This is a genomic window from Selenomonas sp. GACV-9 (assembly GCA_900116485.1).
Classification (GTDB): domain Bacteria; phylum Bacillota; class Negativicutes; order Selenomonadales; family Selenomonadaceae; genus Selenomonas_A; species Selenomonas_A ruminantium_G.
This window is the reverse complement of record FPAX01000003.1, coordinates 57,672-173,014: the sequence shown is the minus strand read 5'-3', so window position 1 is coordinate 173,014 and position 115,343 is coordinate 57,672. Positions and strand designations below refer to the sequence as shown.

Sequence of the window (115,343 nt, the reverse complement as noted above, 5' to 3'; positions counted from 1 at the left end):
GAATCCCATGTTGACCGGTCGATCGAGAACCCGGAGATCTTCTTGCAGACGAATGTCATCGGTACGAGCGTCCTGCTCGATGCCTGCCGCAAATACGGCATTGACCGTTATCATCAGGTCTCGACGGATGAGGTCTATGGCGACCTGCCCCTTGACCGTCCGGATCTCTTCTTCACGGAGACGACGCCATTGCATACGTCGAGCCCGTACTCTTCGTCGAAGGCTGGTGCTGACCTCTTGGTACAGGCCTACCATCGTACCTACAAGATTCCGGTCACGATCTCGCGCTGTTCGAACAACTATGGGCCGTATCATTTCCCAGAGAAACTGATTCCGCTGATGATCATCAACGCTCTGGCGGATAAGAAACTGCCAGTCTATGGCGATGGACTCAATGTACGCGACTGGCTCTTCGTCAAGGATCACTGCGCAGCAATCGACCTTATCCTGCAGAAGGGCAAGGTCGGTGAGGTCTATAACATCGGCGGTCACAATGAGCGGGCGAATATCGATGTGGTCAAGACCATCCTGCACGAGCTCGGCAAAGGTGAGGAAAACATCGAGTATGTCACGGACCGCAAGGGCCATGACCGCCGCTATGCCATCGACCCGACCAAGATCCGTGAGGAGCTCGGCTGGGAACCGACGACGCGCTTTGAGGATGGTATCAAGGAAACGGTAAAATGGTACCTGGAGAACCGCGACTGGTGGGAGAACATCATCAGCGGCGACTATCAGAATTACTATGAGCAGATGTATGGCAGCCGTTCCTCGCTTGAATTCTCGAAAATCTAAAAAATGTAAAAATAGGGGGTTGACACAGATGTGCCAGCCCTTTATAATATTACATGTTGACAGCACAAAGCCGTCGCAATTGAATAGTCTGGGGGCATAGCTCAGCTGGGAGAGCGCTTGAATGGCATTCAAGAGGTCAGGAGTTCGATCCTCCTTGTCTCCACCAGAAATCACAGGACCTAACGGAAGTTGGGTCCTTTTTTTGTTGCCAGAGAAATTTATATAAATAGTTTGAAAATTATTGACATTGCGATAATCGTGCGCTATAATATAGCTAAGTTAAGGGAACTGATACTTCTGAAAAGGTAATAGCTAGCCAACGGAAAATCAGATTCCTGGAGAGAAAGGCTTGCAAAGGAGGGGAGTCCGATGGGCCCGTAAGAACGATACCCAAAGGTAAACAAATGGATAGGATAAAACAGAATAGCGACGACTAGCAGCTGGATGGTAAGTAAAAAGACCACTGGCTGCTTTTGTTATGCGGGAAAACAATGAAAGTGTAACATTGTAAAGCAAACTGTAGTTTGAGATTGACATGTATTCGCAAGTATATTAACATATATAACAATATACACAGACACCTACAGTATCAAGAAAGAAGGGGTTACGTTGGCATTCTATTTTGAAGAACCATCACACACTTTTGGCGAGTATCTGCTTGTTCCGGGCTATTCCTCAGACAAGTGCATTCCAAACAATGTATCGCTTAAGACTCCGCTGGTGAAGTTCAAGAAGGGTGAGGAGCCGAAAATCTCCATGAACATCCCGATGACTTCCGCTATCATGCAGGCAGTTTCTAACGACAAGATGGCAATCGCGCTCGCTCAGGAGGGTGGCGTGTCCTTCATCTATGGTTCCCAGACGATTGAAGAAGAGGCTGCTATGGTAGCCCGCGTCAAGAACTACAAATCCGGTTTTGTAAGCTCCGATTCCAACATCAAACCGACCACGACCCTGGGTGAGATTCTTGAGCTCTTACAGAAGACGAGCCATTCCACGATGGCAGTCACTGAAGATGGTACGCCGGATGGCAAGCTCTTAGGTATTGTCACGAGCCGTGACTACCGTGTATCGCGCATGTCGCTTGATACGCAGGCCAAAGAGTTCATGACGCCGTTTGAGAATCTCGTTTATGCCAAAGCTGAGGAAGTCACGACGATCAATCAGGCCAACGACATGATCTGGGAAAACAAGCTCAACATGCTGCCTATCGTTGACAAGAATCAGCACCTGCGCTACATGGTGTTCCGCAAGGATTACACGGATAACAAAGAGCATGAGCTGCAGCTCATCGACAAGAACAAACGCTACATCGTCGGTGCTGGTATCAACACGCGCGACTATGCGGAGCGCGTTCCGGCTCTGCTGAAGGCTGGCGCTGATGTCCTCTGCATCGACTCCTCGGAGGGCTTCTCCGAGTGGCAGCGCATCACGCTGAAGTACATCCATGAGAACTTCGGTGAGGATGTCAAGGTCGGTGCCGGCAACGTCGTTGACGCCGAAGGTTTCCGTTTCCTCGCTGAGGCTGGCGCTGACTTCATCAAAGTCGGTATTGGCGGCGGTTCCATCTGCATCACGCGTGAGACGAAAGGCATTGGCCGCGGCCAGGCTACGGCTCTTATCGATGTCTGTGCTGAGCGTGACCGTTACTATGAGGAGACGGGCATCTATATCCCGGTTTGCTCCGACGGTGGTATCGTCCATGACTACCATATGACGCTGGCACTGGCTATGGGCGCCGACTTCCTGATGCTTGGCCGTTACTTCTCCCGTTTCGACGAGAGCCCGACGGACAAAGTCAAGGTCAATGGTACGTACTACAAAGAGTACTGGGGCGAGGGCTCGAACCGTGCCCGCAACTGGATGCGCTATGACCTCGGCGGCGCGCGCAAGCTGTCCTTCGAGGAAGGCGTCGACTCCTATGTTCCGTACGCTGGTCCGCTCAAGGACAACGTGCAGACGACGCTGGCGAAGATCCGCAGCACGATGTGCAACTGCGGTTCGCTGAGCCTGCCGGAGTTCCGCGATAAGGCAAAACTCACGCTGGTATCGGCTACGAGTATTGTTGAGGGTGGTTCCCATGACGTTATCCTCAGAGATCGTCTGGGCCGCGACTGATAAACGAATAGGCAGGAAAGCCATCTCCATTTTCGGGGATGGCTTTTTATTTTCAGTGGAATTTCAAGATAATAAGCGTATAATAAGAACAGACATAAACTTTTAGGAGGCGTTACGATGCGCGTACTTTTAGCTGAGGATGATAAACGTCTGGGCAAGCTGACGAAATATATGCTGGAGCAGAACGATATCCAGGTCGAATGGGTAACCAATGGCAGTGATATCTATGAATATGCGATGTACACCGATTATGATATCTTGGTGCTTGACTGGATGATGCCGGGCGAAACGGGCGTGGATGCCTGCAGCCGTCTGCGCCGTGAGGGCTATGAGAAAGCCATCCTGATGCTTACGGCACGTGACTCGGTGGAGGACCGTGTGACAGGACTTGATGCTGGCGCTGACGACTATCTCGTGAAACCCTTCGAGTTTGCGGAGCTCTTGGCCCGCCTGCGCGCTCTGGGGCGCCGCAGTACCCAGAAGATCCAGCAGGATGTCGTCGAGGTGGGGGATTTCACGCTGAACCGCACGGCCAAGGTCCTCAAGAAGAAAGACGATGTGATCCAGCTGTCGCCGCGTGAGTTCCAGATCTTCGATCTTCTGGCACAGAACATCGGCATCGTCGTGCCGCGTGACATCATCCTTGACCGCATCTGGGGGCTTGAGTCTGATGTCAGCTCGAATAATATCGATTCGTATATGAAGATCTTGCGCAAGAAACTCGACCTTGGCGACGGCGATACGATCATCAAGACCGTCCGCGGGGTCGGCTACAAGCTGGAGGCCCATAAATAATGACAGAAAACCTTTTCGGGCAAAGCCGTCGCAAGCTGACGATGCTTTACTCATTGGTTATGATCATCTTCCTGGCGGTGCTGATCTTCGCGATGCATCAGTCGATGGAGTGGTCCATCCGTTCCGAGCAGGCACGGGAGCTCTGGGATACTGCTGACAATGTGGCTGAGGCCCAGCGTTATCTGAACCAGCATCCGGAGCTGGTCATCGACGATACGGTGGCCTATAAGAGCACGAATGACCGGCTGTTTTTCTATGTGTTCGATAGCGATGGCCGGCTGCTGAACTTTGCCCGGGCCTCATTCCGCATCGAGCCATTCATTCTCGATGTCATGAATCAGTGGTCTGGCGAAGAGGGAGAGGTTACGGTCGTGACCAAGCCCCGTGAGAATGGCCATAAGACGAAGATCATGATGACCATGCAGAAGATCCGTGAGCCGGGGGCATCTCCTCAGGTGGTCTATGTCGGCAAGGATGTCACGGCTCTTTATAACGGTATGGAAAAGGCCACCACCATCATGGCTGCCCTGGGCATTCTGGCGCTTATCATCGCGACGATCGTCGGCCATCTGCTCTCGGGCAAGGCCATGGTGCCGCTCAAGGCTGCCTATGAGAAACAGCGCCAGTTTGCGGCTGATGCGAGCCATGAGCTGCGCACGCCGCTGGCTGTTGTCATGGCGTCGGCAGACCTGCTGCAGAACGACCCGTCCATCAAGTCGCCATTCCTCAAGCAGGTCATCGAGGATGTGCGCGATGAGGTCAAGAAGATGACGAAGCTGGTCGGCGATCTGCTCGTGGTGGCGCGCAGTGACAACAAGGCGCTGAAGCTCAAGCCATCGAAGTTCGACCTCGGTGCCGTGGCGGCGCAGACGGCGCGGCTCATGCAGCCATTGGCTGATCAGAAGAAGATAACCCTTGTCGCTGAGCGGCTGCCCAAGGCAATCATCCATGCCGATGAGCAGAAGATTCGCCAGCTCGTGCTGATCCTCGTGGATAATGCGGTGAAATATACGCCGGAGGGCGGCACGGTCACGGTGGAATTCCGCAAGGCCGAGAAGGGCAAGGTCTGTCTGGCTGTAGCCGATACAGGCATTGGCATCTCGCCGGAAGATCAGGAGAAAGTCTTCGATCGTTTCTATCGCGTCGATAAGGCGCGTTCGCGCGAGATGGGTGGCAATGGTCTGGGTTTGGCGATTGCCCAGGAGATTGTCAACCTGCACAAGGGCACGATCCAGATTGAAAGCGAGCTTGGCAAGGGGACGACGTTCCTGGTCACGCTCAAGATGAAGACGAAGGCTGTGGGCAAGGTCAAGCCAGTGCCGACGGCAGAATAAAATATTTTTTAATCGATATTTTTAGCAGGAGATATTTGGCGTAGAGGCGAATATTTACATATATATGAGCAAGTTTTCATCACGGGGGTGTCTTCATGAAACACGCAAGTTTTGATGAACGCCTTGATGGAATCCTTGTCCGGGCCGCCATCCGTCTGCAGGAAAGGATGCGGCTGGCCTATTTCCGGGGAAACCTGACCTCTTATCTGAACCGCGTCGGTCTCGGCAAGTTCATAGACTCATCCCTGTTGGAGCGGGGGAGTCTTTTGGAGCTGCAAGACCAGGCGGCGGTGCAGCTTGCCAGTCAGATACGCAACGCTCGTGCGAAAGGCTATCTGAAGGATCTGCTGGAAAAGCTCAACATGTTGGAGCTTCTTCATGACGATAAGCATATCCGCATGGTTTCTCTCGGTCAGGAACGAAAGCAGGATCAGAAAAAGTCCTGCTTGAAAATGGTGGAGGGCGAAAACAAGCGCTCGGCCATGACGGAGGACGAGAAAAAGGAACTCCTGAAAAACTTCAAGGTAATCAAGTGATGCTGGGCAGGAAAAAGCCGCGTCGGTATTTATACTGACGCGGCTTTTTCTATGTGCTTGTCTCAGAGCTCTTGGATGCTCTGGGTGATGGCTTGCAGCTGCTCGCCGGTAGGAACGTTGGCGATGCGTATCTTATCGAGGATGATCTCGATGCCGGCTGCCTTCAGTTCTTCCTCGACCTGGGCGATGCTCTGCCCGCCCCAGCCATAGGAGCCGAAGGCAAAGCCTTGGTGACGCTTGGGCGAGAGCCCCTTGAGGTAACAGAGGAAGCTGGCGATTGTCGGCATCATCTGATTGTTGATGGTTGGCGAGCCTACGGCGATGTATTTAGCCGTGAGGACATCGGTCATGATATCGGAGAGATGGTTTTCCTTGATATCGTAGTAGGAACAGGGGATACCTTTCTGTTCAAAGGCCTCGGCGATGGTGCGTGCAATCTTTTCTGTCGAGTGCCACATGCTGTCAAAGACGACGACGGCGCGGTCTTCGACGGCACAGGCGGCCCATTTCTGATAGCAGGCGAGGATATCGTCGATATGTGACCGCCAGATAACGCCGTGTCCAGTGGCAATCATGTTGATCTTGAGCCCGTTGAGTGCCTGGAAGGCCGTCTGTGCCTGTCGGCCGTAGAGCATCAGGATGTTGGCGTAGTATTTCTTGGCCTCCCAGAGGACCGTCGGCAGGTCATTCTCGTCGTCAAAGCGCTTGCTGGAGGCGAGGTGTTCGCCGAAGGCGTCGTTGGAGAACAGGATCTTTTCCTCGGGACAGTAGGTGACCATGCTGTCGGGCCAGTGGAGCATTGGTGTTGGCACGAACTGCAATGTGCGGTTGCCGATGCTCAGCGTATCGTTTGCATTGACGCCCTCGTAGGGTAGGTCGCCATAGCGGGCATTCAGCCCTTTGAGCCCGTTGGGCAGGCTCGTGATGATCGTGGCGTTGGGGCAGTGCTGCATCATGAACGGGATAGCACCTGAATGGTCGGGCTCGACGTGGCTCGAGATGATATAGTCGATCTTCGCAGGATCGATGACGGAAGCGATGCGTGCGAGCAGCTCCTCGGCAAAGCTGTCTTTGACCGTATCGATAAGCGTGATTTTCTCGTCAAGGATCAGATAAGCGTTATAGGTGGTGCCGCGTCCTGTCTGGTAGCCATGGAAACTGCGCATGGACCAGTCAATCGCGCCGACCCAGTAGATGTCTTTGCGGATTTCAACTGCTTGCATGACTTGTGCCTCGCTTTCAAATCAGGATAGTATTATTTATTCATACATGTAGGTATTCTTCGAGTGGTCAGTGATTCCCTGCTGTAGTGGCAAAAATAAAAAACTCCCCTTTTTAATATGGTAGTGTTACAATATTACTAATAAGAATATATGTATGAGTAATGAAATGGGATGGGGAGCAATCATATGCGTCATGATTTTCAAAATGATTTCCGGCAGATGAGCCGCAGGCAGAAGATACTTGCAGTGCTGACTGTGATGATCTTTCTGGGGGTGGCGCTATATTTCTATTTCGGTAATGCGCGCAATACGGAGAAACGAGTGCGTCATGGCAAGCCGTTGGTCAAGGTGCAGCAGGTTGTGCGGCAGGACATGATGCGCCGTGTGGTACTGTCGGGGCAGACTGTGGCTGATGCCAATGTCGCCCTGGCGCCCAAATACACAGGCCGTGTCGCTGAGGTCTGCGTGAATCTTGGCGATGTGGTAACGGCAGGCCAGGTGCTCATGGTACAGGATACAGGGGATCTTGATATCTCCATCAATCAGAATGATGCTGCGGCAAATGCTGCCGCAGCTGATGCACGCGAGGCAGCTGTGACCTATGATGCGAACTACATCAAGGCCAAGAATGCCTATGAGCTCGAGAAGGGCAAGTACGAGCGCAATCAGTATCTCTTTTCCATTGGTGCGATTTCGCAGAATACGCTCGACTCGGTTGAGCAGGAATATATGGCTAGCAAGGCGGCCTTTGAGGTGCTGGCCAACCAGGCCGATGGTGACAGTGCGGCCAGCGTCCAGTCGAAACAGTATACGGCCGAGAAGCAGCGGTATGCAGCCGCAGCGCTGCGTCGTCAGCGTGAGGATATGATCCTGCGGGCACCGCGCGATGGCGTCATTGGCTATCGCAATGCCGAGGTCGGTGCTATCGTGACGGCAGGGACGAAGGTGCTCTCGCTGGTCGATAACAGCCATCTCAATGTGGACTGCGCGTTGTCGGAAAGCGATGCGGCTATCCTGAAGACTGGGATGGAGGTCAGGGTAACGATTGATGCACTCGGGGCGGACTATACAGGGCGCATTGTCTATGTGAGTCCCGCGATGGACGACAGTGCCAAGACATACCAGGCGCGCATCGAGCTTGACACGACGAGCGATGATATCAAGGCGGGGCTGTTTGCCCATACGGCTATCGATATCCTGCAGCGTCATGATACGTTGTTTGTACCCAAGGAAGCTGTCATCTCGCGCAATGGCCATCAGACCTTGTTCGTGCTCAAGGCTGATGGCACGGTTGAGGAGCGGGAGGTCAAGATCGGCCTGATCAATGACGAATCACAGGAAATCATCGCGGGGCTCGAGGATGGCGAAACGGTTGTCATCTCGAATCAGGATAAGCTGCAGACGGGAACTGCGGTAGATGTGGACGATAGCGTGGAGGGATGACGGATGAATCTGACACGTTTTTCCATCAACCGTCCAGTCGGCATCTCGATGATTGTCATGTTCTTCGTCGTGCTCGGCCTGTACAGCTACTACCGGATTGGTGTCGAGCTCTTGCCGGCACTCAATACGCCGTATGTCACGGTCACGGTCAAATATCCGGGGGCGAGCGCGGACTCGGTGGAGCAGGAAATCGTCAAGCCTGTCGAGGATGCCTTGTCCTCGGTGTCAAATGTCAAGAAGATAACCTCGACGGCCAGCTATGAGCGGGCGCGGGTCATGCTTGAGCTTGACTTTGATGCCAGTGCCGATACGGCAGCCATCGATGCGACCAAGAAGGTCGAGGCCATCAAGAATAAACTGCCCGATGAAGCGGACTCGCCGGTAGTCATCAAGCGCGATATCAACGCCAAGCCAATCATCGAGCTGGCGGTCATGAGCCAGCACAGTTTGGCCGATACCTACTCGATGACCGACAATGTCTTTCAGGAGACTTTGCAGCAGGCGGGCGGCGTCTCGGAGATAGAGCTGCATGGCGGCCGGGATAAGGAGGTGGCCGTCGATGTCGACCGCGACAAGATGGCGGCCTACAAGCTGACGCTGGCGAAGATTTCGTCGGCCATCAAGAAAGAGAACCAGCTGCTGCCGTCAGGTTCGGTCTACACCGAGACAACGAAGTCCGATGTCCGCGTGGTGGCGCAGTACAAGACAGCTAAAGACATCGAGCAGATACAGGTGCAGAATGCCGATGGCAAGATGATACCGCTGACAGCTGTGGCGACGGTGCGCGAGCAGGATGCCCGCCGTTCCCGCTATGGCCGTCTCAATGGGGAAGATGCCATAAATGTGCTGATCTACAAGAACAGCGATGCCAATGTGGTGGAGACTGCTGGCAACATCATGAGGGCTGTGCAGAGGCTGCGCAAGAACTATCCGGACTACCAGTTTGTCGTGGTATCTAATGATGCGAACTATATCCAGGATTCCCTGCACAATACCTTGGGAACCCTGGTGGAAGGCCTTATCACGACAGGGTTGGTGCTGTTCCTGTTCCTGCGGGGCTGGCGCTCGACAGCAGCTGTCATGATCGCGATACCGACCTCGCTGATTGCGACGTTCTTCGTCATGTATATCGCAGGATTCACCTTCAATATGATGACGCTGATGGGCATGACCCTGTGCATCGGTATCCTGGTCGATGACTCCATCGTTGTCCTGGAGAATATCAATCGTCATCTGCGGCTGGGCGAGGATTCGAAGCTTGCCGCTGAGAACGGCCGTAATGAGATCGGCATGGCCGCTATCGCTATCACGCTTTGCGATGCGGCAGTATTCATGCCGATTGCCTTCATGGAGGGCATGACCGGTCAGTATTTCCGTCAGTTTGGTTTGACTATCGTATTTGCCGGTTTCTTCTCGCTGTTCGTGTCGTTTACCTTGACGCCGATGCTGGCCTCGCGGTTTTTCCGCAGGGGCTATCATCCAGAGAAGAAGAAACTCTGGGATTTCATGGATCGCTTGGAGGAGCGGGCGGTGGCTTTTTATGAACGCGTCCTGTATTGGAGCCTCGGGCATAAGAAGAAACTGCTCGTGACGATACTCGCCGTATTTGTTGGCGTCATCGCCATGGTGCCCACTGGGATCGTCGGGATGGAGTATATGCCGCAGACGGATGAGTCGAGTTTTACGATCAACATCCAGGCGCCGGTGAACTCTTCGTCGGAGACAACCAATCGTATTGCGAGGCAGCTTGAGGGCAAGCTTGGTGAGATTCCCGAAGTCAAGTACTATATGTCGCAGGTGGGCGGCATGACTGCCTATGAGGGGCGCATCAAGGTACAGCTCGTCGACCGCCAGCAACGTTCGCGCTCGGTATGGGACGTTGCCAATGAAGTCCGCGAGTTTGCGGCGGACATCAATGATGCCGATATCCGCGTGGCAGAGACCCAGAGCAATGTTGCAGGTATCTCGGGGGGCGGCGGTGCCCGCAACGGCGGCGGCGCGCTGCAGATTGAGCTGCGTGGCAACAACAATGAGGAGCTCAGTGCTGCGGCTGACCGTGTCATGAGCATCCTGCAGAATGATGTCAAGGGTGTCACCGACGTCAACAGTTCCTATACCCAGGGCATGCCGGAGCTGCAGTTGACCGTTGACCGCCAGAAACTCAAGGCCTACGGTACGTCGCTGGCAGACGTTGATACGGCGTTTTCATCGGCAATCTCCGGCCTTTCGGCAGGCGAGCTCAAGAATGACAGCCACAACAGTGGTCTTGATACGAATATCAAGGTTCGGTTCAAGGATGCCGATGGCTATAAGGCCTCGGATGTAGCCCATGTGCCGGTGCTGGCAGGCAGCAGGCTTATCTATCTTGGCGATGTGGCTGAGATAAAGAATGGCCGCGGTCCTGTGACTATCCGCCGTGTGGACAAGCAGCGCGCTATCGCCATTGGTGCCAATGTCAGCGGCCGGCCCATTGGCGACGTGATGAAGGATGTCAGGAAGGCACTTTCCAAGGCGCATCTTGGCGATACGATAAATTACCAGTTCAAGGGGCAGGCGACGCGCATGAATGACACGTTCTCGGAGCTCTTGAGTGCATTGTTCCTGGCCCTGGTGCTTATCTATATGCTGCTGGCGGTGCTCTATGAGTCGGTGGTCACGCCATTCATCCGCATGTTCTCGCTGCCGCTGGGACTTATCGGCTCGATCTTGCTGCTGTTCATCACGCATAATACGCTGAACCTCTACTCGATGATCGGTATCCTGGTCATGGATGGTATCGTGGCCAAGAACGGTACCTTGCTGATTGACTATGCGTTGACGCTGATGGATCGGGGGCGCACGGCACTGGAGGCAATTGTGGAGGCCGGCAGGGTGCGCCTGAAGCCAATCTTCATGACGACACTGACGATGATGGTCGGCATGATGCCGACGGCGCTGGCGATGACGGCAGGCTCCGAGACTCGCGTCTCGATGGCCTGGGTCATCATTGGCGGCCTTCTGACCTCGACAGTATTTACGCTCTTGGTCATCCCGATTATCTTCCTGTTTTTCTATCAGCGGAAAAAATCAGCGTAAAATTTAACTTTTTTTCAAAAAAGGGGTTGCATTATCCTTTTTAGCGCGTTATAATAGTCTACGTTGTCGGGATGTGGCACAGTTTGGTAGCGCGCTTCGTTCGGGACGAAGAGGCCGCAGGTTCGAATCCTGTCATCCCGACCATTATCATGACAATGCAAAAGACCAGCCGGGTGGCTGGTCTTTTTTTGCACAAAACTATTTGAATACGTCTTTGACATTCTTATCGCCGATAAAGCGGATGAACATATCCGGGGCGATGATCTCATCGTCGAGCTGGATCAGCGCTTTGTGCAAACGGATGGAGACGAAGCGGCCGTTATGCTCATGCTCGATCTCATCTGCGAATTCCTCCTCGTAGTGCTCTTTGAAGGTTTCCGCTGTGCTCTTGCTTGAGGTCACGTTGAGGATGCTGGTATAGACGTTTTCCTGCCCCTTGCCATACTCGAGCTTGAGGATAACATAGATAGCCATGTTCTTGATCATCGGACGCCACACTCCTTGCTTTATCCCAGTTTAACCATCGGTTCCTTCTGCTTGGTATTAATTCGACGTGGATAACTGAAATCCTGCTGCTGTATTGCAACTTTACAAAAAACGAATTCATTTTTGTCCGCTCGTGTGCTATAATACAACAGTATGTTTATTCAGAGAATACAATTCAGGCAGTTAGGAGTGTTCCGATGGGAATCTTTCGTACGAAAAGCATCGCGGAGTATCAGAGCGATGCGTCAAAATCGCATTTAAAACGAGCGCTAGGGTCGCTGGATGTCACCTTGCTCGGTATCGGTGTCATCGTCGGCACGGGTATCTTCGTGCTGACGGGGGTGGCGGCAGCGCAGTATGCGGGGCCGGCCTTGATGCTCTCGTTCCTGATTGCGAGCATCGCCTGCGGTTTTGTCAGCATGGCCTATTCGGAGCTGGCTGCGATGATTCCGGTCGCTGGCAGTGCCTATGCCTATGCCTATACGTCGGTGGGTGAGCTCTGGGCCTGGCTGGTGGGCTGGAACCTCGTGCTTGAGTATTCGGTAGGGGCGAGTGCCGTCGCAGGCGGCTGGTCGGCCTATGTGGTTGGCCTATTGAAATCGGCAGGCATCATACTGCCGGCAGAGTACACGACGGTCCCTGCGGACGGCGGCCTCGTGAACCTGCCTGCTGTGCTGATTACCGGTTTCCTGACGTTCCTGCTGGTGCGTGGCGTGCGCGAGAGTGTCACGGTCAACAAGATCCTCGTCGGCGTCAAGCTGCTGGCGATTTTCCTGTTCCTGTTCCTGGCGGCCCCGACGGTGGATCCTGCAAACTGGGAACCGTTCATGCCATTTGGTTTTGCTGGCGTCTCGGCTGGTGCGGCGGTCATCATCTTTGCCTATCTCGGCGTTGACTCGATCGCGACAGCAGCAGAGGAGACGAAGAATCCGGCCCACGATATGCCGACGGGCATCATCGCCTCGCTGCTGATCTGTACGCTGCTCTATATTGCGGTGACGGCAGTCATGACTGGTAATGTCTCCTATACGCAGCTTGACAACGCTGAGCCGGTAGCCTTCGTCCTGCGCGAGCTTGGCTACCGCTTCGGTTCGGCTGTCGTCGGCACGGGCGCTATCGCAGGCCTTACGACGGTACTGCTCGTCATGATGTATGCGCAGACGCGCGCGTTCTACGCGATGAGCCGCGATGGCCTGATCCCGAAGGGAGTCTGCAAGATCCATCCGCGGTTTGCGACGCCGCATCGCATCACGGTCATCGTCGGTTTTGCCGTCATGCTGATCAGCGGCTTTACGCCCATCAATGTTGTCGCCGAGATGTGCAGTGTCGGCACGCTGTTCGCCTTCATCGTCTCCTCGATCGGCGTCATGGTCATGCGCCGCAAGTATCCAGACGTCAACCGGCCCTTCCGCTGCCCGGCCATCTACGTCATGGGCACGCTTTCGATTGCCAGCTGTGCCTATATCATGTACAACCTGTCGGCCATGACCTGGGAACGCTTCTGGCTCTGGAGCGCCGTCGGCCTGCTGATTTACTTCGCTTACGGTTACCGCCACAGCAAGGAAAATATGTAAATGAAAGCCTTCCCCTAAGGGGAAGGTGGCAGACGAAGTCTGACGGATGAGGTGTATATCTCGTCCGTCTTTTTATATGTAAACTTGTAACATTATATTTACATTTGTTCGTCTACGGTATATAATGATAGCTACGCGGGATATACGCAAAATTTATTGAGTCATTGATATCAGTAACATAGATTACAGAAGGAATGGCGATTTTGCGTTATCCTATCTAGGTACTCTGATATTATATCAAAGAGGGGAGCAAACAAATAACATGAGCAAACAGATGAAAACCATGGACGGCAACCAGGCTGCCGCCTATATCTCTTATGCTTTCACGGATGTTGCGGCAATCTATCCGATTACGCCGTCTTCTCCGATGGCTGAGCATGTGGACGAGGATGCAGCCAAAGGCAAGAAAAACCTTTTCGGCCAGACCGTCCGCGTCATCGAGCTGCAGTCTGAGGCTGGTGCGGCAGGTGCTGTGCATGGCTCGCTGCAGGCTGGTGCTCTGACGACTACGTATACGGCATCCCAGGGCTTCCTGCTGATGATTCCGAACCTTTATAAAGTTGCTGGTGAGCTGCTGCCGGGCGTATTCCATGTATCGGCACGTGCACTCGCTGCCAACTCGCTGAACATCTTCGGTGACCACCAGGATGTCATGGCTGCCCGCCAGACGGGCTGCGCTATGCTGGCTGAGGCCAGCGTCCAGGAGGTCATGGACCTTTCGGCTGTTGCGCACCTCGTTGCCATCAAGGGCCGCGTACCGTTCATCAACTTCTTCGACGGCTTCCGCACGTCCCATGAGATCCAGAAGATCGAGGTAGTCGACTATGATGACCTCAGCAAGATCCTCGATTGGGATGCGGTCAAAGAGTTCCGCCGCCGCGCACTGAACCCGGATCATCCGGTTATCCGCGGTACGGCCACGAACCCGGACGTATACTTCCAGAGCCGCGAGGCTTCGAACGAATACTACAACGCACTGCCGGACCTCGTTGAAGAGGCTATGGCTGACATGGCCAAGATCACGGGCCGTGAGCACCACCTGTTCGACTACTATGGCGCCGAGGATGCTGACCGCATCATCATCGCCATGGGCTCTGTCTGCCAGGCAGTCGAGGAAACGGTCGACTACCTCAACAAGAACGGTGAGAAGGTCGGTCTCATGAACGTCCATCTCTATCGCCCGTTCTCCCTCAAGCATTTCTTCCAGTTCATGCCGAAGACGGTCAAGAAGATAGCTGTCCTCGACCATACGAAGGAGCCGGGTTCCCTGGGCGAGCCGCTCTATCTTGATGTCAAGGCAGCCTTCTACAACTCTGACCTGAATCCGGTCATCGTCGGTGGCCGTTTCGGTCTCGGCGGCAAGGACACGACGCCGGATCAGATTTTTGCCGTATTCGAGGAGCTCAAGAAAGATGCACCGAAGGACGGCTTCACCATCGGTATCGAGGATGATGTCACGAATACGAGCCTTGCACCGGTCATGAGCGACGTCGACCTGACGCCGGCTGGCACGACGGCCTGCAAGTTCTGGGGCCTCGGCTCTGATGGTACGGTCGGTGCCAACAAGAGCGCTATCAAGATCATCGGTGACAAGACGGACATGTACGCACAGGCTTACTTTGCCTATGACTCCAAGAAGTCCGGCGGTATCACCATGAGCCATCTGCGTTTCGGCAAACAGCCGATCACGAGCCCGTATCTCATCAACAAGGCTGACTTCATCTCCTGCTCGCAGCAGTCCTACGTCTACAAGTATGACCTGCTGGCAGGTCTCAAGAAGGGCGGCAAGTTCCTGCTCAATACGACCTGGTCCGATGAAGACCTCACGCAGCATCTGCCGGCCTACATGAAACGCTACATCGCGAAGAACAACATCGAATTCTACACGGTAAACGCTGTGGATATCGCCAAAGAACTCGGCCTTGGTGGCCGTTTCAACATGGTCATGCAGTCGGCATTCTTCAAGATTGCCAATATTATTCCTATCGACACGGCTGTGGACTACCTCAAGGATGCCGTCGTGAAATCCTATGGCAAGAAGGGCCAGAAGATCGTCGATATGAACAACGGTGCTATCGACAAGGGCATCGAGGCTCTGCACCTCGTAACGGTACCGGCTGACTGGGCAAATGCCGAGGATGAGGCAGTCGAGAAAAAAGATGCGCCGGCATTTATCACGGAAATCCAGGAGGTCATGAACCGTCAGGAAGGCGACAAGCTGCCGGTCTCCAAGTTCGCAGGCGAGATGGCTGATGGCACGTTCCCACTGGGCGGCACGGCCTATGAGAAACGCGGTACGGCTATCAACGTACCGGTCTGGGATGCTGAGAAGTGCATTGGCTGCAACAAGTGCTCCTATGTCTGCCCGCATGCTACGATCCGTCCGGTACTCACGAGCGACGAAGAGCTCGCCGCTGCACCGGAAGGCTTCCCGTCCAAGAAAGTCAAGACGGTCAAGGACTACAACTTCACGGTGGCTGTCTCCACGATGGACTGCCTCGGCTGCGGCAACTGCGCACAGGTCTGCCCGGTCAAGGCACTCGATATGAAGCCGCTTGACGATGAACTCAAGGCAAAACAGGTCTACTTCGACTATGGCGTCGACACGAAGAAGGTCGCACCGAAGAAGAACCCGATGAAGAAAGAAACGGTTCTGGGCTCCCAGTTCGAGCAGCCGCTGTTCGAGTTCTCCGGTGCCTGCGCTGGCTGCGGCGAGACGCCGTATGCAAAACTCTTGACGCAGCTCTTCGGCGACCGCATGATGATTGCCAATGCTACGGGCTGCTCCTCCATCTGGGGCGGCAGTGCACCGGCTATGCCGTACACGACGAACAAAGACGGTCATGGCCCGGCATGGGGCAACAGCCTCTTCGAGGACAACGCAGAGTTCGGTCTCGGCATGTTCCTCGGCACGAAATCCGTCCGCGACAGCCTGGCAGCAGATGCCAAGGCAGCTGTCGAGGCTGGCAAAGGCAGTGCTGACCTGCAGGCAGCCCTGACGGAATGGGTCGAGAACCTCAACAATGGCGAGGGCACCCGCGAGCGCGCGGATAAGCTCACGGCTCTGCTGGAGGCTGAGAAGGGCAGCGATGAACTGCTGAACAAGCTCTACGAGAACAAAGATTACTTCGTCAAACGTTCCCAGTGGATCTTCGGCGGCGACGGCTGGGCATACGACATCGGCTACGGCGGTGTCGACCATGTCCTGGCATCGGGCGAAGATGTCAACATCTTCGTATTCGATACCGAGGTCTACTCCAACACGGGCGGCCAGGCATCGAAAGCTACGCCGGCTGCAGCTATCGCACAGTTCGCTGCTGCAGGCAAGAAGACGAAGAAGAAGGATCTGGGCATGATGGCCCGCACCTACGGCTATGTCTATGTGGCACAGGTCGCTATGGGCGCTGACCAGAACCAGCTCATCAAGGCCATCACCGAGGCTGAGGCATATCCAGGCCCGTCTCTGATCATCGCCTATGCACCGTGCATCAACCACGGCATCCGCAAAGGCATGGGCTGCAGCCAGCTCGAGGCCAAGCTCGCAGTCGAGTGTGGCTACTGGGCTAACTATCGTTACAACCCGCAGCTCGTCGGCACGGATAAGAATCCGTTCAGCCTTGACTCCAAGGAGCCGGACTTCGACAAGTTCCAGGAATTCCTGATGGGCGAGAACCGCTACATCAACCTCAAGCGTTCGTTCCCAGAGGCTGCTGAGGCACTCTTCGAGAAGACGCAGAACGATGCGAAGACCCGCTACGAAGGCTACAAAGCCCTGGCTGGCAAATAATATCCTATAAATCACGCGAGGACATTCTCATGTAATGTGAGAATGTCCTCTTTTTTTGTCTATACGGTTGCATTTTGCACGAGAAAGTCTATGTACTCCTAATGAGAGGTATTTTTTTCAGTCAATAGGAGGAATAGATCATGAAAAACTATGCGTACATCCGTGTATCGAGCCTTGACCAGAATGAGGCGCGTCAGCTCCGTGCCATGGAGGAACTGAAGATCCCTGCGGGCAACATCTACATCGACAAGCAGTCTGGCAAGGACTTCCATCGACGGAACTACCAAAAGCTGCTGCAGGTGCTGGAGCCAGGCGACCTGCTCTATATCCTGAGCATTGACCGCCTGGGACGCAACTATAAGGAAATCCAGAACCAATGGCGCTATCTGACCGAAGAGAAGGGTATCGACATCTGCGTCGTCGATATGCCGCTCTTAGACACGCGCCAATATAAAGACCTGCTCGGCACCTTCATTTCCGACCTCGTCCTGCAGGTGCTTTCCTTCGTAGCCGAATCTGAGCGCGACAACATCCGCAAGCGCCAGGCTCAAGGCATCGCCGCCGCCAAAGCCAAAGGCGTCCGCTTCGGCCGTCCCGAGGTCAGCGTCCCCAGAAACTTCCCCGTTCTCGTCAATAAATGGCGCAGCAACAAGATAACTCGCGAAGAGATTCTGCAAACTTGCAAAATGAGCAAAGCAACATTCTATAGAAAAGTTCGAGAAATGGAAGTAATTTAAGAAGTTTCTCAACAAATTAGCGCAATAACTTAATAAATATCTTGAATATGTTAAGTTATTGCGCTAAAATTTAAGATAAAAGGAGGGAAGTAAAATGATAACTGAAGAACTTATTGAATTAACGAAATGGATTTTAGATAAAAAGACCGAACGACAAGATTTGGAAATAAAAGCGGCACATGGGGGCTGTCCAAAAAGACTTTATGATACCTTGTCCAGTTTTTCGAATCAGGACGGAGGGGGAGTCCTTTTCTTTGGTATTGACGAAAAGGAAGGTTTCAAACTGACTGGTGTATATGATTTGCAGGATTTACAAAAGAAAGTTGTGGAGCAGTGTAATCAGATGGTACCGCCTGTTCGAGCGGTTTTTACCGTGGCAGAGGTTGATGGAGTGGATGTTTGCTCGGCGGAAATACCGGGACTTGAGCTATCTGAACGGCCGTGTTACTACAAAGGGGCAGGGCGGTTGAAGGGGGCGTATACCCGTGTCGGTGATGCGGATATGGTGATGACAGAATACGAACTCTATAGTTATGAAGCTTTTCGTAAACATTTGCATGATGATGAGCGTCCCATAGACCGTGCTATGCTTGAGGATTTGGATGCTGGTATACTTGGCTCATATATGCAGGCGAAGAAAGCAGAACGTCCGGGATTTGCACAGCTGTCAGAGAAACGAGCCTATGAGTTGATGGATGTCGTGCGAAAAGGTAAGCCGACCTTGGCTGCTGTCATGAACATGGGGATTTATCCACAGGGGTTCATGCCACAGCTTTGCATCACGGCAGTGGTGGTGCCGGGTGATGATATTGGGGATACTGATGAACAGGATATCCGTTTCCTTGATAACAAGCGAATTGAAGGAACACTTTCGGAGCAAGTGGCAGAGGCAATAGCCTTTTGTAAGCGGAATATGAAGACAAGAACCATCATAGATAAGCAGACGGGGATGCGCAAGGACATTGACGAATATCCTATTGCTGCAATCCGCGAAGCGATATTGAATGCCGTCGTGCATCGCGATTATAGTATCTATACTGAGGGGACACCGGTGCAATTGGTTCTTTACCGCGACCGGATGGAGATTCATAGTCCTGGTAACTTGTATGGACGTATGACTGTGGATCAGCTGGGAGTGGCAAGACCGGATTTACGTAATCCTGCTTTGGCGACAATGGCAGAGTCTTTGAATCGCGTTGAAAATCGCTACTCGGGCATCCCAACAATGCGTCGGGAGATGAAGCAATATGGTTTGCCAGAACCGGTCTTTGAGAACCGGCGGAATGAATTTGTGGTAACATTTTATAATGCGCAAGAAACAGCGCAGCAGGAAGAGATAGCAAATGCGGAGAGGGGGCAAGATGCGTCAGGTTTACTGGAGTTCTGTCGGACACCGCGTACTAGGGCGGAGATCAAAGAATTCATGAAGATAGACACGTTTTCATATATCCGCAACCGCTATATCGAACCGCTGGTTAAGTCTGGGCAAATGAAACTTACGTTGCCGGATAAGCCGCGCAGTGCTAAGCAACAATACCAAACGGTAAAGTAAAACAGTATAACTACGGGAAGCAAAAACGCCATCCTTACAGGGAATAGCCCTTGTAAGGATGGCGTTTTGTATTTGTTCAGTCTCATAAAGTGTACTTTTTGAGACAGCGCATTCACAACCTCCATTATAACAAATGGCGTTGTGGATGTCTATTTTTTTGCCTATTTTACGTGTCTAGATGAAGGTTTTGAGAATATACGACAAGTTTTGAGACATTTTTCGTGCATTATCAATAAGTACACTTTTTGATAATAGTTGCAATAGAAAATGTAAGGAGATATGCAATGAATCTAGTACGGCCATGTTGTCATGGCAAATCTAAATATAAGAGAGAAGGCTATATCACACCTATCGTCTTTTTGGCGGCTGATTACCTGTTCGTGCTTTTGACGGCACAGTTGGTGACAGCTGCCTATGGTTTGTCTGTCAATAGCAGCTATATATACCTATGGCTGCCATTGACCTTCATATTGTTCCTGGCGCAAGGCCGGGCGTATGCCACGATGCAGCCAATCATCTATATGGTTCGCAATATCTTCTATGGCGTGACGTTTGCCTTGGTTGGCTGCGTGGTAGCACTGTATTTCTTCACGAGCTGGCAGGCTCCTAGGTCATTCTTCCTAGTATTTTGGCTTGTGCTGCTGGTTATGGTCTATAGCGAGCGGTTAGCTATCAGCGCATATCTCAAGTATCGGAAACATCTATACGAAGATGTAATCCTCATCGGTGCTGGCAGGACTGCGGAGAGAGCACTGCATTTCTTCCAGGATGACCTAGGCTATCGCTACAATGTGGTGGGCTTCTTGGATGATGATCCCATCTCAGAGAAGATTGTCGCGAGATACAAGGTACTGGGGAAAGTAGAGGATGCGGAATCCGTTCTCCAAGACAGTACAGTGCAGACCGTGATTATAACTGCTCCGGGGATGGAGCGGGACAAAATGCAAAAGCTGATTACGACCGTTCAGCCGCATGTAAGGCACCTTGCCTACGTGCCGGATCTGATTGGGACACCGATGGTGGGCGTAGAGGCGCAGGTTTTGTTTGCAGAGGAAATATTGATGCTGCAAATGCGGAACAACTTGGCAATGCGCCGTAATCGAATATATAAGCGCATATTTGATTTGATATGCACGGTGAGCGGTGGATTATTGATACTTCCATTCCTTCTCATTATCAGTGTGTTAGTGGCAATAGAGAATAAGGGAACTGTGATTTTCGCTCATCGTCGTATTGGCAAGGATGGTAGGGAATTCGCTTGCTATAAATTCCAGACGATGATTCCGAATGCACAGGAAAAGCTGGAAGAGTATCTAGCAGCAAATCCGGAAGCTCGCAAGGAATGGGAAGAATCATTCAAACTTACAAACGATCCTCGAGTGACGAGATTGGGAGGATTCTTGCGGAAAACTAGTCTGGATGAATTGCCACAATTATGGAATGTAATCAAAGGCGATATGAGTTTGGTGGGGCCAAGACCTATCGTTGAAAAGGAAATCAAACGCTATGGCCAATATTTTCGGGAGTACTCCATGGTATTGCCGGGGATTACCGGAATGTGGCAGGCGAGTGGCAGAAGTGATACTACCTACGCGGAGCGTGTCGCTATGGATACATGGTATGTACGGAATTGGTCTGTATGGCTAGACATCATGTATCTGGCCAAGACATTTACCGCTGTTATTTTCAGAAAAGGTGCTTATTAACCAAGTAAGGAGAACAAATAGATGGAAAACAAACTGCAATCACAAGTACAGGAAGACACGATAGATTTGGGGAGACTGGCGCGGGTTGCTGGAAGACATAAAAAGGAAGTTGGCAGTGTCATCATAGTTAGTACCCTGCTGGCGGCTGGGATTAGTTTTACATTGCCAAAACAATATGAATCTACAGCCTTGGTGCAGACGAGAAGTGTAGGCAAGGATCTTGGTGGTCTATCTTCTATGGCAAGCATGATGGGGATAAATATTGGCGGCGGTAGCAGTAACTCTGCCTCGCCGACTAACTACATAGAACTGATGAAGTCTCGTCATGTACTGGAGCCAGTTATCGATTCTCTGGAGTGGTCGGATGAAAAACATAAGCCAAGTGCTGCCGGTTTTGCGAAGAGTAATCTGGATATAAAGAATACCAAACAGACGAATCTGATTACAGTTACGGCAAAAGGTCGTACACCAGAAGAAGCTCAGAAAATCAGTCAGGGCGTAGTGGATAGCTTCCTAGCCATGCAGACGTATATGAACCAGCAGACGCAGAGCCTGTTGGTGAAATTCCTCAATGAGAGAATCGAGACGGCAAAGAAAGAATCTGAGGATGCTGACCAGAAGCTGGCAATGTTTTCAAAGGAGCATCAAATATACAGTCCGGATGACCAGGCAAAAGCAGTGATTGAGCAGTTGGCAGCTTTTGACAAAGCAATTGGCGAAATGCAGGTGCAGCAGAAATCATCACAAGCTCAGTATGATGTTGCAACGCAAAAACTTGGTGAACAAAAAGCTGGAACACGCAATTACAGTATCAATGATAACAGCACGGTTCAGTCCATCCGTGCGTCAATCGTAGAAAAGGAAGTAGAGCTGGTAGGTCTCAAACAGAAATATACAGAAAAGCATCCAGATGTGATTGCCGCGCGGCGTCAGCTGAACGAATTGCACAGCTCCTTGGAAAACGAAGTAAACGCAATCGTCAGCTCGAATGCAGCCACGATTAATGCTGCCCAGATGACACTACTGCAGAATCAGGCTGTGGCTGAGGCAGAGAGGGACGCAGCAGTTGCTAGTGAATCTGCCATCAAGGCACAGAAAGAAAAGAAAGAACAGGAAATCGGCAAGCTGCCAGACGATATGATGACCTTCCTGCAGCTCAAGAGTGATGCAGAAATCAAGCAGAAAATCTATATGAGTTTGGTACAGGAATGTGAACAAGATAAGATCCAGGAAGCTATGCAGAGTATGGATATACAGGTAATCGATTCCGCTGACTTGCCAGACGAGGATAAACCGGTAGCGCCGAGAAAGAAACTGATTACAGCTGTTGGTTTCGTCTTGGGATGTATGATTGCTTTTGGATATAGCCTGATTTGTTATAAACGTGAAGCGTGAAATTTGATTGCAGGATAAGGAGAGGTTAGGAAGAGCATGAAAGTGGCAATTGTCCATGATTGGTTCGTAACTTATGCCGGAGCAGAACGTGTGGTAGAACAGCTTTTGGAACTATATCCTGATGCAGACTTGTTTTCTACAGTGGATTTTCTACCAGAAGGGCAACGAGAATTTATTAAAAATAAGAAAATACACACTACATTTATCCAAAAACTGCCAGGAGCAAGAAGACACTATAGAACGTATTTGCCTTTGATGCCATTGGCAATCGAGCAGTTAGATTTATCCGGATATGACCTTGTTATTTCAAGCTCATCCTGTGTATCCAAAGGGGTAATAACTGGTCCCAATCAGGTGCATGTTTCCTATGTACATAGTCCTGTTCGATATGCTTGGGATTTGACACATCAATATCTAAACGAGGCAAATCTAAATCATGGTATGAAGGGCTGGTTAGCCAAGGTAATCCTTCACTATATGCGGATGTGGGATACACGGACAGCAAATGGTGTGGATTATTATATCGCCAATTCAAAATTCATAGCCAAGCGTATCAAGAAGGTTTATGGCAGAGACGCTAAGGTCATATATCCTCCTGTCGATATTGAAGCATTTTCATATTGTGAGAAAAAAGAAGAATATTACTTAACTGCTTCCCGTTTGGTGCCATATAAAAAAGTGAAGCTGATTGTAGAGGCTTTCAATGATATGCCTGATAAGAAATTGGTAGTAATCGGTGATGGTCCGGATTTTGCAAAAATCAAAGCGATAGCTGGAGAAAATATCATACTGATGGGATATCAGCCATTTGATGTATTGAAAGAAAAAATGCAGCATGCAAAAGCCTTCGTTTTTGCTGCAGAAGAAGATTTTGGCATCACACCAGTAGAGGCACAGGCTTGTGGAACTCCTGTTATTGCTTATGGGAAAGGTGGGGCATTAGAAACAGTTGAAGAAAATAAAACGGGTATTTTCTTTGATGAGCAAACTGTGGCTAGTATTGCAAATGCAGTGAATATGTTTTCAGATGTTACTGTTATTACAGCGGAAAAATGCCGTAAGAATGCAGAAAAATATGGGATATCAAGATTTAGGAATGAACTTCAAAAACATATTGGAGATATATTGAAGTGATGGAAAATGAGAAAAGGTTGCGTGTAGGTGTAGATGTTCGCATGCTAAAATCTTCCGGTATAGGTAAGGTTATTGAAAATGTACTAACAAGAATGATACCTATGCGGCAAGATTGGTTCTTTTATCTTATAGGAAAAAAGGATGAGATTGATGATATGTCATTCTCTTCGAATAAGAATGTACATATTATAGAGTGTGATTGTCCTATTTACTCCATAAGAGAACAATTTGTTTTACCGCGAATTATACCTAAGGATTTAGATTGCTTTTGGTCGCCTCATTATAATGTGCCTGTTTTCTACAAAGGAAAATTGATAGTAACCATACATGATTTGGCACATTTAGCATTAAAAAAAATCAACAAATCAATTCTGAAACGCGCTTATGCTAACATAATGTTTAGGTTAGCAACGTATAAAGCTAGTAGAATTATATGTGTTTCGCAATTTACAAGACAAGAACTAATAAAATATATTCCTAATGTTGATGTTGAAAAGATTAGTGTCGTTTATAATGGCGTCAATGAAAAATGGAAGCATATTAAGAGAGAGAAATCTCCACATACAAAGCCATATTTCGTATATGTGGGGAATATAAAACCACATAAAAATCTGCATCGATTGATTGAAGCTTATAAAACGATAATAGATGACGTAGAACAAGATCTTATATTGGTTGGGAAAAAAGATGGATTCATCACAGGGGCAGATAATATAGCAGAAATTATAAAAGGGTATGAGAATCGGATAATATTTACAGGTTATGTGTCGGACGATTTGCTTATGCAATATGTGGCAAATTCTGATGCACTGGTATTTCCCTCTCTATATGAGGGGTTTGGCCTTCCACCTCTAGAAGCATTAGCGGCTGAGAAAAGAGTGATAGTATCAAACGTGGCATCGATACCGGAAGTATGTGGTGATTGTGCAGATTATTTCAATCCGTATGATGTTAATGATATTGCGGATAAGTTAAAAGATGAAAAACGAAAGATAAATATTGATGAGTGGCTTTGTAAATTCGATTGGAATGATAAGGTGAATGAAATTATGAATATAATAGAAGCTATATGTGAATCGGATGTAAAAGTTATGAAGGGATGATTTCAATTGTTGTTCGTTATGAAATTGCTCATATATATAGCGATTATGACAACATCATTCGATATATTTTTAGCATGGCAAATAAGCGGAACGGTAAGGTTTTGTCAGTTGGTTATGTTTATTCCTTATGCTTATTTGCTATGGGCGTTAAAAGTAAGAAGGATAATTATTATGCCAAAAGCAATAGGATGGCTTTGCTTTTGGAATATTTTTATATTGCTTTTTGTATTGAATACTGATGAGCTGGTAAGGAGTGTTGGGTATTGGCTTTGGCTTACACAAGATATATTAAATATTATATTGCTTGTAAATGTCTTTGTAAGTACAAAACAGGTTAAGTCATTACTGCGTGTTTATTGTTTATCATTTGTTATGGTAGCTGTATTTGGATTATTTCAATTCATTGCTGCGCCTTTTTTGAAAATGAATACACCATTGGTTGCGCAGTGGTGGATTCCTGGGGTGTTAGCAAGGATTAATGGTTTTTCATATGAACCTTCGTATTTTGCTACATATATGCTTATGGGATGGTGTGTTTTATTAGTCTTGTTAAAATATGACAATGAAGTCTTATTTAATCGGTTAAAACTAAGGCTAATGTTTTGCGTTGTAAGTGCATCTATGATATTGAGCAGCTCTAGAATGGGAATCATGATGATGATTTGTGTGGTGGCTTTGCCAAGATTTTGCAAGGAAATAAAAGAAATAATACTTAATTTCATGAAAAATAAAATTCATATTAAGTATATTAAATGTTTGCTAGTAGTATTAGTGATGTGTTTCTGTATAGGTAATATAGTACCCTTTGATGATCTTTTTGATGAATACGGTTTTTTGCTTGAGGGAACTGGTATAGGAGGAACAGCTGCACACTCGGTAGATACACGTGCGGATAATATGGAAAAGACTTTAGTGGCATTTTATGATAATCCTATCATAGGCTCTAGTTTAGGTGGCGTGGCTGAGAAAATAGCAATATCAAACAATCAAAGTGGCGATACGAAAGATAATGAAGGGTCGGCGGTAGCACTGGAAGTATTAGCGGCATCAGGGATTGTTGGTATTATTCCTTTTTTAGTGTATTTCTATAAATTAATTAAATCATCGGTAGAATCACTGGTATATGATGATGGAATAGGGGAAGGATTGTTAATTGCATTAATTGCTGAAATATTGATTTTGCAATTGAATCAAAATATTCTTCGGCCGTATTTTTGGATGCATATAGCAGTGCTTTCAGTATATTTGAGATGGAAAAAGGAAGAGAAAAGTGTGTTCTGTAAATAGGATAAAGGTTATAGCAAATTATCTGCCACAGTTTCATGTGATACCAGAAAATAGTAAATGGTGGGGAGATGGTTTTACTGATTGGCTGGCAGTAAAACGAACGCAACCATTATATAAAGGGCATAGTCAGCCTAGAATACCATTAGACAAACATTATTATCATTTAGATGATGTGGATGAGATTCGATGGCAAGCACAATTGGCAAAGAAATATGGAGTATATGGATTCGGGATATATCATTATTGGTTTTCATCCGAATTGAAGTTGTTGGAGAAACCTGCGGAGTTGATTCGTGATAATAGTGATATTGATATAAATTATCTATTTCTTTGGGATAATACTTCATGGACAAGAACCTGGAGTAAAGAACGATTGATGAATGATTGGGCTCCTGATTATGATGGGGATATTTCGCAAGAAGAAATAGATAATGGCGGTGTATTAGCTAAACTGGTATACGGGACGAAAGAAGATTGGAAAAAGCATTTCGATTATTTGTTGTCATTCTTTCGGGACAGCAGATATATCAAAATAGATAATAAGCCTGTGTTTGGCATCTTTCAACCACATAACCAATTTTCGGTCATAAAAGATATGGTTGAGTATTGGGATAAGTTAGCGAAAGAAAATGGTTTTGCAGGAATCATTTGTATGACAAAAGATAATTGGCGCAATGAGAATCTGGAATATCGTATACGATATTCGCCATTCTCGCCAAATTATTTTATGGATGCGTTGAAGAATAAAGTCAATAACGTCATAAGTAAGAAGATGAAAAGAATCAGGTTTGCTAGTTATGACAAATGTTGGCGAAGGATATTGCGGGATGCAGAAAAAGCGGATTCGAAGACATTCCTTAGTGGATTTGTAGATTTTGATGATACACCAAGACGTGGCCGGATGGCACGGATTATGAAAGGTGGAACACCAGAGAAATTTGGCAGATATCTGAAACGACTTATGGAAATATCCCGTAAAAAAGAAATAGAATATGTATTCGTTACTGCTTGGAATGAATGGGGAGAAGGCGCATATCTGGAGCCTGATGAAACAAAAGGCTATGCGTATTTAGAAGCGTTAAAGAAGGCTGTTGATGAAGTGAATGCTGAAGGTTGAATAAGGCTAGCAAATGATGAGGGGAAGGATAACATTTTGAAAATCATAATCTTAGCCGGTGGCGGCGGATCGCGTTTGTTTCCACTATCGCGTAAGTCTTATCCCAAGCAGTTTTTATGCCTGGAAGATGAGAACTCCTTGCTAGCTCATACAGTGAAACGGTTTATGTCTTTTGTATCAGCAGAGGATATAATCGTCATTACCAATCAGAAGTACTTGTATCATGTGCAGAATGAACTGAGCGAATGCAATGCGGAGTCGGCACATGTCCTGCTGGAGCCGGTAGCCCGCAATACTGCTCCGGCGATTGCTCTGGGAGCGGAGTTCTGCCGTTCTGAGCTGGCATGTGACGAAGATGAAATGTTGCTAGTGGCAGCAGCAGACCATGTGATTCGTCCGTTGGATGAGTTCAAGCGTTGCGTGGATTCAGCTGAGCAGGCAGCTAAGACAGGCCAGCTGGTAACGTTTGGCATTCCGGCGAAACGACCAGAGACTGGCTATGGCTACATTGAAACCGAAACTACGGATGCTGTAGTAAGGAAGGTGACGTCCTTCAAGGAGAAGCCGGATTTCGTCACGGCAGAAAAGTATGTAGCGGCTGGCAATTATTACTGGAATTCTGGCATGTTTGCTTTTTCACTTGGAACGATAAAGGCTGAGCTTGCGGCTTATCAGCCAGAGATTGCGCAGCAGATGGATGGCGGCTATGATCATCTGCTGGCTGCTTTCGGTGACTTGCCAGAAATCTCTATCGACTATGCGGTAGCAGAGCGCTCACAAAATGTATGCATGGTAGAGCTTTCCTGCTATTGGAATGACATCGGTTCCTGGGATGCCATGTACGATATCTTGCCTAAGGATGCCAATGGCAATGCTGTCAAGGGAGATGTATTGGCCCTTGACTGCAAGGATTCACTGATTATGGGGCGTGACCGGCTGATTGCTGGCATCGGTCTTGATGATTTGCTGTTGGTGGAGACTGATGACGTTATCGTCGTAGCGAAGAAGGGCGAATCCCAGAAGGTCAAAAATGTGGTAGAAAAGCTGAAGGCAATGAACCGCAAGGAGGCGGTAGAGCATACCACGATCTTCCATGAATGGGGCACATCCTCTATCATTGGCCAGGGTAAAGGCTACCGGATGAAAAAAGTCCGGGTGATGCCTGGCAAGAAACTGGCATTGCAGATGCACTACCATCGGACAGAGCATTGGGTAGTCCTGCGCGGTACGGCTGAAGTCGTGCGTGGGGAAGCGCGTATGTTCATCCATGAGGAAGAATCTGTATTCATTCCCCAGACGGTAAGACATCAGTTGGCCAATCCAGGCAAGATTCCATTGGAGCTGATTGAGATACAGAATGGAGCCTACATCAGCGAGGATGACATAGTAAGGTTTGCAGACCCAGAATAAGGAAGGATTATATGAGTTTTTGCGTAGAGGCATTCGGTGCTTACGATATCCGAGGGATTTATCCGGATACCATAAATGAAGAGATAGCTTATCGCATTGGGCGATTTTTCCCTGAGTTGTTCTCGGCGAGAAAAGTTGTCGTGGGAAATGATATCCGCTTGTCTGGCCCAGTTTTGAAGGCGGCATTGGTAAAAGGTCTTACGGAGTCTGGCTGTGATGTCATCGACATCGGGCAATGTGGCACGGAGATGATCTACTTTGCCACGGCACATCTGCAGCTGGACGGCGGCATCATGATTACCGCCAGCCATAATCCGAAGGAATACAACGGCATGAAGTTCGTCCGGCAGGAGGCTCGACCGATTTCTGGAGATACAGGACTGCGGGAGTTGGAAAAACAGGTAGCAGATGGTGAGCTTCCGGCTAAGGCAGAGAGCGTTGGCCGAGTCGAGAAGCTGGATATCGTGGAGGATTATGTAAAGCATATCCTTTCATATGTGGATGTAGCCAAGCTGAAGCCATTGAAAGTCGTGGTCAATGCCGGCAACGGTGCTGCAGGGCCAATCCTTGATGTGATGGAGAAGTACCTGTCCTTCGAACTGGTAAAGGTCCATCATACACCAGATGGCAACTTCCCGAATGGTGTACCGAATCCACTGCTGCCAGAGAATCGTGAGTCTACCGCCAAAGCTGTGCGTGAGTTTGGTGCTGATGCAGGTATTGCTTGGGACGGAGATTTTGACCGTTGCTTCATGTTCGATGAGCAAGGAAACTTCATCGAGGGCTATTATATGGTTGGTTTCCTTGCCAAAGCATTCCTGCAGAAGAATCCTGGCGAGAAGATCATCTATGATCCGCGTCTGACATGGAATACCGAAGAGTTGGTCAAGGAAAACGGCGGTATCCCCGTGATGTCCAAGAGTGGTCATGCCTTTATCAAGGAAAAGATGCGCGAGGAGAATGCCATTTATGGTGGCGAGATGAGTGCGCATCACTATTTCCGGGATTTTTCCTATTGTGACAGTGGCATGATCCCGTGGCTGCTGGTGTTGGAACTGCTTTCCAATACAGATAAAACCTTGTCAGAACTGATGCAGGAACGTATGGATCGGTATCCATGCTCAGGGGAAATCAACAGCAAGGTCAAGGATGCGGACGAAGTCCTGAAACGTATCGAAGCAGAGTATGGTCCGAAAGGCAAGATAACGAGGATTGATGGTTTATCCGTGGAGTTTGAGGATTGGCGCTTTAATCTGCGCAAGTCCAATACGGAACCAGTCATAAGACTGAACGTGGAGACCCGTCAGAATGAAGAGCTGATGCAAAAGAAAACTTCAGAACTGCTGGCTGGTATTCGTGCGTAACAGGAGTGGATGATATTGGAATTAGTGAGCTTGCGGCGTCTGCATCTACTGAAAGAACGACTTAGGCGACAGGGATTCTTCTGGTCTATGCAGTTCTATTATCAACGTATATGTAAGTTGATTTATGGGCTGATGGTCTTTGGGCGCAAGGATATATGCATTTTCCCTGACACGCGGTTAGGTGGCATTGATCATATGCGCATCGGAAAAGGGTTTACTGCTGGTCGAGGCCTGTGGCTAGAAGCAGTGACAGACTATCCAGCCGCAGGGCAGGTATTTTCGCCAGAACTTATCATCGGTGACAGAGTCAACGTTGGGGAGTATGTGCATATTGGCTGCAACCATCGGATTGTCATTGGTGATGATGTATTGATGGGGAGCAAGATTTATATCACTGACCACAATCATGGCGTGTATCGTGGCGATAATTCGGAGAGTCCTAATGTTCCTCCCACTGAAAGGTGCCTGACTGCAAATGAGAGCGTGGAGATTGGTGATAGGTGCTGGATTGGGGAGTTTGTGACAATCCTTCCTGGTGTCATTATTGGTGAAGGATGTATTATTGGCAGTCATAGTACGGTTACTCATAATATTCCGGCAAATAGTATTGCTGTAGGATGTCCTGCACAAGTGTTAAAACGATGGGACGAAGATAGCAGACGATGGATAAGACTAGGATCTAAAAATCCATGAGTGTCAAATTTTATAAAAATATATACAACTAAAGGGGCACGTTTGGTTTTTGCTTTCTGGAGGATATATGGAAGAAATAATCGTTGAAAGATACATAAGAGACTTTAATACAAAAGCACAGAAAGCTATTAAAAAAAATGATGTTGATAAAGCATATGATGCTATCAGGGTTTCAGCAGATATACAGTATAAATGGAATCAAAGCTATACGGATGATTTGTTAGAAAAATGTATTCAAGAGATAGTGAATAAGAAAACTTTTACAACAAATTATGAGCCTCAAAATAATGTAATCCTTTTTTATGATGGCTTTGGATTAGATACAAGAGGGTTGGCGTTGATTTATATCAAGGCTTTATGTGAGTTGAGATATTCTGTTATTTATGTCGTACCAGAAATAGCGCGTTATCAGCAAGAAGAAATCCATAAAGTAACAGCGGGGAAGAATATAGTTTTTTGTTATTTAAAGAATAAGTGTGGGAATAAACTGACGTCTGAGATATTGCATTTTTTCAAAAAATATCAGCCACATACAGCATTTTTTTACACGTATCCAGCGGATGTAGAAGGCTGTGTTTCTTTTGCGGTTATGGCAGGGAAGGTAAAACGATATCAGATTAATTTGACTGACCATGCTTTTTGGTTAGGGAGAAATGCTTTTGATTATTGTGTGGAATTTCGTAATTATGGGGCTTGTGTCTCGCATAAGTATCGGCACATAGCAGCTGAAAAAATTCGATTACTGCATTATTATCCGTATTTTGATAAGGATGTTCCATTTGAAGGCTTCCCGTTTGATGTTGATGATAGACCTATATTGTTTAGCGGTGGGGCATTGTATAAGACATTTAATGATAAAGAAACCTATTATCAGATGGTTAATGAGATTTTGCAACGGCATGAGGAGTTGCTGTTTGTCTATGCTGGAGCAGGGGATAAATCAGGGCTGAAAAAGCTGCAGACGAGATATCCTTCCCGAGTATTTGTGTTGGATGAACGAAAAGACTTATATGCAGTTATGAAACACTCTACGATATACCTTAATACATATCCTATGATAGGAGGCTTGATGACACAGTATGCTGCTGTTGCTGGGAAACTTCCCTTGACATTGCTCAACTGTCCGGATAATAGTTTGGACGGATTGTTGCTCAACCATAAGGATATTAGGTTGGAATTTAAGAATAAGGATGAGTTGGTGTCTGAAGTGGATAAACTGCTATCAGATAAACAATATCGGCAATTGGCTGAACGTAAATTAATCAGCAGAGTGATGGATGAAGATACCTTTAGGTGTGAATTGAATAATCTTGTGGTGACTGGGAAAACTAAATTTGAATTCTGTTTGCATGATATTGATACAAGTGAGTTTCGTAAATCGTATAAACATAGGTTTACTATGAAATCGTTGGCTCGTTCAATCATTAGTAAAAAGACAGTATCGATATGGAAATATTATCCTAAATTAATCATTTATAGGGTGATAGAAAAATTACTAAGTCAATTGACCGTGCAAGATAAAAATTAGAAGATATTATCTTTGATATCTGTATCAAAAATCTATACGAGGTGGATAAATTGCAGGTAGTAAAATATGTATTCCAACCCCATGGAGATGATCGGGGACAGCTCATTGCGCTGGAGGAGTTTAAGGATATTCCCTTTAAGATCAAGCGTGTCTACTATATGTATGATACAGCGGGAGGTGTTGTGAGGGGACATCATGCGCATAAGAAACTGGAGCAGATTCTTGTCTGCATTCATGGTAGCTGCAAGATTCGGCTGGATAATGGCAAGGAGAAGAAGGTCGTGCCTCTTGAAAAGCCGTATGAGGGGCTGTATGTAGCCAACAACATGTGGCGGGAGATGTTTGATTTCTCCGAGGATGCGGTGTTATTGGTGTTTGCATCGGAGCTGTATGACGAGAGCGATTACATTCGCGATTATGACGAGTTTATGAATTTCATCAAAGAGCATCCTGAAAAGTGAATGGGAGATGGTAGTTTGGATTGTGTTCCGGATTTAATTGGTCATAAGGTTGTGTTAAAGGAGCTTTCGCCGGAATATTTTTCCGATGTAGTTCGGTGGCGCAATGATAAGGAATTAAATAAATTCTTGAATCAGCCCCAGGAGCTGACAATGGAGACGGAAACGGCTTGGTATCAGCAGCGTTATCAGCAGGATGATACGCAGGGGCTTATGGTTTTTGTCGACAAGGAAAATGATGTTCCTTTTGCTACATTGGGCTGGACTGATATGGATAGGGAAAAAAGACGGTGTATTTTGGGCAGACTTTTGTTAGGAAATCCTGCTTATCGAAATCATGCAGGTTTTTTGGAAGGCTTTTTCCTGTTGTCTGACTATCTTTATCAGCAGGTGGATATGATGCATATTCATGTAGTTAAGGATAATCGCAAGGCAATTCGTTTGAATAAAATGCTTGGCTTTGTGGAAAATCAAGGAGAGATACAATATCCTCATGAGTTATTTGTAAATAATCTACATCAACGGGAATATTATCGTACCAAGGAAATGTATCAAAAAATAAGAAAAAGTCTTTATGAAGACTTGCAGGAAGCTTTGTTTTAAAAATGTTTTGGAGGAATAGAAAATGGAACAGAAATTTATTGAGGAATTAACGGAAACTATCGATACGGAAGATAAGCTGGCCATGGATACGGTATTGGCTGATTTAGAGGATTGGGATTCTTTGAGTTTTGTCAGCTTTATCTCTATGGCGAATGCGTCTTATGGGAAGAAAGTAGCTGCTGACCAGGTACGTGAGGCTGTGACGGTTGCTGATCTTTATCAGTTGGTAAAGGGCTAACAATAGGAAGGCTTCAGATGAATCAGGTATCGTTTGATTTTTCCGATTGCCGTTTTGCTGTAACGGGGGCATCTTCAGGGATGGGACAGTGTGTTGCGCGAGAGCTGGCAGAGGCTGGTGCGCAGGTGCTTGCTATTGCCCGCCGTGAGGAAAAGCTCCGGGAGTTGCAGAAAGAATATCCAGAACAAATCACTATAGCGGCAGTGGATGTCTGTAATAAAAAGCAGCTGAGTGAGGCTGTTCGAGAGTTCGTTCAGGATAAAGGCAAACTGAATGGTGGCATTCATGCTGCAGGAATTGTTGGGATTACCCCGTTGAAACAGTATGACCTTGATATGGCTCGTAGAATCATGGATGTCAGCTTTTGGGCAGGCGTGGATTTTTTACAGGTATGTACAAAGACCGCAATATCTGAGAAAGGTGCAAGCTTTGTTCTGTTTTCCTCGGTTGATGCAATGGCAGGTTGGAAGGGAAAGTTTGCCTATAGTGGGGCTAAGATGGCGGTTAACAGTGCTGTAAAGTCCATTGCTAAGGAAATTGCTCGGCGGAGCCAGCGGGTCAATTCAATTCTTCCTGGTTGGGTGCAGACAAATATGACGGAAGAAGCGGCAGACATCACGGATATGGCACCGATTTTACAGCGGGAGCTTTTAGGTGTGGGAAAGCCCGAAGACGTGACGGGACAGGTATTGTTTCTGCTCAGCGATAGGGCATCGTGGATTACAGGTACCAATGTTGTAGTGGACGGCGGGTATCTCGCATAAGGAGATTTTACTTTGAAGGCATATATAAGTGGGCTGGCATATGCCTTGCCCGAACATGTAGAGGAAAATGAAAAGAATCGTTTGACTAAGAAGACGGGCATATTGCGGCGACATATTGCGGCAGAGGGAGAGCTGGCATCGGATTTGGCAGTTCAGGCTGCAGAAAAACTGTTCAGCAAGGGCTTAGATAGAAGTAAGATAGATTTTTTGCTTTTTTGCACAGAATCGCCGGACTATATCTTGCCGCCTACCGCTTGCTTATTGCAGCATCGGTTAGGACTGTCACGTAATTGTGGAGCCTTTGATTATAATCTTGGCTGTTCTGGATTCGCTTATGGGCTTGGCATTGCAAAGGGCTTTATCGAATCGGGGCAGGCGAAAAATGTGTTGCTGATTACCGCTGAAACGTATAGCAAACATATCCATCCGCAGGATCATAGTACGGCGCCATTGTTTGGTGATGGAGCTAGTGCTGTATGGATAGAATCTGTAGACGAAGAAGATCCAGGAATTCGTGCTCTGCATTATGGTACGGACGGCAGTGGTGCTGAAAATCTTATTGTGCCTGTTGGTGGCATGCGAAATCCGTATGGCGTGGCAAAAGAAGAAACTACTGATCAATATAACAATATCCGGGATAATTACCATTTGCAAATGGTTGGCTCGGCCATCAGCGAATTTTCGTTGGAAGTTGTACCGCAAACGTTGCAATACGTATTAGCTGATGCCGAGTTGGCTAAAGCCGAAGTGGACTATTACGTCTTCCATCAGGCCAATAACTTCATGCTCAAATATTTGCAGCAGAAATGTGATTTGCTTGACGTGCCGTATTGGAATGACGTGGAAGAATATGGGAATACCGTGTCCAGCTCAATACCTATTGCTCTTGCAGATATGTTGAAAGCCAATCCGGATAAACATTTACAGAATGTAGTCATTATGGGATTTGGTGTAGGACTGTCCTGGGCCGGAGGCGTTATAGACTTAACGAAAGTTAAATATCTATAACGTTGATTGAAAAAGTATACGAGGGAGAATGATTATGGAAATTCCATTTGCAGATTTGCGTCCGATGCATGATGAACTTCGCAGTGAGTTGGATGCGGCATATAAGAAGGTCATGGACAATAGCTGGTTTATCCAGGGAAAAGAACTGGAGGCTTTTGAAAAGGAGTTTGCAGCCTATGTTGGTGTCAAGCATTGCATCGGCGTAGCTACAGGACTGGATGCTTTGTATCTGATTTTGAAAGCCTATGGCATTGGAGCTGGTGACGAGGTTATCGTTCCATCCAATACCTTCATCGCCACGGCACTTGCGGTTTCGTATGCGGGCGCAACGCCGGTGTTCGTGGAGCCTAAGATTGAGACATTCAACATCGATGCAGCCCTGATTGAGGCGGCGATTACACCGAAAACCAAGGCAATCATGGCTGTTCAACTGCAGGGGCGCTGCTCTGATATGGATGAAATCAATCGCATTGCGGAAAAGCATGGCTTGAAGGTCATCGAGGATGCAGCTCAGGCACATGGTGCGAAATACAAAGGGAAGAAAGCCGGTGCATTAGGCGATGCGGCTGGGTTCAGCTTTTATCCTGGCAAGAATCTCGGTGCATTGGGCGACGGCGGCTGTGTGACTACCGATGATGATGAACTGGCAGCTAAAGTCCGCGCACTAGGCAATTATGGTTCGGATTATAAGTACCATCATATCTACAAAGGAACCAATAGCCGTTTGGACGAGATGCAGGCAGCATTCCTGCGGGTGAAATTGCCATATCTTGATAAGTGGAATGAGGCTCGCCGTAAAGTGGCTGCCCGTTACTTGGCCGAGATAAAAAATCCGTTGATCAAATTGCCGCTCGCAACTTCAGAAGATTACGAGCATATCTATCATGTGTTTGTTATCCGTTGTAATAAACGTGATGAGTTGGAAAAATATCTGGCTGATAATGGTATTCATACGGTAAAACATTATCCTATTCCTATGCATATGCAGAAGGCTTATGCAGAATTACAGATTCTAGAGGGTAATCTTCCTATCGCTGAAGAAATTAGCCGAACGGTGCTGAGTATACCGATGTACTACGGAATGACAATGGATCAAGTAGATTATGTAATTAATCGATTGAACAAGTTTGGTTAATAAATTTCTTGACATGGGGGACGATATGGAAAATGCTCTTCACAGACAGACAGACAGACAGACAGACAGACAGACAGACAGACAGACAGACAGACAGACAGACAGACAGACAGACAGACAGAGCGTAATTCAGCTATTGAACTTTTGAGAATATTTGCTGGGATGGCTGTTATAGTTCTTCATTTTAACTTTGGCAGTGTAGGTGCAGTGGAAATTGCTTCAGGTATAACACAGCAGATATTGCTATTTTTGGAAGCAATATCTGCTGTGCAGAGAATTGTTTTTTGTTAATTAGTGGTTATTGCAGTGCTAATAGTAAAAAAATCAATCTGAGCCGGTTAGTACAATTGATAATTCAAACAAGTATATTTGCTCTATTTTTTCGAGTTGTGTCTACTGCGATAAATGATACATGGTCGATAAAGATATTAACCTCGCTTTTACCTGTAAATTATTATGTTATTTTATATGTGACCTTGATGCTTGTGGCGCCTTATATCAATATAACCATGGAGAGACTATCAAGAGATAGTTTGATATTATTATTATTTTTGTTGATAATGGCATTTTCTGTGTATCCTACGGCTGTCGATGTTTTAGAGGAGTGTACGGGGAAACAGTTTATGGGGTTGAATTCTGTATCAATAAATGGATCTATTGGTGGTTATAGTATTATCAATTTTATGTTGATATATGTAATTGGGGCAGCTATTAGACGATTGGATTTAGTAGGCTGTTTTTCAGCGAAAAAAATATTAGTCCTATGGATGTCAACTATAATTGGAATTTACATTTGGCATCTATTCTTGCCAAAAACAGGATATAATTACTGTAATCCCTTAGTCATTTTAGAGGCTGCAACATTGTTCTTGGTGATTGCAAGGCTAAATTTTAGAAGTAAAATGGTTAATTATATTGCCCCCGCTGCATTTACTTGTTATTTGATACATACGAGTGTGTTGAAAGTTGTTGGTAAATATATAGCAGCTCATTCATCTGGTTGGAGATTGATGCTTATGCTGTTTACTATGGTTATAGGTGTGTATATGCTTTCAATCGTGATGATGAAGGTATGGCAGTTGTTGGTGAAATCATTATATTGTAGAACTGTGGACAAGATTTCAATTATAAAAATAAGGGAAATATAATGTGAAGAAGGCGTATTATGAATGTTTTGATGGTGGTATCTTGGTATACGTCCAAAAATAGTAAAAAAATTACGGAAGGAATTTTTCATTATGAGCAGGCTATATCATTACAAAAGTATTGCAATGTTGCTATTTATTGGCCTTTTGATGGAGAAAATCTGCACGTAGTAAAAGACGAAGAATTTGGATTACTTACATATAGAAGCGGTTATAGGCATAGAAGAGGTATATCACGGTGGGATATACTAAAAAATTATAGAAAAGTAATACGGGAATATAAACCGGATGTTATTCATGCACAAGTGGCTGGAAGTGCGGGAAAGTATTCAATAATTATCTCAAAACTACATGATATACCTGTAGTTATAACAGAACATGCACCATTGGAAATGATGGATTTAAATTCGTGGAAATATCGTATCATTTTAAAGTATATTTATTCCCAATCCTATAAAAATATTTGTGTATCTGATTATTTAAATAAACAATTATCTACAAAATTTATTACGTGTCAATTTCTTACAATATTTAATCCAATAGCTGATTGTTTTATTAATGTTCCTGTGTCTCGTAGAAGATTAAATCAGAAGATAGTATGTGGAGTTGTAGCTCAATTATACGATAAAGATATAAAAGGATTGCAATTTTTGTTGCCAGCGATAAGGAATTTAATTGATAATAATGTGGATATTGTACTTAATATAATAGGTGGTGGTAAATATCTGGATTATTATATAGAATTATCTAAAAAATTATGTTTAAATAATGCCGTTATTTTTCATGGTGACTGTCCTAAAGAGACAGTTGTAAATATCATTACGCAGATGGATTTTATGATATCTGCTAGTTTGTTTGAGAGTGCTGGTGTAAATATAGAAGAATCTTTGGCGCTAGGTAAGCCTATGGTGGTGACAAAATCTGGCGGTGGGGATTCATTGGTGGATGATACGAATGCTATAGTGGTTGAAAAAGGCAGCGTGGATGCGTTGGCTAATGGAATTAAAGATATGATAAATAACTATAGTAGATTTGATCAAGAAGCTATTGCGAAAAATGCTAGAGAGAAGTTTTCTATGAAACGTATTACAGAACAATATATTTCTATTTATAGGGACTGTGTAACAGAAAAGTAGGGGAGAGAAACTATGCAAGAGAACGTTGGGAAAATATTATTATCAGATGAATATGATAAGTTTATGGATAAAATCCAATCAGGGGAAAACTTCGTCTTGGTGCGAATGGGCGATGGGGAGCGTTCCTTAATAATGGGAAAAACTGTGCATGCGCAAGAAGGGTGGTCGGCACCGGAGAGTGTTACCAAATTGGGAATCACTTTGCAGAAGTGTTTAGATCATAATGAGCCTGATGTTTATTGGGGGATTGCATGTCCCTGTTGTGACCGAGAAGCATATTATTGGTATAGTACTCGGTTACAAAGTAAAAATATTACTTTTGCTAATATTTTCGTGAATGTAAATTATAAAAGATTTAAAAATGATTTTTTAAACATAAAAAGAAAAGCTGTAGTTATAGGAAATGTTGCAGGCGAAAATAAAAAAATCGGGAACTTGGAGGTACTTAAATATTATAGTGTAAGTAATCAATGTGTTGATTTTTGGTCGGAGCAAGGGCAAGTCTTTATAGAAGGTATTATCAAAGAATTCGGTGATAGGGATGATATTTTATATGTTGTGTCTGCCGGGCCATTGTCAGAACCGATTATTTTTGCTCTTTATGAGAACAACCCCAAAAATTGCTATATTGATTTTGGATCATCAGTTGACTTTTTGATTCATGGTAAGGATACTCGACCATATAATAATGAAAATAGTACATATGCACAAAGAAATTGTTGGATGTATAATCCACTGGATGTTGATTTTTCGGTGTCTGTTATTCTTACCACGTATAAGAAGCCGGACGCATTGGAGAAACAATTAAAAGTATTACAGAATCAATCGTTAAAGCCGAAAGAAATAATACTATATCAAGATGGGATAAATGGCAGATATAAAATTGACTTCGATCGTGAACTTTTGGATGAATTTGATAGATGCGTAATCAGTAAGGAAAATTATGGTGTATGGAAGCGTTTTGAAATTGCGAAGGATAAATCTGCGTCTAAATATGTGTGCTTATTTGATGATGATACTATTCCTGGCAGACGCTGGTTGGAAAACTGTCATTTTCATATGCAAAGTCAAGAAGCTGTATATGGTGGCATAGGTATTGTGTTGAAGAATCCTAGTCAGTATCCTTATAGTGGATATTATCGTGTTGGCTGGGATGGTCCTTATGGAAAACCTGTACAAGTGGATTTTGTTGGTCATTCCTGGTTCTTGCCAAAAGTATATTTAGAAAATATGTTTACAGATACGGGGAAATATCAAGCATATAAGTTGACGGGAGAAGATATGTGTTTGTCCTTCGTTTGCCAAAAAATCGGTGTACCAACGATTGTACCACCACATCCATGGGGGAATACAGATTTGTGGAGTTCTATGCCCAAATATGCTTTAAATTTTGGTAAAGCTAGTGTGGCTATTTCTAATAATCCTGAGCAATGTGCACGGATGCGTGACGTGTTGGATAAGTTTTTAGCCGATGGGTGGCGACTATGCAAGGAACAAATGGATGTTGACAGTGTAGAACATAAAATAAAAATAGGAAGATATGTGACGAAATTGAAAAGGTACCGCCACAAAGCAAAAGAGAAATGGGGGATATAAAGGGGGCTAGTTTTTGTTTAACAAAAGATCTAAGCTACGAAATATAATTCTTAGTTCATCGGCTGGTGTGGCAGAGCAATTAGTGTTTTATATCACTTCATTTGCTTATCGTACTGTGTTTATCTTTATATTATCTCAAAATTACTTGGGAATTAATGGGTTGTTTACGAATGTTTTGCAGATTTTTTCTTTGGCAGAATTAGGGATTGGCTCTGTTATCACCTATAAGCTCTATTCTCCTATTAAAGAAAATAATGTTCAAAAATGTGCGGAATACCTTTATTTCTATAAATATGTATATATGCTAATTGCTGGAATCGTACTATTGCTAAGCATATGTTTCTACCCTTTTCTTTTTGATGTTATAAAAGATACCAGTGAGGTGCCTGGCGACGTAGATTTAAGATATCTATATTGGATTTTCGTAGCCCAAAATGTGGTGAGTTATCTCTTTGTTTATTGGCAGGCTATGCTTTTGGCTGACCAAAAGGGGTATATGTTATCCAGTTTAAATATGATATCAAATGTAGCTCAAAATTTATTGAAGATATTTGTATTATGGTTATATCAAGATTACACGATAACCATTACTGTCGGTATAATGTTATCTGCGCTTTATAATATAGTGTTGAGTAAGTATATTATAGGAAAGTATAGCGAAGTGGCGGAACGAATGAATGATGGTTTGTCACGTTCGGAAAAACTGGGTGTAATTAAAGATACAATGGCGCTTATGTGTCATAAGGTTGGTTATGTAGTTGCAAATGCCACTGATAGTTTGATCCTGTCGAAATATATTGGAATATCGACTTTGGGAGTATATTCTAATTATGCAATGTTGATGATGGCTTTGGATTCCTTTATGAATAAAATTTTTGGCAGTTTTGTTTCTACTATTGGCAATATGAGTATAGGAACAGACCCATCTTATATATATCAAAAGTATCGCGAGTTATTATTCCTTAATTTGTGGGTAGCATCCTTGGCTGGTATTTGTTATTATATTTTAGTTAATCCGTTTATTATGCTATGGATTGGTGAAACATATTTGTTGGATATCACTGTGGTTATGTTGTTAAGTACACACATTTTTCTGAATTCATCTAGAATAATTAATTCATCGTTTATAAATGCTAATGGTCTTTTTGTCAAAGATAAACCACGTCCGTTAATAGAAGCAGGACTTAATTTGGTGTTTTCTATTTACTTGGTGCAAAAAATAGGTTTGCCTGGAGTTTTTTTAGGAACCATATTCAGTACAGTATTAACTGTGGGGTGGCGAGATGCTTTGATTCTATATAGGAATGTGTTTCATCGGCCTGTAATTGAATACTACATATATTATTTGAAATGGTTTATGCTGTCATTGGTGGTGGGAGAAGGTACAATGTTACTTTGCTCACTAGTGCCAATCTCAGTGATAGGATTAATAATCCGCACAGTAATATGTTTGTTGCTTGTTAACGTAGTATACTATTTTATTTTCAGAAACAATGTATATTGGAAGTATTTACAGATTGTTTTTAATCGCATAAGGAGAAAATGATTTTTTCGTATGAATGTAAGAGTCAAACAATACTACGGAGGAAAATATAGACGGATTGTCAAGCTAAGTGCAACACTTCCTCAAAATGGACCTCATATGGTGTTCTGTAGTTAAGACATTTCCTTGGGCGCAAGTTCATCATAGCAACTTTTCTCTGTATGTAGTCATCAGAGAGTTTTGTTATGTCCTTACCCTTGGGGAAATATTCTCTAAGCAGGCCGTTAGTATTCTCGTTGGAGCCCCTTTGCCATGGCTGGTGAGGCTGCGGAAAGTAGAACGGCAAACCATCCAGGTATTCTGTCACATCTGCATGACGGGCAAATTCTTTGCCCCTGTCAGGCGTTACCGACAGGGCCTTGACACCAAGAAGCAGGTCTATCATAGCCCTGCTGACGGCCTGAGAATTTTTCTTGTCAGCTTTGCCACAAATAAGGTAGCGGCTCTTTCGGTCGACAAGGGTTACAAGGCAGGCTTTTCCTTGCTGGCCAACAACGGTATCAGCTTCCCAATGCCCTATTTCTGAACGGTTTTCGGCTCCTACCGGGCGTTCTGTAATATCGTGGCTGATCTGGATTTTGCCACGCTTCTCATCAGCAGAGCGCTTCCTCCTGCGCTTGCCACGGTGCCTCAATTTCTTTATGACGCTTGCCGTGGAGGCTTTGGGGGCGTTCAGCCATCCACTGTATATTGCACGGTAGATGGTCGTGGTGCTTATTACGCACTTGCCATATTCGGCTCTCAGCCGTCCGACGATTTCTTCTGGAGACCACTGACATTCGAGCAGCCTGTGCTTCACATGCTCCAAGAGACTGGTGTATTCCAGCCTGTTATGGGGGTTGCAATACGCACGGCGTGCCTGATACTGGTGTTGTGCCACTACTGGCATATACTGACCGCCAACAGAGTTCCTGCGAAGCTCTCGGGATATGGTTCCTTTGTTGCGCCCCATACTTTCGGCTATGGCAGTGATAGAATAGCCTTTGGCCCTAAGAAATAGTAGATTTTCTCTCTCATATAGTGTAAGATGTTTGTAATGACGCATAGTTCCTCCTGGAAATGGGTTGTCGCAAACACCATTATACTAGAGGTCTATGCGTTATTTTATTTTGAGTTATGTGATGTTGCACTTAGATTGTAAATCCGCCGTAAAATAATTTGCGCAAAGCTATTTTATGCCCCATACTGGGGTAATCAAGTATAGACAAGGAAGGTAACAATGGCAAAACGTAAAGATACACCGAATACCCCAGGCGAGCAGATTGCTCAGCAGATTTTCGGACCTATTTTTGAGTCTATGTTGAAAGGCGAAATGGAAAATCATCTTGGATATGAAAAGCATGAGCGCGTTGCCAGCTGCGACAATGCACGCACGTGGCATGGGTCAGTGAGATATCGCATCTACCAAAGTAAACATACTTGGATGCAAATCTTCGATGAACTGAAAGCTCGTGGTGTTCAAGACCTCAGATTTCTTTCCATGGATGGTGTTGCCGGCCTGGAAGACGGGGCGAAAGCAATCTTTCCCCAAGTAGTTACACAGCGTTGAATTGTGCATCTTATCCGCAATTCCGTACGCTATATTCTCCGTAAAAGCTGGGCCTCTTTTACCAAACAGCTTTTACCGAGATTGCTTGTTCCCCTTTTACCGCTTGCACTTCCTCGGAAAGAAGATACAAGAAAGGGCCACGTTGTTTCTTGGCGACACGGAAAATAGCTGGTGCAATTTGCGCCAATTGATGCTGTTGGAACTCATGAAGCGATAAAAGGTGTTCTTAGCAGAAGGGATGGAGCTTGAATGCTTCCGTTGTTTCTGGAATAATGATTTGCTGCTGAAAACATTTTCAAAGGCGACTTGGAATATATCTTTGACGAAAAAGCCGCGTACTTTGTACGCATTACAGGCTTTGATAATCTGCTCTATATGGAATTCTTCAAGAAAATGAGAGTTTTTCGAAGAAAGAAGTTCAAGAGACTGATGATTATGTGCTACAATATTCATGGCATAAGCCCTCCGTTTATGTTGTGAATTTTAGTCGCTTTCATTATACAAAACGGAGACGGCTTATGCTATTTATTTTAGAAAAACTGATTTAACACTTAATGGGAAGTTTTGCAACTGCGAAGTTTGAGTTTTTATTAATGAAAGTGTAACTATGTAGGGATAGGAAGATTCTGTTATGCGTTGTTTTGTTTTAAGGAAATGAGGCGATTGAATGTTTATAGTAAAGAAAAACTCTGAGATGATGAATAAGACATTTCGTCTGCCTGTAGATTTGTTGGAGCGGCTTACTGAGGTGGCAAAGGCTCAGGAGGTGTCAGTCAATAACCTGGTGCAGCAGTGCTGTGAGTATGCGCTCGGAGATATGGCAGGGGGAGGAAAGGCGGAGACGAAGCAGAGGAAGTGAGTTTATGACGGAGCTTTCGAAGAATCTCCAGAGCATACGCGCGGCTCGTGGACTGCGGCAGCAGGATGTGGCAGATAGGATGGGTATTAGCAGGGCTACCTATGCGAACTACGAGGCGGGGCAGCGCAGCCCGAATAATGTCATGCTGATGAAGATTGCGGCGCTGTTTCAGGTGCGCGTCGATGACTTGCTGGGGTTCCAGCCGGATGACAGTCATCTGCTGCCTGAGGAGATTTCCTTGCTTGAGCGTTTTCGGCGTCTGCCGGAGGACAAGCAGAAGTTCTTTTCGCGGTTGGTTGATTTTGAGCTGCAGGATAATCCAAATATAGATAGCAAGAAACCGCCATTCTCTTCAAAGTGAGAATGGCGGTTTCTGTTATTTCATGGGGTAGTTATAATTCTTTGGCAAGCTCAGCAATGCGGTCGGCGGACAGGCCAGTGTATTTCATGATCAGGTTGATGTCCATATTGTCGCGCAACATGTCAAGGGCCATAGTTTCGTGTGCTTTTCGTTCACCCTCGGTGCGACCCTGCTCGAGACCCTGCTCGAGACCCTGTTGGAGGCCTTGTTCAAGCCCTTGTTCAAGCCCTTGTTCAAGCCCTTGTTGCATGCCTGCCTCACGTCCTTGTTTGAATCCTTCGGCAAGGTTTGCTTTGAGGTCGCTGTTGTAGTCCCAGATGGCCGATTCGCGGGCAATATATTCGCGGTAGGCGGTGTCATCCATGATATAGCGGTCAGATGCTTGCATAGCATCCTTGATGGCTGTATTTTTCATTGCGAGTTCCTCCTTTTGATTTTCATCGAGTTTGTTGGCGAAATATGCTAGCCATTTTTCGATGCGATCCATAGATTGGATGGGTTTATCCTTGTATTTAGGGATTTCGAGAAAGTGGATTTCAAGATCATCGGTCAGACGATGGTGGGTTTCCGGGTTATATAAGATATAGGCTGCATGTGGATTCTCTTGGGGGAGAAAGCTGTAGCGCAGGATGTTGATGGAAATGGCAGGTTTCAGTGTGCCGTAATCGTCACCGGTGTGGAGGGAATCAAAGTGCAGGTACATGTGCGACCAGTAGAAAAGCGTACGTTTTTCCATGTTGCGCCGGTTGACTACTTGCATTTCAATGTCGATACGGCTGCCGTCGTTTAGAATACCAAAGATATCAAGGCGGCCGAGTTTATCGGTATCTTTGTCGGGAGATATCTCCGTATTGCGGAATTGCAGGTCGACAAACGCGTTGTCACCATCACGACCAAGAATATCATTGATGAGCTGCAAGGTGATGTTTTTGCGTTCTTCGCGACCAAAGACGAACTTAAAGAGCAAATCGTTGGTGGGGTCATAGGAACGTACGGTAGGGACATGACTCTGCTTCATGGTAAACCTTCCTTTCTTCTTATTATAAATAATGATGGATGTCTCTGCAATATGCAGAGGAGTATTGTATAGAAAATATATGTTCTCCACACATATATTCTACCATATTCAGAACATAAATTCTATAAAATCTGATGTATACATAAAAGCTTCGTCTGAAAGTATACTGGCAGGATTTTATCTTTGTGGCGCGAATACATTAAGCATAAATATGATGTGGGGAGGATGCGTTATGGATAATCAGCGGTTATGCCAATTCTTGGAGGAGAAGACGTCGGCTTGCAAGGTGTTGGTAGTTGGCGATATCATGCTGGACAAGTATTACTATGGTGAGGTGACGCGTATCTCAGGGGAGGCGCCGGTGCCGATTACGCGGGTACATTCGTCGAATGAGAAGCTCGGCGGCGGTGCCAATATTGCCTACAACTTGTCGGTGCTTGGCTGTCAGACGGGGCTGTCGGGGTTCGTCGGGGATGATGCGCACTGTGTGAGCATGGTCGAGAAACTGGCCGATTATGGCATCGACAGTGCGGGGCTTATCCGCACGGATCGTCCGACGACGACGAAGGTGCGTATCATGAGCGGCAATCAGCAGATGTTCCGCCTGGATTTTGAGCAGGTCGGGGCAGTGGATGAGACGTACGCAAAGGAGTTCCAGCAGTATATTGCCGGCCGGCTCAATGAGAGCCTTGACTGTGTGATCATCTCCGATCATGACAATGGCGCCTGCACGGAGAAGTCGTGTGCGAAGATCATCGAGCTTTGCCATAATCATGGCGTGCCCGTCGTGGTCGATATGAGCGGGCACAACTGGGTAAACTATGCGCATGCTGACTATGTGGTGGCGAATATGAAACGCGTAAATCAGGTATTGCTGCAGCCAGTGGAAAATGATGATGCTGCCATCGAGAAGGCGGCACATTATCTGATGCGCAAATACCGCGTGCGTAACGTCATCGTAACGCGGTCGGAGAAGGGGCTGTCGCTGGTGGGAAATGATGTGGTCAAGCATATCCCGACAAAGGCTCAGGAGCTTTTCGATGTGCTCGGTGCTACCGATACGATTGCGGCGGTATTAGCGCTTGCTCTGGCTGGCGGCCTCAATCCGCGTGAGGGTGCATATCTTGCCAATCTGGCGGCCAGCAGGGTCGTGGCGCGCGTCGGTACGTATGCGGTTACGCGTGAGGAATTGCAGGGGTTACTACGCGAGGGTACGATGTGATATAATAGTAGAGATTGATGTATAGATGAGGGGGAGATTTGTTGACCACTAGCGATATGATTCATGGTTTCAAGGTAATACGCAAAAGTGATTTGCCGGAGACAGATTCGACGGCCTGGGTGTTCGAGCATGAGAAGACGGGCGCGCGGGTCTTTTTCCTGCAGAATGATGATGATAATAAGGTTTTCTCGATTTCTTTCCGCACGCCGCCTGTTGACGATACGGGTGTCGCGCATATCGTCGAGCATTCGACGCTTTGCGGCAGCCGCAAGTATCCGCTCAAGGAGCCGTTTGTCGAGCTCGTCAAGGGATCGCTCAATACGTTCCTCAATGCGATGACGTATCCGGATAAGACGATGTATCCGGTGGCTAGCCGCAACGACAAGGATTTCCAGAATCTCATGGATGTCTATCTCGATGCGGTATTCTATCCGAATATGCGCGAGAATCCGCAGATCCTCATGCAGGAGGGCTGGCATTACGAGATCGAGACGCCGGAGGAGCCGCTGAAATACAGTGGCGTCGTCTACAATGAGATGAAGGGCGCGCTTTCGGCACCGGATGATCTGCTTGAAAGCCGCATCATGACGTCGCTTTTCCCGGATACCACGTATGGCTATGAGTCGGGCGGTGATCCTGAGGCTATCCCGCAGCTGACGCAGGAGATGTTTGTCGGGTTCCATAGCAAGTATTATCATCCGTCGAACAGCTATATCTATCTCTATGGCGATTTGGATATCGAGGAGAAGCTTGCGTATCTGGACAGCGAGTATCTCAGTCACTTTGACCGCATCGAGGTGACTTCGCAGATTGACCGTCAGCCGTCGTTTGCAGCAATCAAGCGTGTGGCAAAGGAGTATCCGGTCAGCAAGGATGATGAGACGGCGGAGAAGTCGTTCTTGTCGCTCAACTGGGTAGTGGGTGACAGCCTTGATGTGACAGATATGATGGGGCTGGAGATCCTCGAGCATGCGCTGCTGCGCACGCCAGCAGCACCGTTGCGCAAGGCGCTGATCGATGCCAAGATCGGCAAGGATGTCGACTCGAATTTCGAGGAGGATATGCTGCAGCCGTTCTTCAGCATCATCGTGAACAATTCGGAGACTGACCGCGCCGATAAGTTCTATGAGCTGGTCATGGCGACGCTCAAGAAGCTTGCTGATGAGGGCCTGGACCGCACGCTGATGGAGGCGTCGCTGAACCTTCTGGAGTTCCGGCTGCGTGAGTCGGATTTCGGCTCGGCACCGAAGGGGCTCATCTACGGCATCCGTGCGATGAAGACCTGGCTTTACGACGGTGAGCCGGAGGAAGTCCTGCGCTATGAGAAAATCCTGCAGGCGATGAAGGAAGGCTTGGACAACGGCTATTTCGAGGGGCTTATCCGCAAGTATTTCCTGCAGAATACGCATGCGACGCTGCTGACGCTCGCACCGAGCCAGACCATGGCTGCTGAGCGCGAGGCGGAGCAGGAGCGAGAGCTGGCGGCGAAGAAGGCAGCCATGAGCGAGCAGGAGATTGCCGATATCATCGCGGCGACCAAGGCCCTCAAGGAGCGCCAGCAGAGCCCTGAGACGGAGGAAGCACTGGCGACGATCCCGGTGCTGAGGCTCTCGGATATTCGCCGTGAGGCCTATGATCTGCCCCTCAAGGAGCTCGACCTTGCGGGCACGAAGGTGCTCTTCAGCGATGTCGAGACCCATGGCATCGTGTATCTGACGTTGTTCTTCGATGCCCAGTCGGTACCACAGGAGCAGCTTCCCTATGCGTTCCTGCTCAGCGAGATCATCGGCAGTGTCGATACCAGTGAGCACAGCTATGCAGAGCTTGCCAATCTCAAGAACCTGCATACTGGTGGCATCACCTATGATATCGTGACGTATACGAAGAATGGTGAGCCGGATTCCTGTGCGCCGAAGTTCAAGATCAAGGCGAAGGTGCTCAAGGAAAAACTCCCGGAGCTGCTGCAGCTGCTGCAGGAAATCCTGACGCAGAGCCAGTTCACGGACAAGAAGCGTGTGCGTGAGCTGCTGGAGCAGGAGCAGGCATCGATGGAGCTCAACCTGCAGCGTTCGGCACATCAGGTGGTTGCTTCGCGTCTGGCTGGTTACCTCTCGCAGGCTGGCCGCTATGCGGATGAGGGCGGTCTGCCGTTCTATCAGTTCGTCAAGGGATTCCTTGCGGACTTCGATAGTGGCCTTGCCAAGATGCAGGCAGTCTTTGCTGAGCTTTTGCCAAAACTCTTCAACAGCAATCGTCTGATCTTGTCGGTGACGGAGCGCGAAAGCGACTATGCTGCCTTTGCCGATGCCTTTGTACCGTTCCAGCAGCAGCTCTGCCATACGGATTATCCAGCACAGGCATATCACTGGGAGCTTGTGGCCCGCAATGAGGGCCTGACATCGTCGAGCCGTGTCCAGTATGTGGGCAAGGGGGCGAACTTCCTGAAGCTTGGCTACTCGTTTACGGGTGTCATGCATGTGCTCGAGACGCTGTTGCGCTATGATTACTTCTGGACGAAGATCCGCGTGCAGGGCGGTGCCTATGGCGCGTTTACGAGCTTTAACCGGAACGGCATGATGTATTTCGGTTCGTATCGTGATCCGAACCTTACCGAGACGCTTGATGTATTTGCGGGTACGGCTGACTATATCCGCCATTTCGAGGCTTCGGAGCGTGAGATGGACAAGTTCATCATCGGTACCATGAGCGGCATCGATACGCCGCTGACGCCTCAGATGAAGGGCAGTGCAGCGGCTACCTGCTGGCTGCGCGGTATCACGAAGGCCCATCGTCAGAAGGTCCGTAATCAGATCCTCGATGCGCGCCAGCAGGATGTCCGCGACCTGGCTGATTTGGTGGAAACGTGCATGGCTCAGGATGTGCTGTGCGTATTTGGCGGCCAGCAGAAGATCGAGGAAAATAAGCAGGTGTTTGGCGAGGTAAGACCGGCGCTCTAAAATACTGGCGTTGCGTTGACTTTAGGCACGTATCATGTGATAATGTTAGGAAAAGATAAGCTATACAGGATAGTATTGTAGGGGGCTTTTTCATGAAGAAACCAATTTTCAGAGGCGCAGGTGTCGCTATCGTTACGCCGTACACAGAAGACGGCATTAATTTCCCAGAGCTTGGACGTATCATTGAAGACCAGATTGCTGGCGGTACGGATGCCATTGTCATCACGGGCACGACGGGCGAGTCGGCTACGATGACTGATGCTGAGCATCGCGCAGCCATCAAGTTCGCAGTCGAGCAGGTCAAGGGGCGTATCCCGGTCATTGCTGGTACAGGGTCCAATGAGACGTCGTATGCCGTGTCCCTGTCCAAGTACGCTGAGGAAGTTGGTGCGGATGCGCTGCTGGTTGTGACGCCGTACTACAATAAATGCACGCAGAAAGGCCTTATCGCACACTACAAGGCTATCGCGGAGGCTGTCAATATCCCTATTATCCTGTATGATGTACCGTCGCGCACGGGCGTAGGCATCACGACGGCTACGTATGTCGAGCTGGCGAAAGTGCCGAATATCGTGGCGGTCAAAGAGGCCAATGGCGACCTGTCGAAGATCCTGCGTCTCAAGGCTGCTGTCGGCGATGAGCTTGTCATCTACTCGGGCAACGACGATCAGATTGTGCCAATCCTGTCGCTGGGCGGCCAGGGCGTCATCTCGGTCCTGTCGAATGTGGCTCCGAAGGATACGCATGATATGTGTCAGGCTTATTTCGATGGTGATGTCAAGAAGGCGGCAGAGCTGCAGATTGCCTATGCGGATCTTATCGATGCATTGTTCTGTGAGGTCAACCCGATCCCGGTCAAGGTTGCCATGCGCAAGCTCGGCTATGATGCCGGTCCGCTGCGCATGCCGCTTTGCGAGATGGAGCCGGAGCATGAGAAACAGCTGGAGGATGCGCTGCGCAATCACGGTCTGTTGAAATAAGAAAGATTAGATAGTGGAGCCTTCCCCTGCGGGGGAAGGCTTTATCTGTTGAGGTGTTATTACGATGCATGGTGTTTTTGATATTGTCGGGCCTGTGATGATCGGCCCATCGAGCTCCCATACGGCAGGCGCTGTGCGGCTGGGGCTTATGGCGCGCAAGATCCTGGGTGAGCAGGCTGTGCGGGCGGAGATCAATCTGCATGGCTCCTTTGCGCGCACGTATCGCGGGCATGGCACGGACAAGGCTTTGATCGCGGGGATCTTGGGCTTTTCGCCGGAGGATGAGCGCATCCGCGATGCGCTGGCCCTGGCAGGAGAGCAGGGGCTTGACTACAGCTTTCAGACCGTCAATCTCGAGGGGGCGCATCCCAATACGGCGGTCATCTATCTGGTTGGTGTCTCGGGGCGTGTGGCGCGGGTGCGCGGCGCCTCTGTGGGCGGTGGCAACATCATGATCACGAATATTGACGGCTATGCAGTGGAGTTGACCGGTCAATATCCGGCCCTCATCACGATCCATCGCGACCGGCCCGGCGTCATCACGCAGGTTACGCAGATTCTCTCGCGCTATGAGATGAATATTGCCTTCATGCGGGTGTCGCGTCAGAATCGCGGCGAGACGGCGATGATGATCATGGAGCTTGACGATCAGCCTGCCGATGAGGTGGTTGATGAGTGCCGTGAGGTCTATGAGGTCGAGAATGCCTTTGCGATTCCGGCGATTTGAGCAGTCTGTGGATAAGTAAGGATGGAATAGGACGATGATAAATTTCAATACAATGGGCGATCTCATTGCTATGGCTGAGGAGAAGGAGCTGCCAATCCATGAGATCGTGATTGCCCGCGAGATGCATGACAGTCAGCGCAGCCGGGAGGCAATCCTTGCTGGCATGCAGCATAATTGGGAAATCATGCAGGCCTCTATCGAGCGAGGTATCGCCAATACGGAGCACTCGGTCAGCGGCTTGACTGGCGGCGACTCGAAGCGGCTCTATGCCTATCGTGACAAGGGCTATATGGGGCAGCAGACGCTGGCGGCGGCAGCCTATGCGGTGGGCATCAGTGAGGTCAATGCGGTCATGGGCCGCATCGTTGCCTGCCCGACGGCTGGTTCCTGCGGTATCGTGCCAGCGGCGCTCTACGCAGCGCGGGAGGAGCGTGGCCTTACCGATGAGGCAATCGTGCGAGCACTATTCACGGCGGCTGGCATCGGCATGGTGGTCGATCAGAACGCGTCAATTGCCGGTGCTGAGGGCGGCTGCCAGGCAGAGTGCGGCACGGCGGCTGGCATGGCGGCCGGAGCGCTGGTGGAGCTGGCGGGCGGTACGCCTGCCATGGTCGGCAATGCCTGCGCTCTGTCCATCAAGAATCTGCTCGGCCTTGTCTGTGACCCGGTGGCGGGGCTCGTCGAGGTGCCGTGCGTCAAGCGCAATGGCTTTGCTGTGGTGGAGGCGATGCTGGCGGCAGACATGACACTGGCTGGCGTGCAGTCCTTTATCCCTGTCGATGAGGTCATCGAGGCCATGAACCATATCGGCAAGGCCCTGCCGAAGTCCCTGCGGGAGACCAGTGAAGGCGGCCTTGCGGTGACGGCGACAGCCAAGGCCGTCGAAAAGCGCATCTATCCGCAAGGGTAATCTTCAGCATTCATTAAAGTTTCAGAAAATGTCTGGCAGAATCGATACAAATAGTGTAAAATAAAGAAGAATGCGATAGGGATTCGCGAAAACATATTCAGTTATGGAGGGAATAGATCCATGAGAAAAATCATTCAGATGCTGGTTATCGCCTGCTTGGTTGTCTTCAGCACGCAGGTAGCCTTTGCAAACGCAGACAAAGAGACAATCCAGGAAGGTGCAGATATCACGACGGTAAAACGTCTTGCCGTTGCGGCGCCTATGTATCAGCCGGTTGAGGAAGGTGCTCCGGACAAGGCCGCGCTGACTCAGATCGAATACGATTCCAGCAAGGTCTCCCGCATGTATGTCGTATCTTACGATGAGATCGCACAGAACATCAAGTCGGCAGTAAGCACGGACATCAAGTCTCTCGACCGCCGTCAGGCTGCGAAGACCTACAAAGAAAATGTTGCCAAGTACGCTGATGCCTATGTTGTGCTGACGGTTGCCAACAACAGCCGCACGACGTTCTTCTTCGATGTGTACAAAGCCGGTACGAATGACCTGCTCTACACGTACGAGATTCGCGCAAACCGCAGCGAGAAAGACAACGTGGAGACATTCACGAATCTCTGCCAGCAGTTCTACAAGCACTTCGATCGTGCTGCAACGGAACAGCAGAAAGCAAATAGCAAGAAAAAATAAGCGGTATGGCCGCAAAAAAAGAGAACCTTCTCAGCTGAGAGGGTTCTCTTTTTCAGTGGGCAAGATAGATTGGCTTGATCTTGGCTGATTCGGCCTCGTGTTCGTCGAGATAGCCGCTGCGGACCATGGCGTCGATAACGATGAATTGGCGTTTCTTGGCCATCATGAAGTCGACGTAGGGAGAGTAGAGCGATGGGGCATTGGGAAGTCCGGCGAGCATGGCTGCCTCAGGCAGCTGCAGTTCGCTGGGCTTTTTGCCGAAGTAGCCTTCGGCAGCGGGGCCGATGCCATAGAAGTTAGAGCCGTAGTAGATGGTGTTGAGGTAGAGCTCGAGAATCTCGTCCTTGCTGTAGCTGGCCTCGATGTCGAGGGCCAGCAGCAGTTCCTCGGCCTTGCGGCCAAAGGATTGCTCATGGGAGAGGAAGAGGTTCTTGACGAGCTGCTGGGTGATGGTGCTGGCTCCCTCCTCAATCTGGCCGTATTGGAGGTTGACGAGGGTGGCGCGCATGATGCCCTGCGGGTCAAAGCCATGATGGCTGTAGAAGCGGTTATCCTCCACGGCGACCACGGCATGCTGCAGCGATACGGGAATATCGCGCAGTTTCACATAGGTCTCCTGGTTGATGCGGCTGTTCACTGCACGCCGGATGAAGAGGATGCGGCTCATGCGATCTGTCGTACTGATCTTCACCGGCTCATCGGTCTGCTGGATGGCTGGCAGCTGCTGTTCGAGCCTGGGCAGGAAGTCACCGAAGTGCTGCCAGGTCCGTGGCGAGAATAGCGAAGTACCGCCAGCGATGAAGAAGGCCAGGAAAAAGATCAGGCATAGTAAGAAGAGGAAACGGAAGATGCGGAAACGTATCTTCCGTTTTGTTGCTTTTTTCATGAATGACTCCTTTGCTTGATATGTTCTATATTATAGCATGATTTTTGCTTTTTTCACGTTATGATGAATATTTCTTGAAAAAGACTTGCAAAATTATGCATACAAGATGTATAATTATAAACATACTTTACATAGTACACCTCGTAGCAGTAGAATATAGTAGGAATATCCATTCCAGACGAACAAGTTAGAGGAGGAAGACGTATGAAGGTTAGTGTCCTGGGCGCTACGGGTTATGCCGGTGCCGAGCTTTTACGCATCTTGTACAATCATCCTGAGGCTGAGGTCGTGCATATCACCTCAGAAAGCCATACGGGAGAATGCATCAGCGATTTGTACCCGCATTTGCGAGGGCTTTATGATATGAAGCTTGAGAGCATGAAGGAGATCGAGCGTATCGGTGAGGATAGCGATTTCGTGTTCATCGGTCTGCCGCATGGTCACGCGATGGAAGTCGGCCGGGCACTAGCAGGCAAGCCGGTGCGCATCATCGATTTGGGGGCGGACTACCGCTTTACCGATACTTCGGTCTATGAGTCCTGGTATCATGTGCCGCACACCCATCCCGAGGCTGAGCGGGTCTATGGCCTAGCTGAGCTCTACCGTGAGAAGATCCGTGAGGCGAAGATCATCGGCAATGCGGGCTGTTTCACGACGGCGAGCATCCTGGCGTTGGCACCGTTGGCCAAGCAGCATCTCATCGATGTCAATACGATCATCATTGATGCCAAGTCTGGTGTATCGGGGGCTGGCCGTTCGGCCAAACAGCCGAATCACTTCCCTGAGCTCTATGATAACTTCCGTGCGTATAACGTCGCCAAGCATCGTCATACGCCGGAAATCGAGCAGGCCATCACGGATCTGTCGGGAGAGCAGACGGTGCTGAACTTTACGCCGCACCTCGTGCCGATGTCGCGAGGTATCCTCTCGACCTGCTATGCAACGCTCAAGGAAGGCGTACAGCCGGAGCTTGTCGATGCGGCATTCGAGAAGCTTTATGGCAAGGAGCATTTCATCCGCTTGCTCGGACGCGGTGCTTATCCATCGACGAAGGATGTGCGCGGATCGAATTTCTGTGATATTGCCTGGCATATCGATGAGCGCACGAATCGCGTGATCGTGCTGTCGGTCATCGATAACCTCGTCAAAGGTGCAGCGGGGCAGGCGGTGCAGAATTTCAATATCGCTTGTGGTTTTGAGGAAAAAACGGGGCTCGACTACGTGCCGATGTATCCCTGATTGATAGAAAGGATTTTGATTATGATCAACGAACAGAATGCAAAAGCGGGCGTAACGTTCCCGCAGGGATTCAAGGCTGCTGGCGTCAAGGCTGGCATCAAGAAGAGCGGCAACCTCGATGTGGCCGTCATCTACACGGAAAAAGAGGCCGCTGTTGCTGGTACGTTCACGCAGAATGCTGTTGCGGCTGCACCGGTATTTGCCTCCAAGGCCGTTGTCAAGACTGGTACGGCCCATGCCATAACGGCTAACGCTGGCTGCGCTAACGCCTGCACGGGTGAGCAGGGTGAGAAGGATGCCAAGGCCATGCAGACAATCACGGCGGCAGCGCTGGGCTGCGAGCCGAGCGATGTCATCGTCGCCTCGACAGGCGTCATCGGCGTGAACCTGCCAATGGACAAGATGGAGAATGGTATCAAGCAGGCTGTGGCCGAGCTTGATGAGAACGGCAGTGAGAAGGCTGGCAATGCCATCATCACGACGGACACCTACTCGAAGACCTGCACGGCTGAAGTCACGATTGGCGGCAAGCAGGTACGTTTGGGTGCCATTGCCAAAGGCTCGGGCATGATCCAGCCGAACATGGCAACGATGCTCTGCTTCATCACGACGGATGTGAATATCGAAAGCTCGTTGCTGCAGAAAGCCCTTTCAGAGGTCGTTGAGGTTTCGTTCAATATGATCTCGATTGACGGCGACATGAGCACGAACGATATGGCTATCGTGCTGGCGAACGGTGCAGCTGGCAATGATAAGATCACGGCTGAGGGCGAGGACTATGAGACGTTCAAGGCTGCTCTGCAGGAGATGTGCCAGAGCCTGGCACAGCGCATTGCTGCCGATGGCGAGGGTGCAACGAAATTCCTGACGGTCAATGTCAAGGGCACGAAGTCCTTTGCTGATGCCAAGACGATTGCCATGAGCGTAGCCAAGAGCCCGCTGGTCAAGACAGCGTTCTTCGGTGAGGATCCGAACTGGGGCCGTGTCATCTGTGCAGTAGGCTATGCCGGTGTGCCGATGGATCCGCAGAAAACGGTGGTGAAATTCGGTGACATCACGGTTTATGCTCATGGTGTCGGCGCTGAGTTTGATGAAGAGGCACTGCGCAAGGTCATGGCTGAACACGACATTGCCATCGATATCGATATGGGCGATGGCGAGGAAGAGGCTACGGTCTGGACTTGTGATTTCTCCTATGAGTATGTGAAGATCAACGGCGAATATCACACCTGATCGTGTGTGGGGAGGCAGAGTATGTTCACACCAGAAAACAAAGCGGCCACCCTCGTCGAGGCGCTGCCATACATCCAGGAATTCTATGGCAAGACCATCGTCATCAAATATGGCGGCAATGCGATGATCAATGATGACCTCAAGGAAAAGGTCATGCAGGATATTGCCTTGATGAAATACGTCGGCATTCGTCCGGTCATCGTGCATGGTGGCGGCCCTGAGATCACGGGGTTCCTCAAGAAGGTCGGCAAGCAGTCCTCGTTTGTGGCTGGCCTGCGCGTGACTGATGAGGAAACCGTCGAGATTGCCGAGATGGTGCTCGATGGCAAGGTCAATTCAGAAATCGTCAATCTGCTGAACCGCCGCGGCGTGCGCGCTGTAGGCCTCAGCGGCAAGGATGCCGGGCTCATCGCGGCCCGCAAGAAGCTGGCTACAGTCTATGAAGGTGACGAATCCAAGCAGGTGGATATCGGCTATGTCGGCGAGGTGGACAAGGTCGATACAGCTATCGTCGAGGATCTGCTGGATCAGGGCTATGTGCCGGTCATTGCGCCGATTGGCGTCGGCAGCGACGGTGAGAGCTACAATATCAATGCCGATTATGTGGCTGCGGAACTGGCAGGAGCGCTGGAGGCGGAAAAGCTCTTGCTGCTCACCGATATCGAGGGCATCTATAAGGATTTCAACGATAAGAGCACGTTTATTTCGACGCTGCATTTGCCGGAGGCCCGCCAGTATATCCGCGAGGGCATCATCGCTGGCGGCATGATTCCGAAGGTTGAGGCCTGCCTCAAGGCATTGGAGCAGGGCGCAGGCAAGACGCATATCATCGACGGGCGTCTCGACCACTCCATTATCCTGGAGATCTTCACGTCCCAGGGTATTGGCACGCAGGTTGTCCGGTAAGCATATGAGGATATAAGGAGTTAATTTTCATGAGGAGAAAAGATCAGGAAATATTTGCGGCCGACAAGGCAAGCTATGTGCCGGTATTCAATCGCTATAAGATTGTCCTCGATCATGGCGAGGGCGCCTATGCCTGGGATATCAATGGCAAGAAATACATCGATTTCCTTGGCGGCATTGCGGTCAATGTCTTGGGCCATAATTATAAACCGCTCGTTGATGCGGTGGCAAAGCAGGCGGGCAAGCTGATTCATTGCTCGAATCTCTACTACACGCAGCCGCAGGCAGCTGCTGCCGCCAAATTGGTCGAGCTCAGCGGCCTGGGCAAGGCCTTCTTTGGCAACTCGGGTGCTGAGGCCAATGAGGGTGCCATCAAGATTGCGCGTAAATATGCGCATGCCATCAATCCTGAGAAGTCGCAGATTATCACGGCTTGGAACAGTTTCCATGGCCGTACGCTGGCCACGCTGACGGCTACGGGCCAGCCCCATTATCAGGAGGGCGTCGGCCCGCTGCCCGCTGGTTTTGACTATGTCCACTACAACGACATCGAGGAACTCGAGTCGATGATGAGTGATAAGACAGCGGCTGTCATGCTCGAGACAATCCAGGGCGAGGGCGGCGTCTACACGCCGGAAAATGACTATCTGAAGAAGGTCCGCGCGCTCTGCGACAAGCACCATGCGCTGCTGATCCTCGATGAGATCCAGGCGGGAATCGGCCGTTCGGGCAAGTTCTTTGCCTATGAGAAATATGGCATCAAGCCCGATATCGTCACGTTGGCCAAAGGGCTTGCCGGCGGTGTGCCGATTGGTGCCTTTATCGTGACCGATGAGGTGGCAAATGCCTTCAAGCCCGGCGATCACGGCACGACCTTTGGCGGCAATCCGCTGGCCTGCGCGGCTGCCAATGTTGTCCTCGATACGGTGCCGGAGGAAGACTTCCTGCATAATATTGAGGAGGTGGGTGCCTACTTCAAGGGCAAGCTCGAGGCTTTGCAGGATAAATATCCAACCCTTATCAAGGAAGTCCGTGGCACGGGGCTTATCCTGGGCGCCGAGCTCACGAGCGCCGACTATGGCCGTGACATTGTCAATAACTGCCTGGAGAAGGGCGCGATCATCAACTGCACGGTGGGCAAGGTGCTGCGCTTCATCCCGCCGCTCATCATCACGAAGGAGCAAGTGGATGAGGTCCTGGATATCCTTGATGGTGTATTGAGTCAATATGCATAAATTTTGCATATGTATACAAAATAATTCGGAAATCCTCTTCACAAGCAGAAAACTTAGTGTTATAATATGCAATAGTGACGGACATGATTTACAGTAATGGAGGTTGTTTGATGCTGAAGGGAAAAGACATGTTATCCATCCACGACTTGTCGGTGGATGAAGTGCAGGAGATCCTGGCACTGGCCAAGGAACTCAAAGCCAAGCAGAAAGCTGGCATCGAGCATCACCTGCTCAAGGGCAAGACACTCGGCATGATTTTCGAGAAGTCTTCGACGCGAACCCGCGTGTCCTTTGAGACGGGCATGTATCAACTCGGTGGACAGGCACTGTTCCTTTCGAACCGTGACCTGCAGCTCGGCCGCGGCGAACCAATCAAGGATACGGCGCGCGTGCTGTCCCGCTATCTCGATGGCATCATGATCCGAACCTTTGGTCATGACCGTGTGGAGGAGCTTGCCAAGTGGGCGGATGTCCCGGTCATCAATGCACTGACTGACCTTTTGCATCCGTGCCAGGTGCTGACGGACTTGCTTACGATCCAGGAGCACAAGGGCAAGAACCTCAAGGGGCTCAAGATGGCCTATGTCGGCGATGGCAACAACATGACGAACTCCTACATGTATGGCTGTGCTAAGACCGGCATGACGTTCGTTGCTGCGACGCCGGAGGATTACCGTCCGGATGCGACGGTGACGAAACAGGCCAGCGAGGATGCCAAGCTGACGGGCGCATCGATAACGCTCGTCACGGACCCGAAAGAGGCGGTAAAGGATGCGGATATCGTCGTCACCGATACCTGGGCCAGCATGGGCCAGGAAGACGAGCACGATGCGCGCAAGAAGATTTTTGCTCCGTATCAGGTCAACAAGGAGCTGCTGGCTGGCGCTGATAAACGCGTCATCGTCATGCACTGCCTGCCGGCCTACCGTGGCGAGGAGATCACCGAGGAGGTCCTCGAGGCCAATGCCGATGTCATCTTCGACGAGGCTGAGAACCGCCTGCATACCCAGAAAGCTATTATGGCACTTACCATGTGCTGATTGATATTTGAAGGATAAGGAAAAGAGGTAATTTTCTATGGCAAAGAAACAGATCAAGAAAGTCGTGCTCGCTTATTCCGGTGGTCTTGATACCTCCGTTATCATTCCCTGGCTCAAAGAAAACTATGATGGCTGCGAAGTCATCGCTGCCTGCGCCGATGTCGGCCAGGGCGATGAGCTCGATGTCGTTCATGATAAAGCATTGAAATCCGGTGCCTCCAAGGTCTATATCGCTGACCTCAAGGAAGAGTTCCTGAAAGAATATGTATGGCCGACGCTCAAGGCCGGTGCTGTCTATGAGGATAAATACCTGCTCGGTACGTCCTTTGCACGTCCGATCATCGCGAAGAAACTCGTGGAGATTGCTAAGCAGGAAGGCGCGGATGCTATCGCTCATGGCGCTACGGGCAAAGGCAATGACCAGGTTCGTTTCGAGCTGACGGTAAAAGCACTGGCTCCGAACATCACGCTGATCGCTCCGTGGCGTGAGTGGGATCTCGACTCCCGCAGCGCTGAGATCGAATATGCCAAGAAACACGGTATCCCCATCGCAACGGAGAACAAGACCTACTCCATGGACCGCAACATCTGGCATCTTTCCCATGAGGGCTCTGATCTCGAGGATCCGGCTAACGAGCCGCAGAACAGCATGTTCTTGATCTCCAAGGCTCCGGAAGATGCACCGGACAAACCGGAATACGTGACCATCGACTTCGAGAAGGGCGAGCCGGTAGGTGTCAACGGCAAGAAGATGGGGGCTGTTGAGCTCCTGACGGAGCTCAATGAGATCGGTGCACGCAATGGTGTCGGCATCGTCGATATCTGCGAGAACCGTCTCGTCGGCATGAAGTCCCGTGGCGTTTACGAGAATCCGGGCGGATCGCTGCTCTACTATGCACATCGTGAGCTCGAGTATCTCTGCCTTGACCGCGCAACCTATCACTACAAGCAGACGGTCGGTGTACGCTATGCAGAGCTCGTCTATGATGGCATGTGGTTCTGCCAGCTGCGCGAGGCTCTCGATGCTTTCGTCAACAGCACGCAGCAGACGGTCACGGGCTCTGTCAAGCTCAAACTCTACAAGGGCAACATCATCTCTGCAGGCAGCACGAGCCCGTATTCGCTTTACAGCCAGGAATTCGTGACGTTTGAACATGATGATGTCTACAACCAGGCAGATGGCACGGGCTTCATCAACCTGTTCGGCCTGCCGCTCAAGGTTCGTGCCCTGATGCAGGAGAAGACGAAAAAATGAGCGAGGCAATGTGGGGCGGCCGGTTCACAAAGACCACCGATGAGATGATCAATGAGTTCCAGGCCTCCATAAGCTTTGATAAGAGGATGTACCATGAGGACATCGCTGGCTCCATCGCCCATGCGACGATGCTGGCAAAGTGTGGTATCATCTCGGCAGAGGATAAGGATAAGATCATCGCCGGCCTCAAGGATGTCCTCAAACAAATTGAAGATGGCAAGTTCGACTTTTCGGTGGATCTCGAAGATATCCATATGAATATCGAGAAGCGTCTGACCGATGCTATCGGCGAGGCTGGCGGCCGCCTGCATACGGCGCGCAGCCGCAACGACCAGGTGGCCCTCGACACGCATATGTATGTGCGCCGTCAGGTCGTCGAGGTACAGAAGGAGATTCAGAACCTCCAGCAGGCGTTGGTCGAGACCGCTGAGAAATACGGCGATGTCATCATGCCGGGCTATACGCATCTGCAGCGTGCGCAGCCCATCCTGTTCGCACATCATCTGCTGGCATACTTCGGCATGCTGTCGCGCGATTTCGCCCGGTTCGAGGGCGTCTATAAGCGGGCTGACATCATGCCGCTGGGCGCTGGGGCCCTGGCGGGCACGACCTTCCCGATTGACCGCGAGTTCGTTGCTAAGCAGCTGAATTTCGATAATATCTATACGAACAGTCTCGACGCTGTCAGCGATCGCGACTATATTCTCGAGTTCCTCAGCGCTGCGTCGATCCTCATGGTACATCTGTCGCGCCTTTCGGAGGAGACCATCCTCTGGTGCAGCCGTGAGTTCTCGTTTGTCGAGCTTGACGATGCGCACTGCACGGGCTCGTCGATGATGCCGCAGAAGAAGAACCCCGATGTATCTGAGCTCGTCCGTGGCAAGAGCGGCCGCGTCATCGGCCATCTGATGGCGATGCTGGCGACGGTCAAGGGACTGCCTCTCGCGTACAACAAGGACTTGCAGGAAGACAAGGAAGGCATCTTCGATGCCATCGATACGGTCAAGTTCAGCCTGGCTGTCTATGCGCAGCTGATCCGTGGCATGAAGGTCCGCAAGGATGTCATGATGAAGGCTGTGACGGAGGATTTCTCCAACGCGACTGACCTTGCCGACTATCTCGTCAAGAAGGGCATGCCATTCCGCAAGGCCCATGCTGTGTCGGGAACGGCGGTGCATGACTGCATTGCCAAGGGCAAGTACCTCGAGGATATGACCATCGAGGAGTTCAAGGCGCTCTCGCCGCTCTTTGGCGATGATATCAAGGAGGCTATCAGCCCGGAGACTTGTGTCAAGAACCGCAATTCTCTGGGCGGCACTTCCTATGGCCAGGTCGAGCTGCAGGTCAAGGCCGCCAAGGAACTCTTGGCAGCCGAGCAGAAACTATGTCTGGCAGCTGAGGCCAAGCAGGTGAACGTAGATTAAAAAACAAGCCGCAGGGCGTGATAGCGCCTGAAAGTGCTTGAATGAGACTCTGATTTTTAGTAGTATAGAGGTGGATAAACTTCTATATTTACTAGAGATTGGAGTCTTTTTTTTCATGACGGATAAGAGAAAAGCGATTTTCTTTGATATTGATGGCACGCTCATCAACATCCATCGCCAGCAGACGCATATCAGCGCACCGGTGAAGGATGCCATCCGCGCACTGCGCAAGGCCGGGCACCATACGTTCATCGCCTCGGGGCGGCCGTTCGCCTACCTCAGTGAAGAGATGCGTGATCCGGATCTGTTTGATGGCCATGTGTTGATGAATGGCGCAATCGTGCTGGTAGAGGGCAAGGTCATCTATCGTCAGGATTTGCCGCTGCCTGTCGTACAGAAGATGGTGGCGCTGGCTGAGGAGAATCAGGTGGAGTACATTCTCGAGAGTCACCCTTCGGTCTATCTGAAGAACGAGTACAAGGGGCTCGAGAAGGTCTATACATCGATTGATATCTCGTTGGATCATTTCGTCCGGGAATTCGACCCGTCACTTGCGGGGCTGGCAATCGGCAAGATCGAGTTCCTGTCGGAAACACCCAATGCGGGCGGTCTTTTCCATGAGCTGCTGGCCTGGCCGGGGCTTACGGGGCTTATCGATCCGACGCTGCTCAAGTATATGGAAATATACTCGGCGGATGTCTCGAAGGCTACGGGTATCGAGCGGGCGCTGTCATATCTTGGCGTGCCGGTGGAGGATAGCTGTGCCTTTGGCGATGGACTGAACGATCTGGAGATGATGGATACTGTCGGCACGAGCCTGGTCATGGGCAATGCGGGCAATGAACTCAAGGCGAAGGCAGACGTCGTGCTGCCTTCGGTGGATGAGGATGGTGTGGCAGAGGGAATCTACCGCCATATCCTCCAAGTAGTTTGAGGTGATGAATATGCGCAAGAAGATAGGAATAATCCTGGGGCTGGTCATGCTGACTATCGCGGTGCTGGCCGGCTGTGGGGCAGCTACGAATGGCAGCAGTGCCAGCGGGGAAAGCAGCAATGTGGCATCTGCCCCTGCGGCGGCAAGTCCTGCGAAACTGACCGTCAAGATGCTGAACGTCGGACAGGGCGATGCAATCCTGGTGCAGACGGCCGAGCAGACTGTGCTGGTCGATACGAGTGATGTCGATGAACGCGACAAGCTGAAGCGCGAGCTCGACAAGGCGGGCGTCCGCAAAATCGACAAGGTCATCTTGACCCATCCCCATGCGGACCATATCGGTGGGATGGCTCTATTGCTCAAGGATTACGAGGTCGGGGAAGTCTATGATAACGGCATGCCGTCGACTTCAAAGATCTATATCAACTATATGAAAGAACTCAAGGCTAAGGGCATCAAACGCCATGCCTTGAAGGACGGCGATGTGCTGGACTTCGGCAGCGGCGTATCGTTTCAGGTCATGTTCCCCTCGGCAGAGATCGCTGCAGCGGGAACGGAGCCGGGCTATAAGCATGACCCCAATAACGAATCGGTGGTCGGAAAACTCATCTGCGGTGAGTTTTCTATGCTGCTGACAGGGGATGCGGAAAAAGAGGTCGAGGAGAAATTGCTCGCTGCGCATTGGGCTGACCTGCACAGTACGATCCTCAAGTCGGGACATCACTGCAGTGCTACGGCCTCGTCGGTGCATTTCCTGAAGGCCGTATGGCCTGAGACCGTGCTGATTTCCTGCGGCGCAGGCAATGACTACGGCCATCCGCATCCGGATGTCCTGGCCCGCTACCTGGCTGAGCCCAAGTTCACGGACCGCCGCGATGGTAAGACCAAGAAGACCAAGCTCGTCAAGAATGACAAGGGCGAGATCCTCAAGGCCAAGGTCTACGAGACGGACAAGAACGGCACGATAACGGTGACCACAGATGGCAATACCTATGAGGTAACGGCAGAACAGGGGGCGGCACAATGATAAGTGCATATATTGACCGGATAGAGGGCGATTTGGCCGTCCTGCTGCTGGGCGATGATATGAAGAAGGTAAACTTTCCTGTGAGCTACTTGCCGGAAAACGTGGGCGAGGGCGACTATCTGAAGCTCGAGCTTTCCTATGATAAGGAAGCCACGGAGCAGGCTGAGCAGGAAGCCTTGGATTTACTCAAAGACTAAGAGCTGGGAAACTATAAGGAGGAACCTTGATGAATACGCTATTCCGCTGGGCAAGTTTGGCGGGAGCCGTCTTGCTGGCAGTACTGATGCTGCTGCCGGGGACGACGGAGGCCGCACGTCACGTGCAGGATCATGAGCTCAATTACTTCCAGACGTCGGAAAAGACGGTGGACGGGCGCAAGGTCTTGCGCATCGAGATCGGCATGAATCATGACAAGCTCGAGTATAAGGTATCGACAAAACCGTATCTGGCCAAGCAGCTGATCATCGATATGGAAAACACGGTGCCGGGGGAGCTGCGTAAGACTATCACGCTGAAGAAAGACCTTGCCAGCCGCGTTCGTATCGCTGAGCTGCAGCGCAATCATACCCAGGTACGCATTGATTTCGCCAATGATGTACAGGAAGGGAATTATAAGGTTTATACCCTCGAGCGCGACCGCAAGGCCAAGAAGCCTTACCGGCTGGTCATCGATATCTTCGAGTCTGAGGGCGGCGGTGCTGCTGGCAGTGTCGGTACTGTGCGGGGGCATACGATTGTCCTCGATGCCGGCCATGGCGGCAGCGACAGCGGCGCCGTGGGGCCGACGGGAGCTGCCGAGAAAGATGTCACGCTGGCTGTGGCCAAGAAGCTGCAGGCTATCCTGCAGAACTCGGGGGCACGGGTGGTTATGACCCGCACGAAGGATGTGGATGTCTATGGCCCGAACAGCTCGGCCACGCAGGAGCTGCAGGCCCGCTGCAATGTGGCCAATTTTGACCCGTCAAGTGACATCTTTGTATCCATCCATTGCAATTCCTTCTCGAACCCTTCAGCCAGCGGCATGGAGACCTATTATTTCGCTGGCTCGCGGCAGGGCCGGAAGCTGGCCACGCTGCTCAACGAGGAGCTCGACAAGGAGATGGGACTCGTGAACCGTGGCGTCAAGACGGCCAACTTCTATGTCATCAAGCATACGAATATGCCGTCGTCGCTCATAGAGCTGGCCTTTATCTCGAACTACCGTGAGGAAAAGCTGCTGAAGTCGAATACCTATCAGCAGAAGATGGCAATGGCGATTGCCCGGGCCATATCCCGTTATTTCCGTTGAGCTTAGCAGATGATGAGGTGATAAACGATGAAGAAAATGAAATACATCCTACTGGCAGTCCTGGCACTGGCGTTGCTGGTGACGGCAGGGTGTGACCCGAATAACGAGAAAGGGACGCCGAATGGTTCGTCGGCATCCGTCTCGGGCAATGCGCCGGTATCGGCTGGCAGTGCGCCAAGCTCGGCAGCACAGAAAGAGCCGGTAAAGAATATGGAAATCAAGGTCTACTATCCCGATGACCAGGGCATGAAGCTCGTTGCGGTCAAGCGCAAGGTCAAGACCAACAATTCCGGGAAATATGCGGCGGCCATCAAGTCCCTGATGGAAGGGACGAAGGAGAAGGGGCAGTCGACCATCATCCCGAAGCAGGCCAAGCTCAAGGGCGTGACGGTCAAGGGCGATACGGCCTATGTGGACTTCAGCCAGGATCTCGTCAAGCATTTCACGGGTGGCTCGACAGGTGAGGAGATGCTCGTGGGCTCGGTGGTCAATACGTTGACCGAGTTCTCTGAGATCAAGAAGGTCCAGATTCTGATCGAGGGCAGCAAGGTCGAGTCACTGGGCGGCCATGTGGATCTTTCGGTGCCGGTTGAACGCATGAGCAACCTGCTGAAATGATATATTGACTTTTTGACAATTGTTGACAACTGCGCGCAGAAAATCTTGTGTTTTCTGCGCGTTTATGTTATTATGACAAGAGTATGACATAGTAGATGATAAAATAGTTTTATTGTGTCGAAACTTAAAACAGATATTACAGGAGGTCATTTCAGACAATGAAGGTTACGGTTGAGAATGGTGAGAACCAGCAGGTTACGCTGACGATTGAAGTTGAAGCAGCAGAGGTTTCCAAGGCAGTTGATCGTGCATCCAAACGCCTGGCTAACCGTGTAAATATTCCGGGTTTCCGCAAGGGCAAAGCTCCGCGCAAGATCGTTGAGCGCCATGTAGGCATCGAGTCCCTGATGCAGGAAGCTTTCGATCTCGTAGCTCCGAAGGCTTTCGATGAGGCTCTCAAAGAGCAGAAGATCGAGCCGGTAACGCGCCCGAATATCGACATCGTTACGCTTGAGGATGGCAAGGACCTGGTCTTCAAGGCTACGGTTACGCCGCGTCCGGAAGTCAAGCTTGGCGAGTACAAAGGCCTCAAGGTTGAGAAGGCTGCTGTAGAGATCAAAGACGAAGACGTTGAGAAACAGCTCAAGAACTTCCAGGATCGTCAGGGCAAGATGGTTGACGCTCCGGAAGGCGCTGCTGTTGCTGATGGCGATTTCACGACGCTCGATTTCGAGGGCTTTGTCGATGGCGAGGCTTTCGAGGGCGGCAAAGGCACGGACTATCCGCTGCAGATCGGTTCTGGCAGCTTCATCCCGGGCTTCGAGGAGCAGCTGATCGGCGCTAAGATTGGCGAGGAGAAGGAAGTAAACGTCAAGTTCCCGGAAGAGTACCATGCAAAAGAGCTGGCTGGCAAAGACGCTACGTTCAAATGCACGGTCCGCAGCATCAAGCAGAAAGAGCTGCCGGCTATCGATGACGAGCTCGCTAAGAAAGTAAGCACGTTCGAGACGCTCGACGAGCTCAAGGCTGACATCCGCAAGAACCTGCAGGAAAACGCTGAGCGCAAAGCTGAGAACGACCAGAAGAGCGCTGCTATCGAGCAGGCTACGAACAACATCACGGTTGACATCCCGGCTGTCATGATCGACAACCGCGTAACCTCCATGATCCAGGAAATGGCTATGCGTCTTGAGCAGCAGGGCATGAAGCTCGAGCAGTACCTGCAGTATGCTGGCACGGATATCGCTAAGATCCGTGAGGACTACCGTGAGACGGCTGAGAAGAACGTCAAGACGGATCTCATGCTGGAGGAAGTTGCTAAGGCTGAGGAAATCAAAGTCGAGGCTAAGGACCTGGACGCTGAGGTTGCTGCAATGGCAGCTGCTTATGGCGCTACGCCGAAACAGGTTCAGAAAATCATCAAGGAGCAGGGTCGTATCGGCGATCTGGCTGCATCCGTACTCCGTAAGAAGACGGCACAGTTCATCATCGACAACATCGCTGAATAAGCAGACCCTGATAATGGGGGTATATCTATGAGTTATGTACCAATGGTAGTAGAACAGTCCAATCGGGGCGAGCGCGCCTATGACATCTATTCGCGCCTGCTCAAAGACCGCATCATTTTCCTGGGCGGCCCGATTGACGACAATGTAGCGAATGTAGTCGTGGCACAGCTCCTGTTCCTCGAGTCTGAGGATCCGGATAAGGATATCTACCTCTACATCAATAGCCCCGGCGGTGTTGTCACTGCTGGTCTGGCTATCTACGATACCATGCAGTATATCAAACCGGACGTATCGACCATCTGCATCGGTCAGGCAGCGAGCATGGGCTCGCTGCTGCTGACGGCAGGTGCCAAGGGCAAACGCTTTGCTCTGCCGAATTCGCGCATCATGATCCACCAGCCGCTGGGCGGTGCTCAGGGCCAGTCCACGGACATCCAGATCCAGGCTCGTGAGATCCAGCGCATCCGTGACGTCATCAACGATATCATCGTCAATGCCACGGGCAAGACGCTGGAAGAGGTCAACAATGATACGGAGCGCGATAACTTCATGACGGCTGAGGAGGCTAAGGCCTATGGTCTCGTCGACGAAGTGATTACCCGTCCGAAAAAAAGCAAAAAAGCGGAATCTAAAGACTAAGGGGTGAGGGAATGTTGAAGTTTGGGGATGAAAAAGGACAGCTCAAGTGCTCCTTCTGCGGTAAGACGCAGGAGCAGGTACGTAAGCTGGTTGCTGGTCCTGGCGTCTATATCTGCGATGAATGCATCGAGCTCTGCAATGAGATTATCGAAGAAGAGTTCAGCGAAGATGTAGAGGTGGAGCTCAAGGACGTCCCAAAACCGAAGGACATCCGTGCTACCCTTGACCAGTATGTAATCGGTCAGGACGAGGCCAAGAAAAGCCTGGCTGTAGCTGTCTATAACCATTACAAACGCGTCAATATGGGTTCTGTGAAAGGTGAGGATGTGGAGCTGCAGAAGTCCAATATCCTCATGCTGGGGCCCACCGGCAGCGGCAAGACGCTGCTGGCCCAGACCCTGGCCCGTATCCTGAATGTGCCCTTTGCCATCGCCGATGCCACGTCGCTGACGGAGGCCGGCTATGTGGGCGAGGATGTCGAGAACATCCTCCTGAAGCTCATCCAGGCTGCGGATTATGATGTGGAGAAAGCTGAGCGCGGCATCATCTATATCGATGAGATTGATAAGATTGCCCGCAAGTCGGAGAATCCGTCGATTACCCGCGACGTATCTGGCGAGGGTGTCCAGCAGGCACTGCTGAAGATTCTTGAGGGTACGACGGCCTCGGTTCCGCCACAGGGCGGCCGCAAGCATCCGCATCAGGAACTCATCCAGATTGATACCACGAACATCCTGTTCATCTGCGGCGGTGCTTTCGATGGCATCGAGAAGGTCATCGAGGGTCGTCTGGGGCAGAAACAGATGGGCTTTGGTGCCGATATCAAGTCCAAGCGCAAACGCAGCGTGGGAGATACCCTGCGCAAGCTGCTGCCGGAGGATCTCTTGAAGCACGGCCTGATCCCTGAGTTCATCGGCCGCCTGCCGGTGGTCGTGACCCTTGACTCGCTCGACGAGGAAGCGATGATCAGCATCCTGACCCAGCCGAAGAATGCACTGGTCAAACAGTACCAGAAGCTCTTGGACATGGATGGTGTCAAGCTGGAATTCGATGATGATGCCCTGCGTCAGATTGCCAAGGAGGCGCTCAAGCGCAAGACTGGCGCGCGCGGTCTGCGTTCCATCATCGAGGCCATCATGCGCAATGTCATGTATGATGTGCCTTCGATTCCGGGCGTGACTGCCTGCCGTGTGACGAAGGACACTGTCAACACCAAAAAAGATCCTGTCCTGACCATCGATAAGAAGGTAAAGGACAGTAAGGAAGAGACTGCCTGACGGCAGCCGGAATACAATGAGGCGCTGCCGCGGCAGCGCCTTGTTCTTATCTAAAAAGAAAAGGAGGGAGAATATGGCTGAGACACGTACTTTACCATTGCTGCCACTGCGTGGCATGATGGTATTTCCCTATATGATGATCCATCTCGACGTGGGCCGTGCCCGCTCGATGGCTGCCCTGGAGCAGGCCATGGTGGATGACCGGGAAATCCTGCTGGCGGCCCAGCTCGATGCTGAAGTCGACGAACCGGCCATGGAAAATCTCTACACCGTCGGTACGGTGGCAGAGATCCGCCAGATCGTCAAGATGCCGGGGGAGAGCGTGCGCGTACTGGTTGAGGGACAGCATCGCGCCATTATCAAGGATTACCGGGAGACGGAAACTTATGCGGAAGTCGACGTCGAGGAATTCAAGGACAAGATTGACACGTCAATGGGGATGGAGGCGCTGACCCGGGCCGTGGTCCATGAGTTCGAGGAATGGGTCAAGATCTCGAAGAAGATCCCGCCGGAGACGCTGGTATCCGTGGCTATCATCGATGATGCCGGTCGCCTGGCTGACCTCATTGCCAGCCATCTGAATCTCAAGCTCGAGACGCGGCAGGAACTGCTGGCGGCAATCGACATCCGCGCGCGTCTGGAAAAACTCTACGAGGTGCTGGCGCGGGAGCTGGAGATCCTGCAGCTCGAGCAGAAGATCGGCCGCAAGGTCCGCAAGCAGATGGACAAGATCCAGAAGGACTACTATCTGCGCGAGCAGATCAAGGCCATCCGTGAGGAGCTCGGCGATAAGGATGGCAAGACCGCTGACATCGAGGAGGCGCGCCGCAAGCTGGCAGAGGGGGACTACCCCGAGCCGGTGCGCAAGGCCGTGGAGAAGGAAATCAACCGCCTCGATGGCATGAGCAGCATGAATGCGGAAAACAACGTGATCCGCAATTATATCGACTGGCTGCTCGACCTGCCCTGGAACAAGCAGTCGGAGGACACCGTGGACATCACGGCGGCCCAGAAGGTGCTCGACCATGACCACTATGGCCTCAAGAAGGTCAAGGACCGCATCCTCGACTATCTGGCCGTGCATCAGCTGGCCAAGGACAAGAGCGCACCCATCCTGTGCCTCGTCGGCCCGCCGGGCGTCGGCAAGACCTCGCTGGCCTCGTCGGTGGCACGGGCCACGGGCCGCGAGTTCGTGCGGGCATCCCTGGGCGGTGTGCGCGATGAGGCCGAAATCCGCGGGCATCGCCGCACCTATATCGGTGCCATGCCGGGCCGTATCATCGAGGGCATCCGCAACGTGGGCACCTGCAATCCGGTGTTCCTGCTCGATGAGGTCGACAAGCTCAGCATGGACTATCGCGGCGACCCGTCGGCAGCCCTGCTGGAGGTTCTTGACCCTGCCCAGAACTCGACGTTCAGCGATCACTATATCGAGTTGCCCTTTGACTTGTCAAAAGTCATGTGGATCGTCACGGCGAATAACCTTGGCAATATCCCGCGGGCACTGCGCGACCGCATGGAAATCATCCAGCTGTCGAGCTACACGGAAATTGAGAAACGCGAGATTGCCAAGCGCTATCTGGTGGCGCGCCAGCGCGAGCAGAATGGCCTCAAGGCCAAGGACATCCACTTCGGCGCTGGTGTCATCGAAAAGATCATCGAAAGCTACACCCGCGAGGCTGGTGTCCGCGAGCTCGAGCGCGTTATCGGGCAGGTCTGCCGCAAGGCTGCCCGCCGCCTGGTCGAAGGTGAGGAGACGCCCATCAAGGTCACGAAGAAGAACCTGACCGATTTCCTCGGCAAGGTCAAGTACCTGGAGCCCAAGGCAAAGAAAAAGCCGCAGGTCGGTGTCGTATCCGGCATGGCCTGGACAGAGGTGGGCGGCACGCTGCTGCCCACGGAGGTCTCGGTGCTCAAGGGCAAGGGCAAGCTGATCCTGACCGGTCAACTCGGCGATGTCATGCAGGAGTCGGCACAGGCAGGCCTTACTTATATCCGCAGCCGTTCTGACAAGCTGAAGCTGCCGGAGGATTTCTACGAGAAGGAAGACATCCATATCCATCTGCCGGAGGGCGCTATCCCGAAGGATGGCCCGTCGGCTGGCATCACGATGGCGACGGCGATGATTTCGGCGTTGACGAACCGCAAGGTCCGCAGTGATGTGGCCATGACTGGTGAGATCACGTTGCGCGGCACGGTGCTGCCGATTGGCGGTCTCAAGGAGAAGGTTCTCGCGGCTTACCGTGAGGGCATGAAGACAATCATCCTGCCGAAGGACAACGAGCGCGATATCGAGGATATCCCGGAGTCGGTTCGCGAGAAGCTGGAGTTCGTGCCAGTGGAATCGATGGATCAGGTATTGAAAACCGCATTGATGTAAGAAGAGCCTTCCCCTTGGGGAAGGTTTCTTCATGAAGGAGATGAAAATATGAGCACAAAGAAGGACAGAGTCATCATCACCCAGGGCCAGTATGTGGCCTCGGCAGTTAAGAAAGATCAGTATCCGGAAAACGATCTGCCGGAGATCGTCTTCATCGGCCGATCCAATGTCGGCAAGTCGTCGCTGATCAACTCGCTGACGCGCGTCAACAACCTCGCCCGCGTATCCTCCCAGCCGGGCAAGACGCAGACCATCAATTTCTTCGAGGTGGGTCTCAAGATTGCAGAGGTCGAGGGCCGCAAGGCCTTCTATCTCGTCGACCTGCCGGGCTATGGCTATGCGAAGACGGGCAAGGAGCGGCGCAAGATCTGGTCGAAGTTCATTGAGGAATATCTGCTGACCTCAGAGCGGCTGCAGTTTGTCTGCCAGCTCATCGATATCCGCCACGAACCGATGGCCTCGGATGTGGAGATGTTCGAGTGGCTCGTCAAGAATAATATCCCTGTGCTGATCGTCGCCACGAAGTGCGACAAGATCGGTAAGAACGCGCGGCAGAAAAATATCGCGGCCATCAAGCGCAAGCTCGGCGTCGCCGAGCTGTCGGTACTGCCGTATTCGTCATTAAAAAATGAAGGGCGTTCAGATTTACTTGACGTCATTGGGGATAGTTTGGTAGAATAAGAGTAAAGAAATGTGAATCCGATTCATATCTAGGGGAAATGAGCAGTAAGGATAGGAATCGGGAGGGTGTATTTTAGGGAGAGGGATATACCATGACAGAGCTTACGTCGTTTGACAAGTCTTTACTCAATCTGCTGCAGGGCAATCTGCCGGTCTGCAGCCATCCATTTGCTGCGCTGGCTGATGAGCTGGGCACCGATGAGCAGACGGTGCTGACGCGCCTGCAGCAGCTTAAACAGCAGGGATACCTGCGCCGTATCGGCACGTTCTTCAACTCGAACAAGCTCGGCTACAAGGGCACGCTCGTAGCGTTGCGCGTCGAGCCGGACAAGATCGAGACCGTGGCCGAGGCCATCAACCGCTACCCTGGCGCCACGCACAACTATGAGCGTGAGGGCCGCTATAACCTTTGGTTCACTTTGCTGACGCCATGCCTTGAGACCGAGAAGAAGATTCTCGATGAAGTCGAGGCACTGCCGGGCGTGGAAGACCTGCTGAACCTGAAGGCGAACAAGAAATACAAGATCAATGTGCAGTTCAAGCTGCATTGATGGCAATACTGGGGTAGAAAATATGGCACAAGAAACAGCAATGACAGAACTTGATAAGAAGATAATCCGCGCCCTGCAGGGAGATTTCCCGCTGGTCGCTGAGCCGTATCAGGTGCTTGCTGATCAGGCGGGGGTCTCGAAGGAGGAATTCCTCGCCCGCGTCAAGGTGCTCGAGGAGCAGAAGGTCATCCGCAAGATGGGAGCGGTGCTGCGCCATCGTGAGGTGGGATTCAGCGCCAACGTGCTCGTTGCCTGGGTGGTACCTGAGGCGCGGCTTGACGAGGTAGCCCAGAAGATGGCGGCAAGCCCGTCGGTCTCGCATTGCTATGACCGCAACACGGCGCCGGACTGGCCCTATAACCTCTATACGATGGTCCATGGGCACAGCCGCGAGGAATGTGAGCAGATCGTGGAGGCGCTCGGCAAGGAATGCGGCATCAGCGAGCACACCAAGCTGTATTCCAAGAAAGAGTGGAAAAAGACCTCGATGCGGTATTTTTGCGAATAATATCATCATAAGAAACTAGCAAGAGACGGAAACGTCTCTTTTTTTTATGCATTTTTCAGGGGAATGCTCTGAAAATTTAATGAAAATGCCATCGGAGTCTCAGAATCCTCTTGAAAAGCAGTAGTAGGATAGGAATGTGATAAATGCTTTCATTATCGGCTAGACGCTATGCCAGGAGGGACTCATGAGTAACGAGAACAAGCAATCCATCTATAATCCGTTTGTAATGATCCATGGGCGCCAGACGGTCTTTTCCCGTCAGACGGTCCTGGAGGGCAAGGTGTCAATCGTCATGCCCGACGATTTTGCCTTGCTGGATGAGGCGACCCGGCGGAAGATGTATGCGGTAAGCGATGCACCGGGTGAGCTGTACAGCAACGAGCAAGGCTGTTTCGTGCTGGGATTCAAGCAGGCAGAGACAGCGATTGCGGAAAATCAGCTGGACTTTGCCATGGACATCATGAAGAAAGTATTCCCCTATAGTGCGCACCAAGCCCAGCTGCTGTCGGCAAAGATCATGCAAGCCCAGAATGCCCAGCTGGGCGTTTTGGCGTATGCTCATGAGACGCTGCTGGAGAAGGTATGTCAGGTCATGTTCCTGGGCTCGCTGGAGGGGCGGATGCTCGTCGGCAGCCTGCATTTCTCGCTCAAGGACAGCGAGTGGATGCTGCCGCTGGCAGAGGAAATCATTGGCTCCTATTGCGACCTGACGCAGAAAGAAGGCGGCAAGGAATGAGCACCCAGCATACCAATATCAAGGTGGAGGGAATTGACTTTGCGCGGCTCCTGCAGGTGACCATCCACCATGAGCCGAATGAGCATGGCACGGCGCGCGTGGTGGGCGAGGTGCCGGCGGAGCTGGGCCAGCGGTATATCACGCGGGCCGAGGACGGCAGGGAACTGAAAATCGTGAGCGGCGACGCGGAAAACGTGACGTTCTTTGACGGAGTCGTTACCTCGCTGCAGGTCAAGCAGCAGGCAGAGTACAGCCAGCTGGTGGTGGAGGCTATGGACAAGAGCTATCAGCTGGATATCCGCAAATGTTCGTGCAGCTATCAGAATACGGGCAAGGGGTATGGCGATATCCTGCAGCAGGCCTATGGGGATGCGGGTACGCTGCAGGTGACGGGCAGCGACCAGGCTATCGGCGGCCTGATCCTGCAGATGGATGAAACAAACTGGGCATTTACCAAGCGCATGGCGTCGCGGTTCAACGTGCCGGTCGTCGCAGACATCACAGTGGCGAGGCCCTTGGTATACTTTGGCCTGCCGGCGCCGCGCCGGACGCTGTCCATCGATACGGCCAGCTGCAGCTATGGACGCTCGGAGAAGAATTTCCAACGCGTCAGCCAGAACTATCTGGCGGATGGCAACGAAGTCATGCGCCAGGACTTTGCGGCGCTGACGGTGCACTCCTACGACTATGGGCAGATTGGGGACAAGGTCAAGATGGGCGGCAAGGAATACCGCATCCGCACGGTGGATGCTGAGCTTACAGACGGCCTGATGCAGATGACGTACTCGCTGACCGGGGAAACGGGGTTCGTAGCGCCTGTGCAGAAGAATACCAACTGCGCTGGCCGTGTGCTAAAGGCACAGGTCAAGGCGGTAAAGCGCGACCAGATACAGGCGCATCTCTTTGAGATCGACCCAGAATATGACAGCGGCAGTGACTGGTGGTTCCCGTACTCGACGGCCTACTCCAGCAGTGACGGCAGTGGCTGGTATGTCATGCCGGAAAAGGATGACTATGTGCGCATCATGTTTCCCTCCAAGAATGAAACGGATGCCTTTGCTGCCAGCTCCATCAATTCCTCGCCGCCGGAGAACACGCGGAACAAGAGCTTTAAGGCACCGGGCGGCAAGGAGATACTGCTGACTGATGATGGCATCTACATCATGTGCCAGCATCAGAGCATCTTCATCGATCTTACGCAGGGCGATGGCATCAAGATTGTTTCTTCCAAGGACATCCATGTATCGTCGGATGCCAATGTCACGCTGAATGCGGAGAAAAATCTGACGCTGCTGGCCAAGGAGGGGATTACCCTGCAGGCAGGTGACTCGAAACTGGCCATGAAGAAAGACCAGGTCGTGCTGGGTGCCAAGAATGTCATCATAACCTGAGGCGGAAAGGAGCAAAGCAGTGTTTTCTTCGCTGGATGAATACAAACAAGAATATTATGCAGACAGGGAACGAGGCTTGCTGCAAAAACTGAATATGTGGCTCGGAGACAGCAAGGCAGAGCGTCGGCAGGAATGGCTGCGGGCGATGACTGACATCCTGCAGCAGGCGATAGCTGTGCAGCAGCAGGCCCAGCAGGCGGGGCAAAGCCTTTCCTGCCGCTATCTGACCTGTTCGCTGCTATACATTTCGATATATCAGGGGCAGCCTGTGATACGGGTGGAGTTCTTTGGCGATGCTGACTCGTATCCGCATGCGCCGTGGCTGACGGCAGCAATCGATGTCAAGGGGCTGCTCACGCTGTGGACGCCGTTCGAGCAGCAGGTGCTCGACAAGCAGCGCTGGCTGGCCCGCTATTATGCGCCAGCTGAAATCCGGCGGCTGTTCCCGCAGACCATTGAAAAGATGGTATACCTGCTGGCTTGCCATTGGCGGTACTGGGTAAGAGAACTTTTGCTGCAGGGAGCCATGACGGGACTGGCAAAATCTGAGGGTTTTGCGCTGACTCTGGGCCAGTACCGGGGCTGGCAGGAGCCGGTATATACGGCAAAGCCGCCGCAGGATCTCCTGCTGCATGGAGCTAGGAGTCTTGCGGGGGTAGATTTTGTCAAGGGCATCTATCGCGGCCAGACAATCCGGCAGGATGATTGGAGCGAGACAAGGTTTTGGGACTGCTGCTGGGAGCGCGTGCAGCTGGAGCAAGTGAATCTTGCAGATGCCTTGTTCGTGAACTGCCGGTTTTATGGCGTCGCGTTTACGGACTGCTGTTTGGCCGGGGCAAGATTCGTGTCGTGTGCGTTCTACACCTGCACGTTTACTGCCTGCGATGCCAATCCGGAGTCACAGGCGCTCCCCGCGACACGGCTGTATCAAGGAGCATGCTGGCAGGCGTGCAAGTGGCAGCATTGCGTGTTTGACCGGTGCGACTTGCAGCGGATGCGCGTCAGTGATGACTGGCAGGAAAATGTGACCCTGCGCGACTGTAAGACCGGGCAGGCGGGATTCATGCAGATAGAACAGGAGGCAGACGATGATTGAACCGTGGTATTGGCTGCAACAGGATACGTCAGCCCATCATGTGATACAGGCAACAGAACTTACAGGCAGGAAATATCCAGCCATCATGCGGGGCGATTGTTTCTTGCGCCTCGAGGATACTGTCACGCACTATACGCTCAAAGATCCGCTGTTTCAGCCTGCGTTCTTGTTTGAACCGACGTTCATGATAGCCGATGCGATGTTTGAGCTATGGCAGAAGCTCGAGCCAAGGCTGCGCGGCAAGTCCGTGCAGTTCTTTGAGGCGCGGAATCGTGTCGATGCACCGATGCCGCTCTACTGGGTGCCGTTCCTGCCCTCAGAGGAAGATACACTGCATGAATCGACCAAGCAGGAGCTGGGGCGGGCAGTCACGCCTATCCTGCGGCGCAGGAAGCTTGCTGGCCGTCACTTCCTGCATATCACGCTGGCGGGCGGCCAGCTCTGGCTGGCATCGCTGACGGCCGTGGAGGCTATCCTGCGGCAGGATGCGACGGGAATCATCATCACTCCGGTAGAAAGCAGGTGAAAACATGGCGGAGGAATATATGACGGCGTATCACTTTACCAAGTGCGACAAAGGCTCGCGGGAGGAGTACATCAACCTGCCTGTCGACCACGGCGTGATTTCCATGACGACAGGCTATCCGCTGCTCAATGCCAACGACCATAAATACGAGGGCGAGAACAAGAATATCCGTGGCTACTGTTCCTGCAAGGTCATCGGCCAATGCCGGCCTCTGACTCCAAAGGTATGGGAATCGACGGCCAAGCAGCATCTGATTGAAGGGGCTCCGGCGCTGACCGAAAACAGCAAGCTCAAATGCATGTACGGTGGCACCATATCGTTCTGCGACCCGCCAGCAGACGTACAGAAGAAAATGCAGGAACAGGAAGACGCCGAGAAAAAAGCGCAGGAACTGCAAGAAGCACAGGAAAACTCAAACTCCAGCTATATGGGCGAAGACGGTATGGGGGATTCTATGGACTAGGATACTGGTGAGTGGGAAGACAATGATAGAACTGGTACGGGACATGCGGATTTTGTCAAAGAATCGTTGAAAAAAATGATAGGAATGGGTATTGCTCCTAAACCTGAAGAAATGACAGGGGATTATTGCGTGGCAACAGTTGGGGCCAATGTATTTGGCAATGTTTCTGCTGGTGTGGGAGTTATCTATGATCGTAAGGGGAACATATATGATTTGGGGGAAGTAGGTGTGGGACGTGGGGTATCGTTTGGAAAAGTTCAAGTGTCGGCTGGCGAGGGGAATATACCTGAATTAAAAAACTGTATAGATACTGAGGATTATATATCGACAATAAATGGGACATCGATAGGTATAGACCAATCAAATGGTATTCAAGTAGGAATATCAGGTACATGGCCAGAAGGGCCTGAGGGAGGGGAAGTGAAAGTATCTTTACCTAGTATTGGAGTAAATGGGAGTATAAGAAAAGTTGAATGCATTGGAAATTTATATGGAAAAACGGAATATGATGATGTATTGTCGCAGTGGGAGAAATAAATATGAAAATTTTACTAATAGTGTTAGCTTTTTTTGCGCTTACAGGGATAGGACCAGTCTTATTACATCATGATACATACGAAGCACGTAAACAGACTGAGTGGCAAGTGTTTCAGGAATATGCAATTCCACCGGATAGTGAAGAAATAAGCGATAACAGCATAAAAAGACTAAAGACGGTGTTTATTGTGAAGAAATATCGTGTGAAGGCTACAAGAGAGGATTTGGAAAATTATTACAAAAACAAATTGCAATCTGCGGGATGGAAACAGGTAGATGTAGAGAAAGGTATAGGGTTTGTGCGCGATGATTTGAAGATAAAAGTATATATAGAGAATTCAGAAGCAATGGTAAGGCTGGTTTACATAGGAGATGACAATGATATTTAATACGTAGAATAGGATGAGTGGGCGGAATGATAAGCATAAGAGTATCGAAATATGATTTGAAATATAGGGATGATAATGGATATTATCAGCGGGAAGAATGGATATCATACCATGATATCGGTAGAGAGTATCTAGGTGAGGTGTTGACGAAAGAACAGTATTTGGCAGTTGAAAATAGCTACTTGAATGTTATCAGAAAGCTATATAAAATATATCCTTCATTGGTCTTGTATATAAATGGTTTGGAACTTTTTGATGAGGATGATGTGAGGTGGCATGAAAATGATGCGATTACCCAGGACGGAGTGGACAGGCTGGCAAGAGCAATCCTAAGGGAAGAATTGTGGTGCAAATTAATCGATGATAATGTCGAGGTGCACTTTGGCTATGACTATTATATGTATATCGTGTTCAAACAAAACTATACCATTCGTACAATAATTGATATTTATAAATATATCGATAAGAACGGATTGTTTATAGAACATATCATTTCGCCTTATTTAGAAGATGAGGATGAAGAAGACTAGAATCAGTATATGTTAGCGTGTTATATACCGGCGAAGATAAAGATATCTAGAGTAGATGGGGCAGTAATATATGAATATGAAATTTCTAATAATACTGATAGTGTTTTGCGCACTTACAGGGATAGGCCCAGTCTTTTTGCATCATGATACATATGAAGCACGTAAGCAGGAAGAACTGGTGGTGTTTCGAGAATGTGCAACACCGCCGGATGCAAGAGAAGTCAGTGATAATAGTTATGAAAAGTACAAGACGATAACGATAATAAAAAAATATAAAGTCAGTCAAGCAAAAGAACAAATAGAAAAATATTATCAAGAGAAATTAACGTCGACAGGATGGGAGAGGATAGAAAACAAGGATAATGTTCACTATCGGCGGGGTGATTTGGCTATTTTTATAGAATATGACATGCCAATTGTGGAAGTTAGTTTATTGTATGTCGGTGATGATAAGGGGGTGTAGGTAGAGATAAATATGAAATATTTGATGATATCAATCGCTTTTTTTGCTTTGACAGGGATAGGCTCAGCCCTTTTGCATCACGATACATACGAAGCACGTAAGCAGGTTGAGTGGCAAGTATTTCAGGAATATGCAATTCCACCCGATGCAACGGAAATAAAAGATAGGAGCTTTGAAAAGTTCAAAACGGTTGTAATTGTAAAAGGAATGTAGTTTATTTGGATTAGATTTTCGTGTACACAGGAAAGAAGGTTCATTATGGAGCAAACTCCGCTGGGGTGGGTTCGGCTTGCGGGTATTTCGTATCGGAAAATCGAGGAATTAGAGATAAGCGAACAGGCAGGATGGCATGGCAGATGCCGGCTGCTTTTAGGCATGGATGAGACGTTTGGGGAGCAGGATGTATTGCGGCTCGAGCAGCAGGCGGTTACGGTCTGGGCTGGCGAGTGCGTGATATTCTGCGGCGTCATTGTCAGCTGCCAGTTGACAAGTCAAGCTGGGGAGAAACGCTTGGAACTGGTATTGTATTCGCAGTCTTATTTGCTGGATATCGCCAAGAAGTCGCGCACGTTCCAGTCGGAGAGCAAAACACTGGCCGAGATAGCAGGTCAGGTAGCTGCGCCTTACAAGGCGGATATATTGATTCAGCAGGATGAGACGATTGCGCGGCTGGTTTATCAGGAGGAGCAGACGGATTGGGAGTTCCTGCGCCGTCTGGCCGAGAGCACGGGGCGCTATATTTTTGCTGATGCCAAAAGCCAGGGATTGCGAATCAGTCTTGGCTATATCCCGTTCTACCAGAAACAGCTGGCGCCTGACGATAAAGTGCTGGGACAGCGGCTGCTGCTTGCTGAATACGGGCGGGTAAAGCAGAACACGGATAAGGCGGCTATTCCCTGCTACTATACGGAAACCTCTATCGATACGCCGGATTTATCGCTGGGGGTTGGCTATGCGCTGAAGAATGGCGAGCGTGACCAGATTGTCATGAAAAGTGTCATCGAGTCGCGTGAGGGCCTGCTTGTCAATCATCTGGAAGTCATCAATCAGGAAGGCTGCCGTGTCGATGCGCAGGATGAGCAGCGCGAGCAGAACCGGGGCAGATACCTTGGCGGCAAGATACTGGCCGTGGATGGCACGAATGTCAAGGTGCATTTTGATGTAGATGAAAGTCAGGGTGAGGGGGAGGCCTGCTGGATCCCCTATGAGAATATCGTCAATAACTACATGTACTCGATGCCGGATGTAGGCGATAAGGTATTCGTCTATCAGGAAGAGAATGGCAAGCTGATGGCGCAGGGCAGTCATAGGGCCTCGACGGAGGGCAACAGCGACTATGATACGCCAGAGAACCGTTCGCTGACGAGCACGAATAATCTGCTGCAATTCCAGCCAGGCAGTGTCATCCTGCAGGCTGGCCGCCAAGGGCTGAATACATCGGAAATCGTTATGAGTGATGCGGCGGGGATAAGCATCCACTCGAACAAGGATATCTGCTTTTGGGCTGACCGCGACATCACGGTGCAGGCTGCGCAAAGCAAGACGCCTGAGCAGCACGGCCAGCCAGCCGCAGACTATGAGCAGGGCATGGCAGACTATACGGCTCATGGCGGTAACAACATCCCCGTCGATATGGGCAGTGATGCCGAAATCGGCGCCGACGTCGACGGGCTGAAAGCCAGCAGTGCCGCCGCTGAGCCGGTCGTGGCATCTGGGCAGGCCAAGGCCTGTGATGCGGCGACTGGTACCACGCATGCCACGGCAGAGCCGAGCCCGGAGGAGGGCGAGAGCCCTGCCAGCGGCATCATCCAGGCAACGGGCAAGGATGCTGTGGCCATGCAGGTAGGAGCGAGCCGCATCGTGATTGCCAAGGATGGCGTCATTGAAATCAAGGCTCCGGTATTCGAGCAGAGCGGCTATATCAAAGGTGCGCACGAGATTGCTGCCGACCATATGGATGCGGAGCAAATGGATCAAGTCGCTATGGATGTCGGCAAGGAACTTCTCTGGGCCGGTGCCAGCATGATTCCGGTGGTCGGCAATCTGATGAGTATCTATGATGCCTATCAGGATGCCAAGGAAGGCAACTGGGGGATGATGGCTCTGGATTTGTTCTGTGCGATTCCAGGGCCGGGCAATATGGCCAAGGGGCTCAAGGCAGGAGCGAAGGGACTCAAGGCAGCAGAAAAATTCGGCAAGGTCGGCAAGGCAGCCGTCAAAGCAGGCGAAGGGCTCATCAAAGCTGCTGAAGTGATGAACAAGGTGGATGATGCCATCAAAGGAATCCTGAAAAGTGTCGAACATGTCATGACTGGAGCCGCAGGCATTGTTGTGGGAACAGGCAAGATTGTGGGAAAAGCGGCAGATGATGTAATGAAAGGTGTAAAAGATGCGGTTAAATCTTTGCCAGACGTGGAAAAACTACGAGGGGCATTGGAAGGCAGCAGAGTGGCAAAAGCTGCCAAGACAGCGTGGAAAGGAGCAAAAGAAGGAGTAGGAAAAGTGTGGAATGGTGGGGTGAAGAAAATAAAAAAACTAATGGGCGACCCCGTGGATTTGGTTACAGGCAGTTTCGTATTGGATATCACCGATATGGTATTCAAAGACCTCGGCGAGGACTTTGTCCTGACCCGTTGCTATGAGTCGCTTTATGAGAACAAGGGGCAGCATCTCGGCAGCCGTTGGCTGATAAGCGTCGGCATGTGCCTGTCAAGGCGTGGTGACCATATTACGGTGCTGATGCCAGATCTGCATCTGGAGAAATTCTGCCGCCAGCAGGATGGCAGCTGGCAGAATCAGCGTGGCGGCAGCCTGGCCTTGCAGCTGGCAGAGACCAAGACGGGGTATCAGCTATCCGTTCTGGCTGCGCGGAAGTGCTATACCTTTGATGAGACAGGCAAGCTGACTTCCCTGCAGAAGAACCAGCAAAAGCCCGTGGTAATCAGCTATCAGGGCGATTTTATCGATCATATCACGCTGGCCTGCGGACAGGAAATCCGCTTTACCTATGAGCGGGATAAGATAAGCACCATCAAAGATCCCACGGGGCGTGTGCTGCGCTATACCTATGAGGGCGACCTGCTGACGAAGGTCACGTATCCCAACCGCGGCTATTTCGCCTATACCTATGACGATGCTGGCCGCATCCTGTCAGTAAAAGACCTCAACGGCAAGACGTATGTGGAAAATACCTACGACAGTGACAGCCGTGTGACGCGCCAGGCCATGATAACGGGCGGCGAGTATGTGTACTTCTACGATCCGCAGAATCGGCAGACCACCTACACCGAGGTGCACACGGGCCAGCGTCTGACTGTCCACTACAACCGGCAGAAACTCGTGGAGGCCATCGACTATCCCGATGGCACTACGGAGCAGCGCGGCTATGATGCTTGGGAGAATCAGGTGTATCAGAAGGACCGTCTGGGCCGTGAGACCCGCTGGGAATACGATGTCCAGGGGAACCTGCTGCAGGAGACTTCGCCTACGGGATTGGTAACTACCCATACCTATGACGAGCAGGGACTGCGCATCCATTCGGAGGATAATCTCGGGGATGAGATCTGCTATACCTACACGCAGGAAGGTTGGCTGCAGGAAAAGAAGACCAAGCAGGCGGCAGGGATATGGCAGCGGGAAATCTATACCTATGACCGTGAAGGCCGCATGCTCAGCAAGAGCGTAAACGATCAGGTGACACAATATTGGTATGAGGAGCAGTCGCCTGTGCCGTCGGCTATGAAGACGCCCTGCGGCGATGAATTCCGCTACCATAACGATGAGGCCTATCGTCTGAGCATCATCACGAGTGAATTCGGCTCGCGCAGCTTTGGCTATGACAGCATGGATCATATCGTAAGTGACACGGATGCTCTGGATAATGAATATAAGGCAGAATATGATAAGATGGGGAATCTGCTCTGGGAGTGCAGCCCCAAGGAAAGCCTCAACGGGGATTCCCGCTGCTGGCAGTATACCTACGACGGCATGGATAATCCCATCCGCACCAAAAGTCCGCTGGGAGTCGTCTTTGCCAAGGTGTATGACGGGGAGAGCCGCCTCGTGAAGGAAATCCATCCGGAGGCCTGGCAGAAAGCTACGAAGGATGGAGAAGGCACGACCTATGACTACGACCCTGAGGGCCGCAGAATCCGCACGCATTATCCCGACGGCGGCGTGGAACGCTGCTTTTATGATGCCGTAGGCAATCTTATCAAAAAGGTCACGCCCAATCACTATGAGGCGCAAACAGATGACGGCGCCGGTATCATCTATACATATGATGCGGGAAACAACCGCACCTCTGTGACCGATGCGGATGGCAACCTCATCGAGGTGGCGCGCTACGATGCCAAGGGGCGCTGCATCTATCAGCAGGATGCGGGCCAGCTTGCAGCAAGCCGCGAGGGGATGACCTATGCAACGACCTATCGCTATGACCTGGCGGGCAACAAGCTCGAGGAGCGCAAAGCTGTCGCCGAAAAGGACGGTGAGATCCAGTACAGCCTGCGGCGCTGGCGCTATGATATCCATAACAACATCGTAGCGGAAAAGACCTGGCTGACGATGCAAAGCGCGACGAGCGCAAGTGGCCTGGCACGGACTATCTGGCGGGAATACGATGCGCAGAACCGCTGCCTCCGCGTGACGGACAGCCTCGGGGCGGAGGTCAGATACACTTACAACAGTATCGGCAAGCGCACGAGTGAGACGCGGAAGATAAGCGGCGAAGAAACGCAGTACATCAAGTACGCCTATGATGCCGCAGGCCGTCTGCTGGAGCGGGCGGAAAAACGCAATCCGAAACGCAACCGCAAGTGGTGGGCGACGACCAGCTACACCTACGATGCCGATAGCAACATCATAGAGATTCAGCTCCCCGATGGCAGCAAGATCCAGCGCGAGTATGATATCGTAGACCGCATGACAGCCGAGACGATAATCGACAGTGCCTCAAGACAGCAGAACACGACGCGCTTTGCCTATGACAAGGCGGGCAACCTCTTGACCATCACCGACGACTGCGGCCGCGAGGAAAGATTCACGTACAACCTGATGAATCAGCAGACGCAGGCAACCACGAGCGCAGGCCGCACGCAGAAACTCGTCTACGATAAAGAAGGCAACATAACCGAGCGGCAGCTGCCGCAGGAAATGTCCTATCACTACCAGTACGACAGCGCAGGGCGATTGACGGCGGTAATCGGAACCGATGGAAAGCCATTGGAAACGGTAGCCTACGACCGTGCGGGCCGCCGCATCAAGGTGGATACCGCTGGCGGCAGTGGCGCAAGCTACGCCTACACCGCCGCAGGCTGGCAAACGCATATCGAAACCAAGGGAGGCGCAAGCCAATCCTATCACTACGATGCCCTCGGCAATATCACGGGCATCATCGACGGCAATGGCAACGAGACGACATACCTGCTCGACAGCTGGGGCCGCATCACCGAAATCTGCAAAGCGGACGGCAGCAAAGAAAACTACGCCTACGACTTTGCGGGTAACATCACCGAAGCTGTCGATGGCAACGGCAACAAGCGGACATATGCGTATGACGATAACAACCAGCTGAAGTGCATCACCTACCCCGACGGCAGTCAGGAGCAGTATCACTACACCGCCGATGGCAAACTAATCAAATTCCAAGACCGCAATGGTATAACGAATGAGTACCAGTGGAACGTCTATGGTAGTCTCGTCGAGCGCAAGGCAGGCGATCTGCGCAACAGCTATGAATATGCGCCAAACGGCCAGCTTATAGCGGCCATCGCTGGTGGCATGGACTACCGCTACACCTACGACAAAGACGGCCTGCTGCTCACCAAGAAAGCCAGCGGCAGGACGCTATTGGCCTATACCTACGATGAACTGGGGCGCAAGACCAGCCAGACCGACATTACAGGCCAGCAAATTAGCTACCGATTTGACAAGTCAAATCAGCTGGTTGACATTTGCGATGAATTTGACCAGTCAATTGTCAAATTTACCCGCGATGCCGATGGCGCCATCCAAAAGATAACCCATGCCAACGGTATGTGGCAGGATGTCGCCTATGATGCGGATAAAAACATCACCAGCCTGACCGTGGCCACGCCTGATAAGCTGCTGGCGCAGAATACCTACCGTTACGATGGTAATGGCCAGCGAATTGAGAAAAATGAGCTGACGGGCAAAACGCTGTACACCTACGACAGCCTGAATCGCTTGGCACAGGCAGAATATCCAACCTATACGGAGCGATTCAGTTACGACCAAGCGGGGAATCGGCTGACTAGAACGGCGAAAGATATCGAGGAGCAGTATATCTACGATGTCAATAACCGTCTGACAAAGCGAACAGTCAACGGTCAAGTGGAAACCTATCGCTATGATAACGCAGGCAATCTGCTCCAAGATGGAAACAACACCTACGAATACGACGATTTCCGCAGGACGAGCAAAGTGACCACCAAGACCGGCATAATGCAAATAAACCGCTACGATGCCGAAGACCTGCGTCACGAAATGGAAGAAAACGGCAAGCTCGTTCAGTTCATCTTCAACGAAAACAAGGAAGCGATAACGGAAGAAACGGATGGCAACATTACCCGCCTGATTCGCACCAGCGACCTCTGGGCGATGGAAGCCAACCCCGAGAAGACCTGGTACCACTACGCCAGCGATGAACAGGGAAGTACCGTATTCATCACAGATGAGCAAGGCGATGTAAAGAATCGCTACACCTACGACGCGTTTGGTAATACAATAGAATCGGAAGAACAGATTCCGAACCGCTACCAATACACAGGCCAACAGCTAGACCCAATAACCAAGCAATACTACCTGCGCGCAAGATTCTATAATCCCGCAATAGCCAGATTCACGCAGGAAGACGAATACCACGGCGATGGGTTGAATCTGTATGCCTACTGCGCGAATGACCCTGTGGATTATTATGATCCGAGTGGGTATAATGATTGTCCTAATAAGAAGGCGTTATATCAAGTTGGAGAATATAACAAAATTAAGGGGAAACCTGGGTTAGATGCGCATCATGTAGGACAGAAGGCCATGATGAAAAAATTGGTAAAGAATTATGATTTTAAAACAGCGCCTGCGATTAATGTTCCTATACGTGGACATACTAGAAGGCTAGGTGATAAGGGAATTGTTAGTAGAAAAATGAAAGGTATTAATTCTGCACGACAATTGTTGGCACGTGATATTAAAGAGTTGCGTAGGGTGTATCCTGATATACCTAATCAAAAGTTAAAAGAATTGATAGAGTTAAATAAATCTAAGTATCCAGAAATGAGGAAATAATTGTGGAAGAAAAATTAATGGCAAGTTTGTATAAAACATTGATTATCGATTGTGTTAAAGATTATAAAGATGAATTTGATAATTCACTTATTAAAGATTGTAGTAATGAAAATTGGAAAGAAATGGTTAGATTATATAAAAAGCTATCAGATTCTGATAAAGAAGTTTTTTTTAACATAATAAAAACTGTAATAAATGATGCGATAGCGTCATTTTTAGGAGGTATTGATGGTTCTTTAACCCTAATTGATTTTCAAGATGAATTGAAATTGACTGCGAACGGGAAGGAATTAGAAGATTTACAGGATACTTGGTATATGTATGTTGAAGATGTTTTAGGTAAAAAATCTAATGAGCCTTGAGAAAAGAAAAATATTAAAATATTTAGAAATGAAAATAGTGGTAATTACAATAGTCGGATATAGGGCAATGTCACTGAAGCCGTGGATGGCAATGGCAATAAGCGCAGCTATGCATACGATGACAACAATCAGCTGAAGTGCATCACCTACCCCGACGGCAGTCAGGAGCAGTATCACTACACCGCCGATGGTAAACTGATCGATTTTAAAGACCGCAATGGTATAACGAATGAGTACCAGTGGAACGTCTACGGCAGTCTTATCGAGCGAAAAGCTGGCAATCTGCGCAATAGCTATGAATATGCACCCAATGGCCAGCTCACTGCCGCCATAGCTAACGGCATGGACTACTGCTACACCTACGACAAAGACGGCCTGCTGCTCACCAAGAAAGCCAGCGGCAGGACGCTATTGGCCTATACCTACGATGAACTGGGGCGCAAGACCAGCCAGACCGACATTACAGGCCAGCAAATTAGCTACCGATTTGACAAGTCAAATCAGCTGGTTGACATTTGCGATGAATTTGACCAGTCAATTGTCAAATTTACCCGCGATGCCGATGGCGCCATCCAAAAGATAAACAAAGCGAAAAGTCAACGGTCAAGAAGAAAGCTACCTCTATGACAAAGCGGGTAACCTGTTGCAAGATGGAAACAACACCTACGAATACGACGATTTCCGCAGGACGAGCAAAGTGACCACCAAGACCGGCATAATGCAAATAAACCGCTACGATGCCGAAGGCCTGCGTTATGAAATGGAAGAAAACGGCAAACTCGTGCAGTTCATCTTCAATGAGAACAAGGAAGTAATCGCGGAAAAAGAGGACGGAAATATCACAAGATTAATTCGCTCTATTTTCGTTGTTGCGCCATTGATGAGGGGTTACGCCATAGTGTCGTTTGAAAAGCCGGGCAAAGTAGCCGCTATCGTTGAAGCCGTTCTCATAGGCTATCGCTTGGATGGATGTGTTGCTGGATGTAAGCATTTGCGCTGCTTTTTCCAGACGCAGCTGCTGAATGATTTGGCCAGGTGTTTTTTGATAGCGCTTCTTGAGTAATCGGATCACATAGGCGGGATGAAAGGAGAAGTGATCGGCAATGTCATTTAGATGCAAGTCCTCCTGGTAATGGTCGTTCAGGAAGGCAAAGATTTCAGCGGTTGCATCGCGGGGCTGCTTGTCGAGACTGGATTCCCCGATATAGGTGAGCAGGGTGAAAAAAAGTTGTTGTAGTTTCAGTTGGGGAATCGTGTTATCTGAGAAGCGTTTGCTATTTTCCTTGCGGTCAATGCGTACTTGTGTGATTTGTTCCATGATATCCAGCATATTCGGTTGAAGCTCTTCTAGTATCCTGCCATATTGTGGCAGTGAAATGTGGAAGGGCTTTTTTTCAAATTGTTGGGAACTTTTTTGGATGACGTTGGAATCGCGTACGGGTGCATCTGTACAGGAAAAGGTTCCGGTGGTATAAAAATGCAGCCAATGGAAGATGGTTTCTGTGCGGCAGGGTTTAGTGCCGCGATGCAGCCGATTGGGAGGCAGGATAAGGAATTGCCCGGCTGTAACCGTGAATCTTTGACTGTTTTCTTCCATAAATAGTTCCCCTTGATGGACATAGATAAGGTCAAAGGTATGGGGCAGGGTTCGCCGTAGGTGCCGGTCACCGATACGGAATGTGGACATACCGCCGACAATCAGGTAGGGAAGCGGCGGACAGGAGAATATTAGATACATTTGGAATTGCCTCCAGTGGTTAATTTTATCCGACAAAAGAGAGCGATTTATCGAGTTCTTATGGTTTTGTCCGGATAATTATAGCATGTTTTCGGCGAATTAGTCCAATTTTGTAGTACTTTGTCGGATAATATCGTCCTATAAATGGTGAACAGAATGTCTATTATCAAAGAGCAGATACGCTTATAATTAGGGCATAGATTTTAATGGACGCGTCAAAAAATCAATTTAAAAATCAGAAGGAGGAGTTTTAATGTCTGGAGAAAAGGTCGCGGAGAAAACAGAATTGCGCAGCCGGTTAAGTTATGCTCTTACGGATGGCTGCGGGAATTTGCTGTATTGCATCATTGGTTCCTTCCTGCTTTATTTTTACACGGATGTGTTTGGCTTGTCTGTTGCGGTAACTGGTACGTTGCTATTGGCTACCAGATTGCTGGATGCTGTTGATGCGCCTGTGTGGGGCTTTATCGTAGACCACACGAAGACAAAATATGGCCAAAGCAGACCATATTTCCTATGGTTGTGTGTGCCGTTTGCAGTATTTATGTGGCTGACCTTTACAACGCCGGATTTAAGCGGGACTGCTAAGGTAGCGTATGCGGCGGTTACGTATATTGCGGCTGGTGTTATCTATACGGGAATTCAAACGGCAATCACTTCGATCCTGCCCAACTTGTCCCATAACTCGGAGGAACGGGTGGTACTTAACACCTTTCGCATGGTTGGTGGTAATGTAGGTGCCTTCATTTGCATGACCTTTACGCTGCCTTTGGTTGCTTACTTTGGCGGTGGCAATGATCAGCTGGGTTTTTCTATGACGCTGGCGTTCTTTGGTGTCATTGCGGCGATGCTCTTGTTTGTGGCTTTTCGTAATTTGCGGGAAGTAAATGTAGAAAAAATTAAACGTATTCCAATAAAAGACAGCATTAAGGCGGTTAAGGGGAACTGGCCGTGGATGATTCTGGTATTGGCTAATCTCATTTTCTGGATTGCGCTTACGATCCGTCAGTCTACCGTGGTTTATTATTGTCAGTATGTGCTGGGCGACAAGGGGATTGCCGCTATGATCAATGGCTTTATGGTTATACAGGTACTGGGGATGCTTTCCATTCCGTTCCTGGTTCGCCATACCAGTAAGCATACTACCATGATTATCGGTTTTGTCCTTGCTATCGTGGGGCATATCGGTATGTACTTCGCGGGGGCAAATCTATCGGTGCTGATTCCTTTCTGGTGCATAAGCTGCATTGGCCAGGGGATTGCTTGTTCTATGCCATTTGCCATGCTTTCCGATACTGTGGATTATGGGGAGTGGAAGACTGGCATCCGCGCCAGTGGTTTCCTGACGGCCATCGGCAGTGCTTTCTGCATTAAGGCCGGTTCTGGCATCGGTGGTTTCATACCTGCTATGATTATGGATGCCTTTGGTTATGTGCCGAATGCCGTTCAATCGGCAACGGCTTTGCTGGGGATTCAGGTGGTATTTATCTGGCTGCCAGCGGCGATTTTTGCTATCGGCATTGTTCCTATGTTATTTTACAGTCACTATGAAGCAAAGGAGGAAGAGGTCTTGGAAGCCCTCGCACAGCAATGATGAAAACTTCAGCAGCGTTAAATCATACAATATCAGAGGATACTGCCCAGGTAAAAGTTACGGATAAGTTCTGGCTGAACTATATGGAACTTATCCGCACGGAAATGCTCCCTTATCAGTGGCGGGTGCTCAATGACTTAGAAGATATCGAGATTGCCAAAGAGCGGGATGCAGATTATATTCCTTCGGAAAAAAGTCATGCAATCGAAAACTTTAAGATTGCCGCAGGACGCAGCCGAGGGCATCACTATGGGATGGTTTTTCAGGATAGTGATGTGTATAAATGGCTGGAAGCTGTTGCTTATACGCTGGCTAGGGTTCCGGAGGACAAAGAGCTTCGGGAGGCAGCAGACAGTGTGGTGGAGCTCATTGCCGCAGCGCAGGAGGAAGATGGCTATTTAGGCACGTATTTTACGGTGGAAGCACCGGAGCGCAAATTCAAGCGGCTTTATCAAAGCCATGAGCTTTATTGTGCCGGTCATTTCATTGAGGCAGCGGTGGCTTATCACAAGGCGACAGGCAACCAGCTGGTACTCGATACTGCCTGCCGGTTGGCCGATTGCCTGGATCGCCATTTTGGTCCGGAGGAGAGTAAGATTCATGGCTATGATGGCCATGAAGAGATTGAGCTGGCCTTGTTCCGTTTGTATGAAACTGTTGGCAATAAGCGTTATTTGGAACTGGGCCGGTATTTCCTCTATCAGCGGGGCAAGGACCCGGATTTCTTCCGTAAGCAGTGCCAGGCAGATGCGGATACCTCCGTGCTTATCGAGGGGATGGAAGGGTTCAAGGATAGTTACTATCAGAACCATAAACCGATTCTGGAGCAGGAAACGGCAGAAGGGCATGCGGTAAGAGTAATGTACATGTGTACAGGTATGGCTATGCTGGCGCGGTTAAAAGGGGATACAAAAATGCGCCAGGCAGCCCGACGGCTGTGGAAGAATATTACGGAAAAGCGGATGTATATTACTGGAGCCGTGGGGTCAACCGTGATAGGAGAGGCATTTACTGCTGATTATGATTTGCCGAATGACTCTATGTATGGAGAAACCTGTGCCTCTGTGGGATTGATGTTCTTTGCTCATAATATGCTGAAGGACGAGGCTGGCCATGGCGCTTATGCTGATGTTATGGAACGGGCCTTGTATAATACCGTCCTTTCGGGGATGGCGTTGGATGGCAGGCACTTCTTTTATGTGAATCCCTTGGAGGTTGTACCGGAACTTAGCCGTAAAGACCCAGGCAAGAGCCATATCAAGACTACGCGGCAGGCCTGGTTCGGCTGTGCTTGTTGTCCGCCGAATCTGGCACGGTTGATCAGTTCTTTGGATGCGTATATCTATTCGGTGACAGCGGATACCATCTATGTGGATCTGTATGTGGGGTCTGAGGCAGAGCTGCCTTTGGCCGATAAGAAAGTAAGGCTGTCTATGACAAGTCAATTCCCCTGGCAGGGTAAGGTCGGCTTGACGGTGGAAACAGGCGGCAGATATGGGATTGCACTCCGGATACCATCATGGGCGAAAGGATATACGCTGTCAGTGAATGGTCAAGCAGTAAATGACGAAAAGCATGATGGTTATGTGATTGTGCGGCGGAGCTGGCAGAAGGATGATCGGATTTGTCTGGAACTTCCGATGGAAGCAACCCTTTATCAGGCCGCACCGGAAGTCCGGGAAAATATCGGCAGGCTGGCCGTACAGAGAGGCCCGCTGGTATACTGTGCGGAATCCATAGATAATGGCGAAGGGCTGGAGCGTATCCGTCTGGTAGATGGTATGGCATTTACCTATGAGTATACAGACAGTCTGTTTCAGGGAGCAGGCGTACTTCGCACGGATGCCGTAAGGGAGGCAAAGGGGCATACCTTGTATAAGCGCTATGGCGAGCCCAGTGTCCTGCATAGGCAGGAACTTACCTTGATTCCCTATTATTGCTGGGGGAACCGCGGGGAAAATGAGATGATGGTCTGGCTGTATCATAAATGAGAGATTCCTGGCGCGGAATGTTGGTGGATTTTACCTTGGTTTTGTGCTAAACTGTAAACAGTGTTTCTCTGGAAGAGATATATTGTTTACATGGGGTGAGGTAATCGTTATGATCAATCAGAAAATGTATGAACTCGGGACGAAGAAGTCGACAATCCGTACGATCTTTGAGTTTGGCCGTAAGCGGGCTGCAGAGGTGGGCGAGGAGAATGTCTATGATTTCAGCCTTGGCAATCCGAATGTGCCGACACCGGAGTTCATCAAGGCGGCTGCTGTCGATGTACTGACGAATATGGAGCCGAGTGCTGTGCATGGCTATACGGTGGCGCCAGGTGCACCACAGACGCGTGAGGCATTGGCCAAGAGCGTCAACAAGCGTTTCGGTACGAATTTTGCGGCGAAGAATTTCTTCATGACGGCTGGTGCGGCAGCGGCGATTACGATTTGTTTCAAGGCATTGGCGCAGCCGGAAGACGAGTTCATCACCTTTGCGCCGTTCTTCCCGGAGTATCGTGCTTTTGTCGAGTCAGTCGGTGGCAAGCTCGTTGTCGTGCCAGCGCAGCCTGCTGATTGGCAGATTGATTTTGCGGCCTTTGAGAAGCTCGTGACGAATCATACGAAGGCGGTCATCGTCAACTCGCCGAACAATCCGAGCGGTGCCGTTTATTCGGAGGAGACAATCCAGAAGCTCGCCGATATCCTGCGCCGCAAGGAGGAGGAGTACCATCATCCCATCTTCATCATTTCCGATGAGCCGTATCGTGAGATCGCCTTTGATGGCTATACGGTTCCTTATGTGCCGAAGTTCTATGACAATACGTTGGTCTGCTATTCGTACAGCAAGTCCTTCTCTTTGCCGGGCGAGCGTATCGGCTACATTGTCGTGCCCGATGAAGTGGCTGACTTTGGCAAGGTGTACGGTTCGATTGCTGGTGCGGCCCGTGTGCTCACTCATGTCAATGCGCCATCGCTCTGGCAGCTGGTCATCGGCCGCTGCGCCGATATGCCGTCGGATATTTCCACCTATGTCAAGAATGGCCAGCTGCTCTATCAAGGGCTTATCGATGCTGGCTTTGAGTGCGTCAAGCCACAGGGGGCGTTCTATCTTTTCCCGAAATGCCTGGAGGATGATGACTACGCGTTCTGTGAGCGGGCGAAGAAATATGACTTGCTGCTCGTGCCGGGCACGGATTTCGGCTGCCCTGGGTATTTCCGTGCTGCGTATTGCATCAAGACCGAGACTATCGAAAAATCTCTGCCGCTGTTCAAGAAGCTCGCAGAGGAATATAAGAAGTAAGCGTTTCGTCTAAGTGATGACCCGTCAGATTTGATGGGTCATTTTTATTTGCGGATTAAAAAGATATTTGTTAAGAATTAACAGGATTTTGACTGTCGGGAGCGAATATACATGTTAGAATTGTTTGAAAAATCTTAAATCAAAGGATTGGATGTAAGGGAGTGATGACTGGTGGCAGAAAATGAACCGATGGTAGAGGTCTTTATCTATGAGACGCGTCAGTTCCTTGAGCAGTTGGAGCAGGTCGCGCTTGCAAGTGAGGACAGCGGCAGCTTCCAGCCAGAGGATGTCAATGAGGTTTTCCGGGCCATGCATACCATCAAGGGCTCGGCGGCCATGATGCTCTATGATGAGATCTCGCATTTGGCGCATGCAGTTGAGGATATTTTTTTCTATATCCGTGAGCTGCATCCAGAGAAGATTGATGTGTCGGCAGTGACAGATATCGTACTGACGGCCGTGGATTTCATGAATGGCGAGCTCGATAAGCTCGATGGCGGTGGGCAGCCCGATGCCTCCAGTGAGGGGCTGCAGAAATCCACGCATGATTTCCTGCGGAATTTCAAGCTCGAAAATGGACATGATCCCGATGTGGATCTGCGCAAGGCGAAGAAGCCGGCGGCACCTAAGGCGGTCGGAGCGGCAGAACCGGCAAAGCAGCAGTACTTCATCCAAGCGGTCAAGCCCGAGGAAGTCAAGACAGAATCGGGCAGCAATCATGTCTATAAAGCGGTGCTGCAGTTCGATCCCGATGGCGGGATGGTAGAGGTCAGGGCCTTCGGTGTGATCAATCGCCTGGAGGATCAAGCTGGTGAGCTGCACTATCTGCCGGAAAAGATTATCGAGGATGAGACAGCCGCTGATACCATCATCAAGGATGGATTCAAGCTCTGGTTCACGACGGGTCTGGGCGTTGAGGAAGTCCGCAAGCTGCTGGATGAAACGATGTGCTTGACGGGGCTGGAGCTTGTGGAGCTGTCGTCGACGGCAGAGTGCGAGTATTGGCCGACACCCAAGCAGAAGGCAGCCCAGGCGGTAGAAGAATCATCGCCGATTGTGCCGGTGAAGCCTGAGGCCAAGCCGCGGCCAGCGCCGATGAAGCAGAGCGGTCATGAGGGACATGAGTCGCAGATGATAAGTGTCCGCGTGGATAAGCTTGACCGTCTGATGGAGCTGGTGGGCGAGATGGTCATTGCTGAGTCGATGGTGACGCAGAATCCAGACATCAGAGGGATGGAGCTTTCGAATTTTGACAAGGCGGCCCGGCAGCTGCATAAGATAAACGGAGAGTTGCAGGATCGCGTCATGGCGCTCCGGATGGTGCCTTTGGAGGCGACGTTCAAGAAGATGAACCGCATCGTGCGGGATATGACGAAGAAACTTGGCAAACAGGCAAAGCTCGTGCTGGTGGGGGCGGATACGGAGGTCGATAAGAATGTCACGGAGCATATCGGGGATCCGTTGATGCATATCATCCGCAATTCCATCGATCATGGCATCGAGATGCCAGAGGTGCGCAAGGAGGCTGGCAAGCCTGAGATGGGAACGGTGGTTCTCTCGGCGCAGAATGCTGGCGGCGAGGTCGTCATCCGTATCGAGGATGATGGCGGTGGCATGAACCGCGACCGCATCATGAAGAAGGCCAAGGAGAAGGGAATCCTGACGAAACCTGAGGAGGAGTATACGGATCAGGAAGTCTACAGCTTTATTTTTGCGCCGGGCTTTTCGACGAAGGAGCAGGTCACGGAGTTTTCCGGGCGCGGCGTGGGCATGGATGTGGTGGTCTCGAACATCAAGACGCTGGGCGGCACCATAATGGTGGACAGCAATCCCGGCAAGGGCAGTGTGACCATCATTCGGATACCGCTCACGCTGGCCATCGTGGAGGGGATGTGCATCAAGGTGGGCGGCTCCGGGTATACGATACCGATCAGCTCGATTCGCCGTTCCTTCCGCCCCGAGGAGGAGGATATCTTCCTCGATGTGTCGGGACAGGAAATGTTCATGGAGGAGGGCAGGCCCTGCCCTATCGTGCGGCTGCACAAGCTGTATGATATCGAAAGTGCGAAGGAGTGCCTTACGGAAGGTATCCTGCTGGTGACGGAGGCCGATGACCACTACCTGGGTATCTTTGCCGATGAGCTGGTAGGCGTGCAGCAGATCGTCGTAAAGCCAGTGCCAGGCTATATCCAGACAATGACGAAGATGACTGGTATCACGGGCTGTACGATATTGGGGGATGGCAGCATCAGCTTGATCATCGACCCGGGGAAGCTTTTGGGATTGCTGGTTGAATAATAGGAGGAACGGAAATGGATGAAGAACTCCTGCAAGAGGAAGATACACAAAAGGATAAATATCTGACTTTTACGCTGGGGGAGGAGCTCTATGGCATCGATATCCGCGTGGTCATCGAAATCATTGGCATCCTGCCCATTACCAAGGTGCCGGAGGTGCCCGACTATGTGCGTGGCATCATCAATCTTCGCGGCAAGATCATTCCGGTCATCGACATGCGGCTGCGGTTCGGCCGGGAGTTCCGGGCTTATACGGACCGTACCTGTGTCATCGTCATCGAGGTCAAGGAGGTACTGCTCGGACTTATCATCGATGGGGTCAGCGAGGTGCTGTCCATCCCGGAGGGGCAGACAGTGGCTCCGCCGGAGCTCAAGTCGGCAAGCAATCGCTATATAAGGAATATCGGCAAGCTGCCGGATAGCAAGGTCGTGCTTTTGCTGGACTGGGAAAAACTATTCGATGTGGAAGAAGAAAAGATGCTTAGCGGGATGAATGAGGAAAGAGGGAACGAAAATGGATCTGTTTAAGAATATGAAGATCAGTACCAAGCTGGTGACTTTGACAGGAATACTCGGAGCCTTGATGGTGCTGACAGCTGCTTGCTGCCTCTACCTGCTGAGCTCTGTAAGCGATCAGTACCAAAAGGTCTATGACGAGGATGCGTATGCGGCAACTCTGGCGACACAAGCAGGGAAACTTTTCACAGAGTCCCGCAACGAGTTTACACGGTTCCTGACGCGGGTCGATCCAGCGATGCGGCAGGAGTCCATGGCGAATATGCAGAAGCGCGACAAGGAGCTCGATGTGGTCTTTGGCGAGCTGGAAAAACGGGCCGTTTCTGTCGAGGCTAAGAAGGTCATGGGGGATATCCGCGGACAGATCGATACGTTCCGCAGCCAGCGCGATGCGCTGATCAAGGCGCAGCCCGCACCGGGCGCGCCGGTGGAGACCCTGCCTGAGGCGAAACGGGCCTCAGAAACCGGCTACAAGCTTTCTCAGAGCTTTGACTCGGTGATGGAGCTGGGCAATAAGAGCACCCAGGATGAGTTCAAGAAAATCAAAGACGAGATTGATAGAGCCATGCTGATCTCAGTCATCAATATCACGGTGGTAGTCCTGCTGGCGATGTTCTTCGGTATGCGGCTGGCCCGCAGTATCGGCAGCCGTATCAACCGCATGGCTGCCGCGGCAGAGGTAATCGGCAACGGTGACCTCAGTCAGCCGATGAAAGCGGAGAGCAATGACGAGATTGGGCAGGCTGTGGTGCATTTTGAGCATATGCGCCAGAATCTCAATCAGTCCATGAACAATATCCATGTGGCAGCTGAGCAGGTGGCGGCAGGTTCACGCAATGTCTCCGAGGCCAGTGTCTCGCTATCCCAGGGGGCTGCGGAGCAGGCGTCTTCTGTCGAGGAGCTTTCGGCATCGATTTCGGAGATCTCGTCCCAGACGGCCAGCAATGCGGAAAATGCCGATAAGGCTAACAATCTCACAATCCAGGCCCGCCAGCAGGCGTCTGTCGGCGATGCCGATATGAAGGAAATGCTCGCGGCTATGGAGGACATCAATACGTCCTCGGCCAATATCTCGAAGATTATCAAGGTTATTGATGAAATCGCTTTCCAGACCAATATCCTGGCGCTCAATGCGGCTGTCGAGGCTGCTCGTGCCGGTCAGCATGGCAAGGGCTTTGCTGTCGTGGCGGAAGAAGTCCGCAACCTTGCGGCACGTAGTGCCAAGGCAGCGAAGGAAACGACGGAGCTCATCGAGGACTCCATCGCGAAGGTGGAGTCTGGCCGGGCGATTGCGGGCAAGACGGCTGAGGCGCTGATGATCATCATGAGCAATGTCTCGGAGGTGGCCGATATCGTAAGCTCGATTGCCAAGGCCTCCAGTGAGCAGAAGCTGGCCTTGGAGCAGATTGATCAGGGTGTATTGCAGGTGTCCCAGGTCGTACAGGCGAACTCGGCAACCTCGGAAGAGGCTGCATCGGCCAGTGAGCAGCTCAATGCCCAGGCTGCTCGTCTACGTGAGACGGCTGACCAGTTTCGCCTGGCATCGGGCAGCTCGCGGGGGATGGGAACCTATGAACCGCCCAAGCCTGCCGTGCGTCCGGCGCAGAGCCCTGCACCGATGCCGGCGCCAGCGGTAGCAAAGCCTGCAGAATCCCAAGCGTATAAGTTTGCCGATGATGAGGAAGGATTTGGCAAGTACTGATGGATGATTCGGTATTTTTAGCATATGCGAGTATCGTAGACCGTGAGTTTGGCATCCAGCTGCCCCGTGAGAAGAAGGCGCTTTTGGAGTCGCGCCTGCAGCGGCTGTTCCACGAGGGGGCAGAGACGGCCAAATACCGCGATGCGGCAGGTTTCCTGAAGGCACTGAAGCAAGATGGCTCAGGCCGGCTCTTGAAGGCGCTGGCCGAAGCCATTACCACGCACCACACGTTCTTTATGCGTGAGGCAGATCACTTTTGGTTTTATCGGGATACGGTGCTGCCCTGGATTGCATCATCGGTTCAGGACGGCGATATCCGTACCTGGTGCGCGGCTTGTTCTACAGGGCAGGAGGCCTATACGCTGGCAATGCTGCTGCAGGATCAGTTCGGGCTGCAGGGGTCGCGCTGGGAAAAGACACTGCTGGCCACAGACCTGTCGACGGAGGTGCTTGAAACTGCCAAAGCAGGCATCTACGAGCGGGAATCTCTCGCCGGGATGCCGGAAAACTGGCTGCGTGGCTATTTCCATGCCGCTGGCAGCGGGAAGCTGCAGGTCAATGATGTGATCCGGCAGCAGGTGCTGTTCCGGCCGTTCAATCTGATGACGCTGGGGTTTCCGTTCAAGAAGCCTTTCCATGTGATTTTCTGCCGGAATGTCATGATCTATTTCGACGCGCCGGTGCGGAACCGGCTCGTGCGGCAGTTTTACGACTATCTTGAGCCGGGCGGCTATCTTTTTGTCGGCCATTCGGAGACGGTGGAGCGGCATGCAGCGCCGTTCCAGTATGTGATGCCGTCGGTTTACCGCAAGCCCTTGGATGCGGCGCCCAGCAAGCCACAGCGGAATCTGGCGGGCATATATCAGCGGACCCAGGCAGCGACTGCAGGCATGCAGCATAATCTGCAACGGGCCAGGCAGGCCGTCAGTAGGGATGAGAGCCTTGAGACGCCAAAGGAAGTGCGGCTCATTGCCCTTGGGGCATCGACAGGGGGCACCGAGGCGCTGGCAAGCCTTATCCAAGGCTTACGGCCGCCGCTGCCGCCGATTGTCATCGTCCAGCATATCCCCTATGGATTCAGCCGCTTGTTTGCTGACAGGCTCAATAATGAGTCATCGTTCACGGCTGCCGAGGCCCTCGACGGGGAGCGCTTGCTGCCCAATCATATCTATGTGGCCCCGGGGGACCGGCAGATGCGGGTACGGCGTCTGGGCAGCGAGTTCTTCGTTTCCTGCCGTGGCACGGAGCAGGTGAGCGGGCACTGTCCCTCGGTTGATGTGTTGTTCGAGTCCGTGGCTGAGGCGGCAGGAGCCGAGGCCCTGGGGGTAATCCTTACTGGTATGGGAAATGATGGGGCGGAAGGACTGCTCAAGATGCGGCAGAAGGGCGCGCGTACCATCGGTCAGGATGAGGCGACCAGTGTGGTCTACGGGATGCCGCGGGTGGCCTTTGAGCGCGGTGCTGTCATGCGGCAGCTGCCGCTTTCGGTCATACCTGGCTGTATCATGAGTTTGGCCCATCCGCAGATTGTGGCTGGAAAGGATGAAGGCGATGGGAAATGATATATATGGACAGATTTCCGACTCAGTCTTGCGCGGACTTTTGGGAAGTTTGGGCGACGGTCTTATCCTGACGGATTTAGAGGAAAAGATTACCTATATCAACAAGAATGCCAAACGGATCTTGGGCTGGGAGGATAAGCAGGCCCTGGGCCGCTCTTTCAGTGAGGTTTGCCCCTTGGTCAATCTGAAGACAGGGCGAAATTTTCAAAGTCCCTTACGGGTGGCGCTGACCGAGCGGCGCTCGGTGGGCCTGGCCCGCAATATCGGTATCCTGCGCGGCGAGCAGCAAGAGGCCATCTACCTGTCGGCGACGTGTTCGCCGTTGCACCTTGATGAGGGGGAAATCGTGGGCTGTGCCGTGATCCTGCGCAATATCACGCATCTTCGCCGGCTCGAGGTACGGCTCGAGGCCGATCATGTCTATATGCGGACGGTGTTTTCCGCTGCACAGGTGGGGCTTTGCGTGCTTGATGAGAAGGGGGCCATCGTCGATATCAATGATGCCGGCCTGGAGACCATGGAGACCACCTACAGGGATTCGGTGGGCAAGCAGTTCGGCGATGTTTTCCGCTGCGAAAACAGCTTTGAGGGCGGCTGCGGTCATGGGCAGTACTGTGCGACCTGTCCCATCCGACATCAGATCGAAACGGCCATCGCTACCGAGGGCTATACCAGCCAGATTACGGCGGCCATGCACAGCATCCGCCGCAAGGAAAGGATATGGCTGCGGATGTTTTTCTCTCAGGCTTGGTCAGAAATGGGCAAGCAGACGATCGTCACGATGATTGATGTATCCCAGCGCAAGAAAAAAGAGGATGCCCTGGAGGAGGCTCGGGAGCGCGCCGAGGCAGCCAGCCGGACCAAGAGTCAGTTCCTGGCCAATATGAGCCACGAAATCCGCACGCCCATCAACGGCATGAACGGCATGATTGATCTGACGCTGCATACGGACCTTACCGAGGAGCAGCGGGAGAACCTCATGAGTGCCAAGCAGTGCTCGGAGGATCTGCTGCGGATCATCAACGATATCCTCGATTTTTCGAAGCTCGACTGCGGTAAGATGGAGCTCGAGTCCCTCGACTTCGACTTGCATAAGATGTTGCGGCGGGTCTGTACGGTCCATCGCAAGGTGGCCAAGGGCAAGGGGCTGTTCTTCCGCCTGCCGGACCTCAAGGGAATTCCGCAGTTCATCACTGGCGATCCCATGCGTTTCCGTCAGATCATGCATAATCTGCTGAACAATGCGGTGAAGTTCACCATTGAAGGTGGCGTGGCGGTGGAGGCCAAGAAGGTTTTCCGCAAGGGGATACCGGTGCTGAGCATTGCGATTCACGATACGGGGATCGGCATGTCGTTCGAGGAGCAGAAAAAACTCTTCCAGCCCTTCAGCCAGGTGGATGGCTCTACGACCAGGAAGTTCGGCGGGACAGGGCTGGGGCTCATGATCGTGAAGGATTTGGTGGAGGCCATGGGCGGCGAGATCAGCGCTCACTCGGCACCGCAGTGCGGCAGTAATTTCACCTTCTGGATTCCGCTCTATGAGGCCGACGGCGAGGATGAGGAGAGCCAGGAGCGCTCGGTATTCATCAACGAATGCTGGAATGATGGCGAGATCCGGGACAACCAGCCAAAAGCAGTAGAAGAAACAGATCTAAGTGATATCGCGAGCCTGCTGGCGTACTGCGAGCAGCGTCTCGATGAGGATGGAGGGGATGCATCATGAAGATACTGATTGCGGAGGATGACCGGCTCAGCCGGATTTTCTTGAAGAAGTTCATGGGCAATTACGGCACTTGTGATGTGGCTGTAGACGGGATGGAGGCGCTGGACCTCTTCATGGATGCCATAAAGGACAAGGCACCCTATGACCTGCTGTGCCTGGATATCATGATGCCGCGCATCGATGGGCTCAAGCTACTCAAGGCTATCCGTGTCCTGGAGAAGCAGCATCAGCTCAAGCATACCTGCATCATCATGATGACGGCACTGGCAGATGTGGAGTATGTGGACCAGGCGCTGGAACTTGGCTGTGATGCCTATGCGGCCAAGCCCATCGACACTGATAAAGTGACGCTGGTCATGAAGAATCTTGGGCTGCTAAAAGAATAGGAGAAGAGAAAGAGCTTTTCTTTGCGGAAAGGCTCTTTTTCACTGGATAATGCCTTGGGGCTATGATAAAATAATATTATCTTGAATTGTGCATCAAATGAGAATCCTATAGAGAATAGATAAGGGATTTTGGCACAACGGAAATAAACTGAATGAAGCTATTGCAAGTCGGGTAGCGTGTATGGGGGACTATTGATGGAGTTTCGGCAATTGGAGTATTTTTGTACCATCAGCGAGCTCGAGAACTTTACGCGGACGGCCGAGGCACTGCATGTGTCGCAGCCGTCAGTCACCAAGGCAATCAAGTCGCTGGAGGCTGAGCTGGGGGTTATGCTGATAAACCGCAGCCAGAAGCATGTAAGCCTTACGGAACAGGGGAAGGTTTTCCTGGTCCATGCGCAGCGCATCATGCAGGATGCAGCCTTTGCGAAGAAGGATATGCTGCGTTACCGCTCGGACCGGCAGGATATCATCCATTTCGGCGTGCCGCCGATGGTGGAGGGCTATCTTTTCCCGGATTTGTTCACGAAATTCCGGGAGTACGTGCCTGATGTGACGCTGGATGTACAGGAATTCAGCGACTCGGATGAGGTGCGGCAGCGCGCGGACTCCGGCGAGCTCGATTTCGGTATCGTGCTCGGGAGCGTCGAGGAGGATCTCGACAACTCGATGCGCATCCTGCAGGACAAGATGGTACTCTGCCTGCCGCCGCAGCATCCGCTGGCGAAGAAGGATGCCATCTCGTTCCAGGAGCTGCGTGATGAGAAGTTCATCATGCAGCAGCCGAATACCTATCAATACCGTCAGATCATGAATCATTGCGGAGCCTATGGCTATGTGCCCGATATCGTGCTCTGCACGTCGCAGCTCAAGACCATCAAGCAGCTCGTCGCCAATGGCAGTGGCATCTCGATGCTGCCGAACTTCGTCACGCGCATGGAGAAGATTTTCGTGCGCAGGCCGCTGGCTCCGTCGGTAGGTGTCAGCGTGTCGCTGTTCTGGGGCGGCAATAAGAATCTTTCCCGGGCCGATGCCCGGTTCATGGAATTCATGAAAGAATACACGGAAACGCAGGAATTCAAGCAGCATTTCCGTCAACATTGAAGAGGCAGGGAAAAACGTGCAATTAAAACGTCTGGAAGCGTATGGATTCAAATCCTTCGCGGATAAGATTTCCATTGATTTCGACAAGGGGATAACGGCCATTGTCGGGCCAAACGGCAGTGGCAAGAGCAATATCACCGATGCGATCCGCTGGGTGCTCGGTGAGCAGAATGTGCGCAATCTGCGCGGTACGAAGGCCGAGGATATCATCTTCACGGGGTCGGCGTCGCGCAAGGCATTGGGCGTTGCGGAGGTATCGCTGTTCTTTGCCAATGATGGCACGCTGCCGGTGGACTTCCGCGAGGTCGTCGTGACCCGCCGGCTTTACCGCAGCGGTGAGAGCGAGTTCTATATCAACCGTTCGCGCTGCCGGCTCAAGGATATTTACAATCTGTTTGCCGATACGGGCATCGGTCACGACGGCATGAGCATCATCGGGCAGAACCGCATCGATGATATTTTGAACAGCCGGCCCGAGGAGCGCCGGGCGTTCTTCGAGGAGACCGCTGGCATCACGAAGTACCGCAACCGCAAGCGGGAGTCGGTGCGCAAGCTCACGGATACTGAGAACAATCTCGTGCGCGTACAGGACATCATCAATGAAATCGAAAATCAGCTGGAGCCGCTCGCGCGTCATGCAGAAAAGACGCGCATTTTTAACGGGCTCAATGAGGAGTACCAGAAGTGCCGGCTGACGAAACTCGCCCAGGACTATACGCGCGAGAGCCAGCGCAAGCGGGATAACGACGAAAAGCTTGTGTCAGCCCGCGATGCGGCTGTGGCAGCCGATACGCAGGTCAAGGCCGTGGCGGCCCGCAAGGAGCAGCTCGGCAAGGAAATCATCGACTTGGAGCAGCAGCTCAAGGAACAGGCCGAAAAGAACGAGCGCATCCGTCAGAAGATCGAGGCGGCCTCGACGGAGATGGCGGCCCTCAAGGAGCGCCAGGAGCAGAGCGATGCGGCCAAAGCCCGCATCCTGAGCCGCCGCAGCGAGCTGAATCACGAGATCGCCCAGGCGGTGGCCGATATGGCCCAGCTGTCCGAGAAGGAGACCCAGCAGAAGAAAGACTTGGCACTGGCTGAAGAGCTGTTGGCCAAGGAGAAAGACAAGGCTAAGAGCATCGCCGAGCGCATCCGCGCGCAGAAAGAAGTTGACAAAGAGGCGGCGGAAAAACGCGAGGCAGCCCAGGCGGCCCTCACGCAGAAACAGCAGGAACTGGCGCTTATCGAGCGCGATATCGAAAACGGCAGCGGTGACCAGGCGGCCCGTGAGGCAAGTCTTAGCGAGGCAAGAGCGCAGCTCCAGGAACTTGACAAACTGCAGGAAAAGCTGCAGGCAGAGCTTGCCGAGCAGGAAACTGCCATCAAGCAGCGCATCGCCGAACAGCAGCAGGCGCAGACTGCCCAGCGTGAGGCTGCCCATCGGGCTGCCGACTGCGAGCGCCGCTGTAACGAGACGACGCAGCAGACCAAGTCAGCAGAGAGCAAGATCCAGTTCCTCACCCGCATGCAGCAGGCCTATGAGGGCTTTGGCAAGGCGGCCAAGGCAGTGCTCAAGTGCCAGGAAGGCTGGCGCAAGGGCGTTGCCGGTGCTGTGGCTGAGCTCATCGATGTGCCCCGCGAGTATGTGACGGCGCTGGAGATTGCCCTGGGTGGCAATCTCCAGAATATCGTGACTGAGGATACGGATACGGCCAAGGCTGCCATCGCATACCTCAAGCGCGAGCGGCAGGGCCGTGTGACGTTCCTGCCACTTTCGACCATCGTGGCCCGTCCGCCGCAGGACATCAAGTTCTCGGCCCAGGAGGGCGTCGTCGGCTGGGCCAGCGAGCTCGTCAAGACGGAGGCAAAGTACACGAAAATCGTGGAGTTCCTGCTGTCGCGGACGCTGGTGGTCGATACCCTCGACCATGCACTGGCCTTGGCGAAGAAACATAACTATAAGCTGCGCATCGTCACGAAGGAAGGCGAGCTGCTGAGCCCCGGCGGTTCGCTCTCGGGCGGCAGCCGGCAGCATCAGGAGGCAAGTTTCCTGAATCGCAGCGGCGAGATCGAGGCCCTGAGGCAGAAACTTGCCGAGGCCCAGAGCAGATTGCAGGCTTTGCAGGCTGACCGTGAGGTGGCCCAGCAGGCGAAACAGGCGGCGGCAGCGCAGCAGGATACGGCCATGGAGGCCCTGCATGCGGCTAACGTCCATCGCGCTGAGCTGCGTGTGAGCCTTGAGCGTTTGGCGGAGAACCAGAGCAGCCAGCAGCAGGCCGTGGCCGAGATGGAAAAGGCCGCGGCAGAAATCAAGGCGACTTTTGCGCGCATCCAGGAAAAACGCACGCTGGCGGCCCGCGCTGTGACAGAGGCTCAGCGAGCCTTTGACGAGGCTGACCATGCGGCGGAGGATGCATCTATCGAGCTAGAGGATCTCGAGCAGGATGCTGACGACTTGTCCGAGTACATCCAGAAACGCGAGGTCAATCGGGCGGTGCTCGAGCAGGAAGCCCTGCGCTCGCGGGAGCATCTGCTGCTGCGCACCAAGGACAAGGAACGTAGCGAACAGGCCCTGCGCGACAATGAAGCCGAGGAGAAACAGCTCATCGCAGGCCTTACCGAAAGCGTTACGCGGCTTGAGGAAATCAGCGGGCAAAATGAGAATTGGCAGCGTCTGTTTGCTGAAGGCCAGCAGGCCCATGACAAGATCTATGCCCAGCGCATGACCAAGCTCACCGAAAGCCAGCAGGCCGATAAGGATGCCCATGAGACGGCTAGGAAACTCAATCAGGCCCAGGAGCATGTGCACAAGCTCGAGATCATCGAGACCAAGCTGCAGCTGGCCCTGGAGGAGTGGCAGGAAACCATCCTCTCCGAATACGGCCTGACGCCGGAGCGGGCCCTTGAGGAGGCCCTTGATATCGAGCCGCCAGAGGTTTATCGCCGCATGAAGGAGCTCGACAAGAAGATCAAGGAACTCGGGCCCGTCAATCCAAATGCTCTGGAGGAGTATGAGGAGCAGCAGAAACGCCACGACTTCATGCAGGGACAGGCTAATGACCTCATCGAGGCCAAGGAGAACCTCGAAAGCCTTATCGCCGATATGGATGAGGCGATGACCAAGCAGTTCAAGGAGGCCTTTGCCCAGATTCAGACGTATTTCGGCGAGATTTTCGTGCGGTTGTTTGGCGGCGGCAAAGCTGAGCTCAAGCTGCTGGACGAGGACGATGTGTTAAATACTGGCGTCGACATTCTCGTGACGCTGCCGCAGAAGAAACGGCAGAACCTCTCAGCCCTCTCAGGCGGCGAGCGCGCACTGACCGTCATCGCGCTGCTGTTCTCGTTCCTGCGCTACCGTCCGTCGCCGTTCTCGGTGCTTGACGAGATTGATGCGCCGCTTGACGAAGCCAACGTCGTCCGTTTCGGCGCTTTCCTGCGGGAATTTGCCGAGAACACGCAGTTCATCGTCGTCACGCATCGTAAGGGCACGATGGAATCGGTGGATACCATGTATGGTGTCACCATTGAGGATGCGGGTGTATCCAAGATACTGTCCGTCAAACTGGATGATATAGAATAAACGGAGGCAATCCATGGGATTTTTTGACAAACTGAAAAAGGGCCTGAACAAGACCCGCGAAAACCTGACGAACAAGATCGAGAAGCTCGTCATCGGCTATGCCGATATCGATGAGGACTTCCTCGACGAGCTCGAGGAGACGCTGATCATGGCTGACGTCGGCGTGCAGACGACTGACAAGCTCATGCAGGCAGTCCGCAAGGGCATCAAGAAGAAGGAAATCAACACGCCGGAGGACCTCAAGCCGTTCCTCGCTAAGGAAATCGCGGCGATACTGAATAACGGCGAGGATACGACCCGCGTGGCAGCAGAAGGCCCGACGGTGCTGCTGGTCATCGGCGTCAACGGTGCTGGCAAGACGACGACCATCGGCAAGCTCAGCGCCTACTACAAGGAGCAGGGTAAGTCGGTCATGCTCGCCGCTGCCGATACGTTCCGCGCGGCGGCCATCGACCAGCTTGAGGTCTGGGGCCAGCGCACGGGCGCCCAGGTCATCAAGCATGAGGAGGGCTCTGACCCGGCGGCTGTGGCCTTCGATGCTGTCAAGGCGGCTAAGGCCCGCGGCATCGACGTATTGATCATCGATACGGCCGGCCGCCTGCAGACTAAGTCGAATCTCATGCAGGAGCTCGAGAAGATCAACCGCGTCATCGGCCGCGAGATCCCGGGGGCACCCCATGAGACACTGCTGGTGCTCGATGCGACGACGGGTCAGAATGCCATCAGCCAGGCCGAGCTCTTCACGAAGGCTGCACCGATTTCTGGTGTCGTTCTGACGAAACTCGATGGCACGGCCAAGGGCGGTGTCGTCATCGGTATCAAGAGCCAGCTTTCCATGCCGGTCAAATGGATTGGCGTCGGCGAGGGCGTCGAAGACCTGCGTCCCTTCAACGCCGATGACTTTGCCAAGGCATTGTTCGAAGGATAAAGAAATAGCCGGAAGGCTTGACTTGTCAGATTTTGACAAGTCAGCCTTCCGGCTTTTTGTTTGTTGTTTTTGACTTACGAAAGCCTGTGCTTATTTGGCAACTTTGACGTTGTAGCCATAGATGGTCTTCCAGTCATCGCGCATGGAGACCGGAATCCAGCCATTCTTCTCGCAGTCTGCTCTCATCTTGTCGGCTTTCTTCGTGTTGCCGAGATCGTTTTCGAGATCGTCGCAGCAAAGTGAGAAGGCCAGCGATTTATACTTGTTCTTGCTGATGGTGTAGTTGAACATCGAAGCATCGCCGGAGCTGTTGCCGAAGGCGAGAACCGGCTGACGGCCGATTTCACGGGCGATGTTGGAGACTTTGTTCATCTTGACGTCCTTGAGGACGAACTGACCGCGGACCAGCACGTCTTTGTCTTTGTCATAGACGTACTCAAGGCCATCGGTATTGCCCTGGCCAGAGGCCAGCGTCATGATGTCCGTGCCGATGAAGTGGTCGCGTTTGATCGGCAGTACGCCTTCCATCAGTACGCGCTGAGCATCACGGTCGGAACCGGATACGATCCAGATGTCAAAGTCGTTGTTCTTGAGGTAGGAGACTACCTCAGCCATCGGCAGGTAGAATTCCTCGCCGCGTTTGAGGTTCGTCAGACCTTCAGCAGGCGTTTCCATGAACTCGCGGACAAAGGCCTCGTATTCGGGCTGCGTCATGCCAGCAAAGACGGAGGCCTGCGATTTAGCCTCTTTGCCTTCCATGTCCTCCGGCAGGGACTGCTTGTCAATCGCTGCCTTGACGGCTTTGGCATACTCGCGGTCTTCCTTTGACGGAGTGTAGGAAGGATCGTTGAGCGCGCGTTCAAGGTACATCATCCACTCGAAATAGCAAGGAGTTCTCTCTCCGAGCAGTGTGCCATCCATGTCAAAGACAGCGATGCGGTCCTCGACCGGGATGTAGTTCGGGCTTTTCTTGTTCGTTACGTCCTTGACGTAACTCGTCAGAGCTTTGAAGGAAGCGGAGTCTTTGTTCCAGTACTTGAAGTCACTGCCGTTCTGCTTGACACTGATCTGAGCAATCTCAGCACGGGTAGCGGCCTCGACGTTGATGCTGGCGCCGGTTCCAAAGGCAAAGCTCATTGCCAGGAGTGCAGCACAGAGTTTCTTTTTGTTCATAGAACCATCCTTTCTTCTTTTACCCTGTCCTCAAGCTAGCATAAAAAAATTGAGGACATTTACCCTACGTTTCCCACTGGGAATATTCGACATGCATTTTGATATTCCTTCTCTTTTTTATTAGATTCTTATCGTTTTCGTATCAGCCTTTAAGAAAGGCTGTCTATCCTATAAAAGGATTTGTGTTTCGCAGCTGGAAAGCTATGTTGATGGCTGCAGGATTGCCGCAAAGGCAGAAAGAGGGATGTCTGATGGATGATAAGAATGAACAGCTGCAGCAGGAAGCTGCGCGGCTCAGTGAGAAGGTAAAGGACGAGAAGCCGGAAACGGAGGCGGAAAGTCAAAGTTTCGTATCGCGGCTGCTCCATGGTGTCGGCAGCTGGCTCGTCTATGTGATGATTGCTCTGGTGGTCGTATTTATTGTCAAACCGGCAATCTATGAGCATATGGATGCCTCGGCAGCCGCTGAGATGACCGACGAGCAGAAAAAGGAGGCCATGGGACTGCCGCTGAAGGTTTCCAAGCCACGTGAGGGAGCGGCGTCTCTCGAGCGTGAGGAACTCCGTTGGATCGTTATGACGGAAATCAAGCTCGATGCCATGCGGCCGCATATCAATCAATATAACGGCAAAGCCGTCGATGACTTCAACGCGATGGTCGATGAATTTAACGTCCGTTGCAAAGAATACCATTACAAGCGCTCTGACATGCAGACCGTGCGCAATGATATGGCAAAGTATCGGGAACAGATCCAGCAGAAAGCTCGTGAAGAAGTCCAGGCTAAGGGCTGGGACAAGGCGCCAGACAAATCAAAAAAATAATATTTGACAAAAAAACGGTGGAATGATATACTTTTATTCGTTGATGACGCACGTAAGTGTCATTTTGCCGGAATGGCGGAATTGGCAGACGCAGCAGACTCAAAATCTGCCGTTGGCAACAACGTGCCGGTTCAAGTCCGGCTTCCGGCACCACTAGTGCTATCAAAACCTCGCAAGCTTTTGCGGGGTCTTTTTTCGTATGTTTTTTCGGGGATTGTATGGCCAATTGTTTTATTAGCAGTCTTTATGCTTGGTTTGATGCCTGGAAATGGAGCCTACGATTTGCGTGAGGGCCTTCAGATCGGCATCATCAAGCCGTCGAAGTTGCGACAGGAGCTTTTCGGTGTCGGGGGCAAAAGTTTTGAGTCCGAGCAGGTAGTCGATTGAGGTGCGGAATATCTCGGCAAGGATCGGCAGGCGGTCGAGGCTGGGTAGTGAGCGGCCTTGTTCCCAGTTGCTATAGCTGCTGGCTTTGACATTGCAAGCGGCAGCAACTTCACTCTGGGTAAGCCGGCGTTCTTCACGCAGGCGATGCAGGCGCAGATGGAATGGCTCCTTAGTGATCAGGTTTTTAGGGTCGTCTGTCATATTGTAACACGCTCCTTTCAGGTTATTATTCTATCATATTCTTCTAATATATGCGAGAATATACGAGGAAATTGGTAGAAAATACTAGACAACGCGTATGGAGCGCTATATAATGTATGTAGATTTTGCGAGTTTTTTAGTCGAAATTCGTATTATTTACCAGTTTATTAAATTTGAGAGAGAAAACTTATGCGTGTTTTTTTGAATCCCGGCCATGCCTTGGGCGGTAATCCTGATTCGGGTTTTTCACATCCGCGGCTGCAGCTGCGCGAGTGCAATCTGGCGCTGACTTATGGCAGTTTATGTGGCAGGTATCTGGAATTGGCTGGTTGCGCTGTAAAGCTGCTGCAGAGTCATAATCTAAGTGGTGAAAATCCAGGCTATCCTTGTGTTGTCGACATGGCGAATCAGTGGGGAGCAGATGTCTTTGTCAGCATCCACGTAAATGCCGGGGGCGGCCGCGGCCCTGAGACCTATTGCTATAGGACAGATGGTGCAGGCGGTCAGCTGGCGGCCTGCATCCAGCATCAGCTCCTTTGGGGGCTGGCACCGTATGACCGTGGCTATGTCGATCGCGGCATCAAGGAACATCCATCCTTTTGCGTACTGCGGAATACCATCATGCCTGCTGTGCTCGTCGAGGTGGGATTTATCGATAGTGATGATGTCGGCATCCTTACCCAGCATGGCGATGATATCGCCAGGGCAATCGCGCAGGGCATCGCGGATTACTGGCGGGATACGAAGACGAGCGTACCTATAGATATGCTGCTGGGGGAATAATGAGAATGTCTGTGCTAAGTGGAAATGTCTGCGAGACAGCATAAATATTCACTATTGACTTGACTATATTGAATAAATGTACTAAATTAATCTTGAAAACTGTACATCTTTACACTGGCATACCGCTCTAATCGTGCTATAATGTTTGTATACAAAATTCAAGTATCGAGCAACATAGGTACTGCGATGAAGGGAAAACTGTCAGATGGAAAAAACTCTTATAGAGCTTTGTAGCCTCTGCAACAGCATGAACGGATTGCAGAGGGAAATCGAATCGATGGAAGAATGCCTGGAACGTTTGGATGAACGGCTGGAGTATTCCATGGAGCATCGTTTGCACGGTGCTGGGTTGTTTTCAATCAGTATGGGTGTTTACAAGAACTTATTTTAAAAAGAGCTGACCTTTAAGAAGGTCAGCTCTTTGCTATGTCTCAGTCCTGGTCGATAGTGACTTTGTCGCGGCCTTGCCGTTTTGATTGGTAGAGGGCGCTGTCGGCGCGGGAGTAGAGACTGGTGAAGTTGTCGGTTGGTTTGGACAGTGTGCAGCCGATGCTCATGGTGACGGGGTGATGCTGGCTGCCATAGGTAACCCCGGCTGGAATCGCAGACCGGATCCGTTCGCAGAGCGTCTGGGCGAATTCCCGGGAGGGAACATTGGGCAGATAGATGCAGAACTCATCGCCGCCCATGCGCCCGACGATGTCGGTATGGCGGATGTGTTCCCGGATTACGCGGACGATGCTGCGCAGAACCTCGTCGCCTGCCTGATGGCCAGCCGAGTCGTTGATAGCCTTGAAATAGTCGATATCGAGCATGATAAAGGCACCGGGCGTGTTTTCCCTGAGGGCCAACTGGATGAGTTCATGGATGGCGCCGCGGTTATAGACGCCGGTCAGCTGGTCCGTAGCAGCTTTGCGTTCGAGCCGCTGCTCCTTTTTCATCTCGATGGTAACGTCGTAGAAGAATCCCAGCGTATGCCGCAGTTTCTGGTTCTTATCGTAGAAACGATGAGCCGTTACCCGGTAGAAACAAGTATGGGAATTGTCATAGGTCAGGCAGAGGTTGGACGTTTTGTCCACATTCTGCATCGATTGCTTGAGAAAATTGATCCCGACTTGAGCAAATGGCGTGGTCAGTTGCTGGGTGGCTGTGCTAAAGCTGCTGATGGTCTCTGGCAGCTGCAGGATTGTTGCACAGGCAGCGGAAAGATACATGATGTCCCTATGTGAATCATAGTTGAAGACATAGAGTTTGGCCGACTCGCAAAGCCAGTGGAAATAGGCTTGCTGTTCTTTGCGCCGGCGGTGTTCCCAGCATAGCAGGCATATCAGGACGAGTATAATCAATAGCAAAAAAAGGGCAATTTCCATGGATTGATTCATAGTCATCGGTCCTTTGTCTCATGATTTGTCTAGTAATTGACATACTTATCATACAATAATGATAGCATATTTGTTTGCTTACGTAAACTTTATGAAGGGATGATGATAGGGAAAAGTCAAGACTTTTTCTGAAAAAAATCCCGTGCTATACTGTCATCAGTGCCGTGCATGAATCCGATGTGGATGTCTGATTCGCACGGCAAATCTGGAGGGTGAAGGAGAATCACGATGACCGTAGACACACAGGGAAAAGAACTGGCTTGTATCGATAAATTGGGCACCATGTGCGCGATGAGCAAGTGGACCGATGACCAGCTGCAGGATGTACTCGATATGCTGCGCGACTATGGCGAAAGCCGTGAGCATGATGGCTATGCTGCTGGCTATGAAGCTGCCCTGAATGATGCCGTGGCAGCGGCAGAACGCACTACGGTTGGCTGATTTTTAGGCTATTTTGCTAAAAATTCGTTCAGAATGAGAAAAATAATTGACGAATGCAAGATAATTCGCTATAATACGTCGTGTTATCAAAGTGAAAGGGGATTAGTCACTATGGCAAAAGAAGTACTTAGCAAATCCGCACTGGTAGATAAAGTAGCAGAGGCTGCTGGCGTATCCAAGAAAGATACGAAAGCTGTTGTCGATGCACTGCTCGAAACGGTAAAGGAGAGCGTAAAAGCTGACGCTGAGATCCGTCTCATCGGCTTTGGTACGTTCAAGAAAGCTCATCGCAATGCACGTCAGGGCCGCAACCCGCAGACGGGCGCAACGATTGAGATTGCTGCTAGCGATAGCCTGGCATTCAAATCCAGCGTTAAATACTAATCACAAGCGATTAGCGATACGCGATTGAGTATCCGGAAAGAGCCTGACAGGATTGTCCTGCCGGGCTCTTTTTCATAGGAGGGGTGACGGTGAAGAAATCGCATATTATCCTAGCGGCGGTAATCCTCTACCTGCTCATCATGGTGATAGGCGGCATGGCCTACTATGCCTACAGCATCCAGCATGAGGAACAGGCTGCGCAGCAGGAGCAGGCGGCCCAGCAGGAAATCGCTGCGCGGCGTCAGGCCCGTGAGGCCGTGGAGAAGGCCAAGGACGGGGCTATTGCCGATGATAAGGCAAAGAGGGCTCAGCAGGCGTCAGAGCGCCGTGAGCGCGCCCAGGGGGAAATGTGGGAAGAGACAATCAATGGCGTGACGTATTACAAGCATCACTGGCCGAAAAAGCTGCCCTCGGGGGTCTATTTGCGCCCATTTATTGCCACGCAGAACGAGATCTGTGTGCTCAAGAACGATATCTATTACTACTATTCGATTACCGATGAACAGCAGACTGCCTGGATCATGGGCGACCGGCTTGACATCACGGCCGGAGGGCAGACGACGACATTGGTACTTGACCCGTCAAATCTGCATAAGCATATGGCCTCCGACGCGTCCTGGCTGTCGGAGAACTATGTGATGAATGCGGATCAGGCGACGATCGATGCCTTTCGCCGGATTGCGGCAGCTGGCGGAGGGACTATCGTTTATTACAAGACAGATGGCAAAGCGCGCAGCCAGGAGCTGGGCAGCCAGGAAGTCCAGCGGATCCGGGACATGGTGGAGCTCTATGATGCGCTGCGCCAGGAATGAGGTTGCGGCTTGATTTTAATGGGCGGTTAATTGACAGTGACGGCGAAAACGATTACGCTAGTATACGGTATTTCTTAGGTGTTCCAGAAAGGAGTTTTTCCATGGGAAAGACAGCATTATTGACGCTTGGTGCGTTGTTTTTAGGTTCGTCGGCAGTCATGGCAGCGCCAATCAATCAGATGGCAGCAAATGAGACGGCTATCGGCGTAGGCACGAAGGAGTCCTACATCGAGCATAAGGTCAGCGGCAAGGCTACGGTGGGTGCCCAGCTGGCCAACCGCGATCAGTATGGCGACCAGAAGGACCTTTATATGCAGTATGATGTGGTGGGTTCCCAGGTCAAGCTGATTGGCGGTTATCGCTGGGATTTGCCGGGGGATAAGAACCAGATCTTCGGCGGTGTCGCTGTGAGCACGCCGAAGGTCATGGGCTTTGATGCCTATGCCTCCTATGTGGCAGGCAAGGACTTCAACGAGGTTGCTGTTGGTGTCAACAAGAACCTGCTTTTGAACGTTGACCTCAACGTCAACTATCACAACTTCAAACCGGAGAACGGCAAGCGCGAAAATGGCGTTGGTGCCGGTGTCACGGTCAAGTTCTGATTGACTGGCAGATAGAAAAATTCCGCAAGGGCGCAAGGCCTTTGCGGAATTTTTTAGTGGTTATATCAGTTCTGGGCTTCAAAGAGCGGCAGCGGCTCGAGGAAGATGATGTCATTGCGTTTGGAGGCATCACCCTCGGCAAGTACGCAAGCTTCGCCGACAACGTTGCCGCCGGCTTTTTCAGTCAGCTCGCGCAGCGCTTTCATCGAGCCACCCGTGCTGATGACATCGTCGAGCAGCAGCACGTTCTTGCCTTTGATGCGGTCAACATCGACACCGTCGAGGCAAAGGTTCTGGACGCCTTTGGTCGTGATGGAGATATCCTCGACCCAGATGGCATTTTCCATGTAGGCCTTGACGGATTTGCGGGCAACGATATAGCGCGGCATCGAAAGCTCGCGGGCCAGGTCAGCAGCCAGAGGAATGCCCTTGGTCTCAGCGGTCAGGATGATGTCGGTATTGGCCGGAACCTTCTTGGCCAGCTCCTTGGCGCAAGCGAGCG

The 115,343-nt window shown here is 50.8% G+C and carries 101 protein-coding genes, 3 tRNA genes and 1 pseudogene (2 of these 105 cut by a window edge); 94 read left to right on the top strand and 11 right to left on the bottom strand.

The annotated features are described in order from the left end of the window. The 6 genes from rfbB to BM322_RS05135 form a co-directional block, all read left to right on the top strand. On the top strand, positions 1 to 795 hold the 3' portion of the coding sequence (gene rfbB, locus BM322_RS05160; protein ID WP_075428841.1) for a dTDP-glucose 4,6-dehydratase. Its footprint begins 249 nt before the window's first position; only the last 795 of its 1,044 coding nucleotides appear in the window; its start codon lies off the left edge, out of view; it ends in the stop codon at positions 793 to 795. Positions 796 to 885: 90 nt separating this feature from the next. Beyond that, positions 886 to 961: transfer RNA gene (locus tag BM322_RS05155), tRNA-Ala, on the top strand. Positions 962 to 1,404: 443 nt separating this feature from the next. Then, positions 1,405 to 2,913, top strand: a complete 1,509-nt coding sequence (locus BM322_RS05150) for an IMP dehydrogenase (protein ID WP_075428840.1) — start codon at positions 1,405 to 1,407, stop codon at positions 2,911 to 2,913. Positions 2,914 to 3,030: 117 nt separating this feature from the next. Continuing rightward, complete coding sequence (locus BM322_RS05145) at positions 3,031 to 3,708, top strand: response regulator transcription factor (protein WP_075428839.1); 678 nt, start codon at positions 3,031 to 3,033, stop codon at positions 3,706 to 3,708. Next, the gene (locus BM322_RS05140; protein WP_075428838.1) at positions 3,708 to 5,042 is read left to right on the top strand and encodes a cell wall metabolism sensor histidine kinase WalK; all 1,335 of its coding nucleotides are present in this window, start codon (positions 3,708 to 3,710) and stop codon (positions 5,040 to 5,042) included. Before BM322_RS05145 ends, BM322_RS05140 begins: the two co-directional genes overlap by 1 nt. A gap of 95 nt (positions 5,043 to 5,137) precedes the next feature. Next, on the top strand, positions 5,138 to 5,578 hold the full coding sequence (locus tag BM322_RS05135; RefSeq protein WP_075428837.1) for a hypothetical protein: 441 nt from the start codon (positions 5,138 to 5,140) through the stop codon (positions 5,576 to 5,578). Positions 5,579 to 5,640: 62 nt separating this feature from the next. Here the strand turns inward: BM322_RS05135 and BM322_RS05130 are convergent, their stop codons facing one another. After that, positions 5,641 to 6,801, bottom strand: coding sequence for an FprA family A-type flavoprotein (locus BM322_RS05130; protein ID WP_075428836.1), 1,161 nt, complete (start codon positions 6,799 to 6,801; stop codon positions 5,641 to 5,643). Positions 6,802 to 6,987: 186 nt separating this feature from the next. On the opposite strand from BM322_RS05130, the gene BM322_RS05125 reads away from it, so the two are divergent. The 3 genes from BM322_RS05125 (at position 6,988) to BM322_RS05115 (ending at position 11,463) form a co-directional block, all read left to right on the top strand. Continuing rightward, positions 6,988 to 8,244, top strand: coding sequence for an efflux RND transporter periplasmic adaptor subunit (locus BM322_RS05125; protein ID WP_075428835.1), 1,257 nt, complete (start codon positions 6,988 to 6,990; stop codon positions 8,242 to 8,244). Between the two features lie 3 nt (positions 8,245 to 8,247). Further along, positions 8,248 to 11,319 (top strand): efflux RND transporter permease subunit, encoded by a 3,072-nt coding sequence (locus BM322_RS05120; RefSeq protein ID WP_075428834.1) that lies wholly within the window; start codon positions 8,248 to 8,250, stop codon positions 11,317 to 11,319. A gap of 67 nt (positions 11,320 to 11,386) precedes the next feature. Next, positions 11,387 to 11,463, top strand: a tRNA-Pro gene (locus BM322_RS05115). A gap of 54 nt (positions 11,464 to 11,517) precedes the next feature. Here the strand turns inward: BM322_RS05115 and BM322_RS05110 are convergent. Continuing rightward, positions 11,518 to 11,805, bottom strand: a complete 288-nt coding sequence (locus tag BM322_RS05110) for a hypothetical protein (protein WP_075428833.1) — start codon at positions 11,803 to 11,805, stop codon at positions 11,518 to 11,520. Between the two features lie 197 nt (positions 11,806 to 12,002). Here BM322_RS05110 and BM322_RS05105 point away from each other — a divergent pair, with 197 nt between their 5' ends. From BM322_RS05105 to BM322_RS04990, 24 genes are all read left to right on the top strand, one after another. Then, positions 12,003 to 13,379, top strand: a complete 1,377-nt coding sequence (locus tag BM322_RS05105) for an amino acid permease (RefSeq protein ID WP_075428832.1) — start codon at positions 12,003 to 12,005, stop codon at positions 13,377 to 13,379. A 262-nt stretch (positions 13,380 to 13,641) separates the two neighbouring features. After that, on the top strand, positions 13,642 to 17,166 hold the full coding sequence (gene nifJ, locus BM322_RS05100) for a pyruvate:ferredoxin (flavodoxin) oxidoreductase (RefSeq protein WP_075428831.1): 3,525 nt from the start codon (positions 13,642 to 13,644) through the stop codon (positions 17,164 to 17,166). A gap of 140 nt (positions 17,167 to 17,306) precedes the next feature. Then, on the top strand, positions 17,307 to 17,903 hold the full coding sequence (locus BM322_RS05095; RefSeq protein ID WP_218154606.1) for a recombinase family protein: 597 nt from the start codon (positions 17,307 to 17,309) through the stop codon (positions 17,901 to 17,903). Between the two features lie 94 nt (positions 17,904 to 17,997). After that, positions 17,998 to 19,455: an ATP-binding protein gene (locus tag BM322_RS05090; protein WP_075428829.1), complete on the top strand. Its 1,458-nt coding sequence runs from the start codon at positions 17,998 to 18,000 to the stop codon at positions 19,453 to 19,455. Between the two features lie 284 nt (positions 19,456 to 19,739). Beyond that, positions 19,740 to 21,161 (top strand): undecaprenyl-phosphate galactose phosphotransferase WbaP, encoded by a 1,422-nt coding sequence (gene wbaP / locus BM322_RS05085; RefSeq protein ID WP_082334383.1) that lies wholly within the window; start codon positions 19,740 to 19,742, stop codon positions 21,159 to 21,161. Between the two features lie 21 nt (positions 21,162 to 21,182). Next, positions 21,183 to 22,556, top strand: a complete 1,374-nt coding sequence (locus tag BM322_RS05080; protein ID WP_075428828.1) for a GumC family protein — start codon at positions 21,183 to 21,185, stop codon at positions 22,554 to 22,556. Between the two features lie 36 nt (positions 22,557 to 22,592). Then, positions 22,593 to 23,690, top strand: a complete 1,098-nt coding sequence (locus BM322_RS05075) for a glycosyltransferase family 4 protein (RefSeq protein ID WP_075428827.1) — start codon at positions 22,593 to 22,595, stop codon at positions 23,688 to 23,690. Next, a complete protein-coding gene (locus BM322_RS05070; protein ID WP_082334382.1) occupies positions 23,690 to 24,793 on the top strand; it encodes a glycosyltransferase family 1 protein in 1,104 nt (367 codons plus the stop codon). Before BM322_RS05075 ends, BM322_RS05070 begins: the two co-directional genes overlap by 1 nt. A gap of 171 nt (positions 24,794 to 24,964) precedes the next feature. Beyond that, positions 24,965 to 26,080 carry an O-antigen ligase gene (locus BM322_RS05065; protein WP_177220821.1) on the top strand — a complete coding sequence of 372 codons (1,116 nt, stop codon included), beginning with the start codon at positions 24,965 to 24,967 and terminating at the stop codon, positions 26,078 to 26,080. Next, positions 26,064 to 27,197 carry a glycoside hydrolase family 99-like domain-containing protein gene (locus BM322_RS05060; RefSeq protein WP_082334381.1) on the top strand — a complete coding sequence of 378 codons (1,134 nt, stop codon included), beginning with the start codon at positions 26,064 to 26,066 and terminating at the stop codon, positions 27,195 to 27,197. The genes BM322_RS05065 and BM322_RS05060 overlap by 17 nt, the downstream gene beginning before the upstream one ends. A 36-nt stretch (positions 27,198 to 27,233) precedes the next feature. Next, complete coding sequence (locus tag BM322_RS05055) at positions 27,234 to 28,607, top strand: mannose-1-phosphate guanylyltransferase/mannose-6-phosphate isomerase (RefSeq protein WP_075428825.1); 1,374 nt, start codon at positions 27,234 to 27,236, stop codon at positions 28,605 to 28,607. 11 nt (positions 28,608 to 28,618) lie between these two features. Then, positions 28,619 to 29,971, top strand: coding sequence for a phosphomannomutase (locus tag BM322_RS05050; RefSeq protein ID WP_075428824.1), 1,353 nt, complete (start codon positions 28,619 to 28,621; stop codon positions 29,969 to 29,971). A gap of 24 nt (positions 29,972 to 29,995) precedes the next feature. After that, on the top strand, positions 29,996 to 30,664 hold the full coding sequence (locus BM322_RS13790; RefSeq protein WP_318254540.1) for a DapH/DapD/GlmU-related protein: 669 nt from the start codon (positions 29,996 to 29,998) through the stop codon (positions 30,662 to 30,664). Positions 30,665 to 30,731: 67 nt separating this feature from the next. Further along, on the top strand, positions 30,732 to 32,192 hold the full coding sequence (locus BM322_RS05040) for a hypothetical protein (protein WP_075428823.1): 1,461 nt from the start codon (positions 30,732 to 30,734) through the stop codon (positions 32,190 to 32,192). Positions 32,193 to 32,242: 50 nt separating this feature from the next. Further along, complete coding sequence (locus tag BM322_RS05035) at positions 32,243 to 32,653, top strand: FdtA/QdtA family cupin domain-containing protein (protein ID WP_075428822.1); 411 nt, start codon at positions 32,243 to 32,245, stop codon at positions 32,651 to 32,653. 15 nt (positions 32,654 to 32,668) lie between these two features. Next, positions 32,669 to 33,253: a GNAT family N-acetyltransferase gene (locus BM322_RS05030; RefSeq protein WP_177220819.1), complete on the top strand. Its 585-nt coding sequence runs from the start codon at positions 32,669 to 32,671 to the stop codon at positions 33,251 to 33,253. A gap of 22 nt (positions 33,254 to 33,275) precedes the next feature. Further along, a complete protein-coding gene (locus tag BM322_RS05025; protein ID WP_075428820.1) occupies positions 33,276 to 33,491 on the top strand; it encodes a phosphopantetheine-binding protein in 216 nt (71 codons plus the stop codon). 17 nt (positions 33,492 to 33,508) lie between these two features. Further along, a complete protein-coding gene (locus tag BM322_RS05020; RefSeq protein WP_075428819.1) occupies positions 33,509 to 34,255 on the top strand; it encodes an SDR family NAD(P)-dependent oxidoreductase in 747 nt (248 codons plus the stop codon). A gap of 12 nt (positions 34,256 to 34,267) precedes the next feature. Next, a complete protein-coding gene (locus tag BM322_RS05015) occupies positions 34,268 to 35,263 on the top strand; it encodes a 3-oxoacyl-ACP synthase III family protein (protein WP_075428818.1) in 996 nt (331 codons plus the stop codon). Positions 35,264 to 35,297: 34 nt separating this feature from the next. Beyond that, entirely contained in the window at positions 35,298 to 36,398 is a 1,101-nt protein-coding gene (locus BM322_RS05010; protein ID WP_075428817.1) for a DegT/DnrJ/EryC1/StrS aminotransferase family protein, read from the top strand. A 284-nt stretch (positions 36,399 to 36,682) separates the two neighbouring features. Continuing rightward, entirely contained in the window at positions 36,683 to 37,546 is an 864-nt protein-coding gene (locus tag BM322_RS05005) for an acyltransferase family protein (RefSeq protein WP_075428816.1), read from the top strand. A gap of 17 nt (positions 37,547 to 37,563) precedes the next feature. Beyond that, complete coding sequence (locus BM322_RS05000; RefSeq protein WP_075428815.1) at positions 37,564 to 38,679, top strand: glycosyltransferase family 4 protein; 1,116 nt, start codon at positions 37,564 to 37,566, stop codon at positions 38,677 to 38,679. Between the two features lie 12 nt (positions 38,680 to 38,691). Beyond that, a complete protein-coding gene (locus BM322_RS04995) occupies positions 38,692 to 40,275 on the top strand; it encodes a glycosyltransferase family 2 protein (protein WP_075428814.1) in 1,584 nt (527 codons plus the stop codon). Positions 40,276 to 40,288: 13 nt separating this feature from the next. Beyond that, positions 40,289 to 41,821 (top strand): lipopolysaccharide biosynthesis protein, encoded by a 1,533-nt coding sequence (locus tag BM322_RS04990; RefSeq protein WP_075428813.1) that lies wholly within the window; start codon positions 40,289 to 40,291, stop codon positions 41,819 to 41,821. A 58-nt stretch (positions 41,822 to 41,879) separates the two neighbouring features. Here BM322_RS04990 and BM322_RS04985 read toward each other — a convergent pair whose 3' ends face one another. Beyond that, positions 41,880 to 42,863, bottom strand: a complete 984-nt coding sequence (locus tag BM322_RS04985; RefSeq protein ID WP_075428812.1) for an IS30 family transposase — start codon at positions 42,861 to 42,863, stop codon at positions 41,880 to 41,882. 360 nt (positions 42,864 to 43,223) lie between these two features. On the opposite strand from BM322_RS04985, the pseudogene BM322_RS13865 reads away from it, so the two are divergent. Beyond that, positions 43,224 to 43,439: pseudogene (locus BM322_RS13865) on the top strand (transposase); the annotation flags it as partial. 24 nt (positions 43,440 to 43,463) lie between these two features. Here BM322_RS13865 and BM322_RS04975 read toward each other — a convergent pair. Further along, on the bottom strand, positions 43,464 to 43,820 hold the full coding sequence (locus tag BM322_RS04975) for a hypothetical protein (protein ID WP_177220818.1): 357 nt from the start codon (positions 43,818 to 43,820) through the stop codon (positions 43,464 to 43,466). A 214-nt stretch (positions 43,821 to 44,034) separates the two neighbouring features. Between BM322_RS04975 and BM322_RS04970 the strand changes: the two genes are divergently transcribed. Beyond that, positions 44,035 to 44,226 carry a ribbon-helix-helix domain-containing protein gene (locus BM322_RS04970; RefSeq protein WP_075428810.1) on the top strand — a complete coding sequence of 64 codons (192 nt, stop codon included), beginning with the start codon at positions 44,035 to 44,037 and terminating at the stop codon, positions 44,224 to 44,226. 4 nt (positions 44,227 to 44,230) lie between these two features. Continuing rightward, positions 44,231 to 44,587 carry a helix-turn-helix transcriptional regulator gene (locus BM322_RS04965; protein WP_075428809.1) on the top strand — a complete coding sequence of 119 codons (357 nt, stop codon included), beginning with the start codon at positions 44,231 to 44,233 and terminating at the stop codon, positions 44,585 to 44,587. Positions 44,588 to 44,618: 31 nt separating this feature from the next. Here the strand turns inward: BM322_RS04965 and BM322_RS04960 are convergent, their stop codons facing one another. Next, positions 44,619 to 45,605, bottom strand: a complete 987-nt coding sequence (locus BM322_RS04960) for an Rpn family recombination-promoting nuclease/putative transposase (RefSeq protein WP_075428808.1) — start codon at positions 45,603 to 45,605, stop codon at positions 44,619 to 44,621. Between the two features lie 232 nt (positions 45,606 to 45,837). Here BM322_RS04960 and BM322_RS04955 point away from each other — a divergent pair, with 232 nt between their 5' ends. The 6 genes from BM322_RS04955 to BM322_RS04930 all read left to right on the top strand — a co-directional run bounded on the left by BM322_RS04955 (position 45,838) and on the right by BM322_RS04930 (position 53,088). Continuing rightward, complete coding sequence (locus BM322_RS04955; protein ID WP_075428807.1) at positions 45,838 to 46,827, top strand: bifunctional heptose 7-phosphate kinase/heptose 1-phosphate adenyltransferase; 990 nt, start codon at positions 45,838 to 45,840, stop codon at positions 46,825 to 46,827. A gap of 41 nt (positions 46,828 to 46,868) precedes the next feature. Then, on the top strand, positions 46,869 to 49,784 hold the full coding sequence (locus tag BM322_RS04950) for an insulinase family protein (protein ID WP_143102183.1): 2,916 nt from the start codon (positions 46,869 to 46,871) through the stop codon (positions 49,782 to 49,784). Between the two features lie 92 nt (positions 49,785 to 49,876). Then, positions 49,877 to 50,764: a 4-hydroxy-tetrahydrodipicolinate synthase gene (dapA, locus tag BM322_RS04945; RefSeq protein ID WP_075428805.1), complete on the top strand. Its 888-nt coding sequence runs from the start codon at positions 49,877 to 49,879 to the stop codon at positions 50,762 to 50,764. Positions 50,765 to 50,828: 64 nt separating this feature from the next. Further along, positions 50,829 to 51,491: an L-serine ammonia-lyase, iron-sulfur-dependent subunit beta gene (sdaAB, locus tag BM322_RS04940; RefSeq protein WP_075428804.1), complete on the top strand. Its 663-nt coding sequence runs from the start codon at positions 50,829 to 50,831 to the stop codon at positions 51,489 to 51,491. Positions 51,492 to 51,525: 34 nt separating this feature from the next. Then, on the top strand, positions 51,526 to 52,401 hold the full coding sequence (gene sdaAA / locus BM322_RS04935; RefSeq protein ID WP_075428803.1) for an L-serine ammonia-lyase, iron-sulfur-dependent, subunit alpha: 876 nt from the start codon (positions 51,526 to 51,528) through the stop codon (positions 52,399 to 52,401). A 120-nt stretch (positions 52,402 to 52,521) separates the two neighbouring features. After that, positions 52,522 to 53,088, top strand: coding sequence for a coenzyme F(420) biosynthesis enzyme (locus tag BM322_RS04930; RefSeq protein ID WP_075428802.1), 567 nt, complete (start codon positions 52,522 to 52,524; stop codon positions 53,086 to 53,088). Positions 53,089 to 53,140: 52 nt separating this feature from the next. Here BM322_RS04930 and BM322_RS04925 read toward each other — a convergent pair whose 3' ends face one another. Beyond that, entirely contained in the window at positions 53,141 to 53,974 is an 834-nt protein-coding gene (locus BM322_RS04925; protein WP_075428801.1) for a transglycosylase domain-containing protein, read from the bottom strand. 204 nt (positions 53,975 to 54,178) lie between these two features. Between BM322_RS04925 and argC the strand changes: the two genes are divergently transcribed. The 32 genes from argC (at position 54,179) to BM322_RS13860 (ending at position 88,082) form a co-directional block, all read left to right on the top strand. After that, the gene (argC, locus tag BM322_RS04920; protein WP_075428800.1) at positions 54,179 to 55,213 is read left to right on the top strand and encodes an N-acetyl-gamma-glutamyl-phosphate reductase; all 1,035 of its coding nucleotides are present in this window, start codon (positions 54,179 to 54,181) and stop codon (positions 55,211 to 55,213) included. Positions 55,214 to 55,234: 21 nt separating this feature from the next. Further along, positions 55,235 to 56,446: a bifunctional glutamate N-acetyltransferase/amino-acid acetyltransferase ArgJ gene (gene argJ, locus BM322_RS04915; RefSeq protein WP_075428799.1), complete on the top strand. Its 1,212-nt coding sequence runs from the start codon at positions 55,235 to 55,237 to the stop codon at positions 56,444 to 56,446. 21 nt (positions 56,447 to 56,467) lie between these two features. Continuing rightward, complete coding sequence (argB, locus tag BM322_RS04910; RefSeq protein ID WP_075428798.1) at positions 56,468 to 57,352, top strand: acetylglutamate kinase; 885 nt, start codon at positions 56,468 to 56,470, stop codon at positions 57,350 to 57,352. A gap of 29 nt (positions 57,353 to 57,381) precedes the next feature. Beyond that, on the top strand, positions 57,382 to 58,587 hold the full coding sequence (locus BM322_RS04905) for an acetylornithine transaminase (protein WP_075428797.1): 1,206 nt from the start codon (positions 57,382 to 57,384) through the stop codon (positions 58,585 to 58,587). 110 nt (positions 58,588 to 58,697) lie between these two features. Next, complete coding sequence (gene argF, locus BM322_RS04900) at positions 58,698 to 59,627, top strand: ornithine carbamoyltransferase (RefSeq protein WP_075428796.1); 930 nt, start codon at positions 58,698 to 58,700, stop codon at positions 59,625 to 59,627. 37 nt (positions 59,628 to 59,664) lie between these two features. Continuing rightward, entirely contained in the window at positions 59,665 to 60,882 is a 1,218-nt protein-coding gene (locus BM322_RS04895; RefSeq protein ID WP_075428795.1) for an argininosuccinate synthase, read from the top strand. After that, a complete protein-coding gene (gene argH, locus BM322_RS04890) occupies positions 60,879 to 62,306 on the top strand; it encodes an argininosuccinate lyase (RefSeq protein ID WP_075428794.1) in 1,428 nt (475 codons plus the stop codon). Before BM322_RS04895 ends, argH begins: the two co-directional genes overlap by 4 nt. 115 nt (positions 62,307 to 62,421) lie before the next feature. Beyond that, positions 62,422 to 63,240 (top strand): Cof-type HAD-IIB family hydrolase, encoded by an 819-nt coding sequence (locus BM322_RS04885; protein WP_075428793.1) that lies wholly within the window; start codon positions 62,422 to 62,424, stop codon positions 63,238 to 63,240. A gap of 4 nt (positions 63,241 to 63,244) precedes the next feature. After that, positions 63,245 to 64,267 carry a ComEC/Rec2 family competence protein gene (locus tag BM322_RS04880; RefSeq protein ID WP_082334387.1) on the top strand — a complete coding sequence of 341 codons (1,023 nt, stop codon included), beginning with the start codon at positions 63,245 to 63,247 and terminating at the stop codon, positions 64,265 to 64,267. Beyond that, positions 64,264 to 64,464 carry a DUF3006 domain-containing protein gene (locus tag BM322_RS04875; RefSeq protein WP_075428792.1) on the top strand — a complete coding sequence of 67 codons (201 nt, stop codon included), beginning with the start codon at positions 64,264 to 64,266 and terminating at the stop codon, positions 64,462 to 64,464. The genes BM322_RS04880 and BM322_RS04875 overlap by 4 nt, the downstream gene beginning before the upstream one ends. Positions 64,465 to 64,493: 29 nt before the next feature. Further along, on the top strand, positions 64,494 to 65,555 hold the full coding sequence (locus BM322_RS04870; protein WP_075428791.1) for an N-acetylmuramoyl-L-alanine amidase: 1,062 nt from the start codon (positions 64,494 to 64,496) through the stop codon (positions 65,553 to 65,555). 27 nt (positions 65,556 to 65,582) lie between these two features. Further along, positions 65,583 to 66,173 (top strand): GerMN domain-containing protein, encoded by a 591-nt coding sequence (locus BM322_RS04865; protein WP_075428790.1) that lies wholly within the window; start codon positions 65,583 to 65,585, stop codon positions 66,171 to 66,173. A 158-nt stretch (positions 66,174 to 66,331) separates the two neighbouring features. Further along, positions 66,332 to 67,621: a trigger factor gene (gene tig, locus BM322_RS04860; RefSeq protein ID WP_075428789.1), complete on the top strand. Its 1,290-nt coding sequence runs from the start codon at positions 66,332 to 66,334 to the stop codon at positions 67,619 to 67,621. Positions 67,622 to 67,648: 27 nt separating this feature from the next. Beyond that, entirely contained in the window at positions 67,649 to 68,260 is a 612-nt protein-coding gene (gene clpP / locus BM322_RS04855; RefSeq protein WP_075428788.1) for an ATP-dependent Clp endopeptidase proteolytic subunit ClpP, read from the top strand. 11 nt (positions 68,261 to 68,271) lie between these two features. Continuing rightward, entirely contained in the window at positions 68,272 to 69,537 is a 1,266-nt protein-coding gene (clpX, locus tag BM322_RS04850; RefSeq protein ID WP_075428787.1) for an ATP-dependent Clp protease ATP-binding subunit ClpX, read from the top strand. 73 nt (positions 69,538 to 69,610) lie between these two features. Further along, positions 69,611 to 71,917 carry an endopeptidase La gene (gene lon / locus BM322_RS04845; protein WP_075428786.1) on the top strand — a complete coding sequence of 769 codons (2,307 nt, stop codon included), beginning with the start codon at positions 69,611 to 69,613 and terminating at the stop codon, positions 71,915 to 71,917. A gap of 48 nt (positions 71,918 to 71,965) precedes the next feature. After that, a complete protein-coding gene (yihA, locus tag BM322_RS04840; protein WP_075428785.1) occupies positions 71,966 to 72,598 on the top strand; it encodes a ribosome biogenesis GTP-binding protein YihA/YsxC in 633 nt (210 codons plus the stop codon). Between the two features lie 92 nt (positions 72,599 to 72,690). Further along, positions 72,691 to 73,149, top strand: a complete 459-nt coding sequence (locus BM322_RS04835) for an AsnC family transcriptional regulator (protein WP_075428784.1) — start codon at positions 72,691 to 72,693, stop codon at positions 73,147 to 73,149. Between the two features lie 22 nt (positions 73,150 to 73,171). Then, positions 73,172 to 73,657 (top strand): AsnC family transcriptional regulator, encoded by a 486-nt coding sequence (locus BM322_RS04830; RefSeq protein ID WP_075428783.1) that lies wholly within the window; start codon positions 73,172 to 73,174, stop codon positions 73,655 to 73,657. 184 nt (positions 73,658 to 73,841) lie between these two features. After that, the gene (locus tag BM322_RS04825; protein ID WP_075428782.1) at positions 73,842 to 74,393 is read left to right on the top strand and encodes a hypothetical protein; all 552 of its coding nucleotides are present in this window, start codon (positions 73,842 to 73,844) and stop codon (positions 74,391 to 74,393) included. Beyond that, entirely contained in the window at positions 74,390 to 75,784 is a 1,395-nt protein-coding gene (locus tag BM322_RS04820) for a hypothetical protein (RefSeq protein WP_075428781.1), read from the top strand. Before BM322_RS04825 ends, BM322_RS04820 begins: the two co-directional genes overlap by 4 nt. Positions 75,785 to 75,803: 19 nt before the next feature. After that, positions 75,804 to 76,880, top strand: a complete 1,077-nt coding sequence (locus BM322_RS04815) for a pentapeptide repeat-containing protein (protein ID WP_075428780.1) — start codon at positions 75,804 to 75,806, stop codon at positions 76,878 to 76,880. Further along, positions 76,873 to 77,406, top strand: a complete 534-nt coding sequence (locus tag BM322_RS13550) for a hypothetical protein (protein ID WP_075428779.1) — start codon at positions 76,873 to 76,875, stop codon at positions 77,404 to 77,406. Before BM322_RS04815 ends, BM322_RS13550 begins: the two co-directional genes overlap by 8 nt. A gap of 4 nt (positions 77,407 to 77,410) precedes the next feature. Then, on the top strand, positions 77,411 to 77,869 hold the full coding sequence (locus tag BM322_RS04805; protein WP_075428778.1) for a DUF4280 domain-containing protein: 459 nt from the start codon (positions 77,411 to 77,413) through the stop codon (positions 77,867 to 77,869). A gap of 66 nt (positions 77,870 to 77,935) precedes the next feature. After that, a complete protein-coding gene (locus BM322_RS04800) occupies positions 77,936 to 78,406 on the top strand; it encodes a hypothetical protein (protein ID WP_143102179.1) in 471 nt (156 codons plus the stop codon). A 2-nt stretch (positions 78,407 to 78,408) separates the two neighbouring features. After that, the gene (locus tag BM322_RS04795) at positions 78,409 to 78,795 is read left to right on the top strand and encodes a hypothetical protein (protein ID WP_075428776.1); all 387 of its coding nucleotides are present in this window, start codon (positions 78,409 to 78,411) and stop codon (positions 78,793 to 78,795) included. Positions 78,796 to 78,821: 26 nt separating this feature from the next. Beyond that, entirely contained in the window at positions 78,822 to 79,325 is a 504-nt protein-coding gene (locus BM322_RS04790; protein WP_075428775.1) for a hypothetical protein, read from the top strand. A 70-nt stretch (positions 79,326 to 79,395) separates the two neighbouring features. Continuing rightward, on the top strand, positions 79,396 to 79,788 hold the full coding sequence (locus tag BM322_RS04785) for a hypothetical protein (RefSeq protein ID WP_075428774.1): 393 nt from the start codon (positions 79,396 to 79,398) through the stop codon (positions 79,786 to 79,788). A 12-nt stretch (positions 79,789 to 79,800) separates the two neighbouring features. Continuing rightward, positions 79,801 to 80,001, top strand: a complete 201-nt coding sequence (locus BM322_RS04780) for a hypothetical protein (RefSeq protein ID WP_075428773.1) — start codon at positions 79,801 to 79,803, stop codon at positions 79,999 to 80,001. Between the two features lie 45 nt (positions 80,002 to 80,046). Next, positions 80,047 to 87,093: an RHS repeat-associated core domain-containing protein gene (locus tag BM322_RS04775; protein ID WP_082334377.1), complete on the top strand. Its 7,047-nt coding sequence runs from the start codon at positions 80,047 to 80,049 to the stop codon at positions 87,091 to 87,093. Between the two features lie 2 nt (positions 87,094 to 87,095). After that, the gene (locus BM322_RS04770) at positions 87,096 to 87,455 is read left to right on the top strand and encodes a hypothetical protein (protein WP_075428771.1); all 360 of its coding nucleotides are present in this window, start codon (positions 87,096 to 87,098) and stop codon (positions 87,453 to 87,455) included. 81 nt (positions 87,456 to 87,536) lie between these two features. Continuing rightward, positions 87,537 to 88,082 (top strand): RHS repeat domain-containing protein, encoded by a 546-nt coding sequence (locus BM322_RS13860; RefSeq protein WP_075428770.1) that lies wholly within the window; start codon positions 87,537 to 87,539, stop codon positions 88,080 to 88,082. Between the two features lie 220 nt (positions 88,083 to 88,302). On the opposite strand, the gene BM322_RS04760 is transcribed toward BM322_RS13860, so the two are convergent. Then, positions 88,303 to 89,142, bottom strand: a complete 840-nt coding sequence (locus tag BM322_RS04760; RefSeq protein WP_318254538.1) for an AraC family transcriptional regulator — start codon at positions 89,140 to 89,142, stop codon at positions 88,303 to 88,305. A 304-nt stretch (positions 89,143 to 89,446) separates the two neighbouring features. On the opposite strand from BM322_RS04760, the gene BM322_RS04755 reads away from it, so the two are divergent. The 12 genes from BM322_RS04755 to ftsY all read left to right on the top strand — a co-directional run bounded on the left by BM322_RS04755 (position 89,447) and on the right by ftsY (position 107,855). Next, positions 89,447 to 90,787: an MFS transporter gene (locus tag BM322_RS04755; RefSeq protein WP_075428768.1), complete on the top strand. Its 1,341-nt coding sequence runs from the start codon at positions 89,447 to 89,449 to the stop codon at positions 90,785 to 90,787. Next, positions 90,784 to 92,778, top strand: coding sequence for a glycoside hydrolase family 127 protein (locus tag BM322_RS04750; RefSeq protein ID WP_318254533.1), 1,995 nt, complete (start codon positions 90,784 to 90,786; stop codon positions 92,776 to 92,778). Before BM322_RS04755 ends, BM322_RS04750 begins: the two co-directional genes overlap by 4 nt. A 109-nt stretch (positions 92,779 to 92,887) precedes the next feature. Further along, positions 92,888 to 94,075: a pyridoxal phosphate-dependent aminotransferase gene (locus BM322_RS04745; protein ID WP_075428767.1), complete on the top strand. Its 1,188-nt coding sequence runs from the start codon at positions 92,888 to 92,890 to the stop codon at positions 94,073 to 94,075. 171 nt (positions 94,076 to 94,246) lie between these two features. Further along, positions 94,247 to 96,373 (top strand): chemotaxis protein CheA, encoded by a 2,127-nt coding sequence (locus BM322_RS04740; RefSeq protein ID WP_075428766.1) that lies wholly within the window; start codon positions 94,247 to 94,249, stop codon positions 96,371 to 96,373. A gap of 14 nt (positions 96,374 to 96,387) precedes the next feature. Next, positions 96,388 to 96,900, top strand: a complete 513-nt coding sequence (locus BM322_RS04735) for a chemotaxis protein CheW (RefSeq protein ID WP_075428765.1) — start codon at positions 96,388 to 96,390, stop codon at positions 96,898 to 96,900. Continuing rightward, the gene (locus tag BM322_RS04730; protein WP_075428764.1) at positions 96,887 to 98,590 is read left to right on the top strand and encodes a methyl-accepting chemotaxis protein; all 1,704 of its coding nucleotides are present in this window, start codon (positions 96,887 to 96,889) and stop codon (positions 98,588 to 98,590) included. Before BM322_RS04735 ends, BM322_RS04730 begins: the two co-directional genes overlap by 14 nt. Further along, complete coding sequence (locus tag BM322_RS13675; RefSeq protein ID WP_075428763.1) at positions 98,590 to 100,152, top strand: chemotaxis protein CheB; 1,563 nt, start codon at positions 98,590 to 98,592, stop codon at positions 100,150 to 100,152. The genes BM322_RS04730 and BM322_RS13675 overlap by 1 nt, the downstream gene beginning before the upstream one ends. Then, positions 100,142 to 101,875 (top strand): ATP-binding protein, encoded by a 1,734-nt coding sequence (locus BM322_RS04720; protein ID WP_075428762.1) that lies wholly within the window; start codon positions 100,142 to 100,144, stop codon positions 101,873 to 101,875. Before BM322_RS13675 ends, BM322_RS04720 begins: the two co-directional genes overlap by 11 nt. Next, positions 101,872 to 102,261 carry a response regulator transcription factor gene (locus tag BM322_RS04715; RefSeq protein ID WP_075428761.1) on the top strand — a complete coding sequence of 130 codons (390 nt, stop codon included), beginning with the start codon at positions 101,872 to 101,874 and terminating at the stop codon, positions 102,259 to 102,261. The genes BM322_RS04720 and BM322_RS04715 overlap by 4 nt, the downstream gene beginning before the upstream one ends. 195 nt (positions 102,262 to 102,456) lie before the next feature. Beyond that, positions 102,457 to 103,365, top strand: coding sequence for a LysR family transcriptional regulator (locus tag BM322_RS04710; RefSeq protein WP_075428760.1), 909 nt, complete (start codon positions 102,457 to 102,459; stop codon positions 103,363 to 103,365). Positions 103,366 to 103,381: 16 nt separating this feature from the next. After that, positions 103,382 to 106,927 (top strand): chromosome segregation protein SMC, encoded by a 3,546-nt coding sequence (gene smc, locus BM322_RS04705; RefSeq protein ID WP_075428759.1) that lies wholly within the window; start codon positions 103,382 to 103,384, stop codon positions 106,925 to 106,927. 13 nt (positions 106,928 to 106,940) lie between these two features. Next, the gene (ftsY, locus tag BM322_RS04700) at positions 106,941 to 107,855 is read left to right on the top strand and encodes a signal recognition particle-docking protein FtsY (protein WP_075428758.1); all 915 of its coding nucleotides are present in this window, start codon (positions 106,941 to 106,943) and stop codon (positions 107,853 to 107,855) included. A 90-nt stretch (positions 107,856 to 107,945) separates the two neighbouring features. Here ftsY and BM322_RS04695 read toward each other — a convergent pair whose 3' ends face one another. Continuing rightward, complete coding sequence (locus BM322_RS04695; protein WP_075428757.1) at positions 107,946 to 109,028, bottom strand: HAD family phosphatase; 1,083 nt, start codon at positions 109,026 to 109,028, stop codon at positions 107,946 to 107,948. A gap of 251 nt (positions 109,029 to 109,279) precedes the next feature. Between BM322_RS04695 and BM322_RS04690 the strand changes: the two genes are divergently transcribed. Together BM322_RS04690 and BM322_RS04685 are read left to right on the top strand one after the other, a co-directional pair. Then, on the top strand, positions 109,280 to 109,849 hold the full coding sequence (locus tag BM322_RS04690) for a hypothetical protein (protein ID WP_075428756.1): 570 nt from the start codon (positions 109,280 to 109,282) through the stop codon (positions 109,847 to 109,849). A gap of 66 nt (positions 109,850 to 109,915) precedes the next feature. Next, positions 109,916 to 110,002: transfer RNA gene (locus BM322_RS04685), tRNA-Leu, on the top strand. An 81-nt stretch (positions 110,003 to 110,083) separates the two neighbouring features. Here the strand turns inward: BM322_RS04685 and BM322_RS04680 are convergent. Beyond that, positions 110,084 to 110,437: a helix-turn-helix domain-containing protein gene (locus BM322_RS04680; RefSeq protein WP_075428755.1), complete on the bottom strand. Its 354-nt coding sequence runs from the start codon at positions 110,435 to 110,437 to the stop codon at positions 110,084 to 110,086. A 189-nt stretch (positions 110,438 to 110,626) separates the two neighbouring features. Between BM322_RS04680 and BM322_RS04675 the strand changes: the two genes are divergently transcribed. Together BM322_RS04675 and BM322_RS04670 are read left to right on the top strand one after the other, a co-directional pair. Next, positions 110,627 to 111,220 (top strand): N-acetylmuramoyl-L-alanine amidase, encoded by a 594-nt coding sequence (locus BM322_RS04675; protein ID WP_075428754.1) that lies wholly within the window; start codon positions 110,627 to 110,629, stop codon positions 111,218 to 111,220. A gap of 205 nt (positions 111,221 to 111,425) precedes the next feature. Further along, positions 111,426 to 111,611, top strand: coding sequence for a hypothetical protein (locus BM322_RS04670; RefSeq protein WP_075428753.1), 186 nt, complete (start codon positions 111,426 to 111,428; stop codon positions 111,609 to 111,611). Between the two features lie 40 nt (positions 111,612 to 111,651). Here the strand turns inward: BM322_RS04670 and BM322_RS04665 are convergent, their stop codons facing one another. Beyond that, complete coding sequence (locus BM322_RS04665) at positions 111,652 to 112,608, bottom strand: GGDEF domain-containing protein (protein WP_075428752.1); 957 nt, start codon at positions 112,606 to 112,608, stop codon at positions 111,652 to 111,654. Positions 112,609 to 112,830: 222 nt separating this feature from the next. Between BM322_RS04665 and BM322_RS04660 the strand changes: the two genes are divergently transcribed. The 4 genes from BM322_RS04660 to BM322_RS04645 all read left to right on the top strand — a co-directional run bounded on the left by BM322_RS04660 (position 112,831) and on the right by BM322_RS04645 (position 114,841). After that, positions 112,831 to 113,043 (top strand): hypothetical protein, encoded by a 213-nt coding sequence (locus BM322_RS04660; protein ID WP_075428751.1) that lies wholly within the window; start codon positions 112,831 to 112,833, stop codon positions 113,041 to 113,043. A gap of 111 nt (positions 113,044 to 113,154) precedes the next feature. Continuing rightward, a complete protein-coding gene (locus tag BM322_RS04655) occupies positions 113,155 to 113,427 on the top strand; it encodes an HU family DNA-binding protein (protein ID WP_033169776.1) in 273 nt (90 codons plus the stop codon). Between the two features lie 89 nt (positions 113,428 to 113,516). Next, a complete protein-coding gene (locus BM322_RS04650; RefSeq protein ID WP_075428750.1) occupies positions 113,517 to 114,239 on the top strand; it encodes a hypothetical protein in 723 nt (240 codons plus the stop codon). A 101-nt stretch (positions 114,240 to 114,340) separates the two neighbouring features. Continuing rightward, the gene (locus tag BM322_RS04645; protein WP_075428749.1) at positions 114,341 to 114,841 is read left to right on the top strand and encodes a hypothetical protein; all 501 of its coding nucleotides are present in this window, start codon (positions 114,341 to 114,343) and stop codon (positions 114,839 to 114,841) included. A gap of 65 nt (positions 114,842 to 114,906) precedes the next feature. On the opposite strand, the gene BM322_RS04640 is transcribed toward BM322_RS04645, so the two are convergent. After that, positions 114,907 to 115,343: the 3' portion of a phosphoribosyltransferase family protein gene (locus tag BM322_RS04640; RefSeq protein ID WP_075428748.1), read on the bottom strand. It continues 118 nt past the right edge of the window; 437 of the gene's 555 nt are visible here — the last part of the coding sequence; the start codon falls outside the window, past its right edge; it ends in the stop codon at positions 114,907 to 114,909.

Coding starts and splice junctions, on each gene's coding strand:
- BM322_RS05125 (WP_075428835.1), top strand. CDS start 6,988: ATGCGTCATGATTTTCAAAATGATTTCCGGCAGATGAGCCGCAGGCAG.
- BM322_RS05090 (WP_075428829.1), top strand. CDS start 17,998: ATGATAACTGAAGAACTTATTGAATTAACGAAATGGATTTTAGATAAA.
- tig (WP_075428789.1), top strand. CDS start 66,332: ATGAAGGTTACGGTTGAGAATGGTGAGAACCAGCAGGTTACGCTGACG.
- ftsY (WP_075428758.1), top strand. CDS start 106,941: ATGGGATTTTTTGACAAACTGAAAAAGGGCCTGAACAAGACCCGCGAA.
- BM322_RS04695 (WP_075428757.1), bottom strand. CDS start 109,028: ATGAACAAAAAGAAACTCTGTGCTGCACTCCTGGCAATGAGCTTTGCC.
- BM322_RS04760 (WP_318254538.1), bottom strand. CDS start 89,142: ATGTCCACATTCCGTATCGGTGACCGGCACCTACGGCGAACCCTGCCC.
- BM322_RS05070 (WP_082334382.1), top strand. CDS start 23,690: ATGGAAAATGAGAAAAGGTTGCGTGTAGGTGTAGATGTTCGCATGCTA.
- BM322_RS04735 (WP_075428765.1), top strand. CDS start 96,388: ATGGATGAAGAACTCCTGCAAGAGGAAGATACACAAAAGGATAAATAT.
- BM322_RS05140 (WP_075428838.1), top strand. CDS start 3,708: ATGACAGAAAACCTTTTCGGGCAAAGCCGTCGCAAGCTGACGATGCTT.
- BM322_RS04785 (WP_075428774.1), top strand. CDS start 79,396: ATGAATATGAAATTTCTAATAATACTGATAGTGTTTTGCGCACTTACA.
- BM322_RS05050 (WP_075428824.1), top strand. CDS start 28,619: ATGAGTTTTTGCGTAGAGGCATTCGGTGCTTACGATATCCGAGGGATT.
- BM322_RS04775 (WP_082334377.1), top strand. CDS start 80,047: ATGGAGCAAACTCCGCTGGGGTGGGTTCGGCTTGCGGGTATTTCGTAT.
- clpP (WP_075428788.1), top strand. CDS start 67,649: ATGAGTTATGTACCAATGGTAGTAGAACAGTCCAATCGGGGCGAGCGC.
- BM322_RS04820 (WP_075428781.1), top strand. CDS start 74,390: ATGAGCACCCAGCATACCAATATCAAGGTGGAGGGAATTGACTTTGCG.
- BM322_RS04925 (WP_075428801.1), bottom strand. CDS start 53,974: ATGAAAAAAGCAACAAAACGGAAGATACGTTTCCGCATCTTCCGTTTC.
- BM322_RS04645 (WP_075428749.1), top strand. CDS start 114,341: ATGGGAAAGACAGCATTATTGACGCTTGGTGCGTTGTTTTTAGGTTCG.
- BM322_RS04830 (WP_075428783.1), top strand. CDS start 73,172: ATGGCACAAGAAACAGCAATGACAGAACTTGATAAGAAGATAATCCGC.
- BM322_RS05120 (WP_075428834.1), top strand. CDS start 8,248: ATGAATCTGACACGTTTTTCCATCAACCGTCCAGTCGGCATCTCGATG.
- BM322_RS05010 (WP_075428817.1), top strand. CDS start 35,298: ATGGAAATTCCATTTGCAGATTTGCGTCCGATGCATGATGAACTTCGC.
- BM322_RS04745 (WP_075428767.1), top strand. CDS start 92,888: ATGATCAATCAGAAAATGTATGAACTCGGGACGAAGAAGTCGACAATC.
- BM322_RS05095 (WP_218154606.1), top strand. CDS start 17,307: ATGAAAAACTATGCGTACATCCGTGTATCGAGCCTTGACCAGAATGAG.
- BM322_RS05080 (WP_075428828.1), top strand. CDS start 21,183: ATGGAAAACAAACTGCAATCACAAGTACAGGAAGACACGATAGATTTG.
- BM322_RS04975 (WP_177220818.1), bottom strand. CDS start 43,820: ATGAATATTGTAGCACATAATCATCAGTCTCTTGAACTTCTTTCTTCG.
- BM322_RS04970 (WP_075428810.1), top strand. CDS start 44,035: ATGTTTATAGTAAAGAAAAACTCTGAGATGATGAATAAGACATTTCGT.
- BM322_RS13675 (WP_075428763.1), top strand. CDS start 98,590: ATGGATGATTCGGTATTTTTAGCATATGCGAGTATCGTAGACCGTGAG.
- BM322_RS05075 (WP_075428827.1), top strand. CDS start 22,593: ATGAAAGTGGCAATTGTCCATGATTGGTTCGTAACTTATGCCGGAGCA.
- BM322_RS04825 (WP_075428782.1), top strand. CDS start 73,842: ATGAGTAACGAGAACAAGCAATCCATCTATAATCCGTTTGTAATGATC.
- BM322_RS05105 (WP_075428832.1), top strand. CDS start 12,003: ATGGGAATCTTTCGTACGAAAAGCATCGCGGAGTATCAGAGCGATGCG.
- BM322_RS05065 (WP_177220821.1), top strand. CDS start 24,965: ATGCCAAAAGCAATAGGATGGCTTTGCTTTTGGAATATTTTTATATTG.
- BM322_RS04870 (WP_075428791.1), top strand. CDS start 64,494: ATGAATACGCTATTCCGCTGGGCAAGTTTGGCGGGAGCCGTCTTGCTG.
- BM322_RS04670 (WP_075428753.1), top strand. CDS start 111,426: ATGGAAAAAACTCTTATAGAGCTTTGTAGCCTCTGCAACAGCATGAAC.
- BM322_RS05145 (WP_075428839.1), top strand. CDS start 3,031: ATGCGCGTACTTTTAGCTGAGGATGATAAACGTCTGGGCAAGCTGACG.
- BM322_RS05135 (WP_075428837.1), top strand. CDS start 5,138: ATGAAACACGCAAGTTTTGATGAACGCCTTGATGGAATCCTTGTCCGG.
- BM322_RS04865 (WP_075428790.1), top strand. CDS start 65,583: ATGAAGAAAATGAAATACATCCTACTGGCAGTCCTGGCACTGGCGTTG.
- BM322_RS04835 (WP_075428784.1), top strand. CDS start 72,691: ATGACAGAGCTTACGTCGTTTGACAAGTCTTTACTCAATCTGCTGCAG.
- BM322_RS05025 (WP_075428820.1), top strand. CDS start 33,276: ATGGAACAGAAATTTATTGAGGAATTAACGGAAACTATCGATACGGAA.
- BM322_RS04955 (WP_075428807.1), top strand. CDS start 45,838: ATGGATAATCAGCGGTTATGCCAATTCTTGGAGGAGAAGACGTCGGCT.
- BM322_RS04985 (WP_075428812.1), bottom strand. CDS start 42,863: ATGCGTCATTACAAACATCTTACACTATATGAGAGAGAAAATCTACTA.
- BM322_RS05020 (WP_075428819.1), top strand. CDS start 33,509: ATGAATCAGGTATCGTTTGATTTTTCCGATTGCCGTTTTGCTGTAACG.
- BM322_RS04750 (WP_318254533.1), top strand. CDS start 90,784: ATGATGAAAACTTCAGCAGCGTTAAATCATACAATATCAGAGGATACT.
- argC (WP_075428800.1), top strand. CDS start 54,179: ATGAAGGTTAGTGTCCTGGGCGCTACGGGTTATGCCGGTGCCGAGCTT.
- BM322_RS04680 (WP_075428755.1), bottom strand. CDS start 110,437: ATGACAGACGACCCTAAAAACCTGATCACTAAGGAGCCATTCCATCTG.
- BM322_RS04905 (WP_075428797.1), top strand. CDS start 57,382: ATGAGGAGAAAAGATCAGGAAATATTTGCGGCCGACAAGGCAAGCTAT.
- BM322_RS05040 (WP_075428823.1), top strand. CDS start 30,732: ATGGAAGAAATAATCGTTGAAAGATACATAAGAGACTTTAATACAAAA.
- BM322_RS04690 (WP_075428756.1), top strand. CDS start 109,280: ATGGATGATAAGAATGAACAGCTGCAGCAGGAAGCTGCGCGGCTCAGT.
- argF (WP_075428796.1), top strand. CDS start 58,698: ATGCTGAAGGGAAAAGACATGTTATCCATCCACGACTTGTCGGTGGAT.
- BM322_RS05000 (WP_075428815.1), top strand. CDS start 37,564: ATGAATGTTTTGATGGTGGTATCTTGGTATACGTCCAAAAATAGTAAA.
- BM322_RS04795 (WP_075428776.1), top strand. CDS start 78,409: ATGAAAATTTTACTAATAGTGTTAGCTTTTTTTGCGCTTACAGGGATA.
- sdaAA (WP_075428803.1), top strand. CDS start 51,526: ATGATAAATTTCAATACAATGGGCGATCTCATTGCTATGGCTGAGGAG.
- BM322_RS04660 (WP_075428751.1), top strand. CDS start 112,831: ATGACCGTAGACACACAGGGAAAAGAACTGGCTTGTATCGATAAATTG.
- BM322_RS04710 (WP_075428760.1), top strand. CDS start 102,457: ATGGAGTTTCGGCAATTGGAGTATTTTTGTACCATCAGCGAGCTCGAG.
- BM322_RS04675 (WP_075428754.1), top strand. CDS start 110,627: ATGCGTGTTTTTTTGAATCCCGGCCATGCCTTGGGCGGTAATCCTGAT.
- argH (WP_075428794.1), top strand. CDS start 60,879: ATGAGCGAGGCAATGTGGGGCGGCCGGTTCACAAAGACCACCGATGAG.
- BM322_RS04655 (WP_033169776.1), top strand. CDS start 113,155: ATGGCAAAAGAAGTACTTAGCAAATCCGCACTGGTAGATAAAGTAGCA.
- BM322_RS04790 (WP_075428775.1), top strand. CDS start 78,822: ATGATAAGCATAAGAGTATCGAAATATGATTTGAAATATAGGGATGAT.
- BM322_RS04805 (WP_075428778.1), top strand. CDS start 77,411: ATGGCGGAGGAATATATGACGGCGTATCACTTTACCAAGTGCGACAAA.
- BM322_RS04730 (WP_075428764.1), top strand. CDS start 96,887: ATGGATCTGTTTAAGAATATGAAGATCAGTACCAAGCTGGTGACTTTG.
- BM322_RS04875 (WP_075428792.1), top strand. CDS start 64,264: ATGATAAGTGCATATATTGACCGGATAGAGGGCGATTTGGCCGTCCTG.
- BM322_RS04880 (WP_082334387.1), top strand. CDS start 63,245: ATGAATATGCGCAAGAAGATAGGAATAATCCTGGGGCTGGTCATGCTG.
- BM322_RS04755 (WP_075428768.1), top strand. CDS start 89,447: ATGTCTGGAGAAAAGGTCGCGGAGAAAACAGAATTGCGCAGCCGGTTA.
- BM322_RS05130 (WP_075428836.1), bottom strand. CDS start 6,801: ATGCAAGCAGTTGAAATCCGCAAAGACATCTACTGGGTCGGCGCGATT.
- BM322_RS04960 (WP_075428808.1), bottom strand. CDS start 45,605: ATGAAGCAGAGTCATGTCCCTACCGTACGTTCCTATGACCCCACCAAC.
- BM322_RS04930 (WP_075428802.1), top strand. CDS start 52,522: ATGAGAAAAATCATTCAGATGCTGGTTATCGCCTGCTTGGTTGTCTTC.
- nifJ (WP_075428831.1), top strand. CDS start 13,642: ATGAGCAAACAGATGAAAACCATGGACGGCAACCAGGCTGCCGCCTAT.
- BM322_RS04780 (WP_075428773.1), top strand. CDS start 79,801: ATGAAATATTTGATGATATCAATCGCTTTTTTTGCTTTGACAGGGATA.
- BM322_RS04720 (WP_075428762.1), top strand. CDS start 100,142: ATGGGAAATGATATATATGGACAGATTTCCGACTCAGTCTTGCGCGGA.
- BM322_RS13550 (WP_075428779.1), top strand. CDS start 76,873: ATGATTGAACCGTGGTATTGGCTGCAACAGGATACGTCAGCCCATCAT.
- BM322_RS04885 (WP_075428793.1), top strand. CDS start 62,422: ATGACGGATAAGAGAAAAGCGATTTTCTTTGATATTGATGGCACGCTC.
- sdaAB (WP_075428804.1), top strand. CDS start 50,829: ATGCATGGTGTTTTTGATATTGTCGGGCCTGTGATGATCGGCCCATCG.
- argJ (WP_075428799.1), top strand. CDS start 55,235: ATGATCAACGAACAGAATGCAAAAGCGGGCGTAACGTTCCCGCAGGGA.
- argB (WP_075428798.1), top strand. CDS start 56,468: ATGTTCACACCAGAAAACAAAGCGGCCACCCTCGTCGAGGCGCTGCCA.
- clpX (WP_075428787.1), top strand. CDS start 68,272: ATGTTGAAGTTTGGGGATGAAAAAGGACAGCTCAAGTGCTCCTTCTGC.
- BM322_RS04995 (WP_075428814.1), top strand. CDS start 38,692: ATGCAAGAGAACGTTGGGAAAATATTATTATCAGATGAATATGATAAG.
- lon (WP_075428786.1), top strand. CDS start 69,611: ATGGCTGAGACACGTACTTTACCATTGCTGCCACTGCGTGGCATGATG.
- wbaP (WP_082334383.1), top strand. CDS start 19,740: ATGAATCTAGTACGGCCATGTTGTCATGGCAAATCTAAATATAAGAGA.
- BM322_RS04965 (WP_075428809.1), top strand. CDS start 44,231: ATGACGGAGCTTTCGAAGAATCTCCAGAGCATACGCGCGGCTCGTGGA.
- BM322_RS05110 (WP_075428833.1), bottom strand. CDS start 11,805: ATGATCAAGAACATGGCTATCTATGTTATCCTCAAGCTCGAGTATGGC.
- yihA (WP_075428785.1), top strand. CDS start 71,966: ATGAGCACAAAGAAGGACAGAGTCATCATCACCCAGGGCCAGTATGTG.
- BM322_RS04895 (WP_075428795.1), top strand. CDS start 59,665: ATGGCAAAGAAACAGATCAAGAAAGTCGTGCTCGCTTATTCCGGTGGT.
- dapA (WP_075428805.1), top strand. CDS start 49,877: ATGAAGAAACCAATTTTCAGAGGCGCAGGTGTCGCTATCGTTACGCCG.
- BM322_RS04665 (WP_075428752.1), bottom strand. CDS start 112,608: ATGACTATGAATCAATCCATGGAAATTGCCCTTTTTTTGCTATTGATT.
- BM322_RS04715 (WP_075428761.1), top strand. CDS start 101,872: ATGAAGATACTGATTGCGGAGGATGACCGGCTCAGCCGGATTTTCTTG.